This window comes from Pseudoalteromonas sp. SG43-8 (assembly GCF_014164245.1).
Taxonomy (GTDB): Bacteria; Pseudomonadota; Gammaproteobacteria; order Enterobacterales; family Alteromonadaceae; genus Pseudoalteromonas; species Pseudoalteromonas distincta.
On the sequence record NZ_JACJEX010000012.1, the window covers coordinates 1 to 99,108 of the forward strand.

The window sequence follows — 99,108 nt, forward strand, 5'->3', positions numbered from 1 at the left end:
GGTGACAATAGCGTTTTGGACCCACCTGATTCCATGCCGAACTCAGTAGTGAAACGAAACAGCGCCGATGATAGTGTAGCATTTGCTATGTGAAAGTAGGACATTACCAGGCTTCAAATTGTAGAGAGCCCGACTAGAAATAGTCAGGCTTTTTTACGTCTGGAGAAAAGTAAATGTGGTGAATTACTCACATATCACATTATAATTTAGCTAATTTACATCCTACCAAACACTTATATTAAGCACTCAATCTCGGTGAACGAGATAAATTAAGAATCAGTTTGATCCCCTACTTAGTTGATAAGTATCTATATAAATATAGTTAAGCTCTATCTCAATAATACTGAATGGGATTGAGGTGAAAACAGTGTTAACTAGGTACTTAATACTCTTATAGAGCACATATATTGTGCCAACATGTAATTCATTGACTATAATCATTATTCCTAGGTCGCGGTAAAGAGCGCTACTTAAAATAATTAAATAATTGATTATTCGAACTGGTGAATTATTTCCTTGTTAGCATAATTAATCTTCATTGTACTTTGCATAATTCAACAAAGGATTTAATTTTCTCTGATGCGATATAAAATATCTTGGTGCTTACTTTTTACCACTATGCTTACTCATTTTTCAGCTTTTTCTAATGAGTTAGAATTTTCTGGTTATGCTCGAGTTATTGGTGGTTACTTAGACGAAAAAAATGTCGAATTTAAGGGATATGAAGACAGTATTAAATTTTCTCCATCTAGTTTAATTGGATTCCAAGGCGAGTATCAATTTGATGATAAGTGGTCTGCAACAGCCCAAGTTTTGCTAAGAAGCAATAACACAACAGCTTCTGACAACTCAGGGTTAGAGTGGTTATATTTAACATATAGGCCAACTGATAATATTCAGATAAAACTCGGAAAATTACGCACACCTTTTTTTACTATGAGTGACTTTTCGGATGTTGGTTTTGCGTACCCATGGATCAATCCACCTCAACAAGTTTATGATACTTATTTATTTAAAACATTTAATGGCATAGATGCTGTTTATAAATTTGGTGCAGAAAACTTTGATTTGAGCTTTGAAGGTTACTATGGTGAAGAGTCGGGTGATATAGGGATAGGCGCCTTAAGAACGGGCTTTGAAGTTGATAACCTTTTAGGGTTCATTGGTAAGATTAATATTGAAAACTTAGAATTTAGAGTTTCCCGTTATAATGGGAATATCAAGCTTGATATTGATGAGATAAGACAGCTAGAAAATGTTCTTAATAGCCTTAATTTTACAAAAAGTGCCAGCTCGGTAAAAACAAAAGGTAGAGCACATGCAGACCAATTTGGCGTAATTTACGACAATTTAGATTATTTTTTTAGAGGTGAATGGGTCCGCATTAAAACTGATTTAGGGATAGTGCCTATAATTCAAAGCTATTATTTAACTGCCGGTGTTAATCATGCTCCTTTTACTTACCACTTAACATTTGCAGATAGCGACGTAGAAACTCGTTCTGCTGAAAATGAAATTCCGTTAGGTATTAATAGCGACTTAGATCAACTTGCATATGGGTACAATCGTATTTTTGATGAATCTACGCCTGACTCAATTAAGAGTTGGACGGTTGGTGTACGCTGGGATGTGTTGCCAAACCTTGCCTTAAAAGCTGAGTTTTCAACCCTAGAAGGCGACGATGTAAAAGACTCGTTTTTCGTTACTCCTGATGACTCTGATTTTGATAAAAAAACTAATCTTTATCTTATTGGTTTGGATTGGGTGTTTTAATGATATTTTTTAAACCTATTAATAACATTAAAAAAATAATGATGCTCTTTGTATTCGCTAGTAGCCTATTTGGTTTTAGCATTTCAGTTTATGCAGAAAATACAAACCCCTCGAACGTCATTATTGTAGTAAATACCACAGATAAAAACTTATCTTTTAGTAAGCAACAAATTCGCCATATTTATATGGGCGGAGCTATGAGCAGACAATTTAAAGCAGTTAACCTTTTTGTCGGCAATCCGCTTAGAATAAATTTTAACACTAGGATGGTAGGTCTTACTGAATCTAGAATACAAGCTTATTGGGCCCAAATGCGATTCACGGGGCGCAGCAAGCCCCCTGTTGAATTTGAGTCTACAGAAGAGGTTATAGAGTACTTACTAACCGTTGAAGACTCAGTAGCTTACCTTCCAGCAGGAATTACTATACCTAAAGAGCTCACCATAATTGCACTAAATTAAAAGTAAGCCGCTTGCTTAGTAAAAAATCAATTGCACTGAGTTATTTTGAAGTTATTGTTAGTTCTTTAAATAATATTTTCGCTCGTTCAATTGTGTGTGGTAGTTGTGCAATGCACACTGGTTTTGCAAAGTAATAGCCCTGCATTTCATCACTACCATTTGATACTAGGTAGTTAGCTTGATCGTTTGTTTCAATTCCTTCGCTACATATTTTTAAACCAAGGCGTTGGCCTAAATCGAGTATTGCTTGTAATACTGCAGTGTCTTTTGCCGAGCTTGCATATTGATTTACAAACATTCGATCTATTTTTAATGTATCAATTTCAATTTTAGTAAGGTAACTCAATGAAGAGTAACCTGTGCCAAAGTCATCTAATGCAATTGAGCCTCCCATAACTTTTACTTGATTAAAAAATTGATTGGCGTTTTCAAAATTTTCTAAATAGCTTGATTCTGTTATTTCAAACTGAATATTTGAAATATCGACGCTATGTTCAAGTAGTTTACTTTTTACAGTATGAATGAAGTTATGATCTTTTAAGTCATGGCTTGAAAGATTCATGGAGACGAGTACATTATTCCCCATAAGTTGTTTTAGCATTTGCATATCTTTAAATACTTGTGTGATCACCCATTGAGTAATCGCTTTTATTTTACCTGCTTGTTCCGCTATAGGTATAAACTCACTAGGAGAAACAAAACCTAGCTCTTTGCTTTGCCATCTTATTAAGGCTTCTAAGCCCTGAGTTTCGCCTGTATTCGACATTTTAAGCTGATAAAATAACTCAAATTCATTTTGCGCTATTGCGTGAGATATTAAGTTAGCGACTTGCGCTTTTCGTTTGTTATCTTCAAGCATTTTATGGTGGAATATTGTATATGCGCCTTTGCCTTTTTCTTTTGATGTGTACATTGCAATATCGGCATTACTGATAAATGTATTTATATCAAATTCAGCTTCTTTGGCACTTGCAATACCAATACTAATACCCGCTGGTACGTCCCACTCATTTATAGTGAATGGCTCTTTCATACCCTCAATGATATTTTCGGCAATATCTATAACAATAGATTGCTCAGTGATATTAGGTAGCATAATTAAAAACTCATCACCGCCTAAGCGTGCAATTATGTCGTTACTACGCAGATAACTTTTCACTTTTTTAGCCACAGCTTGTAAAAGCATATCTCCGGTTTCATGGCCTAGGGTGTCGTTAACGCCTTTAAAACTATCAACATCAAAGAACATAATCGCAACGTCTCGGTCGTTACTTTTACTACTAGCTAGTTCGAGTTTGAGTAGGTCCATAAAAAACATGCGATTAGGTAAACCTGTTAATATATCGTAATTGGCGAGGCGCTCCATTGAATGCGTTTGTACTAAAAGTTGTGCGGTGTGTTTATGATTGGTTTGAACTTGGGAGTCAATTGTTTGTAGTAATGCATTAATGTCGTTACCAAGTTGAGATACTTCATCATGACCAGTGACTTGGTATTGAAGCTTATAATTTGTTGATTTTTCAACTTTCTGTGTGAACTTCGAGAGCGCTAAAAGTGGGCTTAATAAACGCTGATATATCCAAAATGAAATAATAATGGTGAGTGCAATAATTAAAACAACAAATGGAGCTGCACTATAAAAAAGGCTAATTTTACTTTCATTCAGTGGCTTTTTAAAGTCTTGCACAATGAGCAAATATCCAATAGGAAATTGCTCCTCCCCAATTGCCTTTAAGGCCACTAGTCCTTCATTGGTTATTGTAACCGCATAAGGTAAATTTTTTGGTTGAATACTTATAAGTTCAGGCTTAAAGCTCTCAAGCTCTAAATAGTTGGGGTGGACATACGATTGGATTAATTGCCAGTCAGCGTCAAATACATTAACAAACTTAATGTGTTCGTACCGATCAAAACCGAGCAATTCTGTGGTTATAGAGAACAAATCAACTTGCTCAGACATAACACGTAATAAGCTATCGGAAATATTTGAAGACATTGCATCTAAGTTTTGTTTAACAGATTGGCGATATAAATCTTCGTGTTCATTAATCGCGAGGAAAAAAACTAAATTTGCGCTAAATATAATTAAAACCGTTGTTATTATAATAAATTTATATCGAATACTATGAAGCATCAAATCTAACCCTTAACCATCATTTAATTATGTTTTAGTTATTATTGTGTAATCAGGCAATCCATAATTACAAAAAAGTTACTGACTACGCCCTTTGTAGCACTAAAACCTTAACATTGAGAATGCTTTTAAATTCATATACTAAATATAGCTGTTTATTTAATTTTGTACTGACTTACTTTGTTGCAATTTCATTCTTGGTTTAATAAGTGACCTGTGTAAAACTACCTTAGTTAATTTAGTAAATCAGGTGACATGAATGTCGAATATTAAAGCTTGGAAACTTATAAGCCTGTTTTGTTTGTTCGCAGTGCTTATGGGTTGTCAATCTAAAGAAGAGCAGCTGCAACAAACAATTCAAGAGTCTATTAAAAAAGCAGATACAGAGCTGTCACAGCTTGGTACTGCGCTTGATAATGGGAATGTGCGCAATGCTGTATTACTTAAAGAATATGGCGAGCTCCTTAAAAAACAACAGCCAGAGCTTACAAAAGTTGTTGATGTAATTACCCTTGATGCAACGCGCCAAGGTGCACTTTATAGTGGTTTAACACAGCGACTTAAAGATATTAAAGGAACTTACTTAATTCCTCCTTACGAAGATACGTTGCATAGTATTGATTTGTTGCGTGATGCGTCTAAACCTACGCTATTTTCTGATGCGTTAACCGATCCTATTAATATGCTAGCTGATATGTCCAAAGGCACTTTAGCGCGTGTAGGCGCAATTAGTAAGCAAGCTGAAGGTGAGGGTGTTGGTAACCAAATGGTAGGTAACCCTAACTATGGTAACTGGCAAACAAATAGTAATGGTATTAGCTTTTGGCAATGGTACGGCATGTACCGTATTTTAGGCGATGTATTTGACCGTGTTGAATATGAAAGCTGGAGCAAACGCCGAAAGTATAGTTATTACAATGACTATGGCCGTTCGCGTTATTCAAGCCCTAAACAAATTAAAACCCAAAGCGCGCTAGAAACACGCACGCGCCAAACATACCAACGCCAAGGTAAGCAGTTTACAAGCCCTTATGCGAGTAAAAAAACAGGTGCATCCGGTTTAAGCCGTAGTAGTTATACGCCACCAAAAAGCCGCAGTAGTTATTCTCGTTCGAGCAGTTATAGCAATAGCTCAGGATCGGTGCGTGATAGCGGTAGCAGAACCTCTCGTGGCGTGAGCCGTGGTAAGTAAAAGAATAAAGTTGGAGTTAGAATAATATGTATGAATTTAATGGAATAACTATGTGGTCGCTACAAGCATTGGCGATTGATTTTGTAATTATTGTTTTATTATTTGTAAGCCTTAAATATATAAAAGGCTGGGTTTCAAACTTACACGCAAATGATGAAATAACAGAGCGTGATAACTTTGCTTTTGGTATTAGCTTTGCCGCTGGTTTAGTGGCACTGGCGATTGTATTAACAGGTGTAAGTAGTGGTGCTTTTGCTGCAACACTGCAGCAAGAAGCACTGCAAATGTTAGCTTACGGCGCATTAGCAGTTGTACTTATTAAGTTAGGTCACTTTTTTCAAGATAAAGTAGCGCTTCGTAAAGTAAGCCTGCACGACGAAATAGTTAAAGGTAACGTTACAGCTTCAATTATTGATTTTGGTCATGTTGTTAGCGTTGCAATAGTTATTCGCTCAGCACTTTTATGGGTGGCTACTGATGGCTGGCATGGTCTTCCAATTGTAATTGCTGCCTTTATTATAGGTAGTGTTGTATTACTACTTGTTAGCCAATACCGAGTGCAGTTATTTAAGCGTACAAACAAAAGTGGCGACTGCCTACAACAAGCAATTGATGATGGTAACTTAGCTGTGGGTATTCGTTACGCTGGATTTCTAATAGGTAGTGCATTAGCTATTACAGCTGCAACGGGTGTTGCGCCATACGCTGCTGATAACATTAATGCGAGTTTACTATACTGGGCTATTAGCGCTGTTGTGAGCCTTGTCGCATTTATTATTTTGCACTTAGTGACAATTAAAATAATTTTATCTGGTTGCGATATTTCCGATGAAGTTAATCGTCAAAAAAATGTAGGTGTAGCAGCTATTTCTGCAGCAGTATCATTTGCTGTAGGTATCACTATGGCAACATTACTAGGCGCATAATCAGTGTCATCAACCAACACTCCCCCAAGTAAGTCTCGCTTACTTGGGCACGATATACTACTTATTACTGTTATGGCCGTGCTTGCTGGGTGCGGCCTTATTTATGAATACTTACTGTCTCATTATGCGGGGCGTGTACTTGGCTCAGTAGAGAGCGCTATTTACGCCATGATCGGTACTATGATTGTAGCAATGGGCTTAGGCGCTTTTTTAGCGCGTTGGTTTAAAGATGCATTTACCGCTTTTGCTTGGCTAGAAAGCATTATTGCTTTGGTTGGCATGGGCTGCATTTTAGCGATAGCGGGTGTAATAGCTGTAAGTTATTCTCTTCCTCATTTATTTTCGAGCATTTTTAATTTACCCCCTGATGTTGTACTTAATGGTTACGTATTTCAAAAGTTACAAGAGTGGTCACGTTTTCTACCTTATGTTTTTGGTTTAATACTGGGCTTATTTATTGGTATGGAAATACCGCTTATAGCGCGTATTCGTCAGCATGTTTATGGTCGTTTTTTAGAAAACAACGCAGGGACTATTTATGGTGCCGATTATATTGGTGCTGGTATTGGTGCCGCCATTTGGGTAAGTATCATGCTCTCAATGCCTATAATGCAAGCTGCGGCGTGGACGGCGTTATTTAATATCATCGCAGGACTCGCTTTTTTATGGCGTTACCATGCCCATGTGCGCTTTGCTAAGGCACTTTTAGTTTGCCATATAGTACTGCTGGCATTGTTTGGCTTTATTTTAGTATTTGGCAGTAGCTGGATGAACAGTCTAAGTAATGTTTTATACAAAGATAAAGTAATTTATTCGCAAGCAACCAAATACCAGCACGTAGTTTTAACCGAAAGGTTAAGCAAAAACCAACCTCAGCCAATTACAGATTTATATTTAAATGGGCGTTTGCAGTTCTCAAGTATTGATGAACAAATATATCATTCAATGCTGGTTTATCCTGCAATGCTTGCCTCGAACAGACACGACCGTGTATTAATAATTGGTGGTGGTGACGGGTTAGCACTTAGAGATGTTTTAAAATGGCCTGTGAGCGAAGTAACGCTAATAGATTTAGACGCGCAGCTTCTCAATTTATTTGGTCATAAAGACGGTGACTTTACGCCGCCAGAGCACATCAATAAGCGATTACTACAGCTAAACAATAAATCGATGCAAGACTCGCGAGCCAACATAATTGTGGGTGATGCATTTTTAGAAGTTGAAAAGCTGCTTGATCAATCTAAGCAGTTCGACACCATCCTAATTGACTTACCGGACCCAAATCACCCTGATCTAAATAAAATGTACAGTGACTACTTTTATAATCATGTACGTCAGTTATTAGCACCCGATGGCGCAATGGCGGTTCAATCAACTTCACCTTACCACGCTAAAAAAGCGTTTTTAAGCATTGCTAAAACAGTTAAAGCCGCAGGGTTTGAGTATGTTGAGCAGTATCAGCAAAACATACCTTCGTTTGGGCAGTGGGGCTGGACTATAGCCACTAAAATGGGTCAGTCGGCCAGTGGCCGTATTAATGATGCGACGGCTATGCCTGTGCCATCAAGGTGGATTAGTAAAGAATATTTATTGGCAAGTTTTGTATTTCCTAACCACTACTTTGAACAAGTTAAAAGTATTGAGGTCAATAGGTTAGGATCTGGTCAGTTGTATGATTACTACCGAACTGCATGGCAAATAGAAAGCGAATTGTATAAAAACTAACAAAACATGGTTGACATAATATGTCGACCGTGAGAATCTTAACTCAGACATAATATGTCAAACGACAAAAGGCAGAGACATGGAATTAAATGAACTTTCAATAAAATTAGCTTCTTTTGAAACTGAAGGCGCTAACTTTGAGTCTTTCTTGATTGCCAACCCTGGCGAGCAAGATGTTTTACAAGTCATTGTTGATGGAAATGATGAACTTCCAATTTTTGTTACACAAACGCAAGAGCAGTTGTTATGTATTAGCTACTTGTTTGACGAAGATGAAGTTAAGAGTGAATTACGCAACGAGTTAAACGAAACATTACTGCGTTTAAACGTGCCAATTCCACTGAGTGCATTTGCTAAAATCGATAACAAATACGCGATTTTTGGTGCACTGTCGGTAAATTCATCATTAGATGACGTTACCCACGAACTAGTGACATTAGCCGATAACGCTATCGATGCACTAGAAGCCGTGACCTTGTATTTAAACGATTAATAGCCAGTTAGTGGAGTTAAGATTATGAGTATTTTAAAAAAATTATTTACAGCAGTACGTGGCGGCGCTCGTGAAGCAGGCGAAGCAATTGTAGACAAAAATGGCATCCGTATTTTTGAGCAAGAAATTGCAGACGCGCAAAATGCACTTCACCGTGCTAAAAAAAGCCTTACAGAAGTAATGGCTAAAGAAATGCAAACTAAGCGTAAAATTAGCGCTGTAGATGCATCAATCGCTGAACATGAAGCGTATGCAGGCCAAGCGCTTGAAAAGGGCAACGAGGCGCTGGCATTAGAAATTGCAGAAAAAATTGGTGACTTTGAAGCTGAAAAAGCCGAAAACGAGCAAGTATTATCTGGTTTTAGTAACCATATTGTTGCGCTTAAGCAGCAAGTTAAAGATGCTGAAAAATCAATTAAAGAGAATCAGCGCCAGCTTACAATGGTTAAAACCACTGAAAGCGTACAGCAAGCAACAATGGCTGTTAACAGCACGCTTAATACAAACAGCTCGTCTATGACATCGGCTCGTCAATCGCTTGAACGCATTAAACAGCGTCAACAAGATCGTAGCGACCAGCTAGGTGCTGCAAAGCAACTTGAGTCAGACGTAAATGGCGATGACTTAAAAGCAAAAATGGCTGAAGCAGGCATTGGCGACACAAGTCCAAAAAGCGCTGATATTTTAGCTCGCATCAAAGCGAAGCAAAATAGCTAACTATTACGTTTATACTTTAAAAAGGTAACCGAGTTTTTCTCAGTTACCTTTTTTGCTTAGAAGGCAGCCTTCCTATGTTTAATTTTTTCAAATCTAAAAAAGAGCCAGAACGTCAACTTAATCATCCGAGCGATCTTAAAAAAGGCGACATGTTTAGCGTTATTGATTCATTTGCCTATCCTGCATGGTTAAAGGGTGAAACGCTACGTGTTACTGATATTCAGACTTACCAATATCAGCACAGTAGCGATACTGAATTTGTACTCGAGACAAATAGCGGGCAAGTTGTATTTTTACAAATTGAGCAAGATGACGGCGAAGAGTGGGCTAACTTCTCTATTAAAATTCAGCGCAACGAAGTTGAAGAGATATTTGGCCTTGATGAGTTTGCGCGTATTTTTGATGAAGAGTCGTTAACCCACATTACAGTGCAAAATACACCAGAGCGCTTTATGCAGTTTTTAGCTAAAAGCTATCAACAAAGCGAGTCGCCTTACGTGTGTTATTTCCATAATAAAGATTACCGTAACCAAACATTGCCTCGCTATGAGCAAGAAGGTGGTGAGCCATGTGAAATGATTTGCTTAGCATCAGATAATGAAGGCTTTGGTTTAAATATCGAAATTTGGGATGGCGGCGAAACCGAAGTATCGCTAACACTGACGCGCCCAATGTCAGACATTGTAGACTTGTTTCCCGGAGACGCTAAGTGAGTGATGCTAAAGACAAGTGGTTGCGTCAGGAACAAGCTGTACGTGCCACACAAATGGCATTTGATCTAAGCAGTGAAGTTCAAAAGCTGATAAAAAAGCAAGCTATTGACCAAGAGTTAACTCCATCAGATATGATCCGTAAAATACTTGGCTTAGATGTAAAATCTAAAAAAACGCGTCAACGTTTATCGTTTAATTTAAATGATGACGAGATTGCGCAACTAGCCAGTCGCTTTGATGTCCCAAGTGATGATAAGCGAGCCGTAAAACAACAAGTAGCTGACTTACTAATTGCTCACACTAAAAAAACTAAGTAGTTGCACTAGATTATTATGAATATTACTCTAATTGCTTATCTACTTATTTTTGCTTTGTTTGGTACTGCGGCGAGTTATTTTGTACGCTTTATTTATGCATATTGGGTGCTTAAAACAATGCCCATGAAGTACATTATAAAAGCGGGTATTTGCGTAGTGCTGGTTGTTGTAATTTCAGCGTTAATTCCGTATTTAGGTTAACGCTGAGATTAAATTATACGCGACCATTTTTATTTTATATCAAACGACTGGCATTGGTGATTAATACACAGCGACTGCACTTCAAGTACTGGTGAACAATCGGTTAAGCCTTGTGCTTTATTTTGTATTTTTTCTTGTTTTGTTATTTGTTGAGCAAGCTGTTCTGCTTCTTCTTGAGATGTGTTCAGCGTTGAATAAACAGCATACTTACTCGGTCCGCCGCATGCGCGGGCGCCCACTTCAAGTACTTTGCACTGAAAACTTGCGGTGCAGCTGTTATTACTCACCATGTTACTAAGATCATAGTTTAAGTCAGACAAGTTTTTACTTTGCTCATTTGACGTCACAGTACTAGCACAACCACTTAGTAATAAAATGCTGCTAGCAATGCTTAAAATTGATAGTTTAATTGTCGATGGTAAACAACTCATAACGTTATCCTTAAAATGCACTTACCGCTGAACCTTCAAGTTTAACACATTTATTTTCAACACACTGCGTGCTTGGCGTTGTTAAATGCTGACAAATGCTCATCATCCCTTTTTGTGAATTATAGTTACTTTCAAGCTTAGTAATTTTATCGCTAAGGGCTGCTACTTGTTTTTCAGACGCTGATTTTGTTGAGTACACAATAAAGCTGCTTGGCCCACCACATGCGCGACTGCCTACTGCACTTATTCTGCATTGGGTGCTGGTATCACATTGCTTATCTGTAATTAGCGTATTTAATTCGGCTTTAGCTGTTTTTATATCGTCTATTGAAACGTTTTTTAAATCGTCTATTGAAACGCTTTCAGCAATTACATTATTTTTTGTATTTTCTTGTAATTGAGTGTTTTCTTTTAGCTTTTGCAGCTCTTGCTTTGGCGCTTCAGTTTCTGAGGTTATTGTTACTTGCTGCGTTTCAGTTGGCGTTTTATCTAAGCATGCAGTTAAACAAAGTGGTAAAAGTATGGCTAACAATGGGGTACGCATAACAAACCTTGATAGTGATGAAATATTCATCACTATCATACACGGTGCATTTTTTACGGCAATAAAAACTATATTATCAAGTAATTAAAGCCGTGCAAAATATCGTTTATTAAAGTCCACCCTGCGTTAGTTTGGTGGGATTAAGTAGCTTTTCGAGTTCACTGCGTGGTAAATCGGTTTCTTGTTCGGCTACATCAATAATAGGGCGGGCTTCCTTATAAGCCTGCTTTGCTATTTTTGCTGCTTTTTCATAACCGATCACCGGATTGAGCGCAGTCACTAAAATTGGATTTTTAGCGAGTGCTTTATCTATATTAGGCTGATTTACTTTAAAGCTGGCAATGGCTTTATCGCCCAATGCTTGTGCGCTATTGGCAAGTAATTCTATGCTTTGCAAAATATTATACGCAATGACTGGCAGCATAACGTTTAGCTCAAAATTACCCGCTTGGCCTGCTACTGTAATGGTCGCGTCGTTACCGATTACTTGTGCGCTTACCATGGCTGCGGCTTCTGGTATTACCGGATTTACCTTGCCAGGCATAATAGACGAGCCCGGTTGAAGTGCTTCTAGCTCTATTTCGCCTAAGCCCGCAAGTGGCCCTGAGTTCATCCAGCGTAGGTCGTTCGCTATTTTCATTTGTGCTACAGCGAGTACTTTTAATTGCCCCGAAAGCGCTACTATGGCGTCTTGTGAACCGATGTTATAAAAAAAGTTACTACTAGGCGTAAATCTAATGCCTACATTGGCACTCAGGTTTTCTGCAAATTTGGCTGCAAACTTAGGGTCTGCATTTATTCCTGTTCCAACAGCCGTACCGCCTTGTGCCAGTTCGCATACACGCTCTAAGCTATGTCTAATTCCTGCTGCGGCATGGTTAACTTGTGACTGCCACGCACTTAGTGTTTGATCAAATGTAACAGGCATTGCATCCATTAAATGCGTACGGCCCGTTTTAACTATATGGCCTACTTCAGCTTTTTTCTTTTCTAGGCTTTGCGATAAGTTTTCAAGCGAAGGAAGTAATTCATACACTACATTTATTGCGCTACTGAGTGCGATAGCAGTAGGGACTACATCGTTAGAACTTTGCCCCATGTTTACATCATCATTAGGGTGAATGCTTTCACTGCCTAATCGGCTAGCAAGCGTTGCAATAACTTCGTTGGCATTCATATTTGAGCTTGTGCCCGAACCTGTTTGAAAAATATCAACGGGGAAATGCTCAACATGCTCGCCATCAATAATACTTTGACAAGCTTGCTCAATAGCATTTGCTTTGTCTTTACTTAAATGGCCAAGCTCGCAGTTACTTTGCGCAGCGGCTTGTTTTATATAAGCCAGTGCAGTGATAAATTGCTTTGGCATAGATAAGCCACTAATGGCAAAGTTATTAACTGCTCGTTGTGTTTGTGCCTGATAGAGCGCATCAGTAGGTACTTGTAGCTCGCCCATGCTGTCTGATTCTGTTCTAAAGTTGCTCATAAGTGTGCTCCTTAAAAAGGGTTGAATTCGTGACTAAGAATACGAGCTTCACGCTCAAGTATTAAAAATTGTGCAGTATTGTTATGCACCTTATAAAATCGTTTTAATGCTAATAATGGCTTGTATAGCTGCTCTAAACATTGTTTACGAATAGCATTATGTATAAGAGGGTCGCACATTTTGTTCATAATTTCATGGTGTGTGCGCCTAAGATAAAACTCTTGAAGCAAGGGATTATGTTGTTGCTCAAATTTTTTGGCGACGTTAAGGGCGGTTTCTATGTAGTCGGCAACGAGCATGGGTGCATGCAGGCCAGGTCTTAAGCAATGACAAGAGAGTTCTTGATGGTAACGATGCTGGGCATAATTTGAAGACATAAAAAAACCGACTCAAGTTAACGATAATAGTTATCATTACATTTAATCGGTTTCAGTGTAAACAGTTATTATAAAAATTATTTGCGATACTAATTTGAGTATTAATTGTAGCCAAGAATAAATATCTGATCTGTTTCATGTTTGGTCATCGCCTGTTGATTATGTTTAGGGTGCGAAAGTAAGTCGATTACTGTAGCTCTCATATCAACGGCGTAACTATGATCGTCGGTGGTTTTTTCGGTTATAGCAATGGCCGCGTCTACAGCGGTATAAGGGGGTATATGCATAATTTTATCCTTTGAAATTTAATATAAGTTAAACCCTTTAGTGGGTTAACAATATAAAAGCATATTACGTACCAACCATAATGAGCCAGCTCAACCATATGATAGTTATAGTATTTAAAAATTACCTTTTTTTCATCACGACAAAATAAGCTAAATTTGCTTTACTGTTGTGCATTAATCTACAATTTTGGTGCACAGTAATGACAAAGCCATTTTCACAAGCCTGTGAAAACAATAAAACCCCTATTTTAGAGCAATTAAAGGGCGTATTAAAAAATACTAAAACAGTCCTCGAAGTCGGATCAGGAACCGGCCAACATAGTGTGTTTTTTGCAGAGCAATTACCGCATTTACAATGGCATACAAGTGATCGCGCTATAAACCACGAAGGGATTAATTTATGGCACCGCGAAGCTAATTTAACTAATTTACATGCACCACTTGAGCTTGATTTAAATAATGAATGGCCTGTAGATAAGGTTGACGCTATTTATACTGCAAACACATTTCATATTGTAAGTTGGCAATTAGTTGAACGTTTTTTTGACGGTGTTAAACGTCACTTAAATAGCGACGGTATGTTGTGTATTTATGGGCCATTCAAATACCAAGGTGAATTTACCAGCCCAAGTAATGATGACTTTAGTGCCTTTTTAACAGAGCGCGATCCGTTAAGTGGAATAAGAGATTTTGAAGCAGTTGAACAACTAGCTAAGCAAGCAGGGCTTACGCTTATTAGCGATACTGCCATGCCTGCAAATAATCAGTTACTCGTTTTTAAACGGCAGTAATGAGCTACATTGCTCTTTATATATATCAATATGGCCGCGTTCATGCTTTAAGTAGTCGCTTATTGCATTACTAAAGTCGCCATCAACAATATGGTGAGCAGAGTAGGTAAGTACGGGTTCAAATCCGCGTGCTATTTTGTGCTCACCTTGTGCTCCCGAATGAAAGCAGCTGAGTTTATGCTTTATTGCAAACTCAATACCTTGGTAATAGCACAACTCAAAGTGAAGCGAATCTACTTCCTCACTTGCTCCCCAGTAGCGCCCATAAAGTGTATTCTCACCTACTAAACTAAGTGTTGCAGCAATCACGTTGTCGTCTTTTTTGGCCAGCATAATAACGAGATTATTAGCCATTAATGCATGTAAAAGCGCAAAAAACTCCATATTTAAATAGCCCAAATGACCAGATCGCTTTAAGTAGGTACGCTGATAAAACTCACAAAACAATTGCATTATCTCGGGCGTAATTTGCGTTCCTTGCAGCCATTCAATATCAATATTTTGTTGCGCTATTTTAGCTCGCTCTTTTTTAAGTGACTTACGTTTTCGTGAGTTAAGTATTTGCAAAAAATCGTCAAAGGTTTCAAAACCTTTATTAAACCACTGAAATTGCACACCTACTCTTAGCATGGCATGTTGCTCAGTTAATGATGTTGCTTGGGCTTGGTCGCAAAAATTAACATGCCACCCCGACCACCTTTGCTCAGCACTGTGTATGCTAAGTTGCTCTGTAATGTACTGATACACCGCATTAGGGTTAGCGTGCTCGATAGCAATACGCTTGCCTTCAATAGGGCTAAAGGGAATGCCAGATAGCCACTTGGGATAATATTCTAAACCGTGTTTTTCGTATGCCTCAGCCCATGCCCAGTCAAATACGTACTCGCCGTATGAATGACTTTTTAAATACCCAGGTGCAAGCGCAATGAGCGTATCATCTTCAAAAATAGCGAGGTGATGGGGCTGCCAACCGCTTTTTTGTGTTACGCATTGGCTTTGTTCAAGGGCATATAAAAAAGCATGTTGAGTAAATGGTTCATCACCAAATAAACGTTGCCACTGCGCCTGATCAATCTCATTAATACTGCTAAACCATTGGTGCGAAAACGTTCCCATGACTACTTACCTTGTAGTTGTTCTAAGCTGTTCTACGTTTTTAATAAACGTACTAATTTGCTTTTTAAGCTCGGTAAAATGAGGATTATAAGTTAAGCGTTGTAAAGCCGGATAGTGTTTTAAGTTGGCGCTTGTTCGCTCTCCTAGTTGTGGATTTTTTGTTGTTTTACATGTCTTGTACAGGGACTCGTCGTTAATAAAGCTGCCACAATTACGATAGGTTGCGTTAATTCCATAATGTGGATTTTGCGGTGAGTTAACAATAGCAATATGCGACATACCATGAATTTTTTTACACTGAGGCGATGTGCACTGCGGGTTATTTACTGTGTAGTCACTAGCAAAGTCTGGCGGTAAAATATCAGTGATTCCATAAAGTACTAAAGTATCGAGCGGCTTATATTTTACTGAATTATCTTTGTGTAATGCACTTAATAATTTTAGCGTGGCACGCGTATCTATCGTGGTATCAATATCGCTAAGTACACTAAAAATAGGTAATTTAAGTGCAGAGCGTTTGTTTAAGCTACTTACGCTTGCAAGTGACATAGCATAGTACGACGCGGCAGCTGCATTTAAAGGAAATGATTCATACTTAGCAAAGTCTACATCGGCGTCTTTATCTATCCAATTAACAAAGGGTATGGCATCAATCCACTTTGCTATCCAGCCGTACTTATTATGTGGCTCGGAGCCTGGCGAATAAAGCATAAGCGCTTTAATTTTGGGTGAAACAGTGTGCTTGGTTGCGTAATCAATAAGTAACGCTGCACCGGTAGAGTAACCTGCGAGTATCACCTCATCAAAGTCTTGCACCGAGCGTTTAATACCGTATTTTATTGCCTGTTGCCATTGGCTAACCTCTACATTGAGCAATGCACTTGCGGCGCTTCCATGTCCTGGTAATAAAATAGTACGCACAGTATAGCCTTGTTGATAATACACTTGTGCTAAATCGTGATATGTAAAGGGTGAGTCAGTTAGCCCGTGAATTAATAGTGCAACTTTATTGCTGTTTGGATGCGTAAGCTCAAAAGGGGCGATAAGATCTGCAATAGTAGGGTCAGGTTTTCGCGTACCTTGTGTTACTAATTGCTGGTACGTTTGTGTAATAACAGGGCATGGTATATCTGCACGTGGATTGGTTTTATTTATATGTTTATATGCAAAATCTAAGTAATCGTTAAATGGTAAAAGGGCGTGGTAATTAAAGCGCTGGTGGTTGTGCTCTTTTTCAAAGCGTAATAAGCCTTGTTGCTTACTTTTTGTTATAAATTTAAAGTCGCTCGCTTGCGATATACAGTTTTGAGCGACAGCAATATGCGAAAAAACACTTAAAACAAAACCAACTCTTAAAACTATTCTTAAAATTAAACCACTATTGTTCATTAACTTCTGCATATTGGACAAGACACTCGGTTAGCTTAATGAGTTCAAGCGGTTTTGCAAGGTGCTGGTTAAATCCAACGGCTTGTGCATGTGCTTTATCCTCTGGCATAACGTCGGCAGTTAAAGCAATAATCGGGAGCTCTTGTTCAGTTTTAAACTGGCGGATCAGTGCCGTTGCTCTATAGCCATCCATTACAGGCATTTGGCAATCCATAAGCACTAAGTCAAAATGCTGCTTTTTAACTATATCAACGGCCAGTTCGCCATTTTCTACTATATACGGCACAATTCCTAACGAGCCAAGCATCGCTTTAATAACCATTTGATTTACTGGGTTATCCTCTGCGACCAAAATATCTAGCGAAGTAATATTAGTATTATCAAATGTAATAACATGTTCTTTTTTAGGTTCTGTTGTTTCTAATCGCATTGAAAATGTAAAAGTAGAGCCTTTATTTATTTCACTTTTAAGTGTTATATCAGCCCCCATTAATTGGCTTAGCTCTTTTGCTATTGTTAAGCCAAGGCCTGTACCACCAAACTGCCTTGAGGTAGAACTATCCGCTTGGGTAAATGCGTTAAATAATTTTTTATGTTGGCTTGGTTTTATACCTATTCCGGTATCACTAACGTTTATAACAAGCTGTACTTTATTGGCGGCAGTAAACTCTGTTTCTATGTTTAAAGTAACGCTGCCTTGGCTTGTAAATTTAATCGCGTTGCTACATAAATTAAGTAATATTTGCTCAATTCGCATAGGATCACCAATAAACCAGGTATCAACAGGTAGCTTTGAATTAACTTGCCATTTAATACCTTTGTTAACTGCGCTTTGCTCAAACATGTTGTTTATACGTGTTATTAAAGCACCTAAGTCGAATGCAATAGATTCAATAACTAACTTTTGGGATTCTATTTTTGATATATCAAGAATGTCATTAATTAAGTTTAATAAGCTTTTAGATGCTGAGTTTATTTTATCTAAATAGCCAATGAGTGTACTTGCATTGTCTGTTTCTCTAGCAAGTGAAGAAAAACCAATAACGGCGTTTAATGGTGTTCGTATTTCGTGGCTCATATTCGCTAAAAATTGGCTTTTAGCCTGATTAGCTAAATCGGACTGCTTCTTTGCTTGTGCGAGTGAGTGAGTACGCTCTGCAACTTGACGTGTAAGTGCGATTTGTTGCTGATTAAACAGCAGTAAAACCATTAAAATTAAAGAACATACGGCAACTTGAAGTATGAGTAATAATAAAGTTAGTTGACTATTATGTTGTGTTAAAAAGCTTTCTTTAAGGGCTAGTTTTACAATCCATTTTTGCCCTGCAAAGTCCACATCAAACGACATTAAGCGGCTGCCTTTAGCTTGCTGAACATTTTGAGAGTAATTACTATAAAACGGCGGAGTGTTTGTATCTTCGTATATACCAATCGAAAACATATCAGACTGTTCTTTAGAAATTGCCTGCTCAATAATACTACGCACTAAAAATACACCAGTGGCATAGCCTTTAATTGTTTTTTCATCACTATGCTGGGAGTACACAGGGGCAAATAATAAATAGGCTGGTTTAGGTTGTTTGGTTTGCACCAACTGAATTATTTTAGTTCCGACTGGCATGTACTTTATAGCGGGGTTAAGCAGAGAGCTTTTTCGATCAGGGTTTGAAAATACATTAAAGCCAATAGCTTTTTGATTACCATTAAAAGGAGCTATGTATTTTACTATAACAAGGGGATCACTAGTTTCAAGAGGTTCGCCAACTACATCAATATCTAAATGATAAATGTTTGATATTTCTTGGGCAAAGACGTCGCGTTGATCTTGAGGTATTTTTGCGTTCCACGATAAGGCGTTAATAAATGCGTGCTGAGTTAGTAACTGGCTAGCATAAGAATAAAAATCTTGCTGGCTTAGCATGGGAGATGACTGTACCTGACTTGCTAGGCTCTGCACTGCAATAATACTAAGATTTGTATATCTATAAAGGCTGTTTTCTATAACGTGGACTTCACGTTCAGCAATTTTAATAGTGTTTATACGATTTTCTTGATCGTATAACTGCGTTGTTACCGCGACTGATAAAAATAAAATAGAGCATACTGCAATTGTCGGAAACGCCGATATATTATGTTGATTAGACTTTTGTGGTAATAAAGAAAGTAAAAGCGGAGTCGCAATTAATACTCCTAATGTATCACCAAGCCACCAGTAAGTAACATTCTTCCAATGATTATCAACACTGTAAACCGAGTTGAATTGGCTTAAGGCAAATACGCCAAAGTTAGCCGAAATTAAGCTGACCAATATTGCTATGACAAGGATAAAGTAAATTATATTCTTGCGCTTTTTAAAGCGCAGCGGGTGCCCAAGCCAATACTTTAAAAGAGCTGCGCCGACCATTGCCTGTATAACAACACCAAAGGCGATATACATAGCCTCGTTAAATGAGTTACCGACCAGGACTAGCTCATGAGCAGAACTGTCAAAAATATTTAGGTTAAAGGCAATTGCAGCTACAAATAAAGGCGGGATAAAGCGCCACCACCAAATATAACAACCGACTAGTGCTATGCCGGCAGGTAACCAAATTGGAATTATTTGCGAGTTAAAAGCAAGTTTAGTGAGTGCTATGCCGACTAAAAAATATGCTAAAGCAAACATGATGTAAAAAATAATGGAATGATTTTTAGAGTTAAAATTTTTCACATAAGGTCCAAGCAATTATTATTGTCGTTTTGAAATATCAGTATAGCTAACAGTAAGTTATTTTGGTTATTTTTATAAAGGTAACTGTTTTTTGCTAAATGATTGTTTAAGCACAACTGTTGATTCTATATTTGCGATACAGCTTAAGCCACCTAGTTGATGTTTCACAAACGTTTCGTAGCTCTCAAGATCATGTGCAATGATTTTTAATAAATAATCATAGCTTCCTGATATTACACAACACTCTAATACATGTGGTAATTTTTCTACATGTTGCTCAAATTGCTCTGCAGCACTGACCGAGTTTTGGCTTAATCGTACAAACGCATATACCAATACATTAAGATTAAGTGCTTTAGGATTTATGGCGGCGTGGTAGCCGGTAATAATATTTTCTTGCTCTAACTTTTTTATACGCCTTAAACAAGGTGTATCCGATAGGTTAATACTGCTGGCCAAATCTGAAACAGACATACGAGCTTGGCTTTGCAGTGCAATGAGTAATTGCTGGTCTTTTTTATCTAACATAGTTGTCGGCTTTTATTAATTATTTTTATATTTGTAGTGATTATTGCTAAGTATTGCAATTTTTACTAATTTTTTTGGCGTTTTACCCTCATTGAACTCTGTTAGCATTTAACTATAAAAATAATAGAGCACAACAATGAACACACATACCGCTATTTTCGATCACTGGATACGAACAGAGTTTGTCACTTTAAATAGTGAATTAGAGCAGCTTTATTGGCAGCAAACCGATAAAGCAAATGTAGAAGGAATAGGTGAGGCCTTAAAGCAACAATTAGAAAAAGAAGGCAACGCATTAATTAGTAATTTATTAGCCGAGGGAAACACAGATCAAGGCTTTGATAGCGCTTTTGACTTACTCGGTAACGTAGGATTATTTATGGCAGCGTGTAGGCGCCATGAAATTACTGAGCCAAGCAGAGAAACCACTTCACCGCTAATTGAAGCCTCAGCGCTTGCTATGCATATAGGCGCATCCATTGGCGTAACCCCTCGTTTTGCTACCGCCCACTTAACTACTCATAACAAAGCACTTAACGGTATTTATAAAAGATTTACCAATTTACCTGATGAAAAGCTATTTCTTGATTACAACACCCAAGGTATTTTGGCCTACAAACGGGCAAGTGATGCTTTATTAAAAATATTGCCGTTAGGTATCTCACACCCCCTGTGTGGTGAGTTATTAAAAGTAGCAAAACAAGCGCTTATAGATGTAATTGAGTCAAATAATGCACTTTATTCTGAGCTCGATGCAGATCGCTTTTTTAACTGCGTTCGCCCTTATTATAAACCGTACCGTGTAGGTAAAGAGGTTTACAGAGGTGCAAATGCTGGTGACTTTGCAGGTATTAACGTGATTGATATGTTACTAGGGCTTTGTAGCGCAAATGAACCTAGTTACTCGCAAATGCTGGTGGATAAGTTTTTATATATGATGCCAGAGGATCAACAAATCCTACGAGAAGCCATGCGTATGCAAAGCTTTATGGATGACTTTTTACAAGCAGAGCAATATAAAAATACAGATTGGTTTAAAAGCCACGCAACGTTATTTATCCAAGTGTGTAAATTACATGGTGACACCGCAGTCGGTCATCATAATCAACTGGTTGAAAAGTTTATTGCTCAGCCCTCAAAAAATATGCAACAGCAGCATATGAGCAAGGTAACAGCAAGTGGTCCGCCGCTTCATGTGTTACTTGATTCGCTCGAAAAATTAAGAGATAGGCGAGCTAGCGCAAAACGCGACGATATAAAAACACGTTTTGACGATCTAAATACACTTAAAGAATGGGTTAAATAGCATGCTTAAAAATGATTTTTGTATGGCTGATGGCTGTTATTTACTAAACCACTCGGTAGGGCGTCCTCTTAAAAATACGCAGCAATATTTAGCACAGCACTACTTTTTACCGTGGGAGAGCTCAAATAAAGAACCTTGGCAACAATGGCTGCCCGCAGTTGAGCAATTTACTACCGCGCTTGGTAAGTTATTTAATGCGCCTAGTTCGCAGTTTTGTCCTCAGGTTAATTTATCAAGTGGCTTAACAAAATTGCTTATGTCGCATCCACGGCTACAGCAAAAAAATTGTAAAGTGCTTATGGCGCAAAGTGATTTTCCGAGTATGGGTTTTGCAATGCAAAAAGCGTTGCCAAAGTGCGCGCAAATCATATTTATACCTGAGCACGAAAACCTAACAGATATTAGTGTTTGGCAGCGTTATATAACTTGTGATATCGATTTAGTTTTTATAAGCCATGTGTATTCAAATACAGGTGTACAGGCGCCTGTGTACGATATTGTAGCTATAAGTAAATTAACCAATAGTTTATCAATAGTTGATGTTGCTCAGTCAGCGGGTGTTATACCGCTTGATTTAAGCGTGCTCGATGCGGACTTTATGATTGGCTCGAGCGTTAAATGGTTATGTGGTGGCCCAGGTGCAGCTTATTTATGGGTTAACAAAAATCAAATAGAGTATTGTGAGCCTAAAGATGTGGGTTGGTTTTCGCATCAAAATCCATTTGAGTTCGATATTAACCATTTTGAATATAACGCCAGTGCGCTTAAGTTTTGGGGTGGAACACCTTCTGTAGCGCCTTATATTATTGCCGCAAATAGTATTGCCTACTTTGCAGAGCTAACAGCTCACAAGGTAAGGGTGCATAACTTAGCGATGCTTACGCTTATTCATAAGCAACTAAGCGAATATGTTGCATCACCTATGATTGGTGATAAATGCAGCGGGACTGCTATTTTGTTTTTTAACAAGCAACAAGACCATGTACTTACAGAGCTTAATAAAGCGAAAGTTAGTGTAGATGCTCGCAAATTTGGAATACGAGTATCGCCACATATTTATAATACTCAAGAAGACGTTGCGCAATTTATTTCTATAGTAAAACGAGCGCTTAAGGGTTTTGGCTAAGCTGCTGCTTTCTTTGCTTTAATGACTCTATTTTTTGCTGCGTTTGACTAATTGATGCGTCGTAGGCTTGTTTTAATGAATTTGTTTTAGTTGCGATAGCATCAGCAATAGACGAAGCACCTAAACGATTGGCCTTATCTTGGGTCATATAATCTATTTGTTGTTTTTTAGCTGCGTATTCTTTTTGGCTTTGTTCAATAGATAGCTCAAGGCGCTTTATTTCACGCTCTATTTGCTGAACCTCTAAGTAGTCATCAACAGAGGTATCGGTAATACCTTTACCGGGCGTAGAGCTTTTATATGCTTCAATTACATTTATATCTTTTAGAGTAATAACTTGTGCATCTTTAGCGCAAGGCGTTTGGCTAAAAGTAGGAACGCCCTTAATTACACACTTATACACTGTTGTACTTTGTGCCAAGGTAAAAAATGGTGCTGCCGCGCAAAATGATAGCAATATGAACCGGATCATAGTTAAACCTATAAGTGGCTAAAGTTGTGTTAATAATGCCCTAAGTTATTACTAGGCACAATTTGTTTAGTTTTTATAAATTTTGGGCACAAAAAAACCACAATCAAGCGGTTTAAATTAAGTATGGTCCAGAGGGAGGGATAGACTTGCTTACATCCATGTAATCAATCGCTACGCGACGCTTGCAGCGGCCTAAAATGTTCCAGACATTTTGTCGAATCCTGTCGAAGGTTCTCACCCTCCCAATTTAGTATCGGTGTTAAATTTTGGGCACAAAAAAACCACAATTAAGTGGTTTAAATTAAGTATGGTCCAGAGGGAGGGATAGACTTGCTTACATCCATGTAATCAATCCCTACGCGACGCTTGCAGCGGCCTAAAATGTTCCAGACATTTTGTCGAACCCTGTCGAGGGTTCTCACCCTCCCAATTTAGTATCGGTGTTAAATTTTGGGCACAAAAAACCACAATTAAGTGGTTTAAATTAAGTATGGTCCAGAGGAAGGGATAGACTTGCTTACATCCATGTAATCAATCGCTGCGCGACGCTTGCAGCGGCCTAAAATGTTCCAGACATTTTGTCGAACCCTGTCGAAGGTTCTCACCCTCCCAATTTAGTATCGATGTTAAATTTTAGGCACAAAAAAACCACAATTAAGTGGTTTAAATTAAGTATGGTGGAGAGGGAGGGATTCGAACCCTCGATAGAGCTACAAACTCTATACTCCCTTAGCAGGGGAGCTCCTTCGGCCACTCGGACACCTCTCCAACGCATAACCGGTTGTATTGATGGAGTAAAAAAGCCACCAATCAAAATATGGTGGAGAGATAGGGATTTGAACCCTAGATGGGCTATAAACCCATGCCGGTTTTCAAGACCGGTGCATTCGACCACTCTGCCATCTCTCCGTGACGCAGAATAATACTTAGGTGATACCGCTGTGTAAATAGCAAAATGACTGTTTGCCTAAAAAATATACGTAAATGAGGTTTTTTTTGTAAATAAGGGGAAATTAAGGCAATTTTAATAAAATAAATAGGTTGCAGCAAACAATGGGAGCTAAATAAGTGACTTCATTTAGTGGTTGAGTGTTCGCTGCACCGAAAAATAATCATGGTTGGGTGATTATTTATATTGAGCTGCACCGCTAAGTGCTAGTCTTTTACCAATCGTGTTAAGTTTAGCTAACATTCTTGCTTTACGATTAGTTGGTTTAACGGCTACTTGCGCTGCTGCTGTTTGATTTAATGTATTAATTGGTTTCATTATTTTGCTCCGGTTGTATCTGTTGAAATCGCGTGCATTTTGCACGTTGTTTGATTAAAAATACAACGATAAAAATTGAGCCTGAGGGATTAGTTAAACTAATCTGAATTGATTTTATTAATGTGCAATTCAGTAAGTTATATTACTGTTTTTGCATAGCTATTTACATGGTGGTTGGTTTTAACCCCTTTGCTGCTGGGGTTTTTGATTTTTTAATTTGTTTTTATGCATTTTATACAATGTTTTTTGATTATTTATTCAGATTAAAAAAATTTAATTAAACGTTTATTATCTCACTCTAAAATACATTGCTGGAAACAAAAGCTTGTCACTACTAATAATTATTAAACCAAGTATCAAAAAACAGAGCCAAAAATCATTGGCATGGCTTAAAAATATCTGTAAAAAACGCAGCTTTTCTTATTGTATATTTACTACAACGGGAAGCTTTGACGATGACTGCGCTCAAATAAGGTTGTTGCTGAGTAACTTTACCAAAGTAGTTGCACTAGGTGGTGATGGTACATTGAACTTGGCGGTTAATGCGCTAATAGGGAGCAGTTGTTCGTTAGCATTATTACCTTGCGGTACAGGTAACGATTTCTCCAGAGGGTTTAATTGCAAAGAAGATGATTGGCGAAAGGCATTATTTAATACACCGACAGCAATTGATATAGGAAAAATTAATAGCCGCTATTTTATTAATATTGCAGGGGTAGGATTTGATGCTCATGTGATTAAAACTATTAACGATAAAGCTAATTTTTCATCTTTTGATTACAGTTGGACGAGTATCAAAGAGCTATTTTATTATCAAGCTCAGCAGTTACAAGGTACGTTTAATAACGATGCTCGGCAGTATCAAAATTTAATTACTGTATTTGCTAATCATAAGTACTTTGGTGGTGGGCTAAAAATAGCGCCAAAAGCGGATTTAATTGATGGCCAGCTTGAGTGTTATCAAATGCGATCGGGTGGGCTTTTTTATAATGTAATAAGCTTTATTAAGTTATTTTTTAAGCGCCATGAGTATATAAAAAACCTTACCTATAGTCGCTTAAATACAGCTTCCATAAAAACTGAAGGGCTATTGATTGAAGCAGATGGTGAACTTGTAGGTAAAACTCCTGCAGTTGTTAGTGTGCATGGACAAGCCTTACTTTTTCATATGCCAATAAAAAAGCGCCTACAGTAAAGTAGGCGCTTTTGCGTTAGTTGCGTTAATAACGCGTCTAACTGGGGACGGAGCCACTTTTAGCTATTGCTCTATTAGCTAAAAAGGCGTTAATTCGTTTTGTTGGGGTAAGCACAATGGCGTTACCTAATAGCACTAAGCTAAACCCTGCAAAGGTATTTGCGTGCCATTCAAACCCTTCAAAAAAGCTACTCAGTGTTACTGCCACTAATGGGAATAAAACAATAACGTAGCTGGCTTTTTCAGGGCCTATATTTTTTAGTAGTGCAAAGTAACAACCAAAAGCGATTACTGTGCCAAATATTGATAAATAAAGTAATGATAACCAGTAGCTAGTTGGGGCGTTTAAACTAAATTGCACATCGTTCATTAATACATATAAAGCTAAGCCTATAGCACTATATAACATGCCCCATGCATTGCCCTGCAATACGCCAATTTGCTTACGAGAATTACGAACGCTTACCATGTTGCCCAATGAAGCCACAAAGGTGCCACCAAGGGCAAGTAGTAACCCGACCAATGCACCGTTACTTAAGTCGAACTGCTGTAACTGTGGCCAAAACAGACACGTAATACCTAATACAGCGAGTGCGGCACCGGTATAAATTCGTTTTGAGATAGGCTTACCAAAAAATAGTCGAGTGTTAACTATGTTCATAACAAGCAACATTGAAAAGGCGATAGAGGTCATAGCGGAGGTTAAGTAATTCTGTGCCCAGTAAAGCATTAAGTAATTTAAGGCAAAATTACAAATAGCCAACAAAGCAAAAAAGCCATGATCGATTAATGAAAAGCGCATATCCGGTTTTTTGTACGCTACATATAACCACATTAAAAGTGCTGCTATAGCAAAGCGATAAAATAACGATAACTCGACTGCAATATCACCTAGCTGAAATTCGATGGCTAACCAAGTAGAACCCCAAATTAAAACGGTTGTAATGTATAGCGCTGCACTTCTCATGGTTACTCTCCAAAGCCCGATTGAATGGCTATTTTAAGACCTATCTGTATACTTACCATATACAGAAAAGTAAAAATGTAACCTATACAGATTTGGATGCGTGATGATAAGACAAAAAAATAGCCAGGGGCATGAGTTTCTATATCAGCAAGTTATTCAGTTGATCAGAGATATGAGCGCCCAACAGGTTTTACTCCCTGGCGAAAAACTTCCATCACTGCGTAAAATGGCAGATAACTTAAACATTAGTATTCCGACAGTGAAGCAAGCTTATCAAACACTTGAAGATCAGGGGTTAGTAGAGGCACGTGAAAAATCAGGGTATTTTTTAAAAGTCGTCAGCATGGCGCATAATTTACCTAAGCGAGTTAAATTAAGTCGCGAACCTGTTGTGGTAAATAAACAAGCCTTAATAGAGCAGGTATACAGTGCGATTCATCAAGCTAATGTAGTTCCTTTTGGTATCGCTAACCCAATTGCTGCTGCACCTACCGATAAAGCACTGGCCAGAAATATGCGCCGAGTAATGACTACAGCTGGCAGTAAAGCTATTAACTATGGACCAACAGATGGGTTTGTGCCGCTGAAAAAGCAATTGGTGCATCGCTATTTAGATTTTGGTATTGGTATAAACATGGACGAGCTTGTGATCACCAATGGTGCACAAGAAGCCATGGCTATTGCACTTAAGTGTGTAACAAAGCCAGGCGATGTAGTTGCCATTGAGACGCCTTGCTATCACGGGATTATCGAGTTAATAGAAAGCCTAGGGCTTAAAGCGCTCGAAATACCACTGTGCCCAGATAATGGTATTTGGTTAAGTGATTTGGAACGCGCTTTAAATGAGCATGACATAAAAGCGTGTTTATTCTCGACTGCAATTAGTAACCCTGTGGGCAGCTTTATGCCTGATACAAACAGACAGCAGCTGGTGGAGCTACTTGAAAGTCATGACGTAGTGCTTATTGAAGATGACGTATATGGCGATTTATATTTTACGGCAAAACGTGGCACACCTGCTTTAGCGTACTCTAAAAAAGGATTAGTGATTAGTTGCTCATCTTTTTCTAAAACGGCAGCGCCGAGCTATCGTGTAGGTTGGTTAGTTGCGGGTAAATTTGCAACGCAAGCAAGGCGATATAAAAGAGCACTAAGTTGCTCTGCTTCGTTAATAAACCAATGGACGTTATCTGAGTTTATTGCCAGTGGTGAGTACGACCGAAATTTAAAAGTACTTAGGCAACGCCTGCGCGATAACAAAGAGCGTATGCGATGGTGCTTACAACAAGCTATGCCAAAAAATACACGTATAAGCGATCCAAAAGGAGGCTGCGTTATGTGGCTAGATTTAGGAGGCGAGTACGATAGCCAAACATTGTTTTTACTTGCGCTTGAGGTTGGTATTAGTATTACCCCAGGGCTTGTTTTTTCGGCCTCTAATAAATATAAAAGCTGCGTAAGATTAAGTTATGGTGTGCAATGGAGCGCGCAAATTGAGCAAGCAATAGTTACATTGGGTAAGCTCACTTTATTAGCTAAAAAGTAATACCAATCTGCTTATATATGGGGTCTATTTAACGTTAAGAAAATTACGCTAGAACTAGGCAAAAGTTTTTGTATCTAGTTGTTCTAAATAAAAAATTTTTAACGAAGTTATAGTGCAATTTAATTAGTTAAATTGATCAAAGATTTATGCAGGTTGGTATAAGTTTGCGAAACACAAAAAAGCAGCATTTAAGTAAACTTAAGTGCTGCCAAAGGGATGTTAAATAACGTTTGCTGTACTAATTTTGTTTAAAGCTAAATAACTGGTAACCTTCAAGCTCAGGCACTTGCATTACTAATTGCTCTTCTTGTTTTGCAATTTCAGCAAAGTTTCCACATAAAGAGTTAGCACGTTCTTCAAGTGCGCTTGCATGTAGCTCTACTTTTTCTTCTATTTGTGCACCCATATTTTCCATACGTTGTTCAAAGGCATCCATATCACCGCCTGAACCAAGTAACTCAGAACCTAAAGCTACTAAAATACTGCCCATTGATTGCATCACTGCTGATTCAACCGCTGTTTCTATCTGTTGCTCAAATTGTTGTTCAAAGTTTTCGCCAAATTGATTAAAACTTTGTTGGCCCATCACAAATGTACCTTGCTGGTAAAATGTGTTTTCTACTTCGATTTTAATGTCATCCATAAGCTCTGACATATTATCAAGACCGTCAATATTAAATGCATTGCCTACTTCTTCTAATGCTACTCCGGCAATTTTAACACCCTCAAGCGCTATATTAGCTACTTCAGGTAATTGAGTGCGTAAGCTATCAGAGTACTTGGTTAGCGCGTCGCGCTGCGAATTATTCAGCGCTACAAGTTCGCCATTTACGGTTAAGTCACCATGGCTATTAAACTGCATGGTTTTATTGTTGGCGGTAAAAATTTCCAATTCGTTTGGCTTAATGCGCACATCATTTTTAAATTCGACGTTACATTCATCATTACTAAATGAAATTGCAGAATCGTTATCGTTATGAGCCATAGCGGCTGGTGAACAAATTAATGCGCTAACTAATAGTAATTTTTTCATGTTTGTTCTCTACTTTTTGTTGATGACGATTAATTAATAACAAGTTTGATGCCAGTTTTATTTTTTAATATAAAACATATGGTTAACTGTTTTTGTTTGTTTTTTAGTAAATGAAATCAATTAATAAATAACTATTTTTTAGTCAAATTGGCTAACTAATAAAAATTAATAAATTTTATTTATCGATACGATAAAAAACTCTCACTTTCCTCAATTCAAATTTAGCGCTATTTATTCACATTACTGACATGAAGACTATTTACAGTAGTCACGTGGCTTTATTTTGATGTTAATTTGCACAGCATTTTGACGTTAAACATTTTAATTTTACCGACTATTGCGATAATAAAATCCTTGGTTGGTCTCAAACACTTTATGGAGTGGGTTGTGGGTAAGACATTTAGTTACGATGCGCTAGATGACGATTTTGTTGAAGACGAGTACGAAATGCTCGGCCGTAATCAACACGATAAGAACAAGCAAAAGGTTAAAAAGAAGTTGGAAGACTACCTTGAGCAAAAACGCTTGCGTAAAAATCTAGGCGAAGACGATTTAAGCGATTACACCGATTAAATTTCACTAGTATAAATAAAATACCAATTAATATTGAGAGTTTAAATGTGCAGTTATGCGTATGTTTAAGTTTCAATAGTATTGGCAATAAAGAGGCCTTGCGCCTCTTTATTACTTTTTAAAGCGTGCTTTTAGCCTGTGCTAAAGCTTTTTGAATTGTAAGTTCTAGCTTTTCGGGTTTAGTAAAAGGTGCATAACGTTTAATTGGCGTGCCATCTGCGGCAATTAAAAATTTAGTAAAATTCCACTTTATTTTACGTGTTAAAAAACCAGGTAAAGCCGATTTTAAATAACGAAAGACTGGGTGAGCATGCTTACCGTTTACATCTACTTTGGCCGCCATTAAAAAACTCACACCAAAATTAATTAAACACCCTTGCTCTATCTGTGTAGCGTCGCCGGGTTCTTGCTGACCAAATTGATTACACGGAAACCCTAAAATAACTAAACCTTGGCTGGCATATTTATTATGCAAAGCTTGAAGCGACTCGTATTGGTAGGTAAATCCACATTTACTTGCGGTATTAACAATAAGCGCAACCTTACCTTCAAAATCACTAAAGTTAATAGGTTGACCCTGCAAGCTTGTTGCGCTTAATTGATGGAATTTGTGCATATTGGCGTCTTTTTTATTATTGTTATCGGTATTTTAACCTGAGTACAGTATTTCATAAAGTATAAAGAGCGCTCTAATTTAAAATCAGAAATAGCCCCATACCGGCAAGCGTAGTGTAATAAATATTATGTGTTTTATAGGCAACAATGATGGCGACTATCGCTGCGCTTAAATAAGGGTTTTGCCAGTTTAAGTTAATGCCATCTTCATTCAAAAACACGATAGGCACCCAAATTGCTGTAAGCACCGCAGGTGCACTAAAGCTTAAAAATTGCTGCATTTTAGGACCTACTTTAAACGGTAAAGCGCGGTGCAAAAATAAATAACGCGTAAAAAATGTAATGCACGCCATGAGTAAAATAGTTGTCATCATAGCGTTGCTTCCTTTTTAGCGGTTAGCCTTGCTGTGCTGTAACCTGCGGCCATTGCCAGCAGCGCTGAGCAAACAAGCCATAACTCAAATCCGGTACTTTTTAAAAGCGTTGCGCTAACACCAGCTACAATTACTGTAACGAGTGAGGCCAAATTTTTGATCCCCGGAATAACCAACGCGATAAACGTGGCAGCAATCGCAAAGTCGAGCCCTAAATTAGTTAAATCGGGCAGCATTGTACCCGCTACAATGCCAATTAATGTCCAAATATTCCATGCAATATAAAAGCTAAAACCAGCGCTTAATGCGTATATTAAACGTGTTTTTGTTCTATATGCTTTTCGGTGATGAGAAAACGCAAACAGCTCGTCGGTTAAAACAAAGCTCACCGGTAAGCGCCAACGCATAGGTTGATCAATGACCTTATGACGCACAGCTAAACCGTATAAAAAGTGCCGAGAGCTAATAATAAATGTTGTGAATAAAATTGTGAGCAATGGTGTGTTGCCCGCCATAAGTTCAATCGCAACAAGCTGTGCAGAGCCTGCAAATACTAATAACGACATTGCTTGGGTTTCAAAGGCGCTAAAACCATTTTGAATCGCTAAAGAGCCGCATAAAATACCCCAAGGAACAACGGCTAAACACAGTGGTAGCATATCTAAAAAGCCTTTTAAAATAGCTTTTTTAACTGGTTGCATGATATTTACTCTCACGGCTTGTAGAATGGCTCATAAGGATACCTTAATATTATGATGTTAAAGTAGTTAACAAATTAAATAATACTGTTTTTTTAAGGATAGGCACAATGACGACGTTAAAAGTGTGGGATGGGTTTATTAGATGCTTTCATTGGTTTTTGGTTGTAAGTATTGCAGTGCTTTATTTTAGTATTGAAGAGGGCATGATTGAGCTTCATTTTGTTGCAGGTTTTTTTACTTTAGCACTTATAGTAACACGTTTAATATGGGGTGTTATTGGTAGTAAAACCGCGAGATTAAGTGGGTTACTGCACTCTCCTAGTGCTATTTTAAAGGCGCTAAAAACACCAAGCGACTCGTTAGGCCATTCAGCACCCGGTAGCTGTATGGTGATAGTGTTTTTTATATTAATTATAACGCAACTTGCAAGTGGCTTAATGAGCAGTGATGGTATTTTAACTGACGGGCCGCTTGCTCAATATGTGTCTAGCGATACGATTGATTTTGCCAATTGGCTACATGAGCTGAATTTTGACATTTTACTCTATGCTATTGGCTTACACGTATTGGCTATTATCATTTATAGAATAAAAGGCAAATCGCTAGTTAAGGCGATGATCACAGGCTCAAAAGAGTTAAAAGCGGATGACTCTGAGGCTAAAGTAACTAAAGCGTCTTGGCCTGCGTGGTTAATATTTATATCTTTATTGGTGTTGCTGGTATTTACGTGGGCGAAAGAGCCTTTAACTTATTTGTTTAGTTAAAAACACATTAAACCAATCTTAAAGGGGTGGTTTTTGTTTTTTGTTACATTCTTTTGTTTGATTGTTATGCGGGGTCGAATTATAATCGCCGCATTGCTGGCAAACTAGCCGAAAGGTTAGGACGCAAAGTTTCCGGTCTAAGGCTTTTTAAAAGCTATGGTAGCGGGACTACTGCATAACGTGTTGTTATGTATCACTTGCCCTCAGTGTATTTATCCATAGTGTATGGATAAGATTTTGTAACTCTTAAGGTGTTGCCGTGTTTATGCATACGTCGTTGGCCTGTGGAAAGTGGTCAACAATAGGTTGCTTAAATCATCATACCCAATTATTTATTGGTGATGTGGTGAGTGTAACCTTTTACGACATGCAAGGAGAGCTGGTTAGTTTATCATTTGATTACAAGATCACCTCGCTTGAGCAAGGTGAGCCTCACGCATGGCCACGTTTAGTTGCTGAGCATATTAATGTGCATGTCCCTCTGGTTAGCGCAGGTAAAATGACCGAACAGGGTTTAATTGTAGCCTATAGAAATAATGAAATTTTTGCTTTGCAAAGCAGTGGTATATGTAAAGCACACGTCGACTTTCATTGTATTGCAAAATGCGATGAGCGTGTTGTTAATAACCTTGATACTTATGATTACGTGTACCCTGAAAATTGTGAAAACTATAATGCGGGTACAAAGGTATTGCAGCCAAAAACTGGGCATGTATATCAATGCAGGCCTTGGCCATTTAATGAGTTTTGCCGCACGAATGACGATAATAAGTCTATGTTCGAACCTGGTGTAGGGCAAAGCTGGGCTATGGCTTGGCAGCAAATATAAAGCTTAAATTATCTTCCCAAAGGTATAGCGGTTTTAGTAATGAAGCGTTTACCGTTTTAGCCCATCTAACTATTGGATGGGCTTTTTTATTTTTATGATAAACTGCAAATCACATTATTTTTTTAATTGGTTTTGTTGTGTCTCGTCCTGACTTCTCTTTAAGTTTATTACCTAATTTCCCGATTGCTAAACAGCAAGCCCATACATTAAGTACTCATAATAAGATACGTACCGATAATTACTATTGGATGCGCGATGACGATCGCCAGGATGAGCAAGTACTTGCGCATTTACATGCTGAAAATGCGTACTGCGATGAACAGTTAGCTGCTATGAAGCCACTACAAAATACACTTTTTGAAGAGTTAAAAGCACGCATTGTAAAAGATGATAATTCGGTACCCGTTAAAGACGGGAGATACTGGTATCACTCAGAAGTTCGTGGTGATGATGAATACTCGCGTCACTATAGAAGTACGAGCATAAAGGCCGATAATAAAGAGCTTTTACTCGATGTTAATGTATTAGCTGAAGGATTTGAGTTTTTTGAGCTGGGCGAAGTCGCACTAAGCCCATGCGAGCAGCTTATGGCTTACTCTGAAGATACTGAAGGTCGTCGTATTTATAATGTTCGCTTTAAAAGCTTAGCGACCGGTGAAATGCTTCCTGATGTGCTTGAAAATACAGAAGGACAAGTTGTTTGGGCTAACGACAATAAAACTGTTTTTTATGTAAAAAAAGATTTAAAAACGCTATTAGGATACCAAGTATTTAGGCATGAGCTTGGCAGCGAGCAAAACCAAGACGTAATGGTCTACGAAGAGCAAGACAGCAGCTTTTTTATGGGACTTGGTAAAAGCCGCGATGAAAGCTTAATTATTATTGATTTAGCATCGACAGAGACCAACGATACATGGGTGCTTGATGCTAATAAGCCCACTGGCGAATTTAAAGCATTAATGCCGCGTGAAGATGGCCACGAGTTTGACGTAGATAAGCTAGGTGACACATTTTATATTGTGACTAACTGGCAAGCTAAAAACTTTAGATTAATGACGGCAACAAACGAAACAATTGCTGATAAAACACAATGGGTTGAGCATACAGCTCACAGAGAGAATGTACTGCTTGAAGGTGTCGAGTTATTTAATGACTTTTTAGTATTGAGTGAACGCGAGCAAGGGCAAGCTCGATTTGTAGTTGTTAATAGGCAAGGGGATCGTATGGCACTTGAGTTTGCCGATCCTTGTTATTATGCTGCAATAGCAATGAACCCAGAGCCAGACACACGCACTGCGCGTATTTATTACTCAAGTTTAACAACACCAGGTTCTTTATATGATGTTGATTTAGCAACTGGCGAAAAAACACTACTTAAACAGCAAAAAGTACTCGGTAGTTTTAATGCCGATGACTATCAGTCTGAGCGATTAATGGTAACTGCTCGCGACGGAGTTAAAGTACCTGTATCAGTTGTTTATCGAAAAGACAGCTTTAAAAAAGGTGGCTCAAATCCGTTATTTCAATACGGCTATGGTGCGTATGGCTATACGATTGATCCAAGTTTTTCAAGTTCATCGCTGAGCTTGCTCGATCGTGGTTTTGTTTATGTAATAGCACATGTTCGAGGCTCTGAAATGCTAGGTCGTCAGTGGTACGAACAAGGTAAAAAAGAGCATAAACAAAATAGCTTTAGTGACTTTATTGATGTGACAAAAGCGCTTGTTGCACAAGGCTATTGTGATAGCAGCAAGGTGTTTGCCTCAGGCGGCAGTGCTGGTGGTTTATTAATGGGGGCGGTTGTAAACCAAGCACCAGAGTTATATTGCGGTGTTGGCTGTCATGTACCATTTTTAGACGTATTAACCACGATGCTTGATGAGAGTATTCCGCTCACAACAAATGAATACGATGAATGGGGTAATCCAAATGAGCCTCAGTTTTATGATGTAATTGAAGCTTACTCGCCGTATGACAATATTCGCGCACAAAACTATCCGAACATACTCGTTACTACCGGTCTTCATGACTCACAAGTGCAGTATTGGGAGCCTATGAAGTGGGTTGCAAAAATGCGTGAACTTAAGACTGATAGTAATATTTTAGTATTTAAAACCGATATGGATGCAGGGCACGGTGGTGCATCAGGTCGCTTTAAAAGTTTAGAGGAAAAAGCACTCGAAATGGCCTTTTTTATTGCTTTATTAAATTAACTGCAAAATCGGAAAATTGTATTATCCTATATATAGAAGTTGATATATGTAAGGCGATTTATGTTTGGAGCACATGGTGAATTTCAAATTTGTTCACAGCCCCCTCAGATGTATTTAAAATTGAAAGGGAGCTTTAACAATGAAGGCATTATGCTGTTAACTAATGGAGTTGTTCAGGAGTTGAGCACTCACCCTGAAAATACGATTAAGTTTGTGGTTGTTAATTTAAAAGAGTTTGAGCTGTTAACTTTGGATGGCCTCGATTCATTAGAGGCCTATTTTGCCGGTGTAAAAGAACGTGGCTATCAGCGAGTTGACTATATAAACATTAATATCATAGCTAAAAATATGTTTGAAAAAGTATGGAAAAATAGCGATGTAGAAGTTAATTTTTATAAAGATACCGAAAGCTATTTATTAGTGCACCCAAATGACAGTTATATAAAACAGAACTGGTAATTAATATGAGTATTATAAACCGCTATTGAAGAGGGCTTATAATACTCTCTAAACACCCTTTATAGCGCCGTGAAAGGTTTAAACACATATCGTTTTTCAGCCTTACTCTATAATCGCCACTGTCAGTAGGCATCAGTTCGCAAATAGCTTGTTTTCTTACCAGCGTAGAGCGGTGAATGCGAACAAATCCTTCTGGTTCTAGTTGTTGTTCAATATTTTTCATGGTTTCGCGATGTAGTACCGGCGTATTACCTTGGGTAAAATGCAGCTCTACATAGTTGCCCGCGCCATTAATCCAAATAATATCATTTATATCAATTAGCCTTACCTTACCTACATCTTTAACCACAATATGTGATGATGGCTTTTCAGCTTGTGCGCTTTGCTGGTATTGGCGTTCGGCCGCACTTGCAATCGGGCAAAGGTGAATCAGCTTATCAAAGCATTTATCAATACGTGATGCAGTTGAATCTAATATTAAAAAATCTACAGCGCCAACTTCAAAGGCAAAACTCGCAAAATGTCCCGATTGAGCAATAATGACTAACTTCAGCTTTTTAGCAAGCTCAGTTAAATGCACTATTTGCATAGGGTCAGCTAGGTTGGTTAGTTCGTAAAACAGTACGTTGTATTGATCTGTGTCTATTTGATCTAATCTATTTGTTTGAAGAAAAGATTGAGATTCAAAGTGTCGGTGATCTTGCACACGCTTTGTTAAAAATGTTGCAAACTTAGTGTTACTAACAAAAGTTAATGCATGAAAAGAAGCGATCATTATTTTATATCTCTTGCTGTATATAATAATAAAGACCGTGCTTAGCGGAAAAACTGTTATGAAAAGTACAATATATTTATAAAATAATTGTGACGTACTGATTCATCCCATAAAACCTGCTATTCGTACCAAAGACTACGCCTCATAAATAATGCCCGTAGAGTGTTTAAATAAATCCCCTTACTGTAATCCGCGAAGTAACCATTTAGTTACAAAAATAACAATTCAGGGGAATTATATGACATTAACTAACAAAGGTAGCGCGCGACTATTTAAAAAATCGTCGTTAACAGTTGCGCTAAGCAGCGCGATACTTGCAAGCTTTTCATTTCAAGGTGTGGCTGCAGAAGATGACGAAATAACTAAAATAGAACGCGTACAAGTTACAGGTTCTCGTATTCGTTCAGCTGAGGCAATGTCATCAGCACCTATCCAAGTTGTAGATAGTGCAGCGATTGATGCATCAGGGTCGTTAAATATTCAAGACTTACTATTAGAGAACCCTGCATTTGGTACACCAGCTATTAGCCGTACTAACTCAAACTTTAATACCGCAAGTGCGGGTGTTGCTACTGTTGATTTACGTAATTTAGGCTCTAACCGTACATTGGTTTTAGTAAATGGTCGTCGTTATGTATCAGGTGTACCTGGTAGCTCTGCTGTCGATTTAAATACTATCCCGAGTCAATTTATCGAACGTGTTGAAATTATGACAGGTGGTGCTTCATCTGTTTATGGTTCTGACGCTGTTGCTGGTGTAGTTAACTTTGTTTTAAAAGATGATTTTGAAGGTGTTGAATTCGAAGGCCAATATGGTGAATCAAGCGAAGGCGATGATGAATCACGCCAATTTAACTTTACCTCAGGCTTATCAAGCTCAGATGGGAAAGGGCACGCGATGTTCCACCTTGGGTATTCGGATCAAGGTGCTGTTTTTTCACGTGACCGTGACCGCTCGGCAGTAGACCAGTTTTCAGGTATTTTCTTTGAAGATGATCCAGCAGCAAACCCAGGCTCTGTATTTGATGCTGTAAGCCCATTTTTATCTTCATTTCCGCCACAGGGGCGCTTTAGCGCTGGGGATGAAACATTTACGTTTAATGATGCAAACAACCTACAAAACTCATTTAGTACTAACGGTGGCGATGGCGTAGCTGCAAATGGTTTTAACCGAAGCGGTGTACGTACGATAGCGATACCTACAGAACGTTATTTATTCGCCTCAAACGGTAGCTACGAGTTAAGCGGCAAACATAGCTTTTTTTATGAAGGTACTTACGCCGCAACAACGACCGTTTCTGAATTAGAGCCATTTCCTTTCGCCTCTGACGACATTTATGCAAATGGCCAAGTACCAATTGAATTTAACGTAAACGGTGAGCTTCTACGTAATGCGTTTGTTCCAGATGATATATATAACGCAGCAACTGATACTGATGGTGATGGCGCACGAGATATCTTTTTTGCAAAGCGCTTAAGTGATGTAGGTAACCGTGGAGCACGAGCAGAGCGTGACACATTCCGTTTAGCGCTTGGTTTTCAAGGTGAAATAGCCGATGGTTGGTTCTACGATACTTACTATGTATATGGTAAAACAAAAGAGCAACAAGTATCAGGCGGTCTAGTTAATGTACAAAGTTTTCGTCAAGGTTTAGAAGCTGTTATCGATAGCCAAGACTTAGATGGCGATGGTATTACTGATGAGGCTATTTGTATCGATGCGACAGCACGTGGCTTTAACTGTGCACCGGTAAATATTTACGGTTTCAATTCGTTATCACAAGGTGCGATTGATTTTGTAAGTGCACCTAGCTCACTTTCAACGTCGGTTGAGCAAGAAATTATTGGTGGTAATATTTCAGGTGATTTATTTGAACTACCAGCGGGTGTTGTAGGTATCGCTGCTGGTTTTGAATACCGCGAAGAGTTCTCACGCAGTGAATTTGATGCTCTACAGCAAGCTGGCCTTAATGCGGGTAATGCAATTCCAGCAACAGAAGGCTCGTTTGACGTAACTGAGTATTATGTAGAAGCAAATATCCCTGTGCTTGATTCTGTAACTATGAATGCAGCAGTTCGTTTGTCTGACTACTCAACAGTAGGCAATACTGAAAGTTGGAACGTGGGTGTAGACTGGGAAGTAATGGATAGCTTACGTTTACGTGCTACCCGTGCACGTTCAACGCGTGCTCCAAATATTGATGAGTTATTCTCTCCACCTTCACAAACTTTTCCAAGCGGTTTAAACGATCCATGTTTAGGGGTTACTAATAGTGGCGGTGGTGCCGCAGGTGATGCTTGTCGTACAGATGTTGGTGTTACAACTAATATCGCTTCAAATGGCGAGTTCACGCTTAACCAGTCTGACTTACAAGGTATTAGTGGCTTTAACCGTGGCAACCAAGATTTAAAAGAAGAAGTTGGTGACTCTGTAACAGTAGGTTTAGTATTTACACCAGAAAATCTAATATCAGGCCTAGATATTACGCTTGATTACTTTGATATCGAAATTACAGATGCAATCGTGTCAACACCTCGTCAGTTTATTCTTGACCAATGTTATGGCGGCGGCGATACAAGCTTTTGTGACTTTATAACTCGTCGTAGTGCGCCATCAGGTAATAATAGTGCTGGTTCACTAGAGTTTATTGATAGCGGTGTATCTAACAGTGGTGGTTTAGGTACAGAAGGCGTTGATTTAACACTGACGTACTCTACTGATATTGGACCAGGTGCGTTTAGAACTCGCCTTGCTTATACTTACCTAATCGATGGTTATAGCATTCCACTTCCGGGCGCTGATAAAGATGAGTTTGCTGGAGAGATTGGTGCATCAGAGCATAAAGCTAACTGGAACTTTGGTTATAAACTTAACGACTTTGATTTTAACTGGAGCTTAACTTACATTGGCGCTGCAGACTTTGATGATCAATTCTTAAGTGGTTTTGGTATTGCTCCAGGTGGAGTAGGGATTGGTTCAGTGACATATCATGATGTTCAAGCAAGTTACCATATCAGCGATTCAACAGAGCTTTACGCTGGTGCGAGTAACTTATTTGATAAAGAGCCACCACGCATTTTATCGGGTGTAAGTGGTTCAAGCACGGGTACTGAAACGGATGCAGGTACGTATGACCCAATTGGACAATCATTCTACATTGGTTTTAGAAGTAAATTCTAACCAACAATAACGACACTAACTATAGTTACTTAATTAGTTACGTTCACAAAGCCTCAGTATTGCTGGGGCTTTTTTATTGGAAAAAATAATGCGGCAGTAATTTTTTATACATCGTTTATCCCAATATATAAGTATTGTGCCCACTTAAACCAAAAACAACGCCACTGGTAACAGGGGCGTTGTTTAGTATGGGGAGGAGGCTAATATAGTAACCGAATCGCTTGATTATTTAACGATTTATCCCTATTTGTGCCCTCTTCATTGAGGGCTTTTTTTTGCTTAACTTTAGTCTAAGTAAGCTTTTAACATCCAAACCAGCTTTTCTTGCTCTGAGATGTAATCACTCATTAGTGAGGCTGTACCTTCATCGTCTGCATCACCAGCTTGAGTTAAAATTTCACGCTGCATGTGAATTAATGTACTGTAACCAGCAAGTTGGTTCTCTACGGCTGTAACGCCATCACTAATACCTTTAGCTTCTTTAATTTTACTTACTTCAAGGTAATCAGAAAATGCATGTAGAGGTGCGCCATCTAACGTTAAAATACGTTCTGCAACTTCATCTACTTTGAGAAGTAGTAAGTTATAAATTTCTTCAAACTTAACGTGTAGTTCAAAAAAGTTACGGCCTTTAATATTCCAGTGAAAGCCACGCGCGTTCATGTATTGAATCTGGTAGCTACTCAATAATGTATTGAGTGACTTTATGATGTCTTCGCTTTTTGCGCTGTTTAGACCAATTGCGTTTACATGTGACATAACTTGCTCCTGAATAACCGTTTGTTTGTGAACTTGTGATAAGTATTACTAATTTCGATAAATTAGTAAAATCGTTTAAATGTATCTAGTTAATAGTTTTAACCTATTAGCTGTTTTTGATACCTGTATTCACTTTAGACTATTAATAGAAGTGGGACTGATTAATAAAAATACTACCCCTCAAAAATAAATAAAACCCAGAAGTATATAAATCATGATCTAAAACAAACTTTATTCAAGGTAATAACTTAGCTATTTTTTTATTGATGTAGGTCAAAAATCATCCACCCTAATGGCGCATAATAATGTTGTCGAAATAATTAGGAGAGATAACATGCATGCAAAAACAGCGAAACAAAATAAAGCAGAGTTAATTGTGGTAGGAATTGCAGTCATCGCATTTGTGCTAGGGCTAGTAGCGCACTTAGCAGGTGCAAGCTTTGCGAACTCAGATTTTTTTGGCTACATTGCGGCACCGATTCCGCTGATACTGGCTGTGATATTTTTAATTAGTTATAAAATAGCAGCCAATGCAGAGGATTAATCTTTCTCGTTTAAGCACTTTAAAATGTAATCGAGTACTTGGCGCGAGTAAATCATACTGGTATGGCTTAAATGAAACACTTTGTGTTCGGCCATACCTTTAAGTTTGGTTTCATCTAGTAATACGGTGCCATCTGACTTGCTACCTTTGACTATTAAAGGCATAAGCCCAATAGGTAAATCGCCTGCGATACTATAAAGCTTAGCTTTGAAAGGCCAATTACCATTTTTAGTAAGCAAAAACTCAACACTATTTTTTAAAAATGATTCAAACCCTTTTTGCTTCATTTTTTGCGCTATATGGCTGCCTTTATGTGGAGTACCCAGTGTAATTACCTTCGTAATATGCTGGCTAGCAGGAGAGTTTGCCTCTAGGTAAGCACGTGCAATCAGCCCTCCCATTGAGTGGCATACAAGCGCTGCAGGTTCGTTAGAAATACACTCATCAATTTGTGCAAATATGGTATCGCGGTGAGGGTCGAGCGTATTATAGGTAATGTTTAATACCGTCATACCCGATTCTTCAAGTCGTGAACAAAGTGGGCGCATAACAAAGCCAGACATATACAAGCCATGTAAAACAATAACGTGTTTAACTTTCATATGCTCCCTAATACCAATTTTATTAAAAACATGATCATTCTAGCGTATTAAATAACCCGCTACCTGCGTTAAAAATTATTTATATAGAACAACTATATGTCATAATTTTCGTCTTGTTATCGACTTATTTCCTTGTCGCTATAATAGATAACTAATTTAATGCAATTGGTATAACCTATCTTAGTTACATCAATTGCTGTGGTTTTATTTCAATATTGGTTGTATCGGTATTTACCCATACTTCACCATCTTGAATGGTAATGGCGAGCTTAATTCCACGATCAACCAAAGCAGCAAGTGCTTGTGTTGCTGCAAAATCAAGGCTAAAAATACTTAGGTTTTTAAATTCATACAATTTAGGTTGGTGTTTTTGCCACCAAATTGCTTGATTGTTTTCACCATAAGTATATAGCACCACTTTTTTAGATTTATTACAGGCTTTTTTAAGGCGTTTCTCATCTGGTAAGCCAAGTTCAATCCATAGTTCTATTTCTTCACTATAGCTTACATGCCAAAGCTCAGGCTCATCATCTGCACTTAACCCTTTGGTAAATTCTAAACCATCACAGCTATTGAGTGCAAAAGCGAGTAAGCGAATCATCAACCGTTGGTCGGTTTCTGATGGGTGTTGAGCCAAGGTTAAATTAAAATCTTGATAAACGTGGCGGTCCATATCGCTAAGCGATAACTGCACTTTCATAATGGTGGATTTAAGAGCCATAACAACTAATCTGAAAAAATTTGCGCCAGTATAGCGCAATTAAATGAATTGCCAGTTAAAATAGCGGTTAATTATACGTTAGGAGTTAAAAATGGCTATCCAGTGGTTCCCTGGGCACATGAATAAAGCCCGCAATGAAATTAAAGAAATAATGCCACAAATGGATGTGATCATTGAAGTGCTTGATGCGCGCATTCCCTACAGTAGTGAAAACCCGATGGTGGCAACCTTGCGTGAAGGTAAGCCGGTCATCAAAATTTTGAACAAAGCTGATTTAGCTGATCCTAAAATGACTCAAATCTGGAAAGATTATTTTGAGCAAGAAAACGGTGTTAAAGCGATTTCTTTTGGGCATGATAAAGCAGCTGAAGTACACCGTATTAATGAGCTTTGTAAAAAGCTAGTGCCACATAAAGTGGGTGCAGATAAGCAAATTAAAGCCATGATCATGGGTATTCCTAACGTGGGTAAATCTACGTTAATTAATGTATTGGCTGGGCGTATAGTTGCAAAAACAGGTAATGAGCCTGCTGTTACTAAAGCGCAACAACGCATTAAGCTTGAAGACGGTATTATGCTTTACGATACGCCAGGTATGTTGTGGCCAAAAGTAGAAAACGAAAACTCAGGTTATCGCTTAGGCGCCACCGGTGCCATTCGTGATACAGCACTTGAGTATGAAGAAGTAGCAAGTTACACAGCTGAGTACCTATTGCGTGCATACCCTGAGTTATTAAAAGCGCGTTATAAAATAGATGAATTACCACAAAGTGATTGGGAATTTGTTGAAATGGCGGGTAAAAAACGTGGCTGTATTCGTGGTGGTAACCAAATAGACACATACAAAATGTCTGAAATACTAATCAACGAATTACGCGACGGTATCATTGGCCGTATTACTATGGAAACTCCGCAAATGCGTGAGGAAGAAGAAGTAATGGTTGCTGGTTTACGCGCTGCAGCAGAAGCTAAAAAAGCAGCTAAAGAAGAAGAGAAAAAACAACGCCGAGCACGCGCACGTAAAAACCGTCGTTAATGGTTGAATTTATGTGAGTATGCGACTCACTAAATTACAGACATAAAAAAAGCCCGTAAGGGCTTTTTTAGTTTCATATCTACCGTCACCGATATGAGCAATGTAGCAAGTAAAATAGTAGGGCGGTTACTCATCATCAACATCAAGGGGCGTTGCGGTTCATAACAAGTAACCATAGCTGTTTACGTGCGCCACACGTTGTTTCAGGGTCGAGAAACAAATCAATTCATTCCTTAACAAGTGGTATGCAATCCGTCTTGTTGATATTGATTATCAGTTAGATCTAACTATCTGTCAACATCTAAATGCAAATAATTCTTATTATTAGTGAGTTTGTTTTTTATTCATATATAAATCGGCTAGTTAGCACTGACATTTAATAAAAATACTTACTTTGGCTGAACAATTAAGAATAAAAAATAGATGCTTAATACTTATTAAATAATTTGATATGGATTTTTATTATAAAAGCATTGCTTGTAAAACCTTAGCCCCTAAAGATCAACAGCCTTCAATTTATGGCTAAAAATATTCGTACTTAATTGGATATTTTAAGCCACTAACGCACTTTATTTGCTGTTATACGTAAATTAATCTGCTCCACTAGTACTTTATCCTGCTTGTTTAGACGCCCTACAATGAGCAAGAAATCACTACCGTCAGTTTTTATTACTTTAATACTTGTATTATCAAGTTTAGTTTTACCGTATGTGGTTTCTATTTTTTCTATGTCTTTAAAATGACTAAGATCTGATTTAAGCTTACCGTCATCGTTTTTGTAGTAACTAAAAATATAGTTCTCGGTTATTCCGTTACCGTCTTCTCGGTAATCAAACATTGCATCGCTATAAAAATAGAGTATTTCTTCGTTTTCAGGTGTTAGGCGATTACGTTTTAAAAAGTGTACTTGGTAAGGCCATAAACTATCGCCTTTTATAATTGCAGCATTGGGTAAAATATTTACTTCTTGAAGTACGCCTAAAAATAATAGAGGTGCAAACGCAAGCGAGATTAAATACTGCCTAATTCGCCAGTGCGAGTTGTAATGTAGGGCTTCTTTACTTGTATCGGTTTGTTCAATGTAACTAACTAGAGGCAACCATAAAAATGGCATTATACAAATCACTATGGTTGCGTATTCGTCCATACGATAAGCAAAGGCGCTGGCGAGTACCATTAGCCAGAGTGTTAAGGCAGTCCAGTTAGGCATTACTCTATTTTTGTTTAACTGTTGTTGGCTGTGCTCTGCAAGTGCAAGATACAAAGGGTAATACCATAAAAACGCAAATATACCTCGAGCAATAGGCATAATACTTGAGTTATCGCGCTCTTTAATGGCTTTAAAGTTACGATAACTCCAGTAGTTAACAAATATGCCTAAACTTAAAATACTGTAAATAATAAACTTACTTATAGATACTGCATAAAATGGACTATCTTCAAATTTAACTTTTTTTGCTGACTCTAATCGCCAATCGGCGAAAAAGAATATGAGTACTAAAATATAGCCAGCCAACACATATTTAAGCCAGCTATAACCAAAGCTATCTAGCACATCAGCTGTTGTTTGAGGTGTTTCGGTCGTTTCCGCGTATTTTAGAATAGGGTAATAGGTTGCTGATATTAACTTTTTACGCTGTGCTAAATAATCATCTATTTGAGCGGCTTTAATATGATCTTGTTTTGCGTAATAGTCATAACTCAGTGTTAAAACATTATCATTAAATTCAGTAGTTGTTTTTAAGTTGAAGTAGTCGTTATCAATTTCTTCTTGATCGCTATCAAATCCCCAACCTTTTTCTGCAAAATGCAGTTTTATTGTGGTGTTAATTATATTGGGGTAGCCAAAGTAGAGTGGGTCGGTGCGATTTACCTGCTTTGGTTCGTAAACGCTATTTTGTATTTCATTCGCGTAAAAACTAGCTTCGTAGCCTTCGTCTGTTTTTTCCCAAAATTCACTAATTAAATACGATTCTTTGGTTATTAGTTTACCCGTTTGTTCTTGTTCACTAATAGTCATTGCTTCATTGATTGATAGACCATTTAAAAAGCCTTGGTAATACTCGAAATAAGATTTAGCAACGATATTTAGACCACTGCTGGCTATATTACTTCTTCGGTTAATTGCTTCAAATTCAGCATAAGTATACTGGGTTTCAAAACGTGATGGCTCGGATACTTTTTCAGCAATAAAAAAGTTATCTTCTACAGATACATTTGTATGTACAGGCTTTTGCGCCATTGACGTTAAAGCGCTTTCACCTTTATCAATTATTAGGGCATAGCCATAGTCAGGCTGTGCTAAATATTCGAGAGTACCTCGTTGGTAGCTGACCGTAGGATCGAGCCAGTAGCGCTCTCCATTTTGCTTTAGCGTAACAATTACGTGATTAAATACACTTGCTGAAGGTGGAAGTTCTTTTAAACGTTTGGTTTCCTCTGTATCAACTAGCGCAGGGAAGGCCTTAATATCCATCGCTTTTAATAACGAAATAAGCAGTACTGTTTTATCTTTACAATCGCCGTACCGTAGCGAAAGCGTTTCTGAAGCTGACGTTGGTTGATGCGAGTTAGTGCCCATTTCAAGCCCTAAGTATCGAATTTCGTCTTGGCTAAAGCGCAGTGCTGCGGCAATTTTATCTGATGTTTTTGTGTGTTTTGCTTTTATTTTTTCAGCTATATCCAAAATGCTGTTTGGGGTTTCTATGGCTGATTGATAAAGCGGATATGCCCAGTTAACTACCTGACCCCAATCGTCAAACTCAGAAAAGTAAACTTGTGTATATGGGTCGTACCATGTTGGAGTTTGAGAATTTTGCTCCAGTAAAGGTTCTTCAAAAAGAGTTATAGAATAATCTTTACCATATTTGTTAAGCGTTTCTTGAATATCTGCTGTGCCGTTTATTGTATTTATATGTAGAGGTGTTTGTTTACCCCAAAGTACACGCATATTTTGTTGCACTACGGGTACCGACCAGTTTAGCGTGCGTCTTGTACTAAACTTATTAGCATATATAGGGTTGCTGCCTGTGACTGTGTAGCTGTAATCGAGTATGTCGCCACTGCGCATATCATCAATAATAATATTGAGTGATAAGCTACCATTATAAATCCGCTCAGCTAATTCAGATTCACCCTGTATAACCTTCATTTTCGCGCTATCAAGCTTATCAATGCGCTCATTATTTCTGATAATCGTTAAGCTATTTAGCGTTAGCGACTCGTAACTTGGATCAAAATCAAGATTAAGCTGGCTTATATAATCAACACCACTTTGATTTAAAGCTTTCATAACCAAGCGTGTATAGCGTTGCTGTTTTTGCCTGCTCGGTATATAGGATTGGTTATCGAGTAATAAATAAAGTGTGCCGTCACGTACTTTGGTTATGTCGGAATTCTTGGGTTGCTCAATAATATGTGTATTAACCCAATTAGCTGGTTTATCTATTTTATATTGCTGCGCAAAAATATTATGAGAGAAAATTAATAAGGTAAGTGCAATTAGCCAAGGGCTGAGTCGAAGGAAGTTCCATTTCATTGTAGGGTCTTATAGTTGTTTTTATAAATACTATTGAAGGAATAATGTACCAAATTTAGGATTTTTTGACAATGAGATGTTAACAAATTCATTGTTGAGCAGTTAATTAATAGTGTATAAATAAACTGCTATGTAAGTGCGAAATGCTTATCCCCCCCTTAAATGTCCCTGAAATGATTTTTTAGTTGTATTGCTAAATCATAATTAGTTAAGCCTACTTTATTGTGGGCTTTGTTAGATCTGCAAAAATCTTATCTGTTTATTCGTATGGTAATCATTCAAACCATTAAAAGTGTTTATAAATCAAAATATAAACAGTAACTGCTTTTGCTCTTTTTGTTCATGAATTTTATGAGCAAAAAGCACATAACGATCATCAATGCACCTTACCTTCTAAATATTTAGTTAATTTCACGTTAACAATAAGCTGCGAGTTAGATAGCAGTTTGTCGTCGCTTATCTACCTGACAACAAATACACAAGCGTGGAGAGAATAATGAAAGCAAGTAACACACAACTCGCTTTGGCAGTTGCTGCCGCACTAGCAAGTACATCCGTTTTAGCCGATAACGATACGCAAAAACTACAAGAGCAATTAGATGCGTTACAAAAAGAAGTAAGTGTACTAAAAACAACCAGTGGTTTTAATTTAGAGTTTGGTGGACGGGTTCAGCTCGACTACAACTATTCTGATGGCGCTTACAATGCCAAGAACGAGGGCTCTGGCGGGAGCGACTTTTTCCCTCGCCGTATTCGTACCTATGTAGAGAGTGAACATGGTAACTGGGATCACAAATTACTTTTAGAATTTGGCGAAGGTGACGCTGAAATAGTGATGGCGCGAGTACGTTATGCGTTCGATAACGGACTTAAAGTTAAAGTAGGTAAAATTCGCGAAGATATCTCACTAAATGCATTAACCAGTTCAAAACATATTAATACTATTGAGCGTAGTTCGCTTGCTAATACCTTCTCGCCCTTTTTTCGTTGGGGCGCTTCTGCCTATCAATATTTTAATGATACTGGCTTTCGTTACGCGATAGGCGTTTACAAAAATGATGCATTTGGTGCAACAGGTAGTGATGAAAACGACAAGCTTACTCTTGCTATTACAGGGCGTGCGACGTGGTCGAGTGCAGCCCCTGGTGATGTAATTCATTTAGGTGCATGGCATTCATATCGCGATATGGGCGGCAATGAACTAGGAGATCGTTTTGCGCGTGGTGAAGTACGTGAAACCAATGTACGCCTAGTTAATTATGCTACAGGCGGTACAACAGTATCATTGGATAGCTTATCGCAGTCGGGACTTGAATTTGCTTTTCAGGCTGACTCTTTAACACTAGAGGCTGAGTACGCAAGCCGTGCATTAGATGCGCTTAATAGTAGTGATGATTTAGATGGAGAACGTTTTGACGGTTTTCATATTTCAGCAAGTTACTTTTTAGGGGGGGAGCAACGACAGTACAAAGCCAGCTCAGCTCTATTTGTTCAACCTAAAAATATTAAAAATGCATGGGAGCTTGTTGCGCGTGTTTCACAAATGGATGCAACGAGTAAAAACCAAGGCAGCGAAGTAACCACCTTTACATTAGGAACAAGCTATTACGTTAGTAGTGACATTAAATTTATGGGCAACTTTATCTACAGCGATGTAGAGGGCCCAGGCACCGCTGCGCTGGTTGGCGACGAAGACTCTGGTATGGGCTTTAGTGCACGTATGCAGTATTTATTTTAAAGGGACACACAATGAAATTATTTAAATCATTACAAACGACCATACTTGCAGCATCGTTAGTACTTAGCAGCCCAATGGCAATGGCCGACACTCACTTTTTAATCCCTGGCGGGCCTGGTGGTGGTTGGGATACAACTGCCCGTGGTATAGGCGAAGGTTTAGTTAAGTCAGGCATTGAAAATAATGCATCTTTTCAAAATATGTCTGGTGGTGGAGGCGGTCGTGCTATTGCGTATTTAATTGAGTCGGGCACTAAAAAGGGCGATATTTTAATGGTTAACTCAACGCCTATCGTATTGCGCGCGTTAAGTGGCCGAATTCCTTATAGCTATCGCGATTTAACACCTGTAGCCAGTATGATTGCAGATTATGGCGCGTTTGTAGTGCGTAATGACTCTCCATTTAAAACTTGGGAGGATGTTATTAAATCAATAAAAGAAGATCCAAGTTCGGTAAAAGTAGCGGGCGGTTCTGCTCGCGGCAGTATGGATCACTTAGTGGCGGCTCAAGCAGTTAAAGCTGCGGGTATAGATGGTCGACGCCTACGTTATATTCCTTACGATGCAGGCGGTAAAGCTAAGGCTGGGTTGCTTTCAGGCGAAGTGAATTTACTTTCTACTGGCTTAAGTGAAGCGCTTGAAGTAGCTAACGGTGGTCAAGCACGTATTTTAGCGGTTACATCGGGTGAGCCCTTACCTGATTACCCAAAAATACCCACACTTAAGTCACTAGGTTACGATATGGAATTTGTTAATTGGCGTGGTCTTTTTGCTGCACCTAATTTACCCGCTGAAAAGTTAGCACAGTACACAAAAAAACTACGTGAGTTGCAAAGTACACCTGAGTGGGAAGCTGTACGAGCTCGTAACGGTTGGCTAAATCTTTTTCAAGAAAAAGATGAGTTTATTAAGTCACTAGAAGCACAAGAAGTGCAGCTTAGAGCTGTAATGGAAGAGCTTGGCTTTATCCGCACATTGCCGTAATCGAGGTTTAAAATGACGAATCGAGAATTAATAGGGCCAAGTTTATTCTTGGCGCTATTTACTTTATACGCTGTGGTTGCATGGCAAATTCCGCTACTACCGTTTGAAGAATACGAAACGGTTACCTCAGCGACACTTCCTAAAGTATATGCCGGGTTTGGTATTGTGGTGTGCTTACTTTCTATTGGTTCAACATTGCTTAAACCAAGAGAGAAAACTAATACTGATGATGTTCTTGAAAAGTCACACGTACTGCGCACCTTTGGTTTATTAATATTAATGGTAATTTATAGCGCGGCACTGGAGCCAATTGGTTTTTTAATTTCTACTAGTGCGTTTTTGCTTGCGGGCTTTTTTGTGATGGGCGAAAGACGTAAGGGAATTTTGCTATTTGCATCGATACCGGTTGCGGTGGTTTTTTGGTTTTTGATGACTCAAGTATTAGGTATTTACTTGGTTCCGGGCGATTTGTGGAGTTAAGTTATGTTTGATGGAATTATGCTTGGTTTGTCGACCGTGCTCGACTTTAATAATTTAATGTACGTTATAGCTGGCTGCTTGGTAGGTACTTTTATAGGTATGTTACCAGGATTGGGGCCAATTACCGCAATTGCCTTGATGATCCCAATTACTTACAGCATTGGCGCCGATTCGGGTATGATTTTAATGGCGGGTGTTTATTACGGCGCTATTTTTGGTGGCTCTACGTCATCTATTTTAATTAATGCGCCTGGCGTGGCGGGTACGGTAGCTTCCTCCTTTGATGGCTACCCGCTTGCTAAACAAGGGCATGCAGGTAAAGCATTGGCAATTGCTGCTTATTCCTCCTTTATAGGCGGAACGATTGGCGCCATATTATTAATGGTAGCTGCACCTTTATTAGCAAAAGTGTCATTGAGTTTTCAATCCCCTGATTATGTTGTGTTGATGTTTTTAGGCTTAACAGCTATTGCAGCATTTTCAAATAAAGGGCAATTTTTAAAAGCAATGATGATGACGGTGTTTGGCTTGATGCTAGCAACGGTTGGTATTGATCCATCATCAGGGACTGACCGATTTACCTTTGGGCAACCTGATTTACTCGACGGAATAAGCTTTTTACTGGTTGCTATGGCAACGTTTGCATTAGCCGAGGCGCTTGTAAATGTTGTAAAACCAGAGAAAAAAGATGCTAAAAACATTAATGACTCAGACACACCGCAAATAGGTTCAACCAAGTTAAGTAAAGCCGAGATTAAAGAGATAGCACCAGTGATTGGTCGCTCGTCTATTTTAGGTTTTATAGTGGGGGTGTTACCGGGTGCTGGTGCAACTATTGCAAGCTTTATGGCTTATGCAACAGAGCGAAATTTAGCGCCAAAAGGTTTGAAAGAAAAGTTTGGTAAAGGCTCATTACGTGGTTTAGCTGCGCCAGAGTCGGCAAATAATGCGGCGTGTACAGGATCGTTTGTTCCACTGTTAACGCTTGGTATTCCGGGCTCAGGTACTACGGCAATTATGCTAGGTGCTTTGATTGCTTACGGCATTCAACCAGGTCCAATGCTTATGCAAGAAAACCCAAGTGTATTTTGGGCGGTTATTGTAAGTATGTACTTTGGTAATATTGTACTGCTTATTTTAAATTTGCCGCTTATTCCTTACTTTGCAAAAGTATTAGCAATGCCTAAGTCGGTACTCACCGTGATGATATTGTTCTTTAGCTTAATTGGTGTTTACTTAGTGTCCTTCAATACCTTCGACTTATTTATGATGGTAGGATTTGCGGTGGTTGCGCTAGTATTGCGATTACTGTCATTTCCTATGGCACCACTATTATTAGGTTTTATATTAGGAGATATGATTGAGCGAAACTTCCGTCGTTCAATGATGATTTCTGATGGCTCATTAAGCTTTTTATGGGATCGTCCGCTAACATTGAGCATATTTGTAATTTCAATTTTAGTGCTGTTGTTTCCGTTAAAAGATTATTTAATGCAACGCCGTGCAGACAAAGTAAATGCATAATTGAGAATGAAATGAAAAACACCAACAAGCTAAATCCATTGCAAAACATGGTCACAAAACCTAAGCGATTAGAAACACGATTAATTATTTGGGTAACAGGATTGTGTGTATTGCAGGCTTTATTATTTGGCGCGTTGGTGTATCAACTTACAGCGCAAAGCTTACATAACCATATTGGTGATAAAGCATTAGCTGTGGCAAGCAGTATTGCCACACGTGCTGATGTAATTAATGCACTGAAAATACCTAGTGACTTAACCGCTATTAACATGAAAATTGAAGATTTACGACAGCTTGTAGGTGCTGATTTTATTGTTGTTGGCGATGAAAATGCGCTTCGTATTGTGCATCCAGATGAAGATAAAATTGGCAAAAAAATGGTCGGAGGCGATAGCAAAGCTGCATTAAAAGGTGAACGCTATATTTCGGTGGCCCATGGTAGCTTAGGTGAATCAATTCGTGGCAAAGTGCCGGTGTACGCAGGTAATAATGAAATAGTAGGCGTTGTATCGGTTGGTTTTTTAGTACAATCAATCGATCCGCTTATTCTCTCTCGCAGTAGTGAAATTTTAATATGGGGCTTAATACTTGTAGGTTTAAGTATACTGGCGGCTATTTATATTGGACAGCGTGTCAGAAATGCTATTTTTGGCCTGCAGCCAGATGAAATTGCACGTTTGTTTTCAGAACAAGATGCAATTTTAAATACGGTACGCAGCGGTATTATTGCACTCGACCCGGACGGAAAAGTACGAAAACTCAATCAACGCGCCTGCGAAATATTAGATAAACCAACTTCAATTCTTAATCAGAACCTCAGCTTAAACGATTTATTACCTGAACATGCAGAATTTTTATTGCGTAATCAGCGACGTAAAATAGTGGGTTTTGAATTATTTGCCGCCGATAAACGCCTTATATTATCGAGATTTTCTTTGCAAGTGCAAGGGCAGGCGGATGGTATTTTACTGAGTATGCGCCCCTCTGATGAACTTGAGTATTTAAGCCAACAACTTACTAAAGTTCAGGCTTTTGCAGAGCTTTTAAGGGTACAAACTCATGACTATTCTAATAAGCTCAACTTAATTGGTGCGTTAGTGCAAATGGGCAAAAACGAACAAGCTATAGAAATAATAGGGCAAGAAAGCCAGGGCTCTCAGGCACAAATTCATAACTTGTTAGAGCGCATACAAGACCCTGTGCTTGCTGGTTTGTTGGTGGGTAAATATCATAAAGCAAGAGAATTAAATGTTGCGCTTGAGCTTAACCCCGACAGCCTACTTGGTGTTATTGCACGTAAAGATATGCTCGAGCGAGTTGTGTCTATTTTAGGTAACCTTATAGATAATGCGATTGAGGCTGCTGTTAGGGCATCAGGCTCTCGCTCTGCAAAAGTACGCGTAACCGTTGATGAAACCAGTAAAACTCTCTTATTTGATGTAGAAGACACAGGCTTTGGGTTAGGTTCTGACCATGATGTTATTTTTACACCTCAGTACAGTTCTAAATCTGGGGCAGAGCATGGTATTGGTTTGTATTTGGTAAAAACAAATTTAGACTCATGCGGCGGTACGTTAGAAATTGGTGAGTCAGACCTACTTGGTGCAAGACTAAGTGTTTATATTCCAAAATAATAAGAGCATTAAACATGACGTATTCAGTAGTAATAATTGAAGACGAAGTAGAGGTAGCACAGCTTTTAGCGCAGTACTTGTTATTACCAAATGGTATTGCAGGCAATCAAACGCCAAAGCAAAGTTTAAGGCAAGCACAGTATCAGGTAGTGGGCATTGCAGGTAATTTAAGCACGGCAACAGCTTTGCTGCATGCAATTGAACCTGATTTAATTTTACTCGATATACACCTTCCTGATGGTAATGGCTTAGATTTGTTAACTGATTTACGACGACGAACAATTAAAAGTGAAGTTATGCTGCTCACGGCTGCAAAAGAGGTTGAAACCCTTGAAAAAGCAATGCAGTTAGGCGCATGCGACTTTTTGGTTAAGCCATTAATGTTAAACCGACTAGATCAAGCACTTGCACGTTTTGAATCACGTCAGCAATGTTTTTCTGATGCAAGTGAAGTAACGCAGTCAATGGTTGATACGTTATTTGGCTCAAAGCAGCAAACCAATATTTCTAATCGTTTGCCAAAAGGGGTCGACCAACTTACCCTGCAAAAAATACATGATGCTTTTGTAGAGCACGCAACCACTGCATTTACTGCTCAGCAAATGGGCGATTTGGTCGGTGTTAGTCGCTCTACAGCACGCCGTTACTTAGAGTATTTGCTTGAATCAGGTAAGTTAACAGCGGATCAAAGTTATGGCAGTATTGGCCGCCCTGAACGTTGCTATAAAATAGCGAAGTAACTTGGTGTATCTGAAACTTAAGTATTAAACGCTATTAATTTCAATGTCTTGCGATTTTTTTGTTATGTTTGATATTTAATAGATTCTGACGATAAAAAAAATATGTTGAATTGATTGCATTTTAAGCGGCTTGTATGGTGATGTTCGCATTAAGTGATGTTATACTCCTGCCGAATAATTTATCGACTTTATTAAGAGTAAAATTAATGGCAGATTTATCGAAGTACAGAAACATTGGTATTTTCGCGCACGTTGATGCGGGTAAAACCACGACTACTGAGCGTATCCTAAAGCTTACTGGTCAAATCCATAAAACAGGTGAGGTTCATGATGGTGAATCTACTACTGACTTCATGGAACAAGAAGCTGAGCGCGGTATTACTATCCAGTCTGCGGCTGTAAGCTGTTTCTGGAAAGATCACCGTTTTAACGTTATCGATACTCCTGGACACGTTGACTTCACAGTTGAAGTATACCGTTCACTTAAAGTATTAGATGGCGGTGTTGGTGTATTCTGTGGTTCTGGTGGTGTTGAACCACAATCAGAAACTAACTGGCGCTATGCTAACGAATCAGAAGTTGCACGTATTATCTTTGTAAATAAATTAGACCGTATGGGTGCTGATTTTTACCGTGTAACTGAGCAAGTACGTAAAGTACTTGGCGCAACTCCACTAATCATGACTTTACCAATCGGTATCGAAGATGAATTTGTTGGTGTTGTAGATGTTTTAACTAAAAAAGCGTACGTATGGGATGACACTGGTCTTCCAGAAAACTACGAAATCACTGACGTTCCTGCAGACATGGTAGAAAAAACTGATGAATACCATGAAATGCTTATCGAAACTGCTGTAGAGCAAGACGATGATCTTATGGAAGCGTACATGGAAGGTGAAGTACCTTCTATCGAAGATATCAAGCGTTGTATCCGTAAAGGTACTCGTGACCTTGCTTTCTTCCCTACGTTCTGTGGTTCTGCTTTCAAAAACAAAGGCATGCAACTAATCCTTGATGCTGTTGTTGACTACTTACCTGCTCCAACAGAAGTTGATCCTCAACCTCTTATGGATGAAGAAGGTAACGAAAATGGCGAATTCGCAATCGTATCTGCTGACGAACCTTTCAAGGCGCTAGCATTTAAGATAATGGATGACCGTTTTGGTGCATTAACTTTCGTACGTATCTACTCAGGTAAGCTTAATAAGGGTGACACTATCCTTAATGCGTTTACTGGTAAAACTGAGCGTGTTGGCCGTATGGTTGAGATGCAAGCAGATGACCGTAACGAATTAACTAGCGCACAAGCTGGTGACATCATTGCTATCGTAGGCATGAAAAATGTGCAAACTGGTCACACTCTATGTGATCCTAAGCACCCAGTAACACTTGAGCCAATGGTATTCCCAACTCCAGTAATCTCGATTGCTGTACAGCCTAAAGATAAAGGCGGTAATGAGAAAATGGGTGTTGCTATCGGTAAAATGGTTGCAGAAGATCCATCTTTCCAAGTTGAGACTGATGAAGATTCAGGCGAAACTATCCTTAAAGGTATGGGTGAGCTTCACTTAGATATCAAAGTTGATATCCTTAAGCGTACTTACGGTGTAGACCTTATCGTTGGTCAACCACAGGTTGCTTACCGTGAAACTATCACTCGTGAAATCGAAGATAGCTACACGCATAAGAAACAATCTGGTGGTTCTGGTCAGTTCGGTAAAATCGACTACCGCATCAAGCCAGGCGAAGTTGCTTCAGGCTTCACGTTTAAATCATCAGTTGTTGGTGGTAACGTACCTAAAGAATTCTGGCCTGCAGTTGAGAAAGGCTTTAAGTCAATGATGGGCGAAGGTGTTCTAGCTGGCTTCCCAGTATTAGACGTTGAAGTTGAACTTTTTGACGGTGGTTTCCATGCCGTGGATTCATCTGCAATCGCGTTCGAAATCGCTGCTAAAGGTGCTTTCCGCCAATCGATCCCTAAAGCGGGCGCACAACTTCTTGAGCCAATCATGAAAGTTGACGTGTTCACTCCAGAAGATCACGTTGGTGATGTAATCGGTGACCTTAACCGTCGTCGTGGTATGCTAAGCGACCAAGAAGCTGGTTTAACTGGCGTTCGCATTAAAGCTGACGTTCCGTTATCAGAAATGTTCGGTTACATTGGTTCACTACGTACAATGACATCTGGTCGTGGTCAGTTCTCTATGGAGTTCTCACACTACGCACCATGTCCACAAAACGTAGCTGACACAGTAATCGCTGCAGAAAAAGAGAAAAAAGCTGCTAAGTAATTAGCTCTTTAACTCTTTAAAAAAACCCGCACATGTTGCGGGTTTTTTATTGCCTATAATTTGGTTTTATTTTTTATAACTACTCTTTTTTATATTGTTACAAAGCAGGGATTTGTTATACACGTATATGTACAGAGCGTTATATCAATAGTGAGGAAATTACTGTTGTATCATTTAGCGCGTTTTTTCTTTTCACTATTTTAAAGTAGAACTGGAGAATGGTGAGGTTTTTCATTTTTATAACTGGCAACTTGATGATGAAACGCAATCAGCTATTTCTAAAATGTACTGTAATAAGTTAGCTAGAAAAATAGAAAATATTAGCGGCAAATGCAGCGCATGATTTTTTAATTTAGATAGAAAAAAGGAGCAATTAATTGCTCCTTTTTTGTTTTTATTTTATAACGCGCTAATTAAACTTTTTTATAGCCTTAGCTTTTAGCGCTTTCATCTTTAGCCTGCGTGGCTTTTTAAAAGATTGTATAGGCATTGATACCATATGCTCTTGTGGCAATGCCGGAATTGTTTGTGGGTAAGTTCCTTCCTCTGGCACGGAAATCTCTTTTAGATGTACTTTAAGCGCCTCTAGAGTTGAGTCGTTATCAACTTCACTAGGGCAAATAAATATACCTAACTTTCTTAGCTGTACGCCGAGTTTGATACTACTGGTATAACGGATAATTGGAGCACCTAATACTAAGCCTAATAATATAGGTGATAGCCACCAAAAGAATACAGGTGTGAAGTAGTAAGCTGTGCTACCCCATGCTATAGCCACAATAGTAGAGAATAACGTATAACCAAACGCTTCTTTCCACGGGACCATACGACCTTCGCGTGGTTGTGCATCCCACTTCACTTTTTTGCCTAAAAATACGCAAAGTACAAAGTAAGCATGAAATACCATCATTAATGGTGCAACAATAATAGCAAATACAGTTTCAATAATTGAACCTAGAATTAATTTAATTGAACCACCAAAGCGTTTGTTTCTATGTATTAGGGTGACTATTACGCCCATTAATTTAGGCATTAATAAAATAACAATAGTTAAATACAAGAGTGAATCAATAAGATCGGTTTTAGCTATTTGCCATGTAGGAAATAATTGATAAACACGATTAAAGTACACATCGCTATTTAATGCGCGCGTTACTGCATCAATAGTACTTAGCGCTAGCATTGAGAGCCAAATTAGTGATGAAATATAAGCGGTTGCACCTAATAGAAAGTGCAGCTTACTCATTAATTTTAATTTAGATGACGATAGTAAACCTAAGTGCTGAATATTACCCTGTACCCAGCGTCTATCGCGTACAGCATAATCTAGAATATTACTTGGTACTTCTTCGTAGCTACCTTCAATATCTGATAGTAATAGTACGTCCCAACCTGCACTATGAAGTAGTGATGCTTCTACAAAGTCATGACTTAAAATCTCACCGCCAAAGGGTGCGTTACCTTTAAGTGTTGGCAAGCCACAGCACGTTATAAATGCTTCAACTCTAATGATTGCATTATGACCCCAGTAATTGGCTTTATCTGTTTGCCAAAATGCTGAGCCAGTAGCGAGCATTGGGCTATATAGCACTGACGCAAACTGTAAAAAACGACCAAAAAAGGTATCTTGACGAACAGGTATTGGAATCGTTTGGATCAGGCCTGCTTGTGGGTTGTTTAGCATGCTTGTAGTAAGTTCTAACATACATTTACCGGTCATTACGCTATCTGCATCAAGCACAATCATATGGTCGTAATTACTTCCCCAGCGCTCACAAAAGTCGGTTAGGTTACCTACTTTGCGGTGTTTGTTATCTTCGCGACGACGATAAAAAATATGCTTTGCTGTATCCCCTAAACGTTCGCACAATGCATGCCATGCACTTAGCTCATTTTTAACTATTTGAGGGTCTTGTGTGTCGCTTAATAAGTAAAAATCAAAATTATCAAGCTGACCAGTTTCTTTTAACGATTGTAGACTTACTTCAAAGCCCGCGATAACACGGTGGGTATCTTCGTTATAAATAGGCATTACAACGGCGGTTTTCTGAGCGTTAATTGCCTCGTTATTGAACTCAATTGGTTTAATACGTTTTAACGTAAGCGGGTCAATTCGAAACAACTGTAGTACAAAGCCGATTGTGCCACTACAAAAAGCCGTTACAATCCAAGCAAATGTGATTGAGAATAATACTAAAAGGGCATACTCAAGTAATGTCATACCGTTTGAGCTTAAAATCTCAAACATAATAGATATGCCGTAGCCAGATGTGCCAAGTGCCGCAATGGCAAATAGCCATACTCTTAGTGTTTTGAATGGCATTGGAGTGCCCCTACCTTTATTACTTGATGTCATTTGGGTACCAAACATAGCTCCATACCTCGCTAATTTCTTTGTCACGTAGTTTTAACGATAAACGCATATCAACGGGTTGATCGTCCTGTGGTGCAATTTTAAAGGCTACACGCCATCCTCGTGAATCCGGAAGTTTTTGTACATTCACGTCGGTTACTTCGCCTGTTGTAAGTTGAATATCTGCATCTAGTTTTAGCTGTTCAGACAGTTGATTTATTTCTGAACCAGTAAAATCAACAGTAAATTGGCGGTGGCTTTTTGGTGGTGGGTTGTCCTCACCTGGTAATGCGGCGCTACCAATTCTTGTACGTAGTACACGTGCTTTCTCGTGCTGAGTTAAAACTGAATTAAAGGTGGTCATTTTGTAGCTTAATTTTAATGAATCTCCGGCCTTCATTGGTTTTTCTGGTACCCAGTAACTTACGATATTGTCGTTAGTTTCTGTATCAGTCGGTATTTCTACAAGCTCTACACGACCATTTCCCCACTCACCTTGTGGTTCAATCCATAGGCTAGGGCGGTCGTGGTAATGTGCTTCTGTGTCTAGATAGTTATTAAAGTCTCGGTCTCGTTGAGCTAACCCAAAACCTTTTGGGTTATTGTACGAAAATGAAGTAACGCTGAGTTGTGATGGGTTATTAAGAGGACGCCATACCCACTTGTCATCAGCAGATTGAGTTAATAGGCCATCCGAGTCATGAACTTCAGGGCGATAATCATCAAAAAATTTGGTGCTATTTTCGCCGTGATAAAACATACTCGTTAATGGTGCTACACCCAGTTTTTTAATATCTTTACGCGCAAAAATCTGCATATCAACATCAACTAGCATATTAGTTGTAGGGTCGACGCTAAATTTGTACGCACCAGAAATAGATGGACTATCCAATAATGCAAAAATGGTGATTTGTGTTTGCTCTGCCTTTGGTTTAACTAACCAAAACTCTTTGAACATTGGAAATTCTTCACCCGAATTCTCAGCAGTATCAATGGCAAGGCCTCTTGCTGATAAGCCATAAACTTGTTGAGGGCCAACGACTCTAAAATACGATGCTCCTTGAAATACCATTACTTCGTCTTTATACTCGTTAGTATTTAATGGGTAATGCACACGAAATCCTGCATGACCTAGTTGAGTGCCCGCAACACTTTTAGCTATTTCTTCTTGTAGTGGTGCAGCAGTGCCATCGTATTGGTAAAAGTCGGTGCTGAAAGGTAAGCGGCTACGTTTAGAGTCGCTATCAACAGTATTTATTGTTACAGGTGTTTTATATAAAAAACCAGGGTGGAATAATTGCAGCTCGTACAGGCCTTCATCTTTCCACACCGCTTTATCTTTTTTAAATCGAATTGAGCGGTAGTCTTGATAATCAATATTATTTAGCGCTTCAAGCTCGATGTTTTTAGGTGCCACATATTCTTCGCTTGCTAACTTTTTAGCGCGAGCGCTAATTACATCAAATAAGCTACTTTGTGGAATTGCTACATCAACAGTTGCAGCAATCGCTTGGTTGCTATTGCCCCAAGTCGAAAAAATAATAAGTAGACCCAGTAGTGGTGCTGACTTTTTTTGCCATTTAGGCAAGTTTTGGGTTAGTTGTTTCATTCTCATTCCTTTATAAAAACACGACTTATTTTTACGTTTAGGGTAAATATTGATTTTGTTTTGTAAGTATCTTCTAATTTACTTAAAGCAAAATGTGAACCCTTATAAAAGTTCATATTTTTCAATAGGAAAAACCAATATACATAAGTCACCGAGGTTTTTGCTGTGTAAAATTCACTCAATCTTATGTAGTTGTTGCTTATTAATTATTAGAAGACTCACTAATCGTTTGAACATATTACGGGGAGTTTAATGAAGCTTGTCTGAATTACATTTGTATAAAATAAAAAAGCCGCAAAAGCGGCTTTTTATGTGTTTAGATTTAACTTAATTATTTCTTTTTAAATCGACGCACTATTGATAGTGGTGCTAAAAGAAGTGATAACCATAGTAATGAACCTGCATCATTATCATCATCTGAGCGTAAGTTATTTACCTTAACGGCTACTTTTTCAATGTTTGATAAGTTACCAGCACTATCTTGAGCTTGTACTGTTAAAGTAATACGATTTTCGAATTCGTAATCAATCTCTCCAGCAACAATTAACTGTCCCTGATCGTTAATAGAAACGCTGTCATTATCAGATGTAATAAATTTAACAACAGGTGATTCATCGGCATTTGGATCACTAAAATCGAGCGTGCCGATAATTGTGCCAATTGTGCTGTTTTCATCGACTGCAAAAACTTGATCAGCTTTAATAACTGGCGTTTGCTCTTCAGGTGTTAAAGTGATTTCAGATTTAATATCAATAATCACAGGGTCATGGTCTGATGCGCGGTATGCACTTTCAGAGTACAAGCTAGATTGTTGACCTTCGCTTTTAAACTCTACATTGTAATCAAGTGAAATAGGTTCATCTGCGTTGATATGCCAATCTGTTGCAGCGACAACTTTGCTAAGTAATGATTGTGTAGCTACTGCATGGTCTAAACTTCCTGCACGACCAGAAAAGCTATAAGAATAACCAAGTGTATCACCATCAATTTCAGCAACTACATTTTTGTAGCCTTTATCAGCAAATGCACGTATTGGATCTTCCATTGCGTAAGCATTCATATCGCCGACTAAAATAGTATCTTCGTCATCAACACCGGTTGGTTTGCTATCAAGCCAATCTGCGAATGCATTAGCACCTTGCGTGCGTATTTCATTCCAACAGCCTTGGCCATCACCTAAATCTGCATTATTTCCAGAAGCACTACCACAACTTTTAGATTTAAGATGTGACACAGCAACAGTAAATACTTCATCAGTTTCTATTGATTTAAAGCTTTGTGCAATTGGAGCACGGTTACTAAAGTCAAATGGAGCCTCAGTTGTAATGGCTGCAGTGCCTACTTCTTCTACTTTGTTAGCACGATAGATAAGTGCGGTAGTAATTGCATCGGTACCAATTTGATCTACGTTAAAATCAACAAATGCATAGTTGTTAGCACTATCTGCATCATTTAATGCATCTACTAAGCTAGCAATTGCACTAAATTCGCCAAAGCCATCATTCTCAATTTCCATTAAACCAACAACATCGGCCTCAATAGCGCTAATAGCACTTACAATTTTAGCTTCTTGACGAATAAATTCAGCTTCAGTATCTGCACCTCGAGATGTAGGGAACCCTCCGCCTTGGCCATCACCATTGAAGTAATTAAGTACGTTAAAGCTAGCTACACGTAAATCTGCTTCAGCATTAAGTTCAGGCGCATCTTCACGTGCATTTGTTGCAATAAACGAAGGCGCTAAAGTTGGGTGAATTCGGTAAAGACCGAAGCTATAAGCAAGTGCCCCTGTAACAGTATTAACAGTATCGCCAGTTCGTAATGTATTTTCTGCCGATAAGCCTGGAGTTGGATAAGCTGTAGGGTCTAAGTTTTGTACTGTAGAGCCATCATCTATTAAAATCTTTTTAAGTAGATTTTCAGTTTCAACTGCATTAGCAGCATCGCCAGGTAACGCAACCTGAGTACCTTGGTACAAGCGCTCTGTTGCTAATTCAACTTCACCATATCGACCAAGACCAAAGTTATTAGTCACTACTAATGGTTGCTCTAATGTGACTAACATACCTTCAAAAGCTTCTAAATCAGTTGTATTAGCTAAAGGTAAAGTGATTTTTGTAGCTGCTGCAGCTAAACCAGTGCCACACACCGCAACTTGGCTAACACTGCCAATTTGTGTTGCATCAAAATATTCTTCAACAGTACCTTGTACACGTACATGGTCGCCTACATTCACGTCAGTATCTGCAAAATATACAAATACACCTTCAGAGGTAAGTGGATTTGCATCTATATCAGCAGCCAGTGAGTTAACAAAAAAGCCTTTTAATTGTTCATCACCTTGAAAATCGGCGCTTACAACACCTTCAAATTCTACTAATGTACCTACAAGTGGGCTAGCAGAGCCATCACCTTGAATAGCATTTATTAGTGTTTTTTCTGCACCACAAACTAGTGGTTCAAGTGGTTCTGGCTCAGGGTCTGGCACAGGAGCGGTACCGCCGTTTCCTGTGTGTGAACCTAATCCATCAAAGGTGTCAATATCAAACTGTTCCCACTCTTCGCTAGGATCAAAAATGGCTGTCGAGTCAGTTCGGCCTGTGGTAATGCTATCTTTTCTTCGCAGCGTTTTGTTAACCGTAGTTACACCCCCTTCAGACCACTCTGAACCCGGATCAAAACCAACTTGACCAAAACTATCAACAATTACACCGTCTTTAGTTAAAACAAGGGCATCATCACCGTTATAGTAGGTTACTGTGCTGGTTTCATCTGCAATATCAAGTATTGCAGCTGCTGCACTGGGGTTTGAAATAATGTAGGTGGTATTGGCGGCCAATGTTCCGGTTAAATCAATCGAGTTGCCAACCGAACTGCTACCATTTGAATAGAGTCCTAAAGTATAACCTTCAAGAGAAAGCTCCGTATCAGCATTATTATAAAGCTCAATTGCTTTATTATTACTGCTTCCCTCTATATATTCTGAAATGATTAGATCAGCGGATGCTGGTGCACTGAGGCTTGCTATAACAAGTGCGAGTGGTGTTATTTTTGTTTTAAACATTTTTTTATTATTCCCGTGTATTAATCCCAAAATGGGACACCAGTTTAGAGAATAAATATGACGGAAATAATACAAAAATGTAAACGAATGTAAATAAAAGGCAGTTTAACCGCCTTTTAATAAAAATTACTTTTTAGCTAGATATTTTGCGGCTTGCTTAGCAAAGTAGGTTAATATTCCATCGGCACCTGCACGCTTAAATGCAAGTAAAGATTCCATTATTGTTGCCTCTTCACTTAACCAACCGTTATCAATTGCTGCTTTGTGCATTGCATACTCGCCACTTACCTGATATGCGAAAGTAGGTACACCAAATTCGTCTTTAACACGCCGTACAATATCTAAATAAGGCATACCGGGCTTTACCATAACCATATCAGCGCCTTCTTGTAAGTCTAATGCGACTTCACGTATTGCTTCATCAGAGTTTGCTGGATCCATTTGGTAAGTTTTTTTATCAGCACCTTTTAAGTTACCAGCAGAGCCTACAGCATCTCTAAATGGGCCATAGTAGCTAGATGCGTATTTAGCAGAGTAGGCCATAATTTGAGTATGAATAAACCCATCAGCTTCAAGTGCTTCGCGAATAGCGCCAATACGACCATCCATCATATCAGAAGGGGCAACAACATCAGCACCAGCTTCTGCATGGGAAAGTGCTTGTTTAACTAAAATTTCAGTAGTGACATCATTAATAACATAACCTGAATCATCAATAATACCGTCTTGGCCATGCGTAGTGAAAGGGTCAAGTGCTACATCAGTAATCACACCCAACTCAGGAAAAGCTTCTTTTAACGCTCTTACGGTACGTTGCGCTAAGCCATCATCGTTATATGCTTCTTCGGCAAATAATGATTTTTTATCCGCAGGCGTTACCGGAAAAATAGCAACGGCAGGTACGCCAAGTTCAACGAGTTCTTTTGCTTCAACAAGCAGTAAATCAATTGATAGGCGCTCAATACCAGGCATTGATTCAATTACCTCGCGGCGATTTTTACCATCAAGTACAAATACAGGGTAAATTAAATCATTTACGCTAAGCTGGTTTTCAGCCATTAAGCGGCGAGAAAAGTCGCTGCGGCGCATTCTGCGCATGCGAGTATATGGGAAAAGGTCTAATCCTGATTGGGCCATATTAATATGCTCCTACTGTGGTAATGGAAAAGTGATTACTTGATTACGGCCATGCTGCTTTGCGTAATAAAGTGCTTTGTCGGCGCACTCAGTAAAAATTTGAGGGTTGCTAACATCATCAGCAATACTGGTGTATACACCAGCGCTAATAGTAAATTGAATATCATTATTGGCAACCGTTACTGTACTTACTGAGATATCAGCACGTATTTTTTCAGCTATGTCTTGTGCGCCTTCACTAGGGGTATTAGGTAATAGCACAACAAATTCTTCACCGCCATAACGGGCAACTTCATCGAGTGGTCGTTTTAAATGGTCTTTTATAAGGTCAGACACTGCTTTAATAACTTGATCGCCAATGATATGGCCGTACGTGTCGTTGATATTTTTAAATCGATCTATATCAAGCATAACAATGCTAAGCGGCGTTTGTTCTCGACGAGAGCGACGAAGCTCCATTACCAGTTTTTTATCAAAAAAGCGTCTGTTTTTTATTCCAGTCAATGCGTCTTCAGTATTTAGTAACTCAAGTGAGCGGTTTTTTTCTTCAAGCTCTCTAAGCGTCACTTGTAATTCAAAGGTACGCTCGTCCACCTGAGATTCAAGTTCTTGGCGAGTTTTTTCTTGTAATTTTAAGCGCTCTTTAAGTAGTGTATCTTGTGCTGTGTTTTCAGCAATCAAGGTTTGTTGGGCAATTACTTCTTCATCGCGTTGTAAAATAAATAACTTCATTACGCTGTAGCATAAGCAAAAAGTGCAACCAAAAAAGCATGCAAATACAAATGCGAGCGTACTTTTGTCAAAGGCGTGTAGGCCCATTACTGCAACAATAAAATAAAGCATTACCACCAAGAAAAAAACCAATACAAGTAATAGTGCTTTGTTTGGTTTAGAAGGCGTTAAACGCACGCACATAAGCGTAGTTACAATATAAAAGCCTAAAACGATTGGAGTAGTGATTAAACAAAATAATGTAACTATGTTGTTTGGAAGTAGCCAAATAAATAATAACGAAATGGCTAAAGCGTTAACTACAACTTTTTGAATAGTTAGCAGAAGTGAGGGCCTTGGATGGCAAACTTGCTTTTGCAAAGGCAAAAACATTAAAGTGATAAGCGTAAGTAATATAGGGATCATAACTTGCTGTAATGCAGGTAAATTAGGATGAACGTACCTTAAGCCAAAACCACAAAGGTAGGCTAATACACTACCTAATGTGAGAGATATCACCCCAGCATAAACAAAATAACCTTTACGTGAAAAACCATATAAAACTATGCAACTCACACCCAAAGAAAATATAAAACCAATCAATAAGCCATAGAGTAAATTGAGTTTTCCTTTGTGTGCCAAATAAGCTTCTGGTTGCCACAGTGTTAAAGGGACTCGCAAGCCTGAGCTATTCGCCACTTTCATTATAATAAGCGTTTCGCTATTTGCAGGGCTGAGCAGTTTAACTAATAAAGATTCACTTTTAATTGTGCGCTTATATAAGGGGTAGGCATCACCAATTTGAGTATAAGAAAGTAATTGCGAGTTATGTAATTGATATACTTGAACGTCGTTTAGCAAAGGATTGTTTAGTGACAATATTTGCTCAGTATTATAACTAAGTGTGTTTTTTATTTTAAATTTTATCCATACAGGACGCTGCTCTAGTCCTAAATTAAGGGGGGTTCCTGTGTTTTTTTGCCACTGTATATGGCTGCTTTGTTGTGCACTTAATAGCGACGTTGGTTCAAAAGAGTAATACAGGTTATTAATGTTTTGAGAGTTAAAATCGTGTTTTATTATTACTGGGTTTGCGAAACAGCAAAAAGTGCAAAGGAATACTAATAGGCTTGAAAGTGCCTTTGCATAGGCCATTAACGATCTTCTAAACCAAAAACACGGTGAAAGTTTTCTGTAGTTTTACGGGCCACAACTTCTTCATCTATTTGATAAAGTTGTGCAACCGTTTGACAGATATAAGGAAGCAGGGCAGGTTCATTTTTACGTGATTTAGGTTTTGGTTTAACTGTTCGTGGAATTAAAAATGGTGCATCAGTTTCTATTAATAATCGATCTAGAGGAATGCTAGGCACTAGCTGTTGTAAATCTTTTCCACGCCTTTCATCACATACCCAACCCGTTATACCAATATATAGACCTAAATTTAAATATTGCTTTAGAGCTGCTGAGTTACCCGTAAAGCAGTGGAGTACACCGCGAATATTAAACTCTTTTAAAATACTTAACATGTCATCACTTGCATCACGTTCATGCAAGTAAACAGGTAAATCTAATTTTTCAGCAAGTGCTAATTGGCGCCTAAAAACACTGCGCTGTACATCGCGAGGCGAAAAGTCGCGGTTATAATCAAGGCCACATTCACCAATAGCAATAACATGCTTATTATTTGCAAGTACAGTTAGTTGTGCTTCTAGCTCATTAGTGGCTGATTTTGCATCATGTGGGTGGATACCCGCCGTAGAATATTGAAGATGCTTTGTTGCAAGTTCAAGTGATTGCTGACTGCTTGCAATATTACAACCAATAATAAGCATATTTGTAACACCCGCTTCATTGGCACGGGTAATTACATCAAGGTGCTGCTCATCAAATTGATGATTAGTTAAGTTAACTCCAGCATCAATTAACGTATATGACATTACTTAGTACGTTTAACGCGAATAGAGCGGTTTTCACCGTCAATTTTAAGTAAAAATGAGTTAAAAACACCACGGCTAATTACAATCGTATCGTTCTTTTTCAAGCGCATGCTGTCAGAGCCAATTTGACGCCATTGTTGACCGTTATCTAGCGAAATAATTAACTCGCCGTAAGCAGCTTCTTCAACTGAAGCAACCATCGCTTTAATTTCAGCGTCTTTCTCTGTTTGTGATTTTTTGTACTCTAACCCAAACTCATCAGCTGTTTTTTTCACTTCTGTTGATGTTGTGGCTACTGCCTGAGGTACATTATTAGCTGTTGGTGGTGTGAGCGTTTTTGTTACTGATGGCTTAACCAGTGACTTACCCGCGATGGTATTATCGTAACAAAGTAAGCGGTTAAAATCGTTTTCAATAAAGCTACATGCTTGTAACGCTTGAGTATTAAACTCTGTTTGCGCAGCAAAAGTCGGTGCGCTTAATAAAACCAATAGTGAGAGTAGTTGTTTTTTCATTTTATTCCTCAGATTCTTTTTGTGGTTTAGCGGTATAAAACTTTGCTAAAATTAGACCTAGTTCAAACAGAAGAAGCATCGGAAATGCTAGCAATGTTTGTGATAATACATCAGGCGGTGTTAAAAACATCGCGACTACAAAAACACCCACGACGATATAAGGGCGCTTTTCTTTTAAGCTTTTTGTTGTTGTTGCGCCACTCCAGCATAGCAACATAATAGCCACTGGAATTTCGAAAGCGACGCCAAATGCAAAAAACAACTTTAATACAAATCCTAGATAACTACTTATGTCAGGTGCAAGTGTCATCATTTCGGGACCGGTACTTGTAAAAAATCCTAAAATAATTGGCAGAACTACAAAGTAACAAAAGGCTATGCCGCCATAAAATAATATTATACTTGAGGCGAGAATAGGCATGAGCATTTTCTTTTCGTGCTGATATAAACCCGGCGCTATAAACCCCCAAACTTGATGCAATATCCATGGAATCGACGCAAATAAAGCGACAAATAAAGTAAGTTTGAAAGGTGCAAAAAAGGGAGCTGTTACATCGGTTGCAATCATGGTTGCAGTACTTGGCAAATGCGAGACTAACGGCTGTGCAACAAAAGCATAAATATCATTCGCAAAATATACTATGGCAATAAAAATAACAAAAATGCTTAGTAGTGCTTTTATTAGCCGATCACGCAACTCAATTAAATGAGCTACAAACCCTGATTTTACTTCCTCAGCCATTATTTTTTATACCATGTAGTAAGTTGACCACAAAGTGAGAAATAAATTTCACTTTTTCTCATCAAGTTGTTGGTTATTTGATGTATCAGATTGTTGTTTCTTGTAGCTGTGAGTAACTGATTCAGCCGCTTTTTGTAGCTCTGTTAGTGAGCTTTGTAACTCAGGGCTTAAATCTTTTAATTCTTGCTGTTCTGCTTTTTTAAGGTTTTCGTGCAGCTCATGAATGCGAAGCTCTTCACTTACTTCGGCTTTTACTGAGTTGGCAAGTGATTTAGCGGTTTTAACCCATTTACTCACTGTTCTAATCGCAACAGGTAAGCGCTCAGGGCCGAGCACCACTAAACCAACAATAAAAATAACAACAAGTTCCCACATGCCCATACTAATTAAACCTTATTGTTATCTTTGTTTTTTTCAGTATCGGTTGAGTTGTCAGCAGTGTTTTTTTCTGATTGTTGAATTTGCTCGGATTTCTCTTTCTCGCTCATTTGATCATCTGACATTGCTTTTTTGAAGCCCTTTACAGCGCCCCCAATATCGCCACCCATACCGCGTAGTTTTTTTGTGCCAAAAAGTAAAACTATGATCGCTAAAACAATTAATAATTGCCAAATACTAATACCACCAAAACCCATGGTTTTCTCCAATATATAAAACGGTTAAATGTTTATTTTAAATACTAATTATACGCTCACTAGCGCAAATAGCACCCAGTTTATGCGCTGCGCCATGCCGCTATAAAGCTAATAGCCGATAAGCTTATTGCAAGACTTGCAGCTATTAAATCGTGCTGTAAATAACAAAGTGTTGCCATAATCATTGTAGCACTACCAAATAAACTCAATATTAAAGGTTTATGAGATACCTTTTGTTCTTGAGGTTGAATGTGTGGTGCACGCTTTAAATTTTGGTAAATTAGATCCGGTAACTCGGGCATTTTTTCAGCCCAAAATGGCAAGTTAGCATACATTTGCTTCAGTACTGATAGCGGTCCAACTTGTTGCTTTACCCAGTCTTCTAAAAAGGGCTTAGCTGTTTTCCATAAGTCGAGTTGTGGGTATAGCTGACGCCCCAATCCTTCAACGTATAATAAAGTTTTTTGTAGTAATACTAATTGCGGCTGTACCTGCATGTTAAAACGACGTGCAGTATTAAATAGATTTACGAGTACGTGCCCAAATGAAATTTCAGCCAAAGGTTTATTAAATATAGGCTCGCAAACTGTGCGAATCGCAAATTCAAATTCTTCAATGCTAGTATCTGGTGGTACCCAACCAGAATCAACGTGTAGTTGTGCAACTTGGCGATAATCACGATTAAAAAAGGCGATAAAGTTTTCAGCTAAATAGCGTTTATCTTCTTTGCTTAACGTACCAACAATACCGCAATCAATACCGATATACATTGGGTTTTCAGGGTGCTCTCGAGAGACGAAAATATTACCCGGATGCATGTCGGCATGAAAAAAGCTGTCTCTAAACACCTGCGTAAAAAATACTTCTACGCCACGCTCAGCAAGTAATTTCATATTAGTGTTTTGCGCCATAAGTGCATCGGTATCAGAGACGGGTATGCCGTAAATACGCTCCATTACCAGCACATTGCTACGGCTGTAATCACTGTAAACTGCAGGGATATATAATGAATCAGAGCCTTCAAAATTGCGTTTTAGTTGAATGCCGTTGGCACCTTCTCGCATTAAGTCGAGCTCGTCTAGGAGTGTTTTTTTATATTCTTTAACTACTTCAACCGGGCGCAGGCGTTTTGATTCGTTGTGTACTTTTGCAAGTACCTTTGCGAGCTTTTCCATTAGCGCTAAATCGGCATTAATTTGCTCATAAATATTGGGTCTAATAACCTTAATTACGACATCTTGCTCAATACTCTGCTCATCAATAAGTTTTGCTGTATGTACTTGCGCTATAGATGCAGAAGCTAGTGGAGTTTGTGAAAACTCACTAAACAATTCACTTATATCGTTAATTTCGAGCGCTTTTTCTATTATTTTTTGTGCAAGTTCGCCTTCAAATGGTTGAACTTGATCTTGCAAAAACGCAAGCTCTAAAGCGATATCATGAGGGAGTAAATCACGACGAGTAGAGAGCATTTGACCAAATTTGATCCAAACAGGACCCAGCTCTTGCAATGCTAAACGTAAACGAAGCCCTGCCGGTTTTTCTTTGTGCTGATTACGCAGCCAAAATAAACTGCCACGGGCTACTTTACCAAACCAAGGCACTTTATGCTTTGGAATTAGCTCGTCTAGTCCATAGCTAAGTAACGTTTTGGTGATGTTATACAAACGTGCAGTCGACACAAAAAATCCTTAGCGGGTGTTTGAAGGTAAAAAAGAGTTTAAGAGGGCGTTAATGCGTTGCTCAACGGCAGCGACTTGTCCTTTGAGTTCTCTATTTTTTTGTTTAAATTGCTCAAGTTCTAATGGATGGATAGTAATTGCGAGCTCATCTTGGCATAAACTTGTAAGCATGGTACTTATTTTAGTATTGGTTTTGCTGCTCTTTTGTTTTAGTTCTTTTAAATGCAGGTATAACTGCTGAGCGGGGGCATCGCCAATGTATTTAGAAAGTTGTTCAGGCCAATCAATATCAATACCTGAAAATGCATTGCTATAAGTTTGCGCAATGTTTAAATCGCCTTGTAAGTCGAGCTTATCTTTGCGAATTAGTTGGGTAAGCATTGCAGGGTTTTTGAGCGCTAAAAGTGTTTCTATATCTGCGCTGATCATACAATCTGCGTTTTCGTTACTTTGGGCACTGTATAAGTGTAATTGATCAGCACTATAAACGAGTTGGATGCTTTGTTGCCAATCTCTTATTTCAACCACTAAGCGCTTATGTTTAACGGCGTTTAGCTTTTGAGATAATTGTGGGTCAAGGCTAAGCGCTTGATTTAGTACACGCTCAATAAGCGAAAGTACAAAATTAGGTAACATAAAAAACTCAGATGACATTGCACCATTATTGCTTTTTGTTATTTTTTCAAGCGCCATAACTGCTAGCCTTAATATTTAAAACCACGATGCAGTGCAACAATTCCGCCTGTGAGGTTTTGGTATGTTGTTTGTTCAAAGCCCGCATCTTCCATCATCGCTTTTAATGAGTCTTGATCTGGATGCATACGAATCGACTCAGCTAAATACTTGTACGATTCACTGTCGTTAGCAACTAGCTTACCCATTGTTGGCAATAAATTAAATGAGTAAAAATCGTAAGCTTTACTAAGTACGTCATGCTCTGGTTTTGAAAACTCTAAAACAAGTAATCTGCCACCTGGCTTTAAAATACGGTACATAGAGCGTAATGCTTTGTCTTTATCGGTAACGTTACGTAAGCCAAAGGCAATAGTGATCACATCAAAGCTATTATCTGGAAATGGCAGCATTTCTGCATTCATTTGTACGTAGTCAATATTACCTACTAAGCCAAGATTGTGTAGTTTTTCACGACCAACCTTAAGCATAGATGAATTTATATCGCCCAAAACAACTTGACCGGTCTCGCCAACTAATTGACTAAATTTTGCCGTTAAGTCGCCAGTGCCGCCGGCTAAATCGAGTACATGATGGCCTTTACGAACACCTGAGCTTGCAATAGTTTGACGTTTCCATAAACGATGCACACCAAAAGACATTAAATCATTCATTACATCGTATTTTGCAGCTACTGAGTGAAATACATCAGCAACCATAGAAGCTTTGTCGCCCTCGGCTACTGTTTTATAACCAAAATGCGTGGTCTTTTGTTCGGTTTCGTTCATGACTAATCTCTATCGTGACAATAGAGGTTAGTGTACTTTATTGTACGCAGTAGGTGCAATTTGAATATGATTTATCAGGTAATTTATTACCCTGCAGTGTAGCTACTTTGCCCTAATGACCGTGCTTTAAAAGCCGCATGAGACGCTTTTTTAGCTAACTGATTAAAATCATCTTCTTGTAGATGTTGAGCAATTCCCAGAGATAAGCCAATACTAGGTAACTTAACCCCTGTTTTTGAACTAACAAAGCGTAGCTTTTCGACTCCATTTCGGACTTTTTCAGCAATAACATTGGCTGTTTCTGGGTCTATATCGGCGAGTAAAACAGTAAATTGATCTTTAGCTGTGCGGCCAGGCAAGCCACTTTGAAAAACATATTTTTGCACTTGTTTAGCTACTTTATTCAAAATAACTTCACCAATAATATCACCGTAATTTTCAGTAAAGTGATCAAGGTTATCTATTTGAATCGCAATGGCGCAAATAGACTTTTTTTGATTAGTCCATACTTGAGTTTGTTGTGTTAAATAATGGCGTTTATAAAGCCCTGTTTGGCTGTCAATAATATGTTGTTTACGAAGTTGATTTAGCTGCTTTTTTGTTTTTTCGTGTAGTTGTTTGGTTTTACTTAGTTCTTGCTTAAATTGTTTGTGTTGATTTAGTAACTCGGCGGTTTGATTATGAAGTACTTCAAGCGCTTGACGGCTTTGTTCTATGTTGTTCTCATCTAGTGAATGTACGCATTCGCTCACCTGACCCGCAAAGCGAATTATCTGTTTTTCAGTAGCTTGAGAATTTTGAGAAAGTGAACTTATAACACCATCAACATTTTGAATCATGTTGACTTGCTCTGTGTGACCGGTATTTAAAAATTCAGCATGGAGCTGTTCAATTAAAACACTGTCTATATTGTCTTCAACCGCAATAGCGCGGTCTAAGGCTTTGTTCAGCTCAAGGTTAGTTTGGCTAGTATAGGTATAAACAACTTGATAATTGAGCGGCGTAGGAGAAAGTGCATAGCGCTCTAAAAACACACACACTTTAGTCATCTTCTCTTGTGCAATAGCCATGGAATCATGGAACATCATTTTAAATACCAACTAAGTACGCATAAGTGCAAATTTTAAAATATCTCATTCCATGAGGCGGTTATGCGTCCGAGCTTTTTATTATTTTTTTATACAGTAATCATTATCCGCGCTATTTAAAAGCAAAAACGATAGTTAGGGAACTTAAATTTTACTTTAGCAGCCCAATCGCTGTTTTTCTCATCAATTCGGCTGGTTTTTACTTCTGTTAACGTATGTAGCATTATTTCAATATGCTAGTTTGTCTCATTTACTTGCTATTTCTTTAGCCTACGATAGTTTTATGCAATCTATTGCATCATCAAGTTAAATAATAATGAATCTTTTTTTACCAAAAACGCTTCGCCAAACGCTTCTTGGCATAACTGCTTTATGTTCGTTAAGTGCATGTCAAATAACCACACCCAATGCGAATGAGCAGTTTACTCAAGTAGCACAATCTATTGTTCAATATAGAGAAAGTATAAACCCTTATAGCAGTTCAAAAGGGGTTGATGGTTATTTACTTGCCAATTTATCTCCAGAATTTTTAGCAGAGCAGTACAAAAGTAATACTCAATTATTAGCAGACTTAGATGCTGTAGATGCAACTAAGCTTAGTGACGAAAATCAAATTAACTTAAGTATTATTCGTGCTCAAGTGCAAAATAGCGTAGACGAATATGTGTTTAATGCGCATTACATGCCGCTTACATCTGAGTATGGTTTTCACTCCGGTCTGTCGTACATCGTTAACAGTTCCCAATATAAAAAAGAGCAAGATTTAGAGACATACCTTGCACGTTTAGCACAAATCCCCCGCTTTTTTGAGCAAAATATATATTGGATGAAAAAAGGGCTCGAAACAGGTCTCACCCAACCAAAAGCAGTTTTAGAAGGATACGAAGACTCCATAAGTACTTATATTGTTGATGATGTAACTCAATCAGAATTTTATAAACCGTTTTTAGCTAACACTGCCAGTTTAAGTGAGAGTGACTTTTATGCACTTCAACAGCGAGCTAAAGTTGTTTTAAAAAATAAAGTAATACCAGCATATAAAAGCTACTTAACGTTTTTTACTGAGCAATACCAACCGGGCGCCCGCACAAGTATTGGTATTTCAGAAACCCCTAATGGCAAAGCTTTTTATAAAAACCGTGCTAAGCATTACACCACTACCGACATGACACCTAAAGAGATCCACGAGCTAGGCTTAAAAGAAGTTGCTCGCATTCGAGGTGAAATGGAAGCTGTAATAAAAGAAGTTGGTTTTAAAGGCTCATTTGCTGAGTTTATTCACTTTTTACGTACTGACCCACAGTTTTACGCAACAACACCTGAGCAACTTTTGAAAGAAGCAGCTTACATTGCAAAAAAAATGGATGCACAGCTGCCTAAGTTATTTCATACCCTACCGCGCAAACCTTATGGCGTGGCACCGGTACCTGCAAGTATTGCTCCTAAATACACAACAGGTCGATATTCTGGCTCTAATCGAGATGATGAAGCTGGATACTACTGGGTAAATACTTACGCTTTAGATAAGCGCCCTTTGTATGTTTTAGAAGCATTAACATTGCACGAAGCAGTGCCAGGTCATCATTTACAGATATCACTTAATGCAGAGCTTGAAAATTTGCCGAGCTATCGTCGTGATGCTTACCTTTCGGCATTTGGCGAAGGTTGGGGGCTTTACTCTGAATACTTAGGTTTAGAAGCAGGCTTTTATCAAGACCCATATAGCCGTTTTGGTCGCTTAACTTATGAAATGTGGCGAGCAGCACGCTTGGTTGTTGATACAGGGATGCACATGTATGGCTGGAGCCGCGAGCGAGCTATGAACTTTATGAGCGAGAACACCGCGCTTTCGCTGCATAATGTGAAAACAGAAACTGATCGTTATATATCTTGGCCAGCCCAAGCACTGTCATACAAAATTGGTGAGTTAACTATTAAGCGTTTACGTGTTGAAGCGGAGCAAGCGCTTGGACCAAATTTTGATATTCGCGAATTTCATCATCAGGTTCTTCGCCATGGTTCAGTGCCCTTGTCAGTATTAGAAACACAGGTACGTTTATATATAAAAAATGAGCTAAGTAAGCAGCAAAATTAGCTTTGTAGGGCTTATAAACCTTGAACAAACAAAGGTGTTGTGTCATTTTTACCACAACACCTTTTTTATACCACAGAGCTAGTAGTGTAGTTTATTTTAGCGACTCCAATCGTCAAAAAATCCACATACTACGCAATAGATATTATTTAAAAATATAGCCATCAAGGGGCCTTAGATGAGCAATTTCATTATGTTTAGTATTGACGTATTTGCGAGTATTTTTATTATCGCACTTGGGTTAATTGTGCTTACTGTTATTATTTTTTACTTTCGCGATATAACACAAACAAAACATGCTATTAGGCGTAACTACCCAGTAATTGGCCGCTTTCGATATTTTTTTGAACGCCAAGGTGAATTTTTCAGACAATACTTTTTTGCCCTCGATCGAGAAGAAATGCCATTTAACCGCGCTGAGCGCAGTTGGGTTTACCGCGCAGCAAAAGATGTCGATCGCACCGCTGCATTTGGTTCAACCCAAAGCTTAGAGGTGACGGGTACGGTTATGTTTATGAACTGTGCTTTTCCTACTTTAGATGAAGAAGCACTCGACCCGAGTAATGTTACTTTAGGTCCGTATTGTAAAACACCTTACACCACTAATTCGTTATTTAATGTGTCGGGCATGAGCTTTGGTGCGCTTTCAAAGCCTGCTGTGCGCGCTTTATCAAAAGGTGCTAAATTAGCGGGTTGCTGGATGAACACAGGTGAAGGGGGCTTAAGCCCTTACCACCTTGAAGGTGGCGCCGATTTGGTATTTCAAATTGGTACAGCTAAATATGGTGCTCGAGACGAGCATGGAAACTTAAGCACCGAAAAACTTAAAGAAATAGCAGCTCACGAACAAGTCAAAATGTTCGAGCTAAAAATGAGCCAAGGTGCAAAACCAGGTAAAGGCGGTATGTTACCAGGGCGCAAAGTTAACGCCGAAATAGCCAAAATTAGGGGTATTCCAGAAGGGCAAGATTCGATTAGCCCAAATGGACACCCTGAAATTAAAAACCCAGCCGATATTCTCGATATGATAGCCACTGTACGTAATGCCACAGGAAAACCAACAGGCTTTAAAGCCGTTATTGGTGATTACACGTGGTTAGAAACGTTATTTGCAGAAATAAATCATCGTGGCATTGAGTCGGCACCCGATTTTATAACAATTGATAGTGCTGATGGTGGTACGGGGGCTGCACCGCAGCCGCTTATGGATTCGGTGGGTTTACCTCTTCGCGAAAGCTTGCCGCTTGTAGTTAATATGCTTGAAAAGCACGGTCTTAGAGATCGCGTGAAAATTATTGCATCGGGTAAATTAATCGTCCCTTCAAAGGTTGCATGGGCATTAGCGCTTGGTGCTGATTTTGTTGTATCGGCTCGTGGTCATATGTTTGCACTGGGCTGTATTCAGGCAATGCAATGTAATAAAGATACCTGTCCGACCGGGATCACTACGCATAACGAGCGTTTGCAACGCGGCTTAAATGTAGCTGATAAAGCGCAACGAGTAGCTAACTATAATAAATACATTCATTACGGAGCCGGTTTAATTGCTCACTCATGTGGTGTAACAAGTGCACGTGAATTAGGCCGTAAACATGTTCGGATAGTGCAAGAAAGTGGGCTTTCAGAGCCGCTTGACAAAATTTATGAAAACTACAAGTAAGTTTTAACAACTAGAAGGCGCTTATAGCGCCTTTTTTAATGCTTGTTAGTTTAATTGGCTTATTAATAAACTAAAGAATGCTTCTTTGTTGTTGCATGTTTGTGCATTTAAAATAAGTTGCTCGCCTAGTGCTAATGTTTGTTTTTGCACTGTAAGGCGCGCATTGTCATCACTAATACTATCTATATCGCTTACGTGCGCAAGCCCAATAGTACGCCTAATTAACTCAGCACCACAGTAACCAACAGCATCTTGCAATACGTTTTTCATAAAGTATTGCGCATAGCCTACTGGCGCTAGTGATTCATCTGTTGTTTTAGTGCGTATTAATTCAAGCCATTGCTGCTCAAATAAACTATAGGTGTCTACGATACAGCTAAGTAAATGTGTTTGGTAATTACGACGTGCTACAAAGTCATCAATATGCCCTGCTTGTGCGCAGTAATTCAATAGCAAATTACCAATAAAAGAGCCAATATCGAACCCAATAGGCCCAAAAAAGCCAAACTCTGGGTCAATCATCTTTGTATTATTACAATCAACAAAAATGCTACCGCTGTGCATATCACCATGAAGTAATGTTTGCGGGTTAGATAAAAAATTAGCTTTTAGTTTTGCTATTTCTAACTTCAATGCGTTGTTTTTTTGTATTGCGTCAACTTCGTTTTGTAGTTGCTTTGGGTAGTTATTGCGTTCGTGCTCAATGTACGGATCGCTAAAAAATAAGTCTTCAGTGATTTGGCAAAGCTCAGGATTAGTAAATTGGCTAACGAGTGCTTTTTTAGTTTGCGCGGTTAAGTAAAAATCTGAATTATAAAAGCCGGTGTGGCTTAAGTAGGTCGCTACGTGCTGCGCTAATTTAGGGAATTGCTCTGCATTATTTTGTGCAGTACGCAATATTTGTAAATTACCTAAATCTTCTAAAATAGTCAGCGCTTGCATTTCACTATAATGTAAAACATTAGCAGTATAAGTAGGGCAAATAGCACCATGGTTAAGTAAAACTTGTGCTTCTATACGGGCTCTATCAAGCGTTAATGGCCACGACTCACCCACGCAACGCGCGTAAGGCAGAGCTTGCTTTAAAATAACACTATTGTTTTGCTCATCAGTAATTCTAAATACTAAATTAAGATTGCCATCACCAAACTCATATGCCGATAAGGTTTGTCCGGAATCAAAAAAATTACATTGTTTAGATTCAATTAATGTCGATACGTAATCGATAGCGCGCTGTGCATTAAAAGCAACATAGTTAGTCATGGTTTAAATCTCAAAAATCAGCTTTTAAGCATTCTATACTTTTAAATGTTTAGATGTCTACAAGTCTAACTTGAGAGTTATTCAAAGTGGTGTAAAATAACGTTACGCATTTTTAATACCTTAAGCATTATGCAAAACTTAATCGCAAGCAGTTTAAAATATGAAAACGGGTCGCTTAGTGTGCTCGACCAATATTTACTACCTCACCAGCAGGTATGGCATCAGTGCCATGATGTAGAAACCATGAAAGAGCTGATCATTAACTTAAAAGTGCGTGGAGCCCCACTTATTGGTTTAGGCGCGAGCTTGTTAGTGGCGTATTTAGCTGAGCAAGGGGTAGTGAAAAGTGAGCTTGAAAAAGCAATCAATGAACTAGAAGCCACTCGTCCAACGGCGGTTAATTTAATGCATTGTATGGCGGCATTGCGAAAAGCTTTAACGCAAAGCGATTATGTTGCCGGTATTGTTAGTACTGCTGAGCGGTTGTTTATTGAAGATATTGAGCTGTGTGAACGAATGGCAAACCGTGGTGCCGAGCTTATAAATAGTGGCGACAACATATTAACTCATTGTAATACAGGGGCGCTTGCAACCGCTGGTATTGGTACTGCACTAGGTGTTATTTACAAAGCGCAGCAAAAATATGGCAACGTACATGTATGGGTTGATGAAACACGACCATTATTACAAGGCGGTCGCTTAACTGCCTTTGAGCTTGAGCGCTGGAAAATTCCGTACACATTAATTTGCGATAATATGGCGGCAAGTTTAATGGCTGCAGGTAAGGTAGATAAAATAGTAGTAGGAGCTGATCGTATTGCCGCCAATGGTGATTTTGCTAATAAAGTGGGCACCTACAATTTAGCCGTACTTGCGTATTTTCATAACATTCCATTTTATGTAGTTGCGCCTATTACCACGCTTGATACCAACACCGCGTGTGGTGATGATATAGAAATAGAGCAACGTAATCCTCAAGAAGTGCGCGGAGTTAGCGGTAGCTTTGGCGAGGCTTTATGGGCGCCCACTAATGCTAATGTGTATAACCCTGCATTTGATATAACGCCGGCAAAACTGGTCACAGGGTGGGTGTTAGATACAGGTGTGTATAACCAAAGTCAGGTAGAAAATGGCGATCTCATAAAGCTTAAGTAACTTCGCGATATCTTTGGTCCACGTTATGTTTATCAGTGTGGACCAAGGTTTTGAATGAATAACTTACGATAATAGCGGAAATTGCTCTGCAATAGACGAGTCAGTGCTTTTTGCTACCCAGCCTTCTGTATTGTTAAATAAGCGAATGGCAGTAAACTCAGGGTCGCTTCCCATATCAAACCAATGCGGGGTAAGTTCAGGCACTGAAATTAAATCGCCTTGTTGGCAAAGTACCTGATAAACCTTATTGCCTAAATGCAGGCAAAATAACCCTTGGCCTTTTACAAAAAAACGTACTTCGTCTTCACTATGAGTATGTTCAAATAAAAACTTTTTGCGCAGCTCTGATGCGCCAGGGTTACCTTTAGCTAGAGATATAACATCTACTGTTTGATAGCCATTTTCAGTTTTTAACCGATCTATATCGTTTTTGTACGCACTAATAATTTGCTCATGGGTGGTGTGCTCATTAATATCTGCATTTGCTTGCCACTGTTCAAAGCGTACGTTTACTTTAGCTAGTTGCTTTGCAATATCATCAGCATTTGATGTGCTTACAAGTGCTTTGTTTGCATCGTTGTCAGCATACACTGTTAATTGGCTCATACTAATTGCTCCAATTTAAATTGGCTAAAGTCATTAATATAAGGGTGTGCTTTAGTGCTTGCTTGCCCATCACGAATTAAATGTAGTGTTTTTAAGCCTGCAGCTTGTGCGGCATCAAGCTCGCCGGCTACATCACTTAAAAAGAGTATTTCTGCTGCTTTAAACGGTAACAGCTCAACAATGGTGTTGTAGGCTGTTTGCTCTTGTTTTGCGCCAACTTTGGTGTCAAAAAAGTCAGTAAACAAGCTGCGAATGTCTCCATAATCACTGTATTTAAAAAGTAGCTGCTGCGCTTTTACCGACCCTGACGAGTACACATATAAAGTAATATCGTTGTTGTGTTGAGCTTGTAAAAAATCAAATGCATCTGGGTATAAATGACCCTTAAAATCGCCGTGTTCATACCCTGTTTGCCAAATTAAGCCTTGTAACTGCTTAAGTGGAGTGATTTTTTTATCTTCATCAATCCAGGTAAGTAAAGTGCTAATGACTTCTTCTATATCGGCGTTTGGCTTTTCGATAAGCGCTTTTACGGCATTAATTTGCTCGGCTACATTGGGCTTATTAGCATTGGCACGTACAAAGGTAGGTAACTGTTTTGCCGCGTAAGGAAACAACACCTCTTTAACAAACGAGATGCGGGTTATTGTGCCTTCGATGTCGGTTAAAATGGCTTTAATCATTTAGTTACTCCCGCTTGAATACCTATTATTTTTAAGCGCTCTAGTTCGCAACTAAATAAAAACTCTAAGGCTTCTAGGTGGCGACGAACTTCATCAATATTACGTCCTACTGCATATAAACCATGACCACGTATCAGTACGCCATGCTCTATAGGCGTGTGTAAATGATGGTCACTGACCAGTAGGCTTAATCGATCAATATCTTGATCGTTATCGAAAATAGGAATGCTCAGCGTTTCTAAATGCGAAGTAAAGCCGCTCAGTGCTTTTTGCATTTCATAGCCTGTTAAATCAAGCTGATGCCCTTGGGTAATTTGCGACAGTACGGTAGCGGCTACAGAGTGAGTATGCAAAACACACTGCGCATCAGGTATTAGCTGATACAAACTTAGGTGTAATTGTGTTTCTGCCGATGGTTTTACAGCTCCTGCTAGGCGCTCGCCTTGGTGATCTAATTGCAAAAAATGCTCTTGCGTCAGTGAGCCTTTATCGTGCCCACTTGCTGTAACAACAAAGCCAGTGCTAGTACGAGCTGAAAAGTTTCCGCCTGTTGCGGGTACCCAGCCTTTTTGGCTAACCCATTTTCCGGCTTCAATAAGTTGTGAAATAGCGGTATTGTTTTGCATACATTCCTCACTAATGAGCGTAAAGTTAATTGTTTTTAGACGGCTATACTTCTGTTTCAAGCAATGATAGCATCGCTTTGAGCGCAAAACCATCATTAAGGGCATCACGTGTTTGAAAGTAAATTACCAAATTTAGGCGTTAGTATATTTAGCCAAATGAGTGGGTTGGCTAATGAGTTTTCGGCAATTAATCTCTCTCAAGGCTTTCCTGAGTTTGATGCTCCTGATCTTTTAAAAACGCAGTTAAATTATTATGTGCAGCAGGGCGTTAATCAATATTCACCTTCAAGTGGTGTACCACGATTACAGCAACAAATTGCTGATTTAGCAAAGCTCAAATATGCAGCTGATATAAACGCAGCTGATCAAGTGACTGTTACCTCGGGTGCAACAGAGGCATTGTTTGTGGCTATTCAAACAATTGTACGCCCAAATGATGAAGTGATTGTATTTGACCCTGCATATGACTCTTACCAACCGGCAATTGAACTCGCTGGTGGAAAGTCGGTACACATTGCTTTAAGTGCGCCAAATTACACTATTGATTGGCAAGTAGTAAGCCAAGCTATTACTAAGAATACCCGTGCAATTATTATTAATACGCCTCATAACCCAAGCGGTAAAATATTACAGCCACGAGATATAAAAGCGCTTAAAGAGTTAGTTTGTACTCACAATTTGTATGTAATAAGCGATGAGGTATATGAGCACATTACGTTTGATGAACAACCGCATTTAAGCGTATTACGCGATGATGAATTATTTGCCAAAAGCTTTGTTGTATCGAGTTTTGGTAAAACGTTTCACAGCACGGGCTGGAAAATGGGTTACTGTATTGCACCTGCCGATTTAGCTGTCGAATTTAGAAAAATTCATCAGTACGTTACGTTTTCAAGTTTTACCCCCGCACAGCATGCGCTTGCCGATATGCTCGAGCAGCAAGGTGAGCATATAGATGAGCTAAGCGGGTTTTATCAGCAAAAACGCGACTTATTAGCGAGTCATTTAAGTAACAGCCGTTTTAAAATTTTACCTAGCCAAGGCACTTACTTTTTATTGTTAGATTACAGCGATGTATCGGATTTAAACGATGTTGAATTTTGCCATTGGTTAGTTGAGCAAGCCGGTGTTGCGGCTATTCCGTTAAGTGTTTTTTATCAAAATCCACCAACCGACAAAGTAATTCGTTTATGCTTTGCTAAAAACGACAACACTCTCATAGAGGCTGCGCAAATATTATGTCAACTTTAACCATTACAGCATTGCAAAGCTCACTTTATTGGCTTGATAAAGATGCTAATTTAGCCATGTTTAATAAGCAGCTTGAAGCAATTACGCATCAGCCCGATCTTATTTTACTGCCCGAAACATTCTCGACTGGCTTTGCTATCAATTTAGATTGTGCAGAGCCTGAAAACGGTAAAGTACTGACGTGGTTAAAGGCGCAGGCTCATAAACATAATGCGGTTATTGCGGGTTCGGTACTTGTTGCACAAGGCGATAAAAAAGCGAATCGGTTTTATTGGGTAAAACCCGATGGTGAGGTGAGTTATTACGATAAACGCCATTTATTTCGCTTAGGCAGCGAGGGCGATTACGTTGTAGCAGGGCAAGCGCGCAAAGTTTTTGAAATCAATGGTTTTAAACTATTACCGCAAGTATGCTATGACCTGCGCTTTCCGGTATTTCAACGTAATAATAACGACTACGATGTAATGATAAACGTAGCAAACTGGCCTGCTGTACGCCGCCATATTTGGGACACGTTACTTATGGCGCGTGCAATGGAAAACCTATGCTACGTAGTAGGTGTTAATCGCGTGGGGGAAGACGGTAATGGTGTGGCGCACAATGGCGGTACCGCAGTATACGACTTCAAAGGTGATGCGTTAACTAAAGCGCAAGATAACACTGAGCAACTAGTTACTATAACACTTGAAAAAGCGCCACTGGATGAGTTTAAAGCAGCGTTTCCTGCCTATTTAGATGCAGACTCTTTTACATTAATATAAACACGTTAATTTAGCGCAGAGCCAATAAAGTGTTAAAATAGTCGCTGATATTTTTGTTGGCGGCTAATGTACATTATGAACACTTTAATCACTCCTGTAATTTTAGCAGGTGGCATAGGCTCTCGCTTGTGGCCGCTTTCTCGCCAAGCAATGCCTAAACAATTTTTACCACTACTTAGTGAAAACACGTCATTACTGCAAAGTACATTGGCGCGTGTTTCTAATGAGTTGTTTGATAATGCTATCTTAGTGTGTAATGAGCAGCACCGATTTATTGCCGCCGAGCAAGCTGCAAGCTCAATTCCTACTGCATTATTACTCGAACCCAAAGGTAAAAATACCGCGCCTGCCATCGCATTAGCCGCCCACTATGCACTGCAAAATGGGATTACCGGCCCGCTATTAGTGATGCCTGCCGATCATCATATTGAAAACTTTGATGTATTAACGGCTAAGCTCCCTGAAGTTGTAAAACTTGCTGAGCAAGGAAAGCTAGTGACGTTTTCGATTACTCCTACAGAACCGCATACTGGCTATGGCTATATAAAACAAGGCGCGGCTATTGCTGGAGCGGGTTGTTACGATGTTGCACAATTTAAAGAAAAGCCTGACGTAGATACAGCGAACCGTTATTTAGCTCAAGGTGGTTATAGCTGGAATAGCGGCATGTTTTTATTTACCCCTGCAGCCTATTTAAAAGAGCTCGAGCGGTTTGCGCCAAAAATAGCAACGAGTGTCGCTGCAGCGGCGCAATTTACCAAAGATTTAGGGTTTACCCGCCCAAGCAACAGTGCGCTTGAACACTGCCCAAGCGATTCAATTGATTACGCCATTTTAGAGCGCAGTAATAACGTAGTTGTTATGCCTGTTGATTTAAAATGGAGTGATGTAGGTAGTTTTTCATCCCTTGATGCGCTTACAAAAAAAGATGAAAACGGTAATAGCTTAAATGCTAATTATATGGCTCAAAAAAGCACTAATAACTTAGTTATTAACGAGGCTGAACACACTATTGCCACGCTTGGAGTTAGCAATTTAGCAATTATTCATACTCATGATGCCACGTTAATTGCAAACCAAAATGAGCTAGATTCTCTGCCTTTGTTGCTTAAGAAAATTGCTACAACACAGGCTGATAAACTTAATCATCATCAAGTGGTTTTTCGCCCGTGGGGGAATTACCGTACTTTGGTTGAAGGCACTGGCTTTAAAGTTAAAAAAATTACTGTAACCAGCGGTGCTAAGCTTTCGACGCAGCGCCATCAGCATCGCGCTGAGCATTGGGTGGTGGTTTCGGGTATTGCAGATGTGTGTATTAATGAGCAAGCGTATACGCTAACGCACGACCAATCGTGTTATATCGCCGCAAAGCAAATTCATAGTTTGGCTAATAATCAAAAAGAGCCGTTAATAGTTATTGAAGTGCAAACCGGTGCTGTACTTGATGAAAGCGATATAGAGCGATTTGATGATAAATATGGAAGAGGCTAATCATTAGCTTTTTTTAAAGCTAATTCACTATTACTCTAACTGTCCTCGCACAAACTTTAAATATTGCTCTAAGCTGCGTTGCCACAGATCTAGCGCTTCATCAAGCATATCGTTATGTGGCTTTTTATCGAGTAAACGGCGCTCTATTTTTTTAAGCTCAATACCATAGCGATTAAAACCAAGTTGCAGAGCGGTACTTGCTTGGCGATGTAAAAGCTTAATGCATTGCTCTGGTTGTTGGTCAATAAGCTTTTGACAGCGAATTAGCTTGTTGCGGGCTGAAAGCACAAATTCATTATAAATTGAAGACACTTCATCTTCACTAAATGAGCTGGTGAGTGTTTCGGCCGCTGTTTTGTCATACAAGGTATCAATAAGCTCTACTGCAATGCTCGCAGTTTGATTAGATTGAGAGTCACTAAGTGCTTGGCGAAGCTTTTCATGCTTAATAGGCTTGCCTACAATGTCTTTTATTCCTAATTCTAAATACTCTTTTACCTCGTCAGGACTAAGGCTTGCAGTAAACGCGAGTACTGGCGTTCGTTGATTTTTATGATCAATGCGTTTTAGACGTTTAAGTACTTCTTGGCCTGTTAAATCAGGTAGGTTCATATCAAGCAAAACAACATCGAAGTGGTGGGCTTGCATGAGCTCTATGGCGCTTTTTCCATCTTTTGCGAGCTTAATTTTGTGTTCATCGTCGGCCATAAATTCTATAGCAATTTTTTGATTTAAATCTAAATCTTCAACCAGTAATACATCAAGACCTGTTAAGTAATCTTTAGTTTGATGGCGCTGCTCTACAAGGCTTAATTCACCTAAAGTAAAAGTAACGGTAAAGCTAAATACACTACCAGTACCAAGCTGGCTGGCTATTTCGAGTCGGCTACTGAGCTTTTCAAGCAGGCGGCTAGTAATAGCTAAACCAAGGCCGGTTCCGCCTTTCTCTTTTCCTGCACTACTTTGTACATAAGGTTCTGTTAAGTAGGCTATCTCATCATTTTCTATACCTGGTCCTGAATCTTTGACACTAATTTTTATCGTGTGCTCAAGTTGTTTTTCTAATACTAAATCAACCTGAATTTTAACGGTTCCGTGATCTGTAAATTTAATAGCGTTACCGACTAAATTAATAATTATTTGTCTAAGTTTTTGTTGGTCGCAGTAATAACAGGCTTGCTCAGGAATATTATAGATAAGCTCAAATTTAAGCTGCTTTTGCTCGGCCATTGGGCTTAGTAATAAACATAAATTATTAAGCCATGTTTTAAATTCTACATCTTCTTCGTAAAGCGCTTCGTCACTTTGATCTAGGCTCGCGTAATCAAGGACCTTATCTACCAACAAGTTAAGTGATTCGGCAGAATTTATAATTGCCTCGCAATAGGCTTTATTGCGGGTATCACTTGTTTGGTTCATAACAAGTTGGGCGCTGCCTAAAATACCGTTTAGTGGGGTGCGAATTTCGTGGCTTATTGTTGATAAAAAGAGCCCGCGTATTTCTAAGTCTTTTTGTGCTTTATCGGCGAGTTTATTGAGGTGCTGCTCTCTGCGCTCATTACATAATAAGGCCATACCTGCAGCATAAAACATGGGTGCAATTACCCCATTTAAAAATAATAAAGAGCTAAACCAGCCGTTTACTAAAAGATTTTTTTGTTCAATGTTATTCATAAATAACGAGCGGCCAATAAAGCTCAAAGCAACAAGCGTTAAAATGGTTATGTATACAATGCTGCCATTAGGGTAGGGTTTGCGCGCGTACTTAATAAATATAAAGAGTAAAAAACCGGCTTCTGCTATGTGCTGTATATCGGATGCAATCACTCTTTCGTGTAAAGATGGGTCAAAAAAGGTGTAATAGCCAAGCATTACAGTGCAAAAAGCAGTTACTGAGCAAAGTAATTTAAAACCAATACCGTGATAATTTAAAAACTGACTGAGCGATAAACAATGCACTATTGATGCGGCAAACATCATGCTACTAGCAGCGCTAATAATCACTAAATTATGTGTATCACCAACAAGTGTAAAACCAATAACAGAGCCTAATAGCAATATGGGATAGAAAATGTATAGCAGCGTGCCCGATATTTGTTTATTTGTTCGCCATGTTAAAAAGTTAAGTAAGGTCATTACAACCATGATGGCGATGCTGGCAAAATAAAGAGTGAAAGAGTCGAGCATTAATATTCCAGCAAAGTAGTTTTAAACTAAGATTATCAAAAGTATACACTTATACCAATTATCAAAACAGATCACTTAGGCAAGCAAATTGGTATTAAATAAGTGTGTAACACATACAAAAACAGACACCTAAGTGTCTGTTTTTAATTTTAAACTAAATATATGATTAACGAATTTCATCAGGAATATTTTGTTGTGCCCAAGATAGGAGCTCAATACGGTTACGACATTTAGTTTTTCTAAATGCGCTATATAAATGTGTTTTAACTGTGTGTGGACTGATACTTAAATCTTCTGCGATTTCTTTATTCTTCGAACCTTTACTCATTAATGAGATTATTGCTTTTTCTCGCTTAGTAAGTTTAACAGGCTCAATATCGCCTTCGGTTAGTTTATGCAGCGCATCTTTATTAAATTGCAGCATACGATTTAATGCATTACACATAATATCGCGACGGTACCAAAGCTGATCTTCAAGTAGTAAGCGAATACCTTTCATTAATACATCGGCGTTATCTGTTGTGTAAAATACGCCACGAATACCGCTCAACAATGCACGATTAGCAAGCTCAGGGTTCTCGTCTAGATTAAATAATATGATATCGCATTTAATACGTAGGTTTACTAGTTGTTCTTTTAGTTTTCCCCATGCATCCTTGCTAGATGTTTCGATAAACAAAAGTCGAGTCCCTTCAGGTATATCTAAAATATTAGTACCCGTGGTTACGTCAAGGCCTTGCGTTTTTAACAAAGGTTCTAAAACGTTAATACCAATAGTGTTAATTGGCTCTTGATCTAATAACAAAAAGGCTGAACTGCTCATGTTTTTATACTCTTTTATAAAGCTGACTGTTTAAGTTTATCACGACTTCCGCACCTTTTGTATTAGAAAGTCGCTGAAGCACTCAATAACAAATACGATTTTACGATTATTTAAACATAAAATGTTGCAAATAAGTAACTATTTATTCTTTATAACCATGAAAAATCATAACATTTGTAATTAGTTGGTTGAGCAGAATAGTTAGATAAAAATCTTTAATTAATTTACTTTTTTTACATTTTGGTAAGGTGGCCATCCCATTTCTTTACCGCCAAGCATATGTAAATGTATGTGATAAACGGTTTGTCCACCATGTTCGTTACAGTTCATGACTACGCGGTATCCGTCCTCAGCAAAATTGTGTTGCTTAGCTAATTTTGCCGCAACAACGTATAAATTGCCTACTAAATGTGAGTTTTCAGGGTTTATATCATTTATAGTAGCAATTGCTTTTTTTGGAATAATTAACACGTGAAATGGTGCTTGTGGGTTTATATCTTTAAATGCGAGGGTGTCTTCATCTTCGTAGACAATGTCGGCCGGAATTTCACGATTAATTATTTTGGTAAAAATAGTCTCTTGGCTCATAGTGTGTTCCTAATTAAGTGTTATGAATTTTAAGCTCACTAATGACAAACTTTCAAAGCAGTGTCAAACTGAAATCAAATAAAGGAGTTAATATGCTTAAACCAATTTTAATAAGTAGTGCAGTTGCATTACTACTTAGTTTTTCGGCTAATGCTGAAAACATTCACTTTCCAGAAGAAATTGTACCACTACAAGTGGGCGATAAAATGCTAGAAAGCTCTTTGTTTAGCCGTATTGATGATGTAGAGCTTGCGCCAGGAACTTACCAGCTTAGGCTAAAATATACCGATTTATATGAAGATGATTATGACACGCATGAAGTTGTGGAGTCGGAACCATTTTGGGTAAGTGTAACTGTTGAAGCAGGTAAAGATTATACCTTAGTGTTTAATCGTGCTGAAAATGCAGTATCTGCAAAAGTATTTGCAGAAGCACCACAAGTTAGTTTAAAAGCAAAAAGTAGCGCTGTTGCTAAGCCTTTAAGTGTTATTTCTAACACGCAGCTAGCAAGCAATAAACCGGTAATGCAAAATACAATGCCTGCAGGACCTTCTCGTCCTAGTCAGCCAATAAAGCCGATAGCACCCATTACAGGTAAAGGCATGCCAAGTGCGCCGCAAATGCTTGATTTTTGGTGGCAACAAGCCACAACTGAAGAGCGTAAGGCTTTTTTAGAAAAAGTGACAAAGTAGAAAAATAGCAAAACAAAAGGGCCAAATTTGGCCCTTTTTAGTTTCTAATTAACGCTATTTATTCAAATAATGCGTCAATAGTACCTTGTGCAAGAGGGTGATACCCAGGGCGTGCTTTTAAGTACACGCTTTGTGCCCACTCTTTTTTACCGTTAGTGATAAGGGATTTATATAACGGTACAATTAACTTACGACGGCCAATGCCTGATAAGTGCTTATCAAGTGCAGGGTAAATTGGTTGATAACCATTTCCTACTGCTAGCATAAACCAAGCAAATGCACGTTCAGCATTAGTTGACTGTGTTAGGTTAAATTCTGAGTCAAGCTCTACCATGTGCTCTTGGCTTAAATCACGTGGTAAGTTATTTAAAAAGTGTAGCCACTCATGTACAGACCAATCAGCTGTTGGCAGTTGAGCTGCAGTTGTGTCGCCTTTTAGCCATGCTGCTGTTGCAGTATCTACTTTATCAAATGCATCAGAAGTAGGGTTTGGCGCATCATTTGGTAATCCAGGTTCAAAAATCCATTCGTTTACTTTATCCATGCTTACAACACCAGGATACTTTTCAATTAAGTTAGCTTTTAAGTAAGTAACAAATTGCGCGGTAGTAAGTGATTTAAACGAAAACTCTTTAAAGTACGCTTTTACAAACGGGTCAAACTTATCGCGACCATATTTGTTTTCTAGGTAAATTAAAAATAATTGACCTTTAGTGTAAGGCACTGAACTGAATGCATCGTCTGGGTCGCGGCCGTTAAGTTTTAAATTAAGGCGTGTATCTGGTGCATCAATTGTTTTAAGTTGTGCGCGTAAAGACGCTGAATCAAGTGCTTGTTCCATAACCGCACGGTCACGGCCAAATACTTCTTCCATAATGCGGTTTTCAACGTACGAGGTAAAACCTTCGTTTAACCATAAATCTTCCCACGTTGCGTTAGTTACTAAGTTACCTGACCAAGAATGAGCAAGCTCATGAGCAATAAGGTTAACTAAGCTTTTATCACCGGCAACAACCGTTGGAGTAATAAATGATAAGCGTGGGTTTTCCATGCCACCAAACGGAAAACTTGGTGGTAGCATTAATAAGTCGTAGCGACCCCATGCATATTCGCCGTACATCGCGTTTGTTTTATCGATCATGGCTTGGGTGTCGTCAAATTCAGCAACTGAGGCATCTAAAATTGTCGGTTCAGCAAATATGCCTGTTTGATGCGACATTGCTTTAAATTCTAAGTTACCTGCGCCAATAGCAATTAGGTAAGGTGAAATTGCTTGTGGCATATCAAAAATGTAGTCGCCATCTTTATAAAGCGCATCTTTGTTGTCGGCACTCATTACAGCACGTATATCTTTTGGTGTATGAATTCGTGCAGAGTAAGTTACACGCATTGCGGGTGTATCTTGCACTGGGATCCAACTACGTGCATGAATTGCTTGCGATTGGCTGTACATAAATGGATGCGTTTTACTTGCCGTTTGCTCTGGTGTTAACCATTGCAGGCCTGAAGCTTCTGGGCGACTGTTGTAGTAAATACGAACTACTTCAGCTTGGTTTTTAAACACAATAGTAAGCTTTGAACCTTTAACGTCATCTCGCTTAGCTAAATCAAAAGTCGCTTTTTTCCAGTTACCGCTTTGATCTTTGTACATTACTTTATCAATGTCTAAGTCGCGGGTATCAAGTACGAGAGTTCTACTTTTGCTGTTGTTCCACTGAAGAGTATGCTCTACAAAACCTTCTAACTGCTTGTCGGCAAAATCGACATCTAAATCAAGGTTTAAGTGAGTAGTAACAACATCATCAAGGTTAGCATACGAGTTTTGGTCAATCGCATTAGCCATTGCTTGCGAACACATACCCGCCATAGCGAGGCTTAAAAAAAGAGGTTTAATTTTCATCATTACTCTGAACACAAATAAAAAAGTGCTGGTTTTATATCACGATTGACACGGCGGGTTGAGTGATTTTTACAATCTAGTGCCACATTTGCGACGATGAGGTAAACTATTGCGATTAGTTACCGGTATTTTTAGAGAGCTTTGTGGCGCATTCATTACACTCCTTACATACATTCGCATTAAACAGCCAATGCCAAAATTTTGTTGAAATTACTCAGCTTGAGCAACTTAAAACGCAAAATTTTAGTGCACCGTTTTGTTTGCTGGGCGAGGGCAGTAATACCGTATTTTTAAATGACTACATGGGTACGGTTATAAAAATAGCTTTAAAAGGTATTAAAATTACCGAGCGCGAGAACGACACACTAATAAGTATTGCCGCAGGCGAAAACTGGCATCAACTAGTTAGCTATTTATTAGAGAAAAATATACCAGGGCTTGAAAATTTAGCACTTATACCGGGCACTGTTGGCGCATCGCCGGTACAAAATATTGGTGCTTATGGTGTTGAGATAGCTAAATTTGTTGAGTTGGTAGAGTACTTTGATATAACCACTAACACTATGTATTCATTAAATAACGAGCAATGTGAATTTGCTTATAGAGACTCAATATTTAAACATACCCTTAAAAATAAAGCGGTGATCACGCAAGTACACTTAGCGCTCCCAAAAAAATGGCAACCAGCATTAAGTTATGGCCCTTTGCAGCAGCTCTCAAGCATCACCCCGCAAGCAGTATTCGATCAGGTTATAAAAACGCGTAATAGCAAATTACCTAACCCATATACACTTGCCAATGCGGGCAGCTTTTTTAAAAACCCAATAATAACCAACCAGCAGTTAGCTGGGCTATTAAAGCAATTTGCCGATTTACCTCATTACGAATATGGACAAAGCCATCACAAGGTCGCGGCAGGTTGGCTAATCGATCAAAGTGGTTTAAAAGGGCACCGCGAGGCTGGTATAGAAGTGCATCAACAACAAGCTCTAGTACTTGTTAATCACGGAAATAGTGAAGGCAGCGACCTAATAAAAATGATTAAACACATTCAGCAAGTTGTTTATACGCGTTACAACATTATGTTAGAGCACGAAGTACGTTTAATGGATGCACGCAGCGAATGCCATATTAACGCGGAGCCTAAGTAATGAAAGCACCTGATGGAAACAAACTCGCTATTTTAAATGCACTCAACCAAGGAGGGTTTGTATCTGGTCAAGCCTTGGGTGAAAAGCTAGGTATTAGCCGAGCTGCGGTAAGTAAACATATTAAAACGTTACAAGAAATGGGCTTGGATATTTTTAAAGTGACTGGCAAAGGCTATTGTTTGAATAGTCAGGTGGGCCTTTTAAATAAAACGCAAATTGATCAGCACTACAAAGCGCTAGGTGCAAATACTGCCGATGTAGAAGTACACCCTATTATTGATTCGACCAACAGCGAGCTTATGCGCCGTATACAGGCCAAAACAACGCTTGAGTCTGGCACTGTTATTGTTGCTGAAATGCAGCAAGCAGGACGTGGTAGACGCGGCCGTGTTTGGCAATCCCCATTTGGCGCTAATTTGTATTACAGTTACTTTTGGCGTTTAGATGACGGCTTACAAGCTGCAATGGGCGTATCAATTGCGGTAGGCCTAGCTGTTTATGATGCTATTAAAGCGTTATACCAAGTTGACGTAGAACTTAAGTGGCCTAACGATATTTATATAAATAAGCAAAAACTTGCAGGTGTATTGGTTGAATTAGATGGACAACCGCAAGGACCTTGTCAGTTAGTGATTGGTATCGGTATTAATTTACAAATGCCTGAGAGCTTTAGTCAGCATATAGACCAAGCGTGGACTGACTTAAATCAACATACTCAAAAGCTTGATAAAAACCAACTTGTGGCTTCTCTTACTCATCATTTGGAGCAGCGTTTAGCGCAGTATCGTCAAACGGGTTTGCAAGCTATGTATGAGCAATGGAATTCGCTCAATGCGTTTGCTGGTGAATATGTTGAACTAAATACAGGACACCGAAGTTGGCGTGGAATATGTGAAGGTATTGACCCACAAGGTGGAATACGAATTCGCCAAGACGGGGAGGTAAAAAGTTATTACGGTGGGGAAGTCTCCCTTAGAAAGGCGCAATTATGAGATTATTGATCGACGTAGGAAATACATCATTAAAAGCTGTATTGTGGCATAACGAGCAAGCACAACCGGCAGATATAAATAACCTGCCTTGGTTACAAATAACCGAAGTGATTTATGCATGTGTAGGGCGCAGTGATTTACTAAACAATATTCTCGCGCAAGCGGCTAGCAATAATATTATTTGTTTTGAAGCCAAGGTAACCAAAACGCTTGGAGATCTTGTATGCGCTTACGAGCATGTAGCTAACTTAGGCATAGACAGGTGGCTTGCGCTTATTGCTGGATTTACGTTATATCCAAACACAGCATGCATTGTTGTTGATGCGGGTACTGCGACAACAATTGATGTGCTTAGTAGTGAAGGGTTGCATTTAGGTGGCTGGATTTTACCTGGGCTTGATTTAATGACCTCATCACTTACACAAAATACTCAACGTGTTTTTGATGATGGTAAAACTCCATTTACCAATGAACTGGGTAAAAATACGCCTAATGGTTTAAAAAATGGTGCTTTAGTAGCAACCATTGGAGCAATTGAGCAAGCTAAGTTGCACTTAACGGATAAAAAAACAGAGCAAAAAGTACAAATAATTTTTGCTGGTGGCTATGGCTTGCTTTTACAACAGCAATTTGAGGGAAGTATTTTTGATTCATTACTCGTAATGAAGGGGTTAAATTACTGGCACCAGCTAAGCAAAACAACACAAAAAAGTGCAAAAAACGTGTTTTCGCGTGAATATTGAGCATTTGAACTAAAAATTTACACTTTTTTTAATTTTATAGTTGCATCCCAATAAACCTTACTCTAATATCTCGCCCCGTACTAAAGCAGTGCCGACTTAGCTCAGCTGGTAGAGCAACTGACTTGTAATCAGTAGGTCAACCGTTCGACTCGGTTAGTCGGCACCACTTTCCTTTTACCGGAAGTGAATTAGTAGAGAATTATCGTGGAGGGGTTCCCGAGCGGCCAAAGGGATCAGACTGTAAATCTGACGGCTCAGCCTTCGCTGGTTCGAATCCAGCTCCCTCCACCACTTTATTCTTGACGGTTAGAGGTAGTTTAAGAACAGATTTTTATGCGGGCATCGTATAATGGCTATTACCTCAGCCTTCCAAGCTGATGATGCGGGTTCGATTCCCGCTGCCCGCTCCAGTTCTTGTGTTGCTGATATAGCTCAGTTGGTAGAGCGCACCCTTGGTAAGGGTGAGGTCGGCAGTTCGACTCTGCCTATCAGCACCAGTCCTAAGAATCTCCTTGATTACTTCCTTTATCTGTCAGAAAATACTATTTGAAAAAGATTAACTTAATCTACCTTTGGTGGATTATTTTCATATGTAATTTAGATACACAAAACTGATAGGTTCCGTCATGGCAAAAGAAAAGTTTGAACGCGTAAAACCGCACGTAAACGTTGGTACAATCGGCCACGTTGACCACGGTAAAACTACACTAACTGCAGCAATCACTAACGTACTTGCAAAAGTATACGGCGGTGTTGCTAAAGATTTCGCATCAATCGATAACGCTCCAGAAGAGCGCGAACGTGGTATCACTATTTCAACGTCTCACGTTGAATACGATACACCTACACGTCACTACGCACACGTAGATTGTCCTGGTCACGCCGATTATGTTAAAAACATGATCACTGGTGCTGCTCAAATGGACGGCGCGATCTTAGTAGTTGCTGCGACAGATGGCCCTATGCCACAAACGCGTGAGCACATCCTTCTTTCTCGTCAGGTTGGCGTTCCTTACATCATCGTATTCATGAACAAATGTGACATGGTTGATGACGAAGAGCTACTTGAACTAGTAGAAATGGAAGTTCGTGAACTTCTTTCTGAATACGATTTCCCAGGTGATGACTTACCTCTAATCGCTGGTTCTGCGCTTAAAGCGTTAGAAGGCGAGAAAGAGTGGGAAGATAAGATTGTTGAGCTTGCAAACGCACTTGACTCTTACATCCCAGAGCCAGAGCGTGACATCGATAAGCCATTCATCATGCCTATCGAAGACGTTTTCTCAATCCAAGGTCGTGGTACTGTTGTAACTGGTCGTGTTGAAGCTGGTATCATCCGCATCAATGACGAAGTAGAAATTGTTGGTATCAATGATACAACTCGTTCTACTTGTACTGGTGTTGAAATGTTCCGTAAGCTTCTTGACGAAGGTCGTGCTGGCGAAAACATCGGCGCACTTCTACGTGGTACTAAGCGTGAAGACGTTGAACGTGGTCAAGTACTAGCTAAGCCTGGTTCAATCAACCCACATACTACATTCACTTCAGAAGTATACGTACTTTCTAAAGATGAAGGTGGTCGTCATACTCCATTCTTTAAAGGTTACCGTCCACAGTTCTACTTCCGTACAACTGACGTAACTGGTGACGTACAGTTACCAGAAGGCGTAGAAATGGTAATGCCTGGTGATAACATCAAGATGACAGTAACTCTAATCGCACCAATCGCGATGGATGAAGGTCTTCGTTTTGCTATCCGTGAAGGTGGTCGTACTGTAGGTGCTGGTGTTGTAGCAACTATCGTAGCGTAATTATTAGCCTAGCTAATTATTACCAAAAAGCCCGAGCTTAGTCTCGGGTTTTTTAATGTCTAAAATAAAGTACGATTTAAGATGCCGTTTTAACCTTAGGTGAAGATACTTGGTAACAATACTCAAAGTATCATTAGTGGTATTACTAAAAACCCGAGCTAAGCTCGGGTTTTGATAAGTTATAAATGTGTCATACTTAGCTGAAAACTATTCAATATTTTGAATTTGTTCTCTCATTTGTTCAATTAGTACTTTTAGCTCTACGGCTGCAGTAGTGATGTCACTATTGATAGACTTAGACGCTAGCGTGTTAGCTTCACGATTAAATTCTTGCATCATAAAATCTAAGCGGCGGCCACATGCGCCTCCTTTTTTAAGGATTTTTTTAGTTTCTTTAACGTGAGACTTTAAGCGATCTAATTCTTCAGCCACATCTTGTTTTTGCGCAAGGTAAATTAGTTCTTGTTCAAGGCGTGACTCATCAATGTTTGCTGTTAAGTCTTCTAGCTTTTGAGCAAGTTTTTCACGCTGCCATTTAGCAATCTCAGGCATATGCGTTTCTACAATTTCTACTTGCTCTAGAATTGCATCAAGGCGTATTGCTATCATTTCTTCAAGGTTTGCACCTTCATCGCCACGTGCAGATTTAAAATCTTCGATTACTTGATCAAGACCAGCTATTAATGCTGTATTAACGCTATCCATATCAAGCTCTTCTGCTTCCATAACGCCAGGCCAACGTAATATATCAACAGGGTTAATATCGCCATTACTTTGTTGTTGAACCCATTTAGCGCTATTTATTAGTTGTTCAGCAAGTGCTTGGTTAATTGATAGCTCGCCAACGTGGGCAGGATTTGCCACAAACTTTAAAAAGACCTCAACTTTACCGCGTTGTAAGTGTTTGCGTAAACGCTCACGAATAACTGGCTCCATGCCACGAAATTGCTCTGGTGCGCGTATAAATGTTTCAAGGTAACGCTGGTTTACTGAGCGAACTTCCCAAGTGCCAGTACCCCAATCGCCTTTTATTTCGCGACGCGCATAAGCTGTCATACTGTGGATCATGGATATTTTCCTAAATTTATAAATACAATATTATGATGATTATACCGTAACACTGCTTAAGCTCTAGGGAAAATTTAATACACTGAATATTTTGCATACAGCTATTTATTTAAATCAACATGGTATCTATACCCACATACACTTATAATGTCGCAAATTCTGAATTAAGGGGATCGTCAATGCGTCCAAGCGAAAGAACACCTAACCAAATTAGACCTGTTACATTTACACGTAATTATACTTTGCATGCTGAAGGCTCAGTACTTGTTGAGTTTGGTAACACCAAAGTACTTTGTACAGCTACTGTTGAATCGGGCGTTCCTCGTTTCATGAAAGGTCAGGGTAAAGGTTGGATCAATGCTGAATACGGTATGTTACCGCGAGCAACGCATACGCGTAATGCTCGAGAAGCTGCACGTGGTAAGCAGGGCGGTCGTACTATGGAAATTCAGCGCTTAATTGCACGTGCACTTCGTGCTGCTGTTGACTTAAAAGCACTTGGCGAAAACACAATTACCATTGACTGTGACGTTATTCAAGCTGACGGCGGTACACGTACTGCTTCTATAAGTGGTGCATGTGTTGCACTTGTTGATGCACTAACACATATGCGTGCAAAAGGTATGATTAATTCAAACCCACTTAAACATATGATTGCAGCTATTTCAGTTGGTATTTACAAAGGCCAAGCAATTAGCGATTTAGAATACATTGAAGATTCAGCAGCAGAGACTGATATGAACGTAATTTTAACCGAAACAGGTAAAATTATTGAAATTCAAGGTACAGCTGAAGGCGAACCTTTCTCGTTTGATGAGCTAGATGAGTTACTTACTTTAGCTAAACATTCTATTCGCGAAATTATTGACGTACAAAAGCAAGCATTAGCATAAATAGGTAGGCCACAAGATATGAAAGATTATCAAAAAGAGTTTATAGAATTTGCTCTAGAGAAGCAGGTGTTAAAATTTGGTGAGTTTACATTAAAGTCTGGACGCACAAGTCCTTACTTTTTTAATGCTGGTTTGTTTAATACTGGTCGAGACTTAGCGCGTTTAGGTCGCTTTTATGCATTGGCACTCGAAGATTCTGCTATAGAGTATGATGTATTATTTGGTCCTGCGTACAAAGGTATTCCAATAGCGACAACAACAGCGGTTGCCTTAGCGGATCATCATGATAAAGATGTACCTTACTGCTTTAATCGTAAAGAGAAAAAAGCACACGGTGAAGGCGGTACATTAGTAGGCTCAGAACTCAATGGCAAAATTATGCTAGTTGACGATGTAATTACTGCAGGTACTGCTATTCGTGAGTCGATGGAAATCATTGCACAAAATGGTGCTGACCTTAGTGGTGTTTTAATTGCGTTAGATCGCCAAGAAAAGGGTAAAGCTGAATTATCAGCTATTCAAGAAGTTGAGCGTGACTTTAATACCAAAGTGATTTCAATTGTAAAATTAGCTGATCTTATCAGTTACCTTGAAAGCCAAGGCACAATGGATGAGCATTTAGCCTCAGTTAAAGCTTACCGTGATCAATACGGCGTAGCATAAATAAAAAGCCTCGCAGTGCGGGGCTTTATTTTGACCTTCATTCATAGAGTTTTTTAATGAAAGATGTATTAAAACCAAATGGCTTAGGCCTCAAGCGTGTTTTCAAAGCAACCTATTGCTCTTACCTTGGCTTTAAAGCAGCATTTAAAGAAGAAGCAGCATTTAGGCAAGAGCTACTATTAAGCCTTATATTATTTCCTATTTCATTTTGGCTTGCTTCATCACTATTACACTGGGCAATACTAATTAGCTCACTGCTTATTATATTAATAGTTGAATTACTAAACTCCGCCATTGAAGCATTAACAGATCGAGTAAGTACAGAGCTGCATGTATTGTCAGGTAGAGCCAAAGATATGGGATCTGCAGCCGTAACACTTTCTTTAACGATCGTATTGATCATCTGGGGTGTAAGCCTATATATGAAGATCGTTTAACTCTACTTCTAATATTAAATAGGTTTGAACCCCGTTAGTTGTTAATAATTTGATGGTTATGTTGTGTTTTTAACGTGTTTAGCTCAAATTCCCAGCGAACAGCACATTATTTCAAGTTTTCTTCAAAAAAGGGTTGATCTGTTTTCGGATCTCCCTATAATGCGACCCCACTGAGACGGGAAACAGCAACGCATAGCGAGGCACGAACAACTCAGGTGTTAAGTAAAACTTAGATTGAATCTTTTTAGAAAGTTTAAATTTAAGTGTTGACAAAAAAATAGGAAAGCGTAATATGCGCAGCCCTAGCGAGATAAAGTTCAACTTTATAATCGCAACGTT

General features: G+C 38.9%; 89 protein-coding genes, 6 tRNA genes, 1 rRNA gene and 1 riboswitch. Of the genes, 49 read left to right on the forward strand and 47 right to left on the reverse strand.

Going from position 1 to position 99,108, the window contains the following annotated elements; all coding sequences use genetic code 11:
* From rrf to H5122_RS16505, 3 genes are all read left to right on the forward strand, one after another.
* Positions 1-112 (forward strand): 5S ribosomal RNA (rrf, locus tag H5122_RS16495); the annotation flags it as partial.
* Between the two features lie 467 nt (positions 113-579).
* Entirely contained in the window at positions 580-1,773 is a 1,194-nt protein-coding gene (locus H5122_RS16500) for a porin (RefSeq protein WP_182672493.1), read from the forward strand.
* The gene (locus H5122_RS16505; protein ID WP_182672492.1) at positions 1,773-2,234 is read left to right on the forward strand and encodes a hypothetical protein; all 462 of its coding nucleotides are present in this window, start codon (positions 1,773-1,775) and stop codon (positions 2,232-2,234) included. The genes H5122_RS16500 and H5122_RS16505 overlap by 1 nt, the downstream gene beginning before the upstream one ends.
* A 40-nt stretch (positions 2,235-2,274) precedes the next feature.
* Here the strand turns inward: H5122_RS16505 and H5122_RS16510 are convergent, their stop codons facing one another.
* Entirely contained in the window at positions 2,275-4,368 is a 2,094-nt protein-coding gene (locus tag H5122_RS16510) for an EAL domain-containing protein (RefSeq protein ID WP_182682751.1), read from the reverse strand.
* A 259-nt stretch (positions 4,369-4,627) separates the two neighbouring features.
* On the opposite strand from H5122_RS16510, the gene H5122_RS16515 reads away from it, so the two are divergent.
* The 8 genes from H5122_RS16515 to H5122_RS16550 all read left to right on the forward strand — a co-directional run bounded on the left by H5122_RS16515 (position 4,628) and on the right by H5122_RS16550 (position 10,652).
* Positions 4,628-5,560: a CHAD domain-containing protein gene (locus H5122_RS16515; protein WP_182682752.1), complete on the forward strand. Its 933-nt coding sequence runs from the start codon at positions 4,628-4,630 to the stop codon at positions 5,558-5,560.
* A 26-nt stretch (positions 5,561-5,586) separates the two neighbouring features.
* A complete protein-coding gene (locus tag H5122_RS16520) occupies positions 5,587-6,486 on the forward strand; it encodes a DUF350 domain-containing protein (protein WP_182682753.1) in 900 nt (299 codons plus the stop codon).
* 3 nt (positions 6,487-6,489) lie between these two features.
* Entirely contained in the window at positions 6,490-8,211 is a 1,722-nt protein-coding gene (locus H5122_RS16525) for a polyamine aminopropyltransferase (protein WP_182682754.1), read from the forward strand.
* 79 nt (positions 8,212-8,290) lie between these two features.
* Positions 8,291-8,704 (forward strand): YjfI family protein, encoded by a 414-nt coding sequence (locus H5122_RS16530; RefSeq protein ID WP_004335098.1) that lies wholly within the window; start codon positions 8,291-8,293, stop codon positions 8,702-8,704.
* Between the two features lie 24 nt (positions 8,705-8,728).
* Positions 8,729-9,421 carry a PspA/IM30 family protein gene (locus H5122_RS16535; protein ID WP_004335088.1) on the forward strand — a complete coding sequence of 231 codons (693 nt, stop codon included), beginning with the start codon at positions 8,729-8,731 and terminating at the stop codon, positions 9,419-9,421.
* A gap of 74 nt (positions 9,422-9,495) precedes the next feature.
* Positions 9,496-10,134 (forward strand): DUF4178 domain-containing protein, encoded by a 639-nt coding sequence (locus tag H5122_RS16540; RefSeq protein WP_182682755.1) that lies wholly within the window; start codon positions 9,496-9,498, stop codon positions 10,132-10,134.
* The gene (locus tag H5122_RS16545; RefSeq protein ID WP_024597423.1) at positions 10,131-10,451 is read left to right on the forward strand and encodes a hypothetical protein; all 321 of its coding nucleotides are present in this window, start codon (positions 10,131-10,133) and stop codon (positions 10,449-10,451) included. The genes H5122_RS16540 and H5122_RS16545 overlap by 4 nt, the downstream gene beginning before the upstream one ends.
* A 15-nt stretch (positions 10,452-10,466) precedes the next feature.
* Entirely contained in the window at positions 10,467-10,652 is a 186-nt protein-coding gene (locus H5122_RS16550; RefSeq protein WP_024597424.1) for a hypothetical protein, read from the forward strand.
* Between the two features lie 29 nt (positions 10,653-10,681).
* On the opposite strand, the gene H5122_RS16555 is transcribed toward H5122_RS16550, so the two are convergent.
* The 5 genes from H5122_RS16555 to H5122_RS16575 form a co-directional block, all read right to left on the reverse strand.
* Entirely contained in the window at positions 10,682-11,083 is a 402-nt protein-coding gene (locus H5122_RS16555) for a hypothetical protein (RefSeq protein WP_182682756.1), read from the reverse strand.
* Positions 11,084-11,093: 10 nt separating this feature from the next.
* A complete protein-coding gene (locus tag H5122_RS16560; RefSeq protein WP_182672485.1) occupies positions 11,094-11,627 on the reverse strand; it encodes a hypothetical protein in 534 nt (177 codons plus the stop codon).
* A gap of 109 nt (positions 11,628-11,736) precedes the next feature.
* Entirely contained in the window at positions 11,737-13,113 is a 1,377-nt protein-coding gene (locus H5122_RS16565) for an aspartate ammonia-lyase (RefSeq protein ID WP_004335071.1), read from the reverse strand.
* A gap of 11 nt (positions 13,114-13,124) precedes the next feature.
* On the reverse strand, positions 13,125-13,490 hold the full coding sequence (locus H5122_RS16570; RefSeq protein ID WP_223231703.1) for a hypothetical protein: 366 nt from the start codon (positions 13,488-13,490) through the stop codon (positions 13,125-13,127).
* Between the two features lie 101 nt (positions 13,491-13,591).
* Positions 13,592-13,777, reverse strand: coding sequence for a hypothetical protein (locus H5122_RS16575; protein ID WP_010554833.1), 186 nt, complete (start codon positions 13,775-13,777; stop codon positions 13,592-13,594).
* 200 nt (positions 13,778-13,977) lie between these two features.
* Here H5122_RS16575 and H5122_RS16580 point away from each other — a divergent pair, with 200 nt between their 5' ends.
* A complete protein-coding gene (locus H5122_RS16580; RefSeq protein ID WP_182682757.1) occupies positions 13,978-14,568 on the forward strand; it encodes a DUF938 domain-containing protein in 591 nt (196 codons plus the stop codon).
* Here the strand turns inward: H5122_RS16580 and H5122_RS16585 are convergent.
* The 4 genes from H5122_RS16585 to H5122_RS16600 all read right to left on the reverse strand — a co-directional run bounded on the left by H5122_RS16585 (position 14,545) and on the right by H5122_RS16600 (position 20,311).
* Complete coding sequence (locus tag H5122_RS16585; RefSeq protein ID WP_182682758.1) at positions 14,545-15,684, reverse strand: GNAT family N-acetyltransferase; 1,140 nt, start codon at positions 15,682-15,684, stop codon at positions 14,545-14,547. The genes H5122_RS16580 and H5122_RS16585 overlap by 24 nt on opposite strands.
* Before the next feature lie 6 nt (positions 15,685-15,690).
* A complete protein-coding gene (locus H5122_RS16590) occupies positions 15,691-17,073 on the reverse strand; it encodes a carboxylesterase (RefSeq protein WP_182682759.1) in 1,383 nt (460 codons plus the stop codon).
* Positions 17,063-19,783, reverse strand: a complete 2,721-nt coding sequence (locus tag H5122_RS16595) for an ATP-binding protein (protein ID WP_182682760.1) — start codon at positions 19,781-19,783, stop codon at positions 17,063-17,065. Before H5122_RS16595 ends, H5122_RS16590 begins: the two co-directional genes overlap by 11 nt.
* Positions 19,784-19,855: 72 nt before the next feature.
* Positions 19,856-20,311 carry an Lrp/AsnC family transcriptional regulator gene (locus H5122_RS16600; protein ID WP_039488718.1) on the reverse strand — a complete coding sequence of 152 codons (456 nt, stop codon included), beginning with the start codon at positions 20,309-20,311 and terminating at the stop codon, positions 19,856-19,858.
* Between the two features lie 136 nt (positions 20,312-20,447).
* Here H5122_RS16600 and H5122_RS16605 point away from each other — a divergent pair, with 136 nt between their 5' ends.
* On the forward strand, positions 20,448-21,617 hold the full coding sequence (locus H5122_RS16605) for a monodechloroaminopyrrolnitrin synthase PrnB family protein (RefSeq protein ID WP_182672480.1): 1,170 nt from the start codon (positions 20,448-20,450) through the stop codon (positions 21,615-21,617).
* A gap of 1 nt (position 21,618) precedes the next feature.
* Positions 21,619-22,743: an aminotransferase class V-fold PLP-dependent enzyme gene (locus H5122_RS16610; protein WP_182682761.1), complete on the forward strand. Its 1,125-nt coding sequence runs from the start codon at positions 21,619-21,621 to the stop codon at positions 22,741-22,743.
* Here the strand turns inward: H5122_RS16610 and H5122_RS16615 are convergent.
* The 4 genes from H5122_RS16615 to H5122_RS16630 all read right to left on the reverse strand — a co-directional run bounded on the left by H5122_RS16615 (position 22,727) and on the right by H5122_RS16630 (position 24,482).
* Positions 22,727-23,215, reverse strand: a complete 489-nt coding sequence (locus H5122_RS16615) for an RNA-binding protein (protein WP_024597153.1) — start codon at positions 23,213-23,215, stop codon at positions 22,727-22,729. The two genes, H5122_RS16610 and H5122_RS16615, sit on opposite strands and share 17 nt — an antisense overlap.
* Before the next feature lie 675 nt (positions 23,216-23,890).
* A tRNA-Ser gene (locus H5122_RS16620) sits at positions 23,891-23,983 on the reverse strand.
* 50 nt (positions 23,984-24,033) lie between these two features.
* A tRNA-Ser gene (locus H5122_RS16625) sits at positions 24,034-24,124 on the reverse strand.
* Positions 24,125-24,341: 217 nt separating this feature from the next.
* Positions 24,342-24,482, reverse strand: a complete 141-nt coding sequence (locus tag H5122_RS16630; RefSeq protein ID WP_004335040.1) for a hypothetical protein — start codon at positions 24,480-24,482, stop codon at positions 24,342-24,344.
* A 325-nt stretch (positions 24,483-24,807) separates the two neighbouring features.
* Here H5122_RS16630 and H5122_RS16635 point away from each other — a divergent pair, with 325 nt between their 5' ends.
* A complete protein-coding gene (locus tag H5122_RS16635) occupies positions 24,808-25,677 on the forward strand; it encodes a diacylglycerol kinase family protein (RefSeq protein WP_182682762.1) in 870 nt (289 codons plus the stop codon).
* 37 nt (positions 25,678-25,714) lie between these two features.
* Here the strand turns inward: H5122_RS16635 and H5122_RS16640 are convergent, their stop codons facing one another.
* The gene (locus H5122_RS16640; RefSeq protein ID WP_182672474.1) at positions 25,715-26,644 is read right to left on the reverse strand and encodes a DMT family transporter; all 930 of its coding nucleotides are present in this window, start codon (positions 26,642-26,644) and stop codon (positions 25,715-25,717) included.
* Positions 26,645-26,747: 103 nt separating this feature from the next.
* On the opposite strand from H5122_RS16640, the gene H5122_RS16645 reads away from it, so the two are divergent.
* Positions 26,748-28,190: a PLP-dependent aminotransferase family protein gene (locus tag H5122_RS16645; RefSeq protein ID WP_182672472.1), complete on the forward strand. Its 1,443-nt coding sequence runs from the start codon at positions 26,748-26,750 to the stop codon at positions 28,188-28,190.
* A gap of 238 nt (positions 28,191-28,428) precedes the next feature.
* On the opposite strand, the gene H5122_RS16650 is transcribed toward H5122_RS16645, so the two are convergent.
* Positions 28,429-29,223, reverse strand: a complete 795-nt coding sequence (locus H5122_RS16650; protein WP_182682763.1) for a YggN family protein — start codon at positions 29,221-29,223, stop codon at positions 28,429-28,431.
* A gap of 387 nt (positions 29,224-29,610) precedes the next feature.
* On the opposite strand from H5122_RS16650, the gene H5122_RS16655 reads away from it, so the two are divergent.
* Entirely contained in the window at positions 29,611-29,796 is a 186-nt protein-coding gene (locus tag H5122_RS16655) for a PA3496 family putative envelope integrity protein (protein WP_007579801.1), read from the forward strand.
* A 118-nt stretch (positions 29,797-29,914) separates the two neighbouring features.
* Here H5122_RS16655 and H5122_RS16660 read toward each other — a convergent pair whose 3' ends face one another.
* The 3 genes from H5122_RS16660 to H5122_RS16670 all read right to left on the reverse strand — a co-directional run bounded on the left by H5122_RS16660 (position 29,915) and on the right by H5122_RS16670 (position 31,486).
* Positions 29,915-30,412, reverse strand: a complete 498-nt coding sequence (locus H5122_RS16660) for a glutathione peroxidase (RefSeq protein ID WP_182672468.1) — start codon at positions 30,410-30,412, stop codon at positions 29,915-29,917.
* 73 nt (positions 30,413-30,485) lie between these two features.
* The gene (locus H5122_RS16665; protein ID WP_004335020.1) at positions 30,486-30,785 is read right to left on the reverse strand and encodes an AzlD domain-containing protein; all 300 of its coding nucleotides are present in this window, start codon (positions 30,783-30,785) and stop codon (positions 30,486-30,488) included.
* A complete protein-coding gene (locus H5122_RS16670) occupies positions 30,782-31,486 on the reverse strand; it encodes an AzlC family ABC transporter permease (protein ID WP_004335013.1) in 705 nt (234 codons plus the stop codon). Before H5122_RS16670 ends, H5122_RS16665 begins: the two co-directional genes overlap by 4 nt.
* 107 nt (positions 31,487-31,593) lie before the next feature.
* On the opposite strand from H5122_RS16670, the gene H5122_RS16675 reads away from it, so the two are divergent.
* From H5122_RS16675 to H5122_RS16690, 4 genes are all read left to right on the forward strand, one after another.
* The gene (locus H5122_RS16675; protein WP_182672465.1) at positions 31,594-32,250 is read left to right on the forward strand and encodes a cytochrome b/b6 domain-containing protein; all 657 of its coding nucleotides are present in this window, start codon (positions 31,594-31,596) and stop codon (positions 32,248-32,250) included.
* An 88-nt stretch (positions 32,251-32,338) separates the two neighbouring features.
* Positions 32,339-32,426, forward strand: a riboswitch (cyclic di-GMP riboswitch).
* 89 nt (positions 32,427-32,515) lie between these two features.
* Positions 32,516-33,079 carry a chitin-binding protein gene (locus H5122_RS16680; RefSeq protein WP_182672463.1) on the forward strand — a complete coding sequence of 188 codons (564 nt, stop codon included), beginning with the start codon at positions 32,516-32,518 and terminating at the stop codon, positions 33,077-33,079.
* A 137-nt stretch (positions 33,080-33,216) separates the two neighbouring features.
* Positions 33,217-35,292, forward strand: a complete 2,076-nt coding sequence (locus tag H5122_RS16685; RefSeq protein WP_182682764.1) for a S9 family peptidase — start codon at positions 33,217-33,219, stop codon at positions 35,290-35,292.
* Between the two features lie 60 nt (positions 35,293-35,352).
* A complete protein-coding gene (locus H5122_RS16690) occupies positions 35,353-35,751 on the forward strand; it encodes a hypothetical protein (protein WP_033020977.1) in 399 nt (132 codons plus the stop codon).
* Between the two features lie 22 nt (positions 35,752-35,773).
* On the opposite strand, the gene H5122_RS16695 is transcribed toward H5122_RS16690, so the two are convergent.
* Positions 35,774-36,526, reverse strand: coding sequence for a LytTR family DNA-binding domain-containing protein (locus H5122_RS16695; RefSeq protein ID WP_182682765.1), 753 nt, complete (start codon positions 36,524-36,526; stop codon positions 35,774-35,776).
* A gap of 238 nt (positions 36,527-36,764) precedes the next feature.
* Between H5122_RS16695 and H5122_RS16700 the strand changes: the two genes are divergently transcribed.
* Entirely contained in the window at positions 36,765-39,707 is a 2,943-nt protein-coding gene (locus tag H5122_RS16700) for a TonB-dependent receptor domain-containing protein (RefSeq protein ID WP_182682766.1), read from the forward strand.
* Positions 39,708-39,992: 285 nt separating this feature from the next.
* On the opposite strand, the gene H5122_RS16705 is transcribed toward H5122_RS16700, so the two are convergent.
* Entirely contained in the window at positions 39,993-40,466 is a 474-nt protein-coding gene (locus tag H5122_RS16705; RefSeq protein WP_182682767.1) for a Dps family protein, read from the reverse strand.
* Between the two features lie 334 nt (positions 40,467-40,800).
* On the opposite strand from H5122_RS16705, the gene H5122_RS16710 reads away from it, so the two are divergent.
* On the forward strand, positions 40,801-41,010 hold the full coding sequence (locus H5122_RS16710) for a hypothetical protein (protein WP_024597139.1): 210 nt from the start codon (positions 40,801-40,803) through the stop codon (positions 41,008-41,010).
* On the opposite strand, the gene H5122_RS16715 is transcribed toward H5122_RS16710, so the two are convergent.
* Entirely contained in the window at positions 41,007-41,612 is a 606-nt protein-coding gene (locus tag H5122_RS16715; protein ID WP_182682768.1) for an alpha/beta fold hydrolase, read from the reverse strand. The two genes, H5122_RS16710 and H5122_RS16715, sit on opposite strands and share 4 nt — an antisense overlap.
* A 184-nt stretch (positions 41,613-41,796) precedes the next feature.
* Positions 41,797-42,333, reverse strand: a complete 537-nt coding sequence (locus tag H5122_RS16720; protein WP_182682769.1) for a YaeQ family protein — start codon at positions 42,331-42,333, stop codon at positions 41,797-41,799.
* Between the two features lie 91 nt (positions 42,334-42,424).
* Here H5122_RS16720 and ylqF point away from each other — a divergent pair, with 91 nt between their 5' ends.
* On the forward strand, positions 42,425-43,369 hold the full coding sequence (gene ylqF / locus H5122_RS16725; RefSeq protein ID WP_004334981.1) for a ribosome biogenesis GTPase YlqF: 945 nt from the start codon (positions 42,425-42,427) through the stop codon (positions 43,367-43,369).
* 559 nt (positions 43,370-43,928) lie between these two features.
* Here ylqF and H5122_RS16730 read toward each other — a convergent pair.
* Positions 43,929-46,907, reverse strand: a complete 2,979-nt coding sequence (locus H5122_RS16730; RefSeq protein WP_182682770.1) for a DUF3857 domain-containing transglutaminase family protein — start codon at positions 46,905-46,907, stop codon at positions 43,929-43,931.
* A 496-nt stretch (positions 46,908-47,403) separates the two neighbouring features.
* Between H5122_RS16730 and H5122_RS16735 the strand changes: the two genes are divergently transcribed.
* The 7 genes from H5122_RS16735 to fusA all read left to right on the forward strand — a co-directional run bounded on the left by H5122_RS16735 (position 47,404) and on the right by fusA (position 56,297).
* The gene (locus H5122_RS16735; RefSeq protein ID WP_182682771.1) at positions 47,404-48,645 is read left to right on the forward strand and encodes an OprO/OprP family phosphate-selective porin; all 1,242 of its coding nucleotides are present in this window, start codon (positions 47,404-47,406) and stop codon (positions 48,643-48,645) included.
* Positions 48,646-48,656: 11 nt separating this feature from the next.
* Positions 48,657-49,628, forward strand: a complete 972-nt coding sequence (locus tag H5122_RS16740; protein WP_008136527.1) for a tripartite tricarboxylate transporter substrate binding protein — start codon at positions 48,657-48,659, stop codon at positions 49,626-49,628.
* A 12-nt stretch (positions 49,629-49,640) separates the two neighbouring features.
* On the forward strand, positions 49,641-50,108 hold the full coding sequence (locus H5122_RS16745) for a tripartite tricarboxylate transporter TctB family protein (protein ID WP_008136528.1): 468 nt from the start codon (positions 49,641-49,643) through the stop codon (positions 50,106-50,108).
* A gap of 3 nt (positions 50,109-50,111) precedes the next feature.
* Positions 50,112-51,632: a tripartite tricarboxylate transporter permease gene (locus H5122_RS16750; RefSeq protein WP_008136529.1), complete on the forward strand. Its 1,521-nt coding sequence runs from the start codon at positions 50,112-50,114 to the stop codon at positions 51,630-51,632.
* An 11-nt stretch (positions 51,633-51,643) separates the two neighbouring features.
* Complete coding sequence (locus H5122_RS16755; protein ID WP_182682772.1) at positions 51,644-53,266, forward strand: sensor histidine kinase; 1,623 nt, start codon at positions 51,644-51,646, stop codon at positions 53,264-53,266.
* A gap of 14 nt (positions 53,267-53,280) precedes the next feature.
* Positions 53,281-54,006, forward strand: coding sequence for a response regulator (locus H5122_RS16760; protein ID WP_039488685.1), 726 nt, complete (start codon positions 53,281-53,283; stop codon positions 54,004-54,006).
* A gap of 206 nt (positions 54,007-54,212) precedes the next feature.
* Positions 54,213-56,297, forward strand: a complete 2,085-nt coding sequence (fusA, locus tag H5122_RS16765; RefSeq protein WP_004334977.1) for an elongation factor G — start codon at positions 54,213-54,215, stop codon at positions 56,295-56,297.
* A gap of 409 nt (positions 56,298-56,706) precedes the next feature.
* On the opposite strand, the gene mdoH is transcribed toward fusA, so the two are convergent.
* The 14 genes from mdoH to H5122_RS16835 form a co-directional block, all read right to left on the reverse strand.
* Entirely contained in the window at positions 56,707-58,668 is a 1,962-nt protein-coding gene (gene mdoH / locus H5122_RS16770; protein WP_182682773.1) for a glucans biosynthesis glucosyltransferase MdoH, read from the reverse strand.
* A complete protein-coding gene (locus tag H5122_RS16775; protein ID WP_182682774.1) occupies positions 58,640-60,259 on the reverse strand; it encodes a glucan biosynthesis protein in 1,620 nt (539 codons plus the stop codon). Before H5122_RS16775 ends, mdoH begins: the two co-directional genes overlap by 29 nt.
* A 331-nt stretch (positions 60,260-60,590) precedes the next feature.
* A complete protein-coding gene (locus H5122_RS16780; RefSeq protein WP_182682775.1) occupies positions 60,591-63,323 on the reverse strand; it encodes an ExeM/NucH family extracellular endonuclease in 2,733 nt (910 codons plus the stop codon).
* Between the two features lie 126 nt (positions 63,324-63,449).
* Positions 63,450-64,460 carry a porphobilinogen synthase gene (gene hemB, locus H5122_RS16785; protein WP_182682776.1) on the reverse strand — a complete coding sequence of 337 codons (1,011 nt, stop codon included), beginning with the start codon at positions 64,458-64,460 and terminating at the stop codon, positions 63,450-63,452.
* A gap of 12 nt (positions 64,461-64,472) precedes the next feature.
* Positions 64,473-66,326, reverse strand: coding sequence for a diguanylate cyclase (locus H5122_RS16790; RefSeq protein ID WP_182682777.1), 1,854 nt, complete (start codon positions 66,324-66,326; stop codon positions 64,473-64,475).
* Positions 66,326-67,111, reverse strand: coding sequence for a TatD family hydrolase (locus H5122_RS16795; protein WP_182672422.1), 786 nt, complete (start codon positions 67,109-67,111; stop codon positions 66,326-66,328). The genes H5122_RS16790 and H5122_RS16795 overlap by 1 nt, the downstream gene beginning before the upstream one ends.
* On the reverse strand, positions 67,111-67,626 hold the full coding sequence (locus H5122_RS16800) for a hypothetical protein (protein WP_182672420.1): 516 nt from the start codon (positions 67,624-67,626) through the stop codon (positions 67,111-67,113). Before H5122_RS16800 ends, H5122_RS16795 begins: the two co-directional genes overlap by 1 nt.
* Before the next feature lies 1 nt (position 67,627).
* Positions 67,628-68,368, reverse strand: coding sequence for a twin-arginine translocase subunit TatC (gene tatC / locus H5122_RS16805; RefSeq protein WP_004334958.1), 741 nt, complete (start codon positions 68,366-68,368; stop codon positions 67,628-67,630).
* Between the two features lie 48 nt (positions 68,369-68,416).
* Positions 68,417-68,749: a Sec-independent protein translocase protein TatB gene (gene tatB / locus H5122_RS16810; protein ID WP_024597077.1), complete on the reverse strand. Its 333-nt coding sequence runs from the start codon at positions 68,747-68,749 to the stop codon at positions 68,417-68,419.
* A gap of 5 nt (positions 68,750-68,754) precedes the next feature.
* Positions 68,755-69,003, reverse strand: coding sequence for a Sec-independent protein translocase subunit TatA (tatA, locus tag H5122_RS16815; RefSeq protein WP_004334954.1), 249 nt, complete (start codon positions 69,001-69,003; stop codon positions 68,755-68,757).
* 80 nt (positions 69,004-69,083) lie between these two features.
* A complete protein-coding gene (gene ubiB / locus H5122_RS16820; protein WP_165744800.1) occupies positions 69,084-70,685 on the reverse strand; it encodes a ubiquinone biosynthesis regulatory protein kinase UbiB in 1,602 nt (533 codons plus the stop codon).
* A gap of 9 nt (positions 70,686-70,694) precedes the next feature.
* Positions 70,695-71,378, reverse strand: a complete 684-nt coding sequence (locus tag H5122_RS16825) for an SCP2 domain-containing protein (protein WP_182682778.1) — start codon at positions 71,376-71,378, stop codon at positions 70,695-70,697.
* A gap of 11 nt (positions 71,379-71,389) precedes the next feature.
* Complete coding sequence (gene ubiE, locus H5122_RS16830) at positions 71,390-72,145, reverse strand: bifunctional demethylmenaquinone methyltransferase/2-methoxy-6-polyprenyl-1,4-benzoquinol methylase UbiE (protein WP_182682779.1); 756 nt, start codon at positions 72,143-72,145, stop codon at positions 71,390-71,392.
* An 86-nt stretch (positions 72,146-72,231) separates the two neighbouring features.
* Positions 72,232-73,215: a GGDEF domain-containing protein gene (locus H5122_RS16835; RefSeq protein ID WP_182682792.1), complete on the reverse strand. Its 984-nt coding sequence runs from the start codon at positions 73,213-73,215 to the stop codon at positions 72,232-72,234.
* 334 nt (positions 73,216-73,549) lie between these two features.
* Here H5122_RS16835 and H5122_RS16840 point away from each other — a divergent pair, with 334 nt between their 5' ends.
* Positions 73,550-75,328, forward strand: coding sequence for a DUF885 family protein (locus H5122_RS16840; protein ID WP_182682780.1), 1,779 nt, complete (start codon positions 73,550-73,552; stop codon positions 75,326-75,328).
* Between the two features lie 175 nt (positions 75,329-75,503).
* The gene (locus H5122_RS16845; RefSeq protein WP_033020964.1) at positions 75,504-76,985 is read left to right on the forward strand and encodes an FMN-binding glutamate synthase family protein; all 1,482 of its coding nucleotides are present in this window, start codon (positions 75,504-75,506) and stop codon (positions 76,983-76,985) included.
* Between the two features lie 45 nt (positions 76,986-77,030).
* Here the strand turns inward: H5122_RS16845 and mtnK are convergent, their stop codons facing one another.
* Positions 77,031-78,248, reverse strand: coding sequence for an S-methyl-5-thioribose kinase (gene mtnK / locus H5122_RS16850; protein ID WP_182682781.1), 1,218 nt, complete (start codon positions 78,246-78,248; stop codon positions 77,031-77,033).
* Positions 78,249-78,377: 129 nt separating this feature from the next.
* Here mtnK and mtnA point away from each other — a divergent pair, with 129 nt between their 5' ends.
* On the forward strand, positions 78,378-79,403 hold the full coding sequence (gene mtnA / locus H5122_RS16855) for an S-methyl-5-thioribose-1-phosphate isomerase (protein ID WP_182682782.1): 1,026 nt from the start codon (positions 78,378-78,380) through the stop codon (positions 79,401-79,403).
* A 63-nt stretch (positions 79,404-79,466) separates the two neighbouring features.
* Here mtnA and H5122_RS16860 read toward each other — a convergent pair whose 3' ends face one another.
* The 3 genes from H5122_RS16860 to H5122_RS16870 are packed head-to-tail and all read right to left on the reverse strand — an operon-like array spanning position 79,467 to position 81,318.
* Positions 79,467-80,009, reverse strand: a complete 543-nt coding sequence (locus H5122_RS16860; RefSeq protein ID WP_182682783.1) for an acireductone dioxygenase — start codon at positions 80,007-80,009, stop codon at positions 79,467-79,469.
* Positions 80,006-80,692, reverse strand: coding sequence for an acireductone synthase (gene mtnC / locus H5122_RS16865; protein WP_182682784.1), 687 nt, complete (start codon positions 80,690-80,692; stop codon positions 80,006-80,008). Before mtnC ends, H5122_RS16860 begins: the two co-directional genes overlap by 4 nt.
* Entirely contained in the window at positions 80,689-81,318 is a 630-nt protein-coding gene (locus tag H5122_RS16870) for a methylthioribulose 1-phosphate dehydratase (protein WP_004334937.1), read from the reverse strand. Before H5122_RS16870 ends, mtnC begins: the two co-directional genes overlap by 4 nt.
* A 108-nt stretch (positions 81,319-81,426) precedes the next feature.
* Between H5122_RS16870 and H5122_RS16875 the strand changes: the two genes are divergently transcribed.
* From H5122_RS16875 to H5122_RS16885, 3 genes are all read left to right on the forward strand, one after another.
* Positions 81,427-82,569, forward strand: coding sequence for a methionine aminotransferase (locus tag H5122_RS16875; RefSeq protein ID WP_182682785.1), 1,143 nt, complete (start codon positions 81,427-81,429; stop codon positions 82,567-82,569).
* Positions 82,557-83,330, forward strand: coding sequence for an amidohydrolase (locus H5122_RS16880; protein WP_182682786.1), 774 nt, complete (start codon positions 82,557-82,559; stop codon positions 83,328-83,330). Before H5122_RS16875 ends, H5122_RS16880 begins: the two co-directional genes overlap by 13 nt.
* 75 nt (positions 83,331-83,405) lie before the next feature.
* Entirely contained in the window at positions 83,406-84,821 is a 1,416-nt protein-coding gene (locus H5122_RS16885; RefSeq protein ID WP_182682787.1) for a mannose-1-phosphate guanylyltransferase/mannose-6-phosphate isomerase, read from the forward strand.
* 30 nt (positions 84,822-84,851) lie between these two features.
* On the opposite strand, the gene H5122_RS16890 is transcribed toward H5122_RS16885, so the two are convergent.
* The 3 genes from H5122_RS16890 to H5122_RS16900 form a co-directional block, all read right to left on the reverse strand.
* On the reverse strand, positions 84,852-87,008 hold the full coding sequence (locus tag H5122_RS16890) for a response regulator (RefSeq protein WP_182682788.1): 2,157 nt from the start codon (positions 87,006-87,008) through the stop codon (positions 84,852-84,854).
* Positions 87,009-87,174: 166 nt separating this feature from the next.
* Positions 87,175-87,831, reverse strand: a complete 657-nt coding sequence (locus H5122_RS16895) for a response regulator transcription factor (protein WP_004334929.1) — start codon at positions 87,829-87,831, stop codon at positions 87,175-87,177.
* A 219-nt stretch (positions 87,832-88,050) separates the two neighbouring features.
* On the reverse strand, positions 88,051-88,419 hold the full coding sequence (locus H5122_RS16900; RefSeq protein ID WP_004334923.1) for a histidine triad nucleotide-binding protein: 369 nt from the start codon (positions 88,417-88,419) through the stop codon (positions 88,051-88,053).
* A 92-nt stretch (positions 88,420-88,511) separates the two neighbouring features.
* On the opposite strand from H5122_RS16900, the gene H5122_RS16905 reads away from it, so the two are divergent.
* On the forward strand, positions 88,512-89,111 hold the full coding sequence (locus H5122_RS16905) for a DUF2057 domain-containing protein (RefSeq protein WP_182682789.1): 600 nt from the start codon (positions 88,512-88,514) through the stop codon (positions 89,109-89,111).
* Between the two features lie 58 nt (positions 89,112-89,169).
* Here H5122_RS16905 and H5122_RS16910 read toward each other — a convergent pair whose 3' ends face one another.
* Complete coding sequence (locus H5122_RS16910; protein ID WP_182675545.1) at positions 89,170-91,011, reverse strand: M1 family metallopeptidase; 1,842 nt, start codon at positions 91,009-91,011, stop codon at positions 89,170-89,172.
* A 143-nt stretch (positions 91,012-91,154) separates the two neighbouring features.
* On the opposite strand from H5122_RS16910, the gene murB reads away from it, so the two are divergent.
* The 8 genes from murB to tuf all read left to right on the forward strand — a co-directional run bounded on the left by murB (position 91,155) and on the right by tuf (position 95,708).
* Complete coding sequence (gene murB / locus H5122_RS16915) at positions 91,155-92,162, forward strand: UDP-N-acetylmuramate dehydrogenase (RefSeq protein ID WP_182682790.1); 1,008 nt, start codon at positions 91,155-91,157, stop codon at positions 92,160-92,162.
* Entirely contained in the window at positions 92,162-93,154 is a 993-nt protein-coding gene (gene birA / locus H5122_RS16920) for a bifunctional biotin--[acetyl-CoA-carboxylase] ligase/biotin operon repressor BirA (protein ID WP_182675543.1), read from the forward strand. The genes murB and birA overlap by 1 nt, the downstream gene beginning before the upstream one ends.
* Positions 93,151-93,897 carry a type III pantothenate kinase gene (locus H5122_RS16925; RefSeq protein ID WP_182682791.1) on the forward strand — a complete coding sequence of 249 codons (747 nt, stop codon included), beginning with the start codon at positions 93,151-93,153 and terminating at the stop codon, positions 93,895-93,897. The genes birA and H5122_RS16925 overlap by 4 nt, the downstream gene beginning before the upstream one ends.
* 90 nt (positions 93,898-93,987) lie before the next feature.
* Positions 93,988-94,063 (forward strand) — tRNA-Thr (locus H5122_RS16930).
* Positions 94,064-94,103: 40 nt separating this feature from the next.
* Positions 94,104-94,188 (forward strand) — tRNA-Tyr (locus H5122_RS16935).
* Positions 94,189-94,232: 44 nt separating this feature from the next.
* A tRNA-Gly gene (locus tag H5122_RS16940) sits at positions 94,233-94,307 on the forward strand.
* Positions 94,308-94,318: 11 nt separating this feature from the next.
* A tRNA-Thr gene (locus tag H5122_RS16945) sits at positions 94,319-94,394 on the forward strand.
* A 129-nt stretch (positions 94,395-94,523) separates the two neighbouring features.
* On the forward strand, positions 94,524-95,708 hold the full coding sequence (tuf, locus tag H5122_RS16950; protein ID WP_024596766.1) for an elongation factor Tu: 1,185 nt from the start codon (positions 94,524-94,526) through the stop codon (positions 95,706-95,708).
* Positions 95,709-95,915: 207 nt separating this feature from the next.
* On the opposite strand, the gene H5122_RS16955 is transcribed toward tuf, so the two are convergent.
* The gene (locus tag H5122_RS16955; RefSeq protein ID WP_002958889.1) at positions 95,916-96,776 is read right to left on the reverse strand and encodes a YicC/YloC family endoribonuclease; all 861 of its coding nucleotides are present in this window, start codon (positions 96,774-96,776) and stop codon (positions 95,916-95,918) included.
* Positions 96,777-96,955: 179 nt separating this feature from the next.
* Here H5122_RS16955 and rph point away from each other — a divergent pair, with 179 nt between their 5' ends.
* Genes rph through H5122_RS16970 form a run of 3 tightly spaced genes read left to right on the forward strand, consistent with a single transcriptional unit; the run spans position 96,956 to position 98,769 of the window.
* Positions 96,956-97,669, forward strand: a complete 714-nt coding sequence (gene rph, locus H5122_RS16960) for a ribonuclease PH (protein WP_002958890.1) — start codon at positions 96,956-96,958, stop codon at positions 97,667-97,669.
* 18 nt (positions 97,670-97,687) lie between these two features.
* Positions 97,688-98,332 (forward strand): orotate phosphoribosyltransferase, encoded by a 645-nt coding sequence (gene pyrE, locus H5122_RS16965; protein ID WP_182673137.1) that lies wholly within the window; start codon positions 97,688-97,690, stop codon positions 98,330-98,332.
* Between the two features lie 56 nt (positions 98,333-98,388).
* A complete protein-coding gene (locus H5122_RS16970; RefSeq protein WP_002958892.1) occupies positions 98,389-98,769 on the forward strand; it encodes a diacylglycerol kinase in 381 nt (126 codons plus the stop codon).
* Positions 98,770-99,108 lie beyond the last annotated feature (339 nt).

What these genes read in the sequence shown, in the direction of transcription:
- H5122_RS16710 (WP_024597139.1), top strand. Translation starts at nt 40,801, where the DNA reads ATGCATGCAAAAACAGCGAAACAAAATAAAGCAGAGTTAATTGTGGTA.
- H5122_RS16510 (WP_182682751.1), bottom strand. Translation starts at nt 4,368, where the DNA reads ATGCTTCATAGTATTCGATATAAATTTATTATAATAACAACGGTTTTA.
- ubiE (WP_182682779.1), bottom strand. Translation starts at nt 72,145, where the DNA reads ATGAACGAAACCGAACAAAAGACCACGCATTTTGGTTATAAAACAGTA.
- H5122_RS16790 (WP_182682777.1), bottom strand. Translation starts at nt 66,326, where the DNA reads ATGGCCTATGCAAAGGCACTTTCAAGCCTATTAGTATTCCTTTGCACT.
- H5122_RS16520 (WP_182682753.1), top strand. Translation starts at nt 5,587, where the DNA reads ATGTATGAATTTAATGGAATAACTATGTGGTCGCTACAAGCATTGGCG.
- rph (WP_002958890.1), top strand. Translation starts at nt 96,956, where the DNA reads ATGCGTCCAAGCGAAAGAACACCTAACCAAATTAGACCTGTTACATTT.
- H5122_RS16705 (WP_182682767.1), bottom strand. Translation starts at nt 40,466, where the DNA reads ATGTCACATGTAAACGCAATTGGTCTAAACAGCGCAAAAAGCGAAGAC.
- H5122_RS16760 (WP_039488685.1), top strand. Translation starts at nt 53,281, where the DNA reads ATGACGTATTCAGTAGTAATAATTGAAGACGAAGTAGAGGTAGCACAG.
- H5122_RS16630 (WP_004335040.1), bottom strand. Translation starts at nt 24,482, where the DNA reads ATGAAACCAATTAATACATTAAATCAAACAGCAGCAGCGCAAGTAGCC.
- H5122_RS16570 (WP_223231703.1), bottom strand. Translation starts at nt 13,490, where the DNA reads ATGTCTTCAAATTATGCCCAGCATCGTTACCATCAAGAACTCTCTTGT.
- H5122_RS16750 (WP_008136529.1), top strand. Translation starts at nt 50,112, where the DNA reads ATGTTTGATGGAATTATGCTTGGTTTGTCGACCGTGCTCGACTTTAAT.
- tatA (WP_004334954.1), bottom strand. Translation starts at nt 69,003, where the DNA reads ATGGGTTTTGGTGGTATTAGTATTTGGCAATTATTAATTGTTTTAGCG.
- pyrE (WP_182673137.1), top strand. Translation starts at nt 97,688, where the DNA reads ATGAAAGATTATCAAAAAGAGTTTATAGAATTTGCTCTAGAGAAGCAG.
- H5122_RS16690 (WP_033020977.1), top strand. Translation starts at nt 35,353, where the DNA reads ATGTTTGGAGCACATGGTGAATTTCAAATTTGTTCACAGCCCCCTCAG.
- H5122_RS16925 (WP_182682791.1), top strand. Translation starts at nt 93,151, where the DNA reads ATGAGATTATTGATCGACGTAGGAAATACATCATTAAAAGCTGTATTG.
- H5122_RS16670 (WP_004335013.1), bottom strand. Translation starts at nt 31,486, where the DNA reads ATGCAACCAGTTAAAAAAGCTATTTTAAAAGGCTTTTTAGATATGCTA.
- H5122_RS16660 (WP_182672468.1), bottom strand. Translation starts at nt 30,412, where the DNA reads ATGCACAAATTCCATCAATTAAGCGCAACAAGCTTGCAGGGTCAACCT.
- H5122_RS16615 (WP_024597153.1), bottom strand. Translation starts at nt 23,215, where the DNA reads ATGATCCGGTTCATATTGCTATCATTTTGCGCGGCAGCACCATTTTTT.
- H5122_RS16910 (WP_182675545.1), bottom strand. Translation starts at nt 91,011, where the DNA reads ATGAAAATTAAACCTCTTTTTTTAAGCCTCGCTATGGCGGGTATGTGT.
- H5122_RS16900 (WP_004334923.1), bottom strand. Translation starts at nt 88,419, where the DNA reads ATGAGCCAAGAGACTATTTTTACCAAAATAATTAATCGTGAAATTCCG.
- H5122_RS16775 (WP_182682774.1), bottom strand. Translation starts at nt 60,259, where the DNA reads ATGAAACAACTAACCCAAAACTTGCCTAAATGGCAAAAAAAGTCAGCA.
- H5122_RS16755 (WP_182682772.1), top strand. Translation starts at nt 51,644, where the DNA reads ATGAAAAACACCAACAAGCTAAATCCATTGCAAAACATGGTCACAAAA.
- H5122_RS16555 (WP_182682756.1), bottom strand. Translation starts at nt 11,083, where the DNA reads ATGAGTTGTTTACCATCGACAATTAAACTATCAATTTTAAGCATTGCT.
- H5122_RS16560 (WP_182672485.1), bottom strand. Translation starts at nt 11,627, where the DNA reads ATGCGTACCCCATTGTTAGCCATACTTTTACCACTTTGTTTAACTGCA.
- H5122_RS16575 (WP_010554833.1), bottom strand. Translation starts at nt 13,777, where the DNA reads ATGCATATACCCCCTTATACCGCTGTAGACGCGGCCATTGCTATAACC.
- H5122_RS16890 (WP_182682788.1), bottom strand. Translation starts at nt 87,008, where the DNA reads ATGCTCGACTCTTTCACTCTTTATTTTGCCAGCATCGCCATCATGGTT.
- tatB (WP_024597077.1), bottom strand. Translation starts at nt 68,749, where the DNA reads ATGGGCATGTGGGAACTTGTTGTTATTTTTATTGTTGGTTTAGTGGTG.
- H5122_RS16605 (WP_182672480.1), top strand. Translation starts at nt 20,448, where the DNA reads ATGAACACACATACCGCTATTTTCGATCACTGGATACGAACAGAGTTT.
- mdoH (WP_182682773.1), bottom strand. Translation starts at nt 58,668, where the DNA reads ATGTTTGGTACCCAAATGACATCAAGTAATAAAGGTAGGGGCACTCCA.
- H5122_RS16740 (WP_008136527.1), top strand. Translation starts at nt 48,657, where the DNA reads ATGAAATTATTTAAATCATTACAAACGACCATACTTGCAGCATCGTTA.
- H5122_RS16600 (WP_039488718.1), bottom strand. Translation starts at nt 20,311, where the DNA reads ATGTTAGATAAAAAAGACCAGCAATTACTCATTGCACTGCAAAGCCAA.
- H5122_RS16500 (WP_182672493.1), top strand. Translation starts at nt 580, where the DNA reads ATGCGATATAAAATATCTTGGTGCTTACTTTTTACCACTATGCTTACT.
- hemB (WP_182682776.1), bottom strand. Translation starts at nt 64,460, where the DNA reads ATGGCCCAATCAGGATTAGACCTTTTCCCATATACTCGCATGCGCAGA.
- H5122_RS16795 (WP_182672422.1), bottom strand. Translation starts at nt 67,111, where the DNA reads ATGTCATATACGTTAATTGATGCTGGAGTTAACTTAACTAATCATCAA.
- H5122_RS16905 (WP_182682789.1), top strand. Translation starts at nt 88,512, where the DNA reads ATGCTTAAACCAATTTTAATAAGTAGTGCAGTTGCATTACTACTTAGT.
- H5122_RS16675 (WP_182672465.1), top strand. Translation starts at nt 31,594, where the DNA reads ATGACGACGTTAAAAGTGTGGGATGGGTTTATTAGATGCTTTCATTGG.
- H5122_RS16505 (WP_182672492.1), top strand. Translation starts at nt 1,773, where the DNA reads ATGATATTTTTTAAACCTATTAATAACATTAAAAAAATAATGATGCTC.
- tuf (WP_024596766.1), top strand. Translation starts at nt 94,524, where the DNA reads ATGGCAAAAGAAAAGTTTGAACGCGTAAAACCGCACGTAAACGTTGGT.
- H5122_RS16800 (WP_182672420.1), bottom strand. Translation starts at nt 67,626, where the DNA reads ATGAAAAAACAACTACTCTCACTATTGGTTTTATTAAGCGCACCGACT.
- mtnA (WP_182682782.1), top strand. Translation starts at nt 78,378, where the DNA reads ATGCAAAACTTAATCGCAAGCAGTTTAAAATATGAAAACGGGTCGCTT.
- H5122_RS16715 (WP_182682768.1), bottom strand. Translation starts at nt 41,612, where the DNA reads ATGAAAGTTAAACACGTTATTGTTTTACATGGCTTGTATATGTCTGGC.
- H5122_RS16695 (WP_182682765.1), bottom strand. Translation starts at nt 36,526, where the DNA reads ATGATCGCTTCTTTTCATGCATTAACTTTTGTTAGTAACACTAAGTTT.
- H5122_RS16640 (WP_182672474.1), bottom strand. Translation starts at nt 26,644, where the DNA reads ATGAGAAGTGCAGCGCTATACATTACAACCGTTTTAATTTGGGGTTCT.
- H5122_RS16955 (WP_002958889.1), bottom strand. Translation starts at nt 96,776, where the DNA reads ATGATCCACAGTATGACAGCTTATGCGCGTCGCGAAATAAAAGGCGAT.
- ylqF (WP_004334981.1), top strand. Translation starts at nt 42,425, where the DNA reads ATGGCTATCCAGTGGTTCCCTGGGCACATGAATAAAGCCCGCAATGAA.
- H5122_RS16735 (WP_182682771.1), top strand. Translation starts at nt 47,404, where the DNA reads ATGAAAGCAAGTAACACACAACTCGCTTTGGCAGTTGCTGCCGCACTA.
- H5122_RS16730 (WP_182682770.1), bottom strand. Translation starts at nt 46,907, where the DNA reads ATGAAATGGAACTTCCTTCGACTCAGCCCTTGGCTAATTGCACTTACC.
- H5122_RS16970 (WP_002958892.1), top strand. Translation starts at nt 98,389, where the DNA reads ATGAAAGATGTATTAAAACCAAATGGCTTAGGCCTCAAGCGTGTTTTC.
- H5122_RS16650 (WP_182682763.1), bottom strand. Translation starts at nt 29,223, where the DNA reads ATGAAAAAATTACTATTAGTTAGCGCATTAATTTGTTCACCAGCCGCT.
- H5122_RS16535 (WP_004335088.1), top strand. Translation starts at nt 8,729, where the DNA reads ATGAGTATTTTAAAAAAATTATTTACAGCAGTACGTGGCGGCGCTCGT.
- H5122_RS16840 (WP_182682780.1), top strand. Translation starts at nt 73,550, where the DNA reads ATGAATCTTTTTTTACCAAAAACGCTTCGCCAAACGCTTCTTGGCATA.
- H5122_RS16585 (WP_182682758.1), bottom strand. Translation starts at nt 15,684, where the DNA reads ATGGGAACGTTTTCGCACCAATGGTTTAGCAGTATTAATGAGATTGAT.
- H5122_RS16745 (WP_008136528.1), top strand. Translation starts at nt 49,641, where the DNA reads ATGACGAATCGAGAATTAATAGGGCCAAGTTTATTCTTGGCGCTATTT.
- H5122_RS16780 (WP_182682775.1), bottom strand. Translation starts at nt 63,323, where the DNA reads ATGTTTAAAACAAAAATAACACCACTCGCACTTGTTATAGCAAGCCTC.
- H5122_RS16645 (WP_182672472.1), top strand. Translation starts at nt 26,748, where the DNA reads ATGATAAGACAAAAAAATAGCCAGGGGCATGAGTTTCTATATCAGCAA.
- H5122_RS16515 (WP_182682752.1), top strand. Translation starts at nt 4,628, where the DNA reads ATGTCGAATATTAAAGCTTGGAAACTTATAAGCCTGTTTTGTTTGTTC.
- tatC (WP_004334958.1), bottom strand. Translation starts at nt 68,368, where the DNA reads ATGGCTGAGGAAGTAAAATCAGGGTTTGTAGCTCATTTAATTGAGTTG.
- H5122_RS16860 (WP_182682783.1), bottom strand. Translation starts at nt 80,009, where the DNA reads ATGAGCCAATTAACAGTGTATGCTGACAACGATGCAAACAAAGCACTT.
- H5122_RS16590 (WP_182682759.1), bottom strand. Translation starts at nt 17,073, where the DNA reads ATGAACAATAGTGGTTTAATTTTAAGAATAGTTTTAAGAGTTGGTTTT.
- H5122_RS16550 (WP_024597424.1), top strand. Translation starts at nt 10,467, where the DNA reads ATGAATATTACTCTAATTGCTTATCTACTTATTTTTGCTTTGTTTGGT.
- H5122_RS16845 (WP_033020964.1), top strand. Translation starts at nt 75,504, where the DNA reads ATGAGCAATTTCATTATGTTTAGTATTGACGTATTTGCGAGTATTTTT.
- H5122_RS16885 (WP_182682787.1), top strand. Translation starts at nt 83,406, where the DNA reads ATGAACACTTTAATCACTCCTGTAATTTTAGCAGGTGGCATAGGCTCT.
- H5122_RS16835 (WP_182682792.1), bottom strand. Translation starts at nt 73,215, where the DNA reads ATGGCTATTGCACAAGAGAAGATGACTAAAGTGTGTGTGTTTTTAGAG.
- H5122_RS16530 (WP_004335098.1), top strand. Translation starts at nt 8,291, where the DNA reads ATGGAATTAAATGAACTTTCAATAAAATTAGCTTCTTTTGAAACTGAA.
- mtnK (WP_182682781.1), bottom strand. Translation starts at nt 78,248, where the DNA reads ATGACTAACTATGTTGCTTTTAATGCACAGCGCGCTATCGATTACGTA.
- H5122_RS16580 (WP_182682757.1), top strand. Translation starts at nt 13,978, where the DNA reads ATGACAAAGCCATTTTCACAAGCCTGTGAAAACAATAAAACCCCTATT.
- H5122_RS16825 (WP_182682778.1), bottom strand. Translation starts at nt 71,378, where the DNA reads ATGGCGCTTGAAAAAATAACAAAAAGCAATAATGGTGCAATGTCATCT.
- fusA (WP_004334977.1), top strand. Translation starts at nt 54,213, where the DNA reads ATGGCAGATTTATCGAAGTACAGAAACATTGGTATTTTCGCGCACGTT.
- H5122_RS16895 (WP_004334929.1), bottom strand. Translation starts at nt 87,831, where the DNA reads ATGAGCAGTTCAGCCTTTTTGTTATTAGATCAAGAGCCAATTAACACT.
- H5122_RS16540 (WP_182682755.1), top strand. Translation starts at nt 9,496, where the DNA reads ATGTTTAATTTTTTCAAATCTAAAAAAGAGCCAGAACGTCAACTTAAT.
- birA (WP_182675543.1), top strand. Translation starts at nt 92,162, where the DNA reads ATGAAAGCACCTGATGGAAACAAACTCGCTATTTTAAATGCACTCAAC.
- mtnC (WP_182682784.1), bottom strand. Translation starts at nt 80,692, where the DNA reads ATGATTAAAGCCATTTTAACCGACATCGAAGGCACAATAACCCGCATC.
- H5122_RS16680 (WP_182672463.1), top strand. Translation starts at nt 32,516, where the DNA reads ATGCATACGTCGTTGGCCTGTGGAAAGTGGTCAACAATAGGTTGCTTA.
- H5122_RS16720 (WP_182682769.1), bottom strand. Translation starts at nt 42,333, where the DNA reads ATGGCTCTTAAATCCACCATTATGAAAGTGCAGTTATCGCTTAGCGAT.
- H5122_RS16880 (WP_182682786.1), top strand. Translation starts at nt 82,557, where the DNA reads ATGTCAACTTTAACCATTACAGCATTGCAAAGCTCACTTTATTGGCTT.
- H5122_RS16870 (WP_004334937.1), bottom strand. Translation starts at nt 81,318, where the DNA reads ATGCAAAACAATACCGCTATTTCACAACTTATTGAAGCCGGAAAATGG.
- H5122_RS16665 (WP_004335020.1), bottom strand. Translation starts at nt 30,785, where the DNA reads ATGATGACAACTATTTTACTCATGGCGTGCATTACATTTTTTACGCGT.
- H5122_RS16610 (WP_182682761.1), top strand. Translation starts at nt 21,619, where the DNA reads ATGCTTAAAAATGATTTTTGTATGGCTGATGGCTGTTATTTACTAAAC.
- H5122_RS16700 (WP_182682766.1), top strand. Translation starts at nt 36,765, where the DNA reads ATGACATTAACTAACAAAGGTAGCGCGCGACTATTTAAAAAATCGTCG.
- H5122_RS16565 (WP_004335071.1), bottom strand. Translation starts at nt 13,113, where the DNA reads ATGAGCAACTTTAGAACAGAATCAGACAGCATGGGCGAGCTACAAGTA.